Genomic DNA, 114,852 nt, shown 5'->3' on the forward strand with positions numbered 1-114,852 from the left:
AGCAGCGATTGCCGGGCCTCAGACTCACAGCAATCTGCAATTAACCAAAACGCACATCGCGCCCGTGGGGTTCATCCAGATCCTGCGCGGGGCCGATCGAAATGATCCCGTGCGGGTTGATGGTGGCATGGCTGCGATAATAGTGGTTGCGGATATGCGCCATATCGACCGTTTCGGCAATCCCTGGCATCTGGTAGATATCGCGCTGGAAGCCGTAAAGGTTGAGATAGTCGCTTATGCGGCGTTGGTCGCATTTGAAATGAGTGACGTAGACCGGATCGAAACGGATCAGCGTGGTCCACAGGCGGAGATCGGCCTCGGTGAGTCGATCACCGGTCAGATAACGCTGTTGGCCGAGGATCTGCTCAAGCCGCTCCAATGAGGCAAACACGCCGTTCACCGCTTCGTCATAGGCTTCCTGGCTGGTAGCAAAACCGGCCTTGTACACCCCGTTGTTCACCGAATCGTAAATCCAGCCGTTGAGCGAATCGATCTTCTCACGCAGTTCTGCCGGGTAGTAATCCCCAGCCCGTGCGCCGACGGCGTCGAAAGCGCTGTTGAACATGCGAATGATATCGGCAGACTCATTGCTGACGATGGTCTGTTGCTGTTTATCCCACAGCACTGGCACGGTAACGCGGCCACTGTACTGCGGATCGGCCCGTAGATAGAGCTGGTAAAGAAAATCGGAGTGATACAGCGCATCGCCGGTTGCTGCCGGGAAATCCTGGCCGAAGGTCCAGCCGTTTTCCAACATCAGCGGATGCACCACGGAAACCGAGATGATTTGCTCCAGCCCCTTCAATTTGCGCATCAGCAGGGTACGGTGTGCCCAAGGGCAAGCCAGGGAAACATACAGATGGTAGCGATCTTGCTCGGCCTTGAAACCTGCTTTGCCATGCTCTCCCGCAGCGCCATCTGGGGTGACCCAATTGCGAAACTGAGAGGTTGAACGCTTGAAACGGCCCCCGGTGGATTTGGTGTCATACCAGGTGTCTTGCCAAACGCCATCAACGAGTTGTCCCATGAGATCCTCCAAAATATCCGAGAGTGAAAGTCAAAAGGCCCGGCATGAAGAGCCGAGCCTTTATACCCGTCGTCTTTCAAGCTGTAGCTTGAAATCCGTAGTGTATGCTTTATAAGCTTACCACTTTTTGTTCAAAATGCGGTCAATGCTGAAGCCGCCAGGGCCTGCAACCGCCAGTACGATGAAGCCACCGGCAATGGTCAGGTTTTTCATAAACATCAGCTGGTTCACGCCTTCGGCAAAGTTGGTGTGGAACAGCAGCGCGGTCAGGATGGTGAAACCGGCAGTGAACAGCGCCACGGTACGGGTCAGGAAGCCGAACAGAATTGCCAGGCCACCGCCGAACTCCAGCAGGATGGTCAGTGGCAGCAAGAAGCCAGGTACGCCCATCGACTGCATGTATTGTTGGGTGCCAGCATAGGCATCACCCATTTTGCCGTAGCCTGCAACGATAAACAGGATTGGCATCAGAATACGAGCAACCAGCAAACCTGCATCTTCTAATTTCTTCATCATTAACTCCAAAAAGTGTTGTTGCTTGCCAATCTTGGCATTGGTACCGCCAGGGGGGCTTTAGCCGCCATGTCCGGTTGATGGAGTGAATGTTAGACGGGAATGCTGCGGGTTGTTAGCAAGTAAAACTGTCGTAATTTTTCAAAAAATCTGAATATTAAAAAATCTATAAAAGTAGTTATAAATCATTCAATTAACGATTAATAAGATGTGTTTGGATAAAATCCATGCAAATAAAAGGGATTACCAACGGGATAATTGAACTTGTTACAGCGCGGTTATTTTTTGGGAAGGGCGTTACGGATCAGACGAACGGTGCCCCAGACGCTGAGCGCCCGCCGTGACCAGCGGATCAACTTGCTAGGATGGCGTATGCCGTACAGCGCGATCACGCTGGAACCGATAGCCATATATTTACGCAGCCCATACAAGGTCTGCCAACTGCGATCGAAGGATTCGGTTTTTTGTAGCCACTGGCTTTTGTTGGCGGCCAGATCCAGGCGTTGCTGCTGGATCTGCCGGATGAGTTGCTCTTTTCTGCGTTCACGGTACTGGCGGTGATTCATGTTTCTCCTCCAGTTCAGCACGATCGAGTTCCAGTTGCTGACGTGTTGCCCCTAACAGTGTCGAACGGCGAGCCTTGGACAGGGTCCAGACGATGCCCACAACGGCCAGGAACAGCAGAACGGCGGTAGTCGTACCCAACGCCATCAGGCGATAAGCGGGGTCGATGGCCCAGAAGATGAGGATTAACAGGCTCATCAGGCCGAAGGCGGTAAACAGCAGGGTAAGCCCCGCCATCATCAGCAACTGAATGAGGTTGGCTTTCTCCTCTTCCAGCTCGATAACGGCCAGACGCACCCGGGTTTCCACCATGCCGACCATAATGGTGACAATCCGTTGGGCTATATCCAGGACCCCTTTACCGGGGCCCTGTGCGCGCGTTTGCGGCTGCTCTGCCATAATCAGCGGCGCGCGAGCAGAACGCCTAACACCACGCCAACCGCGGCGCCGATACCGATACCGGTCCACGGGTTTTCACGCACGTAATCATCGGCCTGGCCAGCCATCTGCTTGGTTTGGTGAGCCAGTTTGTCACCGGCATCGCTCAGACGGGCACGGGTTTCTTTCAGTGCGCCTTCTGCTTTGGAGCGCAGTTTGTCCAGTTCAGCTTTAGGTTTATCGGTGGAAGAGTTCAGCACTTCTTCCAGCGTATCGGCCAAGGACTTCAGTTCAGCGCGTAAATTTTCTGCATGTGAATCATGTGCCATTTCGATAACTCCTTAACATTAACTTCGACAGACTTTTAACATAGCGGATTTATTCACTTAAGCAAAGGGCTTATCCCCGGTGGATATCACTAACCAATGTCATTATCGGTTGGTAAAATCCCGCCAGATGGGGCTCTTAGCGATAAATCCGCTAATATAAAAAATTATTCGGCCTGCGCGGCTTTCAGCTCTGCCTGGGCTTCTGCCAGCTTTCTCTGCTTGTTGGCGATTTTATCTGCCTTGCCGGTTTCCTGAGCCTCTTTCAGCTCCTGCTCACGCTCGGCCACTTTCTCCTGCTTATCAGCAATCTTCTTCTGGCGATCGGCTTGTAAACCGGCCTCGGTGCAGTGGGTCTGTACTTCGCTCAGGGCTTTCTGCAGGCCTGCCACGCGGTGGCTGTTGCCGTGCTTAGTGGCATAATCGATCTGGGTCTGGATCTCCTGGGCTTTGCTGGCACAAGTCTCTACCGCTGCCTGTGAAAGCGCAGAAAAAGTGAACAGGGGGATGGCCAGTAACAATGTGTGGCGTAATTTCATGATTTCAATTCCTTAATGCTGGGAGATAACAAGGATGCTCCCGGTTTCCTGCTGCCCAAGGGGCAGTGCGACAGGTGGCCTACGCGGCTGACCCATGCAGACAATCAGCATAGTCACAAATTGCGTAGAACCCCAAATGTAGGGGCGCTGCATGCTGCGCCCGATTAGCCGGATGTAACGACAGCTAAGATAATCCCTTAAATGGGAAAGGGATTATCCCAGATTAAGTGGCACGCGTGCAAATTTACGCACCCAGCGGCCGGGGAGAGGAGACTCGTTCAGGGCAATGGTATAACCGGGGGGCAGGATGTTTTCCAGGGCTTCACGGGCCAGCAGTTGCTGCTCAGGGGAGTCCAGGCGGATCACCAGGCCATCGCCCTCCGGCGTAATGCTTTTGATGCGGATACCGCGTTCATCCAGGCGCTGATAGACGTAAAAACCATCTGGCAACGATAAGCCCTGCTGAACCACGTGGATACGCAGCTCGTTTTCCGTACGTAAAATGTATGGCGCCAGCACGGCGGCCAATGCCAGCAATAGCAATGAAAGCATCAGCGCGTATTGCCAGCGTGGGCGTTGGGTTCTCACGCGTCTTTCCCTGCACGGTCGGCGCGCTTTTTGCGCCACAGCACCACTAGCGAACCGACCAGCCCGGCGACCAGTAGCACTAGTGGCAGCATCATCAGGCCGAACATCAACTGGTCTTCATACTTGCGGAACACTGGGGTTTTCCCGAGGGCAAAACCGACTGATACCAGGATCAGAACCCACAGCAGGCCGCTCATCCAGTTAAAGAACTGGAAGCGTGCGTTGCTCAAACCGGACAACCCGGCAATGGTAGGCAACAGCGTACGGACGAAAGCCAGGAAACGGCCAACCAGCAGGGCCGACAGGCCATGGCGGTGGAACAACTGGTGGGCACGCTGATGGTAATGGGCCGGTAGATGAGCTAGCCAGCCCTGTACCGTAGGCGTATTGCCTAGCCATCGGCCTTGTATGTAGCTAACCCAGCACCCCAGGCTGGCTGCGGTGGTCAGGATAAGAATGGTCACCGGGAAATTCATGGTGCCTTTGGCGACCAGGACGCCGACCAGGATCAGCAGGCTATCACCCGGTAGGAAGGCGGCGGGCAGCAGGCCATTTTCCAGAAATAAGATCATAAACAGCAAGACGTACAGCGTCCAGACCAACGAGGGGTTGGCCAGCGTTTCAAAGTCTTGCTGCCATAAGGCATCCAACAGTTGCTTAATGATATCCATCCGGTGTTCCTAAAAACGTCATTGTTATTTTCGTTCAGCGGCTGGGGGCGGTAAGCTCGCGGAGGGCCCTGGCTGCTGAAGATGATGATCGGTGTTGCTTTATTCTTTGGTTCTATACCCGTCGTCTTTCAAGTTGCAGCGTTGTTATCTGCACTTGCTGCAACTTGAAATCCATAGGGTAAAACGGGGCGACACCGGATCATGAGTGATACGTTAGCGAGCCACGGTAAAGTATATTGCTCTCTTTCCAACCCCCGAGCCTGCTTTGTTGCTGCGGGAAGTTCAGCGTCCAATTGACCTGCCGCAACCGGTTAGGGGCTGGGTTATCTGCCTGCGGTTGTGGCCACAGGCGGTAGCCCAGATCCGTTGCTAAAGTATAGGCCGGAACCGATTGGGACGGGGCCTGCAACGAGCTGGGATAGGAATGCATCCGGGGCAAAGACAGCAGTAGTTTGCTGAGGGGCTTGCGGCGGAGTTCACTGTGCGGACGGTAATCCTGATCGTAGGGGGAAACCACATGCTCATCAAATAATGCTTGAGCACTTAACGCGGAGGCTAAGGCTGCGGTTTGTGCTGCATAGAGCTTTGGGCCGGAGACCGAACCGGTCCAGCAGGAAAGAGCAATAAGCATGGCAAACAACCAGCGCATGTATTCGCGTTCCACCCCAAAGTCAGTCGATAAAAAAGTGGGCTAACTCTACCAAAATAGCACGATTGGCAACAGGGAAATCTACGTGGACGCTGGGGAAATATCGCGCAGTGGGCGGCTGTACCGGGATCGATTCAGCCGTTTTTACAATACCTGACATTCGGTGCGATTTCTTGACGCCAAAACCCTATTTGGTGGTGCTGGCCATGTTATCCAAATGGATCACCGGATTCTCGGCAAACAGGTAGCGATCGGCGTTGTATTCGAAATCGTCGGTGGTGGCATTGAACAGCATCTGCTTGGTGTTTTCCAGATGTTGCCACATGGCCAGTTTGGCACCGTGAGGATCTTTACGTATTAGCGCTTTAAGGATCTCATCGTGATCGTCGCACCAACTGGCAATGGAACGCTCATCGATATGTTCGTGCAGTTTGATCCAGTAAGGGTTGCTGACACGCTGAGCCCACATTTTTTCCACTATGGTGGCCATGGCGGTATTCTGAGTCGCCAGCGCCACCTGAACGTGGAATTTGAGATCCCACTGCGAATCGCGGAAGCGATCCTCTTTGCGCGCCTGCTCCTGGATCTCCATCAGTTGGACGATATCCTGCTTGGTCACCTGGGTGGCGGCGAACTCGGCGATGTTACTTTCGATCAACTGGCGTGCCTGTAGCAGTTCAAAAGGCCCAGAGGTAGCGAATTCGAGGCTTTCACCCGGTACTACCAGGTGCTTCTGCTGGTTGGAGATCACATGGATGCCCGAGCCTTTGCGCACTTCGACGTAACCTTCCACCTCCAGCATGATGATCGCCTCACGCACCACGGTGCGGCTAACGTTCATCTCTTCTGCAATATAACGCTCGGCTGGCAGTTTCTCACCGACCGGGTAGACCCCGCCCTCAATGCGCCGTTTTAGCTCGGCGGCCAATTGCTGATAAAGGCGTCTGGTTTCAGTGAATTCCATAGTGAATACTCGGTGGTAGAAGGGCGTGATGCCATAGGACCTGTTATACCACTTATCCGTTGTAGCTGCTAGCGAGTCAGATGCGAAAAGCCCGGCACAAAGGCCGGGCTGTGGGGGTTAGCTGCTGGCATCTGCCGTTTGTAATCGCTCCTGTTCCAGCTCGGAAACCGGCTTGTTTTGCAGCACGGTCCAGATCACGATGGCGGCCAGGATATCGAACACCGACAGGGCGGCGAACAGCGGGCTGAAGCCCATGGTGTCAGCCAATGCGCCGACCACCAGAGCGAACATGGTGCTCGCCGTCCAGGCGGCCATCCCAGTCAGCCCATTGGCGGTAGCGACTTCGTTGCGGCCAAAGACGTCCGACGACAGGGTAATCAGCGCACCGGACAGTGCCTGGTGGGCAAAGCCCCCGATGCACAGTAAGGCAATGGCGACATAAGGGCTGGTGAACAAGCCGATCATGCCTGGGCCGATCATCAACACTGCGCCCAGGGTGACCACCAGTTTGCGTGAGACGATCAGGTTGACGCCGAAATGCTTTTGGAAGAATGGCGGCAGATAGCCACCCAGGATGCAGCCGAAATCGGCGAACAGCATCGGCATCCAGGCGAACATGGCAATTTCTTTCAGGTTAAAGCCGTAAGCCTTGAACATAAACAGCGGGATCCAGGCGTTGAAGGTTCCCCAGGCGGGTTCTGCCAGGAAACGCGGCAGCGCTATACCCCAGAACTGGCGGTTACGCAGGATCTGCCAGGCGGACATCTTCTTGGCGTTGCTGGTCTGGTGGTGCGCTTCCTGCCCATCCAGAATGTAGCTGCGTTCTTCGGTACTGAGTTTCTTCTGGTCTTTCGGGTGCTTATAGAAGATCAGCCAGCAGATGGCCCAGATCAGGCTCAAGACACCGGTAATGATAAACGCCATTTCCCAGCTGTGCGCCACAATCGCCCAGACCACCAACGGAGGAGCGAGCATCGCGCCCACCGAGGAACCGACGTTAAAGTAACCCACCGCGATGGAACGCTCTTTGGCTGGGAACCATTCGCTACTGGCTTTCAGCCCGGCAGGGATCATCGCTGCTTCGGCCATACCGACCGCACCACGGGCCATCGCCAGACCGACCCAGCTGTTGGCCAGCGCGGTGCCCATACAGAAGATGGCCCACAGGATGGCAAACATCGCATAGCCGATTTTAGTGCCGAGCACGTCAAGGATATAACCTGCAACGGGCTGCATCAGGGTATAGCAGGCTGAATAGGCGGCAACAATATAGGAATACTGTTGGGTCGTGATCCCCAGTGAACCTTCCAGCGAGGGGGCTGCGACGGACATCGCATTGCGGGTCAGATAACCGAGCACGGTGCCGATAGTCACCAGGCCGATCATATACCAGCGTAAGCCTTTAATTTTACGCATCCCAAATCTCTCCCAGTCTAAAAATTTCGGCCACCGGCAAGCCTGTGGCGGTCATGGTGGTGATTCCCTTTCATCTGGTTGCCGGTATTCCGCTTACCGACGCCGTCCTGCGCATTGCCATTGAACCGTGGTTATAAACCAGTAGCAGGGTGGCGAGAAGATAACTTGTCATACAGATTTAAAAGTTGAGTGATATCACAAAAACCATTATTTTTTTAAGTGATAATGCTTGTCATCATAAGGCATTGGTTTAATGAGAGTCGTCTGGATAGGCGCTTGGAGGCCGTAATGATGGGTTAACCAAGGTAAAATTTCGCTAGACTCTACGATAAATTGGTGTGATAACTTTGCAAAAGTTGACAGCAAGGCTAGCCAGGAAAAAGGTGAGGAACCCATATGGCCACGTTTTTGAGCGATGATTTCTTGTTAGACAGTGAATTTGCCCGCCGCCTGTATCACGACTATGCAGCGGATCAGCCTATTTTCGACTATCACTGCCATTTGCCACCGCAACAGATTGCCGAAAATACTCGTTTTAAGAACATGTACGATATCTGGCTGAAGGGCGATCACTATAAGTGGCGCGCGATGCGCACCAACGGCGTGGCTGAACGCCTGTGTACCGGCGATGCCTCTGACCGTGAAAAATTTGATGCCTGGGCGGCAACGGTGCCGCATACCATCGGCAACCCGCTGTATCACTGGACGCACCTGGAACTGCGCCGTCCGTTTGGCATCACCGGCAAGCTGCTCTCCCCGACTACCGCAGATGAAATCTGGCAGCGCGGCAATGAACTGCTGTCGCAGGAGGCTTTCAGCGCTCGCGGCATCATGAAACAGATGAAGGTGAAAATGGTGGGCACCACCGACGATCCGATCGACGATCTGCGCCACCATCAAACCATCGCCGCCGACAGCAGCTTCGATATCAAAGTATTACCAAGCTGGCGCCCAGATAAGGCCTTCAATATTGAAGCCGCTGGGTTTAATGACTATATGCAACAGCTGGAAGCCGCCGCAGATACTTCCATCAACCGCTTCAGCGATTTGTGCGATGCGCTGAAAAAACGCCTGGATCACTTTGCCGCTCACGGTTGTAAGGTTTCCGATCACGCGTTAGACGTGGTGATGTACGGCGAGGCCGATGAGGCCACGTTAGACAAGATCCTGGCCCAGCGCCTGCGCGGGGAGCTGCCAACTCCACAGCAGGTTGCCCAGTTCAAGACCGCCGTCCTGCTGTTCCTGGCTGCTGAATACCAGCGCCGCGAATGGGTGCAGCAATACCACATCGGTGCACTGCGTAATAACAATAGCCGGATGTTCACGACTATCGGCCCAGACATTGGCTTCGATTCTATTAACGATCAGCCGGTAGCCGAATCCCTGTCTCGCCTGCTGGATGCTCAGGCCAAGCAGGGTGCGCTGCCGAAGACCATTCTTTACTGCCTGAACCCACGGGATAACGAAGTGATCGGCACCATGGTCGGCAACTTCCAGGGCGAAGGTACGCCGGGCAAGATCCAATTTGGTTCAGGCTGGTGGTTTAACGATCAGAAAGACGGTATGCAGCGCCAGATGACGCAGTTGGCACAGCTTGGGTTACTTAGCCGTTTTGTGGGCATGTTGACCGACAGCCGCAGCTTCCTTTCCTACACGCGTCACGAATACTTCCGTCGCATCCTGTGCCAGATGATTGGCCGTTGGGTGGAAGATGGCGAAGCACCGGCGGATATTGCGTTGCTGGGTGAGATGGTGAAAAACATCTGCTTCGACAATGCCAAACACTATTTTGCTATCGAATTAGCGTAGTTACAGCTCGAGGTTGGTTTATGCAAAGCATCATAAAGATCCATGCAAAAGATAATGTGGCGGTCGCACTGTGTGATTTGGCAGCTGGTGACCAGCCTGTCTGGGAAGGGCAGGCGATCGCACTGGCGCAGGACGTTGCTCGGGGGCACAAGTTTGCCCTTGAACCGATCGCTGCCGGTGAGATGATCGTCAAGTACGGCTTGCCGATCGGCTATGCGCTGGTGGCCATCGCAGCGGGCGAACATATCCATTCGCAAAATGCCAAAACCAACCTGAGCGATCTCGACAGCTATCAGTATCAACCGGATTTCCAGACCTTACCGGCGCAGGCGGCAGATCGTGAGGTACAGATTTACCGCCGCAGCAACGGTGAGGTAGGGATCCGCAACGAACTGTGGATCATCCCAACCGTGGGCTGTGTGAACGGCATCGCCCGTCAGATCCTGCAACGTTTTCTGAAGGAAACCGGGGAAGCAGAGGGGATCGACGGCGTGCATCTTTTCAGCCACCCCTTCGGCTGCTCACAGCTCGGCCAGGATCATGAAAATACCCGCACCATGCTGCAAAATATGGTGCGTCACCCCAATGCCGGTGCGGTTCTGGTGATTGGCCTGGGCTGTGAGAACAACCAGGTGGATGCTTTCCGCAGCACCTTGGGTGAGTTTGATGAACAGCGCGTGCGTTTTATGGTCTGCCAGCAACAGGATGATGAAGTTGCCGACGGATTGGCACATTTACATGAATTATACCAGATTATGCGCGACGATAGGCGCCAGCCGGGCAAGCTCAGCGAGCTGAAGTTTGGCCTGGAATGTGGGGGATCGGACGGTTTATCGGGGATCACAGCCAACCCGTTATTGGGCTGCTTCTCGGATTATGTGATAGCCAACGGCGGCACCACGGTGCTGACCGAAGTGCCAGAAATGTTTGGTGCCGAGCGCATTCTGATGAGCCGCTGCCGCGATGAAGACACCTTTGAAAAAACCGTCAGCATGGTCAACGACTTCAAACAGTATTTTATTGCCCACGACCAACCGATTTACGAGAACCCTTCACCGGGCAACAAGGCTGGAGGCATCACCACGTTAGAAGAGAAATCTCTGGGTTGCACCCAAAAAGCCGGGCAGAGCCAGGTGGTGGACGTGTTGAAATACGGTGAGCGTCTGCGTCTGCCGGGGCTTAACCTGCTGAGTGCGCCGGGCAATGATGCGGTCGCTACCAGCGCGCTGGCGGGAGCCGGGTGCCATATGGTGCTGTTCAGCACCGGGCGGGGGACACCTTACGGTGGCTTTGTGCCAACGGTGAAGCTGGCGACCAACTCGGAGCTGGCGGCGAAGAAACCGCACTGGATCGATTTTGACGCAGGCCGCCTGATCCACGGCTTGCCGATGGCGCAGATGCTGGAGCAGTTTGTCGATCTGATCGTGGACATTGCCGATGGCGCTCCGGCGCGTAATGAAGTGAATGATTTCCGCGAGTTGGCGATCTTTAAAAGCGGTGTCACGTTGTAAAGCCTAGCTGGCGGGAGTAGCATAAAAACAGCGTTTTGTTTTAAACGCCTTGCTACTTCCGCCCCAGGATCTCCCTAATGACGTTTTATTGGTTTGCGCAGTCCGTTGGCGTGCTGGCTTTTTTGGTAGGCATCACCAGCTTCTTTAATCGTGATGACCAGCGTTTCAAACTGCAGCTGTCGGGCTACAGCCTGATTATCGGCATCCACTTTATCCTGATGGGGGCGAATGCTGCAGGGAGTAGCGCTCTGCTTAGTGCCTGCCGCAACCTGGTCTCGATGAAGACTCGCAGCCTATGGGTGATGTGGATCTTCATCTGCCTCACGCTCATCATCGGTTTATCCCGCTTTCACCACTGGATCGAAATACTCCCGATCTGCGGTACAACCGTCAGCACCTGGGCGTTGTTCCGCACCCGCGGTTTGACCACCCGCTGCGTAATGTGGTGCTCAACGGCCTGCTGGGTTACCCACAACATCTGGCTTGGCTCGATCGGGGGCTCGCTGATTGAAGGCAGTTTCCTGCTGATGAACGGTTTCAACATTATCCGTTTCCGCCGCCTGCAACTGCGCGGCATCGATCCTTTTGCGGTCGAAAAAAAGGCGCCCGTTTCAGAGGGGCGCCAGCCAGTTAAGCAATAAAGTGCAGGTTGCTGAGATTTCCTCCATTCTTCCAACAGAGCAGAGACTCTCAGCTCCCTCTCCCTGTGGGAGAGGGTTGGGGTGAGGGGACTTAACGAACTTTCAGCGGATCTTCATTGGCCAGACGCTGGTCTTCCGCCTGACAGGCTGCTGCGGTAAACAGCACGTCGGTGGAGGAGTTGAGCGCGGTTTCAGCCGAGTCCTGCAGTACGCCGATGATAAAGCCGACGGCAACGACCTGCATCGCAATTTCGTTAGGAATACCGAACATGTTACAAGCCAGCGGGATCAGCAACAGTGAACCACCGGCCACGCCGGAAGCCCCACAGGCGCAGATCGCAGCAACCACGCTCAGCAGCAGTGCTGTCGGCACATCGACAGGAATGCCCAGCGTATTAACCGCCGCCAGCGTCAGCACGGTGATGGTGATTGCGGCACCAGCCATGTTGATGGTCGCCCCTAACGGGATGGAAACCGAATAAGTATCTTCGTTCAGATTCAGCTTTCTGCTCAGTTCCATATTCACCGGAATGTTGGCTGCGGAGCTGCGGGTAAAGAAGGCGGTAACGCCGCTTTCGCGCAGGCAGGTGAACACCAGTGGATAAGGATTACGGCGGATCTTCCAGTAGACGATCAGCGGGTTCAGTACCAGCGCCACCAGCAGCATACAGCCGATCAGCACGAACAGCAGTTGGGCATAGCCCCACAGCGCGCTAAAGCCGGTATCGGCCAGGGTTGACGCCACTAGGCCAAAGATACCCAGCGGCGCAAAGCGGATCACCGCACGAACCACCATGGTCACGGCATGGGACATGTCGGTAATTAGCGATTTGGTGGTATCAGAGGCATGACGCAGTGCCAGCCCCAACCCCACGGCCCAGGCCAGGATGCCGATATAGTTGGCGTTGATCAGCGCATGGAATGGGTTCGCCACCACGCTCATCAGCAAACCTTTGAGCACTTCAACGATGCCACCCGGCGGGTTGATGTCGGTGGTGCCCACGGCCAGCGCCAGCGTGGAAGGGAAAATAAAGCTGATCACCACGGCGGTAAGCGCGGCGGCAAAGGTACCCAGTAGATAGAGGAACAGGATGGGGCGGATATTGGTTTTCTGGCCCTGCTTATGGTTGGCAATGGAGGCCATGACCAACACCAGTACCAGCAGCGGTGCCACCGCCTTCAGCGCGCCAACGAACAACGAGCCGAGCAGGCCAACGGCTGCTGCAGCAGCTGGCGAAACCAGTGCCACCACAATGCCCGCTACCAGGCCGATCAATATTTGTTTAACCAGGCTGCCCTGAGTGATGCGTAGTAATAGTTTATTCATGATGCGCTTGCGTTTCCGCTCCCTGAGAATGTGATGTACAGATTGCTGCGCCTCGGCTGAAACGTGGCCGGGCAACTTATCGTCATATCTGTAACTAAGTATGTTTGCTATGCCAGTATTCAGTAAACGGGGGATCTTGAAAAGGGGAGATGATGAAATTACCTGCATGGATCAATGATTGATAACATGCTGTTTACATTTGTGTGATCGTCATAACATTTGGCGTTTATGGCTATTTGCCAAATAATCGCGGGGCGTCTAGCGCCCCGGATAACAGATTATGGTGGCCAACCTCAACCGACCCCGGCCAATGGCTGCTGGGCCCCAAGGCTGGCGACAAAGTCTTGCAGTAACAGCTGGCTGAATGGCGTATCGCTAACCTGTTGTTGTTTAAGTTGATAAATTTTCTGCTTGGCCGGTTCCAACTCGCTGAGCCAGCTCAGGTAGCGCTGCATGATCGCCCCGTTAAATTCCGGGTGGAACTGGGTGGTCAGGGCGTTATCGCCGTAACGCAGGATTTGGCAGGCGTCCTGTTGCGAGCGGGCAAGTACTTCAGCCCCTGGCGGCGGCGTTAATACGCTTTGCGCATGGATCAGGTTCACGTTGAAGCGCGCAGGCAGGGAAGCCAGACGCTTATCTGAGCGGGCAGTGGGTAATAACTCGATCTCGAGAGTGCCAACCTCCATGCCCTGCGGGTGGTAGCCCACCTCACCGCCCAGCGCATAAGCCAGAAGCTGGTGGCCATAGCACACGCCAAAGATGGGCAGATTGATTTGTATTGCCTGGCGTAACCATTCTGCTGCGCGTTCGCTCCAGGGAAGCCGTTCGGTCACCATAGCTGCTGAGCCGGTGATCACCACTCCGCAGTAATCTTCTGGGGGCAACGGTGTCTCACCGGCTAGGACGTGCACGATATGCACGCGATCTGCATCGATATTCCCTTGTTTTAGGAACATTTGCTCAAAATTGGCCTGCTCCTGCTGGATCATCTGCGGGGCATCACCGGTTTGCATCAACAACAGCGGTTTCATTTTATTCTCCGTCAGCGGGAAACACTACGCCGGTCTGACGGCGGATCTCCGTCAGCAGGCTGGCGACGATCAGGGAATTTTCCAGGCCCTCATGCTCGACCTGCCGTTTTTCTACCAGTTCGGCAAACACTTGCGCTTCATACAGCATGGTATTGATGTGTTGCGGCTGGGTCAGTACCTGGCTATTTTCACCGCGAGGCGTCAGCACCACGCCTTGGGCTTCGGAGATTTTTTCGATCACCAGCGTGCCCTCTTCGCCCTGGATCTCACTCGGAATGTCCGAGTTGCTGACCTTGGAATGGCTGATCACCACGTCAAAGTCACCATAGTTCAGGCACACGCTGCCGTGGGCATCTACCCCGGTATCAAGCAATGTTGCGCTAGCCAATACCGACTGCGGTGCACCAAACAGTGCCACGGTGCTGGCCACGCAGTAATAGCCAATGTCCATGATCGAACCGTTGGAAAAGTGCGGGTTGAAGGTGTTCGGGTTTTCACCGGCCAGGTAACGGGGATAGCGGGAGGAGTATTGGCAATAGTTGATAAATGCCTTACGCAGTTTGCCAATCTTCGGCAATGCCTGTTGCAGGATAAGAAAATTGGGCAAGTGGGCGCTTTTGAACGCTTCAAACAGTACCACCTGATGTTCCCGTGCGCAGGCCACCAACTGTTCCACTTCGCGCAGATTTGACGCCAGCGGCTTCTCGCAAATCACATGCTTTTTATGGCTCAGGAATAGCAGAGATTGTTGGCAGTGCAGAGAGTTGGGGCTGGCAATATACACCGCATCAATCACGTCGGATTGCGCCAGCGCTTCCAGCGAGTCAAAGAAGTGTTCGACCGGATAGTTGGCGCCAAAGGCCTGCGCCTGTTCGAGCTTACGCGAATAGATGGCGGTCAGCCTCATCTTGCCGCTTTCGTGAGCCGCATCGATAAAACGTTCGGTGATCCAGTTGGTGCCGACAACAGCAAAGCGAATCATGGGTGACTCCAGTTTCCACAGGAAGATAGCTCAAGGAACCAGATTATCACGCCGCAGAGAATAGGCGAATATTTGCTTAAAAAGGCTTATTACTCATAGAGTTCGCCGAATAATGAGAGATGAGTCAGATACAGACGGGTATCAAACTCCAACTGGTGATAGCTGGGTTCCATATGGCAGCACAGGCTGTAAAACGCCTTGTTGTGGTCTTTCTCTTTCAGATGCGCCAACTCGTGGACTACGATCATGCGCAGGAAAGGTTCTGGGGCGTTTTTAAACACCGTCGCCACGCGGATCTCGGCTTTGGCTTTCAGTTTGCCACCCTGCACCCGGGAAATGGCGGTATGCAGCCCCAAGGCGTGCTTCATTACCTGGATTTTGCTGTCGTAGGCCACCTTGCTCAGTGGTTGAGCATTACGCAGATACTGATTTTTCAGATCGACGGTAAACTGATAAAGCGACTTGTCGGTGGTGCAGCCATGCACCTGCGGATAGCGTTGCAACAAAACCTCGCCCAGCCGCTGTTGCTTGATGAGTTGTTGCACCTGCATTTGCAGATGATCGGGGTAGCCTTGCAGGTAGCTCAGTTCGGACATGTTATTCAGTATTCAGTGGTAAACCGGGGCGAGCATTGTATGACGTTTTCTTGCTCAAATCCCCTAATGGGCAATTAATCCCAAAAAACATTTTACTGCCGAGCGTTTTTAGGGGATAAACAGCCCAAATTTATCATTCAGGAGGGGCAATGAGCCAACTCGATCTGGGAACACAGCAACTTGAGCTGGAGCGTTATCCCCAACAGGAAGAAGCCACCCAGTTGCAGGCGTGGGAAGCGGCGGACGAATATCTGCTGCAACAGTTGGAAAATGTCGACATCGGTGAACGCCCGGTACTGATTTTCAACGACAACTTTGGCACGCTGGCCTGTGCTCTGCATGGCTATAAGCCTTATAGCATCAGCGACTCATACATGAGCCAACTGGCGACGCGCCATAACCTCAAGCTGAATGAGCTCGATGTTGAGCAGGTCACCTTGCAAGACAGCCTGGCCGAACTGCCTGCCAACCCGGCGGTGGTGTTGATCCGCATCCCGAAAGCGCTGGCGCTTCTGGAGCAGCAATTACGTGCCCTGCGTGATGTGGTGGCACCCGATACGCTGATCGTGGCCGGTGCCAAAGCGCGTGACGTGCATACCTCGACCATGCAAGTGTTTGAGCGGGTGCTTGGCCCAACTCGCACCAGCCTGGCCTGGAAAAAGGCCCGTCTGATTTATTGCCAGGTAGCTGACATCGTGCCACCGGCAGCGCCAGAAACCACCGACTGGCTGCTCGACGGCACGGACTGGCTGATCCACAACCACGCCAACGTGTTCTCACGCGGTAGCCTGGATATTGGCGCACGCCTGTTCCTGGAAAATCTGCCGAAGGATTTGCAGGGCCATATTGTCGATCTCGGCTGTGGCAACGGTATTATCGGGATGCGTGCCTTGGTGCAGAACCCGCAAGCGCAGATGACCTTCGTCGATGAGTCTTACATGGCGGTGGCTTCCAGTGAACTGAACGTGGCGCACAACCTGCCGCAAGAGATGGATCGCTGTCAGTTTGAGGTGAACAACTCGCTGGCGGGCATTGAGCGTGAAAGCCTGCAGGCGGTACTGTGCAACCCACCGTTCCACCAGCAGCATGCGATCACCGATCACACCGCCTGGCAGATGTTCTGCGATGCCAAGCGCTGCCTGCAAGTGGGGGGGGAGCTGTGGATCGTGGGCAACCGCCATCTGGATTACTACCAGAAGCTGAGGCGTTTGTTCGGCAACTGCACCACCGTGGCCTCCAACCAGAAGTTCTTGATCCTCAAAGCGGTCAAGTCTGGCGCGCGTTATTAATGTAGGGGCGCAGCATGCTGCGCCCGTCAAATCAATGGATTACAGTGCCATGGCCAGCCGCGTGCCCTGATCGATAGCGCGGCGGGCATCCAGCTCGGCAGCCACGTCGGCACCGCCAATCAGATGCACCGTTTTCCCCATCTCCAGCAGCGGCTGCTGCAATTCGCGGCGCGGCTCCTGCCCGGCACAAATCACCACCGTATCTACCGGCAAGCAGCTTTCCTGCTCGGCACGTAGGATATGCAGACCTTCGTCGTCAATACGTTGATAGTTCACGCTATTGAGCATTTTCACGCCACGTACCGCCAGGCTGGTGCGATGGATCCAACCGGTGGTTTTACCCAAGCCTTCACCTACCTTGCTGGTTTTGCGTTGCAATAGGAATATCTGGCGTGGCGAGGATGGCACTTCCGGCCCTTGGGCGCTCAGCCCCCCGCGCTGCACTAGTTGTGAATCGATCCCCCATTCGCGGTTAAACGCTGCCAGATCCAGGCTACTGGAGGTGCCATGCTGGCTGAGGTACTCGGCGACGTCGAAGCCAATTCCCCCGGCCCCAATGATGGCGACCCGTTGCCCAACCGGCTTTTTATCGCGTAAAACATCGAGATAGTTCATCACCTTGGCGTGTTCGATGCCCGCAATGGCTGGCATACGCGGTACGATGCCGCAGGCGAGTATCACCTCATCGAAATCCGCCAGATCCTGCGGTTGCACCTGCTGCCCCAGCTTCAGTTCCACTTCATTGAGCGCCAACTGACGGCGGAAATAGCGCAACGTCTGGTGAAACTCCTCCTTGCCGGGGATTTGCTTGGCGATATTGAACTGGCCACCGATCTGCTCGGCGGCATCAAACAGGGTTACCTGATGCCCGCGGCTGGCGGCGGTGGTGGCAAACGCTAACCCGGCTGGCCCTGCACCCACCACGGCCAGTTTTTTAGGCGTTGCGGTAGCGATCAATGGCATTTCAGTTTCGCGGCAGGCGCGAGGGTTGACCAGGCAGGAAGTGAGTTTGTGATCGAAAATCTGATCCAGGCAGGCCTGATTGCAGCCGATGCAGGTGTTGATTTCGTCTGCACGGCCTTCAGCGGCCTTCTGCACGAACGCCGCATCTGCCAGGAACGGGCGTGCCATGGACACCATGTCGGCACAGCCATCGGCCAAAACCTGCTCCGCCACCGCCGGATCGTTGATGCGGTTGGTGGTGATCAGCGGGATCTTCACTTTGCCCATCAGCTTGCGCGTCACCCAACTGAACCCGGCGCGCGGCACCATGGTGGCGATGGTGGGAATACGGGCTTCGTGCCAGCCGATACCGGTGTTGATCAGCGTTGCGCCAGCCTGTTCTATTGCTACGGCAAGCTGTTCAATCTCCTGCCAACTGGAACCATCCTCCACCAGATCGAGCATCGACAGGCGGTAGATCAGAATAAATTCCGGCCCGGTCGCTTCGCGCACGGCCCGCACAATCTCGACGGCGAAACGCATGCGGTTGCTGAAGCTGCCGCCCCATTGGTCGGTGCGCTGGTTGGTGCGCGAGACCAGGAACTGGTTAATCAGGTAGCCCTCAGACCCCATGACTTCCACACCGTCATAGCCAGCCTGCTGTGCCAATGCTGCGCAGTTGGCGAAGTCGGCAATGGTTTGTTCAACTTCTTGGGTAGTCAGCGCCGCTGGGCTGAATGGGTTAATCGGTGCTTGCAGTGCGGAAGGGGCGACGGGCTGTGGCTGATAGCTGTAGCGCCCGGTATGCAGGATTTGCAGGGCAATCTTGCCCCCAGCCTGATGGACAGCCTCGGTCACGATCCGGTGATGGGCAACCTGCTGCGGCTGGTTCAGGACCGATGCTCCGCGATACACCACGCCTTTCTCATTGGGAGCTATACCGCCGGTCACGATCAGGGCGACACCGGCAGCGGCCCGCTCGGCATAGAATGCCGCCATACGCTCGGGGCCATTAGGTAGTTCTTCCAGGCCGGTGTGCATCGATCCCATCAGCACCCGATTTTTCAGGGTGGTGAAGCCGAGATCCAGCGGCGCAAGCAGGTTGGGGTAAGCACTCATTGCAGTCTCCAATCGGGTTTATCGTTATAGTTATAGACGACCCTCAAGTGGTCGGATGAGATAAATTTAGCCGTTGTCGGCGTACTTGGGAAACGCGGATGTGCTGAATGTGATAGACCTCATGTTTGCAATCGGTATAAAAGATCGGCTAACATCGGCTCGCCTTATCCCTTTTCTCTCTGCGGAGCCATTACCGAAAATGAACAACCACACCTGCTGATATCTGGCCCTATACCGAGCACGCTCGTGCCGTATGGGGAGGTTTTGATTTCATTCAGGAGTGCTTATGGCTCATTTTGCGCAGTCCCCTTATTTCGTTTTACATCAATTAATCTGTCAGTTTGCCAATGGCGAAACGCTGTTTGGCCCGCTTAATCTGGCCGTTGAACAGCTGCACTGTGGCCTGGTGGGGCGTAACGGCGTGGGAAAAACTCGCCTGCTACGTCTGATTGCCGGGCTGGATCAACCCGCGTCAGGTCATATTGAGACGCAGGCAACCTTTGCCTATGTGGCGCAGCAGCCGCACTTCACCGAACAGACGACCTTGGCAACGTTGCTGGGCTACGGTGAGGTGTTTGCCGCCCAGGCCCGTCTTGAGCAAGGTTGCCCACGGCTGGACGATATCGATCGTCTTGAGGGCCAGTGGGATCTGGCGGATCGCTTGAACACGGCTTTTGCGGCGGCGGGATTGTCTGATTTTGATCCGCAACGGCCAGCCAGCGAACTGAGTGGTGGCGAACGTATGCGTGCGGCTTTGTGTGGCGCGATAATGTCGGGGGCTGATTTCCTGCTGCTGGACGAACCGACCAATCACCTCGATAGCACGGGCCGTGAATGGCTGTATCAGCAATTGGGACAGTGGCGCGGCGGTCTGTTGATTGCCAGCCACGATCGGCAACTGTTGTCACGGATGCAGCGGATTGTCGAACTGACTCCCGAGGCATTACGTAGCTACGGTGGCAATTATCACGAATACCATCGGCTGCGGGAGCAAGAGCAACAGGCGGCGCGTGCCCAACTGGAACATGCCGCGTTGGAAAGACGGCGCGTCCGCGCTCGCCAGCAAAAAGAACACGACAATTACCAGCGTCACTCCGCCCGTACGCTGAGAACTGTGGACTCGCTGAATATCGCCTCTTTTGAGAAAGCTGCCCTCAAGGGGGCTGCCCGCGACACGATGGGTACCTTGCGTAAACAGCATCAGGGGCAAAAGAACACGCTGGATGAAGCGGTGCGCGAGGCGAGGGAACGGGTTGAAGAAGATAACCCGGTGATGCTGACCTTACCGGGCAGCGCGGTAGCCGCAGGTAAGCAGGTGCTGGTACTGGAACAGTTACAGCTGCCGTTCGTCACCTTGCCACCGCTTGACTGGCGGATGGATGGCCCGATGCGCGTGGCCATCACCGGCCCGAACGGCTGTGGCAAATCCACGCTGCTGAAGGTGATCCTGGGGCAACTGGCTGCCAGCGCTGGCCATTGCCATTGCTCGGTATCGCTGGCCTACCTCGATCAAAACCTGTCCCAGCTCGATCTGACGCGCTCGGTGGTCGATCATCTAGGTTTACAGGATACCCCGCTAGCCGAAGGAGTGTTGCGTAGCCAACTGGCGCAACTGCAACTGAATGCCGACCGGGTCACGCTGCCGTTGGCGGCATTGAGTGGTGGAGAGCGGTTGAAAGCGGCGCTGGCCTGTGTGCTGTGGCGGCGTGAGCCTGCGCAGCTCCTGCTGCTGGATGAACCGACCAACCATTTGGATCTGGCCTCATCGCAGGCAATTGAAGCGGCCTTGGCGGAGTTTCCTGGTGCGATGCTGGTGGTGTCGCACGATGAGGACTTCTTACAGGCGCTGCGATTGACCCATCGTTTGTTCTGGTCGGCAGCGGGTTGGTACTTTCAAGCAATGTAACCCCGCCTGAGGGGCCAAGCTGGGGAGTTTTTGGTATACTTAAGGTCATTTTGTGAGGTTTCGAGACAATGACTATGACTCCAGTGGCAACAGCAGCCGAGGTAATTTATTACAACGGCACTATCTTCACCGCAGATGCGGAAAATCGTGTTTGTAGTGCGTTGGCGATAGGGCAGGGATACATTCTTGCGGTAGGGACTGATGAGCAGGTGCTTGCGCTGGCGACCCCCACCACCGAACGCATCGATCTGCACGGCAAAATGATGATGCCGGGCCTGATCGACAGCCATATGCACCCATTCTGGGGTGGCAAACAGCTCAAGGGGTGCAGCCTGCACTATGCGGCGCTGACGGTAGAGCAGACCTTGCAGCATATACAGGACCATTTGGATAAATATCCGGCTGGCGATGATGAATGGCTGACGGTGCGCGCCTGGCAGCGTCAGGCGATGATCCCGGTTGGCGCGGACATGAGCCGTGCGCTGCTGGACTCTCTGAACACCCGCCGCCCGGTAGCGTTGTTCGCTAACGATTGCCACACGCTGGCGGCTAACAGCCGTGCGCTGGAGATGTTGGGCATTGATGAAAATACGCCAGTGCCGCCAGATGGCAAGATCGCCCGCGATGCCGATGGTCAACTGACCGGGATCCTGGAAGATGCTCCGGCCATGCGCGCCTTTGACAGCATTCCTTCCGGCACGGCGGAACAGAACGTGCAGGTGGCGGCTCATGTACAGCAGGTACTGCATGAGCAGGGCGTAACCACGGTGATGGACACCCGCGTGTTTGCGGAACAACTGGAGGCTTTCGCCGTATTGCGCGATCGCGGTGAGCTGACCTTACGCGTGCTGGGAGCTAAAGAAGTTACGCCAGACAGCGTACAAGGGCCGGAAGACGCTGCCCGTGCGGTGCAAGAGGTTGTCGCCTTTGCCGAACAGTGGAGTAGCCAGCCTTGGACGCCGCAGGCCGGGATCTCTGTTGGCCATCTCAAGCTGTTCGTCGACGGCGTGTTGCAGCCACCGACTATGACGGCGGCGCTGCTAGAGCCTTATCGTGAACATCATGGGGAAGCCAAGGGTGAGCGTTATGGCGATCTCTACTTCACCACGCCGGTGCTGAACGCGCTGATCGTCGAGTGTGGCCGCGCTGGCCTGCATCCGCATACCCATACGGTAGGCGATGGCGCAATCGAGCAGGTGCTGGATGCGGTTGAGCTAATGCGTGCTGCCTGCCCAGGCAAGGATATCCGCCCAGGGTTGGCTCATAACGAATTGGTTGCGCCGCATCAGTATGCGCGCTTCGCCTCTTTGGCGGCAACGGCGGTACTTTCGTTCCAGTGGGCCGGTTTACCGGGCGTGCTGATCGATGAAGAGCGCGAGATGCTGGGTGAAGCCCGTTTCCCTCACCTGGAGCCCGCGGCACGCTTCCTGGATGCCGGTGCGCGGCTGGCCTATGGCAGCGACTGGCCAATCGATCGCCTGGATGAGTGGTATAACCTGCAGGTGGGGATGACCCGCCGCGCCTGGGATAGCGAAGGTAATCCCGCCGGGCCACGCCTGGACAACGATCGCGATCTGACCCTGATCGAGACGCTGCGCGCAGCCACCATCGATGCGGCCTACATGATCGCCAAAGAGCAGTACATTGGCTCGCTGGAAGTGGGCAAATTTGCCGATGCGATCGTCCTGCACCATAATCTGTTTGAGCAACCGGCAGAGAAACTGTACCAAACCCGCATCGAGCGGACGTTGGTTGGCGGGAAGATCAGCTATCAATCCTGATAGCAATGTGAATTAAGCGGTCATTTTACCTGGAGGCGTTGCATGCAGCGCCTCTACAAATTCGGCAACATTGTCTTGAAGGGTAATTTTTACCGCTTTTCCTCATCCTGCAAACAATAAATCAACGGGTTATGCCCCAGTTCTTTACCTATTGCTACCCGGTTTTCTGAAAGCGGATTGTTAGCTTCCCCGGCAGCCTAACTTGTGCCAGAATCCGTCCCCTTGTTTTTACCGCAGCGAATCAAATAGCCTATTGGGATTGGCCCTGAATAGCGCTGAGCTGCGCCAGGAGATGATACGGTAATGCCGCAAAACATTCGGTTGCAACGAGTTCTTAAAACCCCCGCCCTGGTTGCGTTTGGCCTTGCCTATATGGTGCCACTGGGCGTGTTTACCACCTACGGTCAGGTTACCGTGTTAAGCCAGGGCCACTTACCCGTCGCTTATCTGGTTACCATCGTGACCATCCTGTTTACCGCCCTGAGCTATTGCCGGATGACCAACGCCATGCCGCTGGCAGGTTCGGCCTATTCCTACGTACAGCGCAGTTTTGGTGGTAAAACCGGTTTCCTGGTAGGTTGGGCGCAGATCCTCGATTATCTGTTCCTGCCGATGCTTAACTATCTGGTTTTAGGTATCTTCTTGCACGAGGCATTCCCATCGATCCCTGCTTACGTGTTTATTCTTGGCTCCATTGCCAGCGTCAGCGCGCTGAATATTCTGGGCGTGCGCCTGCTTAGCTCGGTGAATTTCACGCTGATTGCCTTGCAGATGGTGTTTATCGTGCTGTTTATCGTGCTGGCATTTAGCGAGGCTGACCTCAGCCCGGCGTCATTGATGAAGCCGCTGCTGGTGGATGCCGGTGACTTCTCTGGCCTGATCGCCGGTGCTGCGGTGTTGTGCCTGGCCTTCCTGGGTTTTGATGCCATTGCCACCATGGCCGAAGAGGCTGCCGACGCCAAACGTACTCTGCCGCGCGCGATCCTTATTACCGTGATCTGTGCCGGTGGCATCTTTGTTGCCGTTTCCTACGCCGCGCATCTGGCCTATCCTGACTGGCAATCGCTGATCCCGCATCAGGACACCGCCAGCCTGATTATCTCGGAACACGTGGGCGGCAAGTGGATGTACAACTTCTTTATGGCCACTTACCTCACTGGGGTGTATGCCTCTTCCATGTCTGCACAAACCGGTGTTTCACGTATCTTCTACGCCATGGGGCGTGAAGGCGTGTTGCCGCGTAAAGTGTTCTACCATCTGCACCCTCGTTTCCGCACTCCGTGGCGCGCGATCGTGTTTGTCGCCATCATCTCGTTGCTGGCGCTGTGGATGGATTTGAGCATGGTGGTGTCGATGATCAGCTTTGGCGCACTGGGGGCATTCACCTTCGTTAACCTCAGCGTGATCAAACACTTCCTGATTAACCAAAAACGCCGTGGGCTGAACGCGATGTTCAAATACGGCCTGCTGCCGCTGATTGGCTTCGGTATGTCAGTGTGGTTGTGGGTCAACCTGGATCCCGAAGCGCTGAAAGTGGGCTTCACCTGGCTGTTTGCCGGCTTTATTTATCTGCTGTGGTTGACCAAGGGGATGCGTCAGGATCCCCCATCCACCCAGGATGATATCGGCGATCTGCTGGATTGATAGATTACCCCTCACCCCAACCCAGAGGGTTGGGGTGAGGGGCTTATACACTCCAACAATACGTCAAACGCCGCCGCCATTTGTTCTTCTGGCACACAAGCAAAGCCCATCAGCAGCCCGCGTCGCGCGTTTGGCAGCATGTAATACCGTGACAACGCTCTTACCAGCACCCCGCGTTCATTGGCCGCCGCAGCGATGGCGACATCGTCTGCATCATCTGGCAGGTTGAGCACCAGATGCAGCCCGGCGTTGCTGTTGAACTCGCTCAACGCCTGCTTACCCAGATGCTGTTCAATCAACGCGGTGAGGAACCCACGCCGCTTGGCATACAGCAACCGCATGCGGCGGATATGTGCCGTATAGTGGCCTTCCTGAATAAACTGCGCCAGCGCCGCCTGAATGATCAAATGACCGCCACGATAAAGCTCGGCGTGAGCCGTTTTTAACTCGTCCATCAATGGCTTGGGAAGCACCACATAGCCTAGCCGCAGGGCCGGATAGAGCGTTTTGCTGAAGGTGCCGATGTAGATCACCGGCGCATCGGCTTCCAACCCCTGCAAGGCCGGGATAGGTTGGCCAGAGAAGCGAAATTCACTGTCATAATCATCTTCCACGATCCAGCCGCCAGCCGCACGGGCCAAAGCTAGCAGCCGTTGCCGACGAGCCAGGCTCATGACCGAGCCCAACGGGTATTGGTGCGAAGGGGTGACAAAAATCAGCCGTGGCAAGGCCGCCGGTTGTTCTGGTGGCACCATCCCGGCCTCGTCCACCGCCCAGGGGCAGATATTGACGCCGTTCATGCGCAGGATATTGCGGATCCCCCAATAGCCAGGTTCCTCGATCCAGGCGTCATCTCCAGGATTACACAGCATGCGGGTGACCAGATCGATCGCCTGATGAATGCCTTCGGTGATCAGAATTTGTTCCGGCGAGCAGCGCACCGAACGCGACACCCGTAGATAGTCCACCAACGCATGCCGCAGCTCCGGGCTGCCGCCCTGGTTGCTGTAGGTTAAGCGCTGTGAGGTCGGGCGGCGGCTGATGCGTGCCTGGAGTTTGCTGAAGATGTGATGCGGGAAAGCATTCACGTCGGGGACGCCGGGAATAAACGCTCCCCACTGTTTCGGGCTAGCGCTGGCGTGTTGCAGTAGCGTGATGCCACGTTGTGACAGCTCGGCACGCCGTTGCTCACCGTCAACGGCAATCGGCTGGCTGGCGGTGGATAAACAGCTGTCGGGTACCGTTTCTGCGACGAAGGTTCCACTTCCCTGGCGCGAAAACACATATCCTTCCGCCAGTAATTGTTCATAAACGGTTAAAACCGTATTACGTGAGAGGCCCAGCTCTTTTGCCAGATCGCGTGACGCCAGCAGGCGGCTGGAAGGGGGCAGGCTGCCGTCCAGAATACTGGTACGAATGGCATTGTATAACCGCTTGTGCAGTTTATCATCGGGCTGCTCGCCGAGGCGTTGCAGCAGCAGGTCACCACTCAATGAGCGCAATTGGATCCCTCAATTAATCGTAACTGGCACTCGATTATAGGGCCACATCAGGTGTAAATAAACGCAATGTTTCACGTTTGTGAACAAAACCGATAACTGGTCCCGCCCGGAGAGAACAGCATGAAAAACGCAGAACTGAATCAACGTCGTCTGGCCGCTACCCCAAGAGGGATTGGCGTGATGTGTGGTTTTTACGCCGAGCGTGCAGAAAATGCCACCCTGTGGGATGTGGAAGGCAATGAGGTGATCGACTTTGCCTCGGGCATTGCGGTGCTCAATACCGGCCACCGTCATCCCAAGGTGATCGCCGCCATTGAAAAGCAGCTTCAGGCGTTTACCCATACGGCATACCAGATCGTGCCTTATGAAAGCTATATTTCGCTGGCAGAGCGCATCAACCAACGTGCTCCGATCGAAGGCACCTGTAAAACCGCCTTCTTCACCACTGGCGCAGAAGCGGTAGAGAACGCGGTGAAGATCGCTCGTGCTTACACCGGGCGCCCAGGCCTGATCACCTTCGGCGGTGGATTCCATGGTCGTACCTATATGACCATGGCGCTGACGGGTAAAGTGGCCCCTTACAAGTTGGGCTTTGGCCCGTTCCCTGGCTCCGTTTTCCACGGCCAGTATCCGAATGCGCTATATGGTGTCAGCACCGAAGATGCCATGAATAGCCTGGAACGCATCTTTAAGGCCGATATCGATCCTAAGCAGGTTGCCGCGATCGTACTGGAGCCGGTACAGGGGGAAGGGGGCTTTAACGTGGCTCCGGCAGAATTCATGCAGGCGCTGCGTACGCTGTGTGACCAACACGGTATCCTGCTGATCGCCGATGAGGTGCAGACCGGCTTTGCCCGTACCGGCAAGCTGTTTGCGATGGACCACTATGCGGTGAAACCGGACCTGATCACCATGGCGAAGAGCCTGGCTGGCGGTATGCCGTTGTCTGCCGTGGCGGGCCGTGCTGAAGTGATGGATGCCCCGGCCCCTGGTGGCCTTGGTGGTACCTACGCCGGTAACCCATTAGCCGTTGCTGCCGCGCTGGCGGTATTGGACGTGATTGAAGAAGAACAACTGTGCCAACGCTCCCAGCGTTTGGGGCAACATTTGGTGGAAGTGCTGCAACAGGCACGTAGCCACTGCCCGGCGATTGTGGATATTCGCGCGCTGGGTTCCATGGTGGCAGTAGAGTTCAACGACCCGGCAACCGGTAAACCGTCGCCGGAGTTTACCCGTCAGGTACAGCAAAAAGCCCAGGAAGCAGGACTGTTGCTACTCAGCTGTGGGGTGAACGGTAACGTGATCCGTTTCCTGTACCCGCTGACCATTCCTGATGCCCAGTTTAACCAGGCGCTGGCAATCCTTTCCCGCGCGCTGGCCCAATAAGGAGCAATATTCATGAAACTGCAAAACCCCGATCTGCTACGTAGCCAATGCCTGATTAACGGCGAGTGGTGTGATGCGCGCAGCGGCAAACGTGAAGCCGTGATCAACCCGGCCAACGGAGTGGAGCTGACAACGGTGCCTCTGGTGAGCGCAGAGGAAACCCAGCAGGCAATTAACGCCGCGCAGCAGGCACAAATCGGCTGGAAGCAACAGACCGCCAAGCAGCGTTCCGTATTGTTGCTGGCCTGGGCCGATAAAATCATGGCGGCTCAGGAAGATCTGGCGCAGCTGATGACCGCTGAGCAGGGTAAATCGCTGGCGGAAGCGCGTGGCGAAGTGGCCTATGCCGCCTCGTTTATTACCTGGTTCGCTGAGGAAGCCAAGCGTGTAGACGGCGCCGTATTACAGGCACCACAGGCTTCGCAACGTCTGGTTGTGGTGAAACAACCTATCGGTGTCTGCGCGGCGATCACGCCGTGGAACTTCCCGGCAGCGATGATCACTCGTAAGGCGGCTCCTGCGCTGGCCGCAGGCTGCACCATGATCGTCAAACCGGCTGAGCAAACGCCGCTGACCGCATTGGCATTGGCGAAACTGGCGCAGGATGCCGGTATTCCCGCAGGCGTATTGCAAGTAGTAACCGGCGAAGCGGCTCAGGTGGGTAAAGTGCTGTGTGACAGCCCGGTAGTACGCAAGCTGAGCTTTACCGGATCGACCGAGGTTGGGCGCATCCTGATGGCGCAATGTGCGCCAACCATTAAAAAGCTTTCGTTGGAACTGGGCGGCAACGCACCAGTGATTGTGTTTGACGATGCGAATCTGGACGCGGCCGTTGCCGGGATCATGGCCTCCAAATTCCGCAACAGCGGGCAGACCTGCGTTTGTGCCAACCGTATTTACGTGCAGGACGGCATCTACGATCGTCTGGTGGATAAGCTGGTGGCCGCGGTTGAACAACTGAAAGTCGGTGATGGCACACAGGAAGGGACGACGCAGGGGCCGCTGATCGATGAGGCTGCGATAGAAAAAGTGCAGAGCCACATTGATGATGCGCTGATCAAAGGGGCACAGATCGCGACCGGCGGGCAACCGCATGCGTTGGGCCGTACCTTCTTCCAGCCGACGGTGGTTACCGGTGTGACCCAGCAGATGCGCTTTGCCAAAGAAGAAACCTTTGGCCCGGTTGCACCGCTGTTCCGTTTCCATGACGAAGCAGAAGCTATCGCGATGGCCAACGATACCGAATTTGGTCTGGCTGCTTACCTGTTTACGCAAAACGCCGCCCGTCAATGGCGGGTGCCGGAGGCGTTGGAATACGGCATGGTGGGCATCAATACCGGTTTGATCTCCAACGAGGTAGCGCCTTTCGGCGGTATCAAACAGTCTGGGCTGGGGCGCGAAGGCTCCCGCTACGGCATCGAAGAGTATCTGGAACTGAAATACCTGTGTATTGACGTGAGCTGTTAACCCTCAAGACTTGAACGCTCCCCGGTGGCCTACGCTGGGGGGCGTTTCCTCCGAGCAAGAAGTGATGTTTCTCACCGTTGAGAACGGCGGCGTCGTGGCCGCCGGTTTTTTTAGCTCCGCATTTTTTCTGGTAATGCCAACCACGCCTGCACCGATGGGCGCTGCCACTGTTTTTGTGCATAGTGGCGCAGCGGTTCCGGTACCTGATCGCCATGTATCACCAGCCGGTTGAGCATCAGAGCCAGGTCGGTATCGGCGATACACCATTCGTGGAACAGATGATCCTGGCCGTGGCTCAGCAACTTTTGCGCCGCAGTCAGCAGTTTGTTGGCTGCCCGTTGGGCATCCGCACTCAATGGGGCAAATTTACCCGCGCTGAAAATTACCTCGGTTGGGCGTTCGGCCCGCAACGGCAACAGATCGCTACGCAACCATGCCTGGATCTCACGGGCTTTGGCGCGCTGTTTGATGTCACGCGGGTAGAGCGGATGAGCTGGGTGGAGTTCTTCCAAATATTCCTCAATGGCGGAAGACTCGGAAAGTTGGAAGCTACCCATCACCAACGTCGGCACCCGCAGCGTTAATGACAGGCTGCCGTAGGCCTGGCTTTGCTGTTCCCCCAGTGAAAGATCCACCGGCTTGACGGTAAACGGCATGCCTTTCTCCGTGAGCGCCACAAAGGTCGACATGGCATAGGGGCTGAAAAAGTCGCTATCGGTGTAGAGAACAGTGGCCGATGGGTTCATACGGATCCTTGAGGATGGGGAAGGTATTTGGAATCATTGGCGAAGGATGCAATAAAATCAAGGCGATGGCCGATGATTAATCGTAATGGCGTATTAGGCACCGTGATGGCGGCTGGTAATCAGGAGTCACTGACCAGGATTATCCCCAGCCGATCGATTAACCCAACGACCTGCTGGCTATCCAGTTGTACTCCCTCCAGATCAACCTGGCGGATATCCATCTCCCCTAGCTCTGCGCCAGTCAGATTGCAGTGGTTGAAGGTGGCGGCCCGCCAGTCAAACTGATTGAACTCCCCGCCGGACAGATCGGAGCCAATAAAGCTGGCACCCAACACGTTAGCGCCACTCCAGCGGTTTTCCCACAGCTCACATTTCTCCAGCACCACCTTGGAGAAGTTGCTGTAGCTCAGATTGCTTTTGATGATAAAGGCGCTGCAAAAATAGCTGCGCTGCGAAATCATGTTCATAAAGCTGGCGCCACGGAAATCAGCCCCCTGTGCCTTGCATTCGCGGATCTCCAGGCCGAGGGCCTGGGTATTTCTGAAATCGGCCAGTGAGAGATCGCAGCTTTTAAAGCTGGCATCTTTCAACACCGCGCGGCTGAAGTTACATCCGAGCTGGGTCTCTTCGTCATAGAAAACGCAGCCGATAAACTGGGTATCAGTCAGATCGGTGCCGGAGAAATCGCAGTTCAGAAACTTGCCGTTGGTGATGATCTCACCACGGAATTGATCACGGGAAATTTTGGCAGAATGCAGCAGTAAGGGTTGCATGTTGTTACCTGTTTTTTTATACAGTTTATGGTGATACTACCTGAGGTTAACGGTGAAGGGAAATGGTGTATAAAGCGGTCAGCTTGCTTGATGGCGTTGGGTTTTAAATAGGGCCTGTGCTCTCTCCGCCTTAACTCTTTCTTAAGCTTGCATCGCTAAACTGCTCATTATCAGTCAGAGGGGCGCGATTATGAGTATGCATATCCAGGCACCGTACCAGCTATCGTTTGCTGAGGACCATGAGCACAGGGCCTTATTACAGGCTTATATACAGCATGAATATGGTCGGCAGTTTAATGCGCTCATTCCTCACTTCCTGCCTTATCTGTTAGGCATGTACCGCGCTGATGGCGTTCTGGTTGGTGCCTGTGGTCTGAACCGTGCTGACAACTCGGCGCTGTACCTTGAGCGTTATCTGGATGCGCCGATTGAAGAGGTGGCTGTCGCGCAGACGGGAATAATCTTGCCACGTAACCGTCTGGTTGAAATAGGAAACTTTGCCTGTTCTGAATCCGGAAATGCCCGGATCATGTTTGCGGCGATTTGCCGGCTACTCTACGAAAACCAATTCGAATACGTGGCATTTACCGGGACCAAAAAGTTGAGAAATATCTTCCACCAGTTGCACCTGACCCCTCTGGAACTGGCCCCTGCATTGCCGGATCGAATGGGTGAGGATGCCCAGGCCTGGGGAGAATATTATCAGGGACAGCCCTGTGTCATGGTTGGCGATCTTAAACAAGGCCGCCAAATTCTGAGTGAAACCAGCTTATTGCTTTCATTGTTTGGCCCCATGCCGGATATCTTTCCCGTGCAAATGAGCGTGCAGCTATGATCCTTTTTGAGCGAATTGAACACATTGCGGTCGCAGATGGCTCTCGCCCTGCGTTATGTGATAGTCAGCAGAGCATCAGCTACGCTGATTTATTGCGGCAAACCACCTCTCTGGCCGAGCGACTCAGTAATGAGAGAATATCGCGGCTGGCCCTGTTTTTGAATAACGGCCTGGAGTGGGCCATGATCGATCTGGCTTGCTTGTTAGCCAATATTGTCATTATACCGGTGCCCCTTTTTTTCAGTGCCGAACAACAAGACTGGTTGTTGGAAAGTAGCGGTGCCGATGCCTTGATTGGGCCTGCCCGGCAAGGGTGGATAACGACCCCCTTCCTTGATTACCCTTTGCAACGTCGGCAGCCATTATCTGTTGCTGAATTACCCGCTAATACGGCCAAAATCACCTATACATCAGGGACAACCGGGCATCCCAAAGGGGTATGTTTGAGTCAGGAGCACTTGATGCAGGTCAGTCTGGCGCTTGCCGAGCGGGTTGCTGCGGCAAACATACAGCAGCATCTGACATTGCTGCCACTGTCGACCTTGCTTGAAAACATTACCGGGCTGTATGTTCCGTTGCTCAGTGGCGTATGTAGCCGTATCCCCTCGCTGGCGGAAGTGGGGTTGACAGGCTCTAGCCAGTTTTCCGCTCAGATCCTTGCCCAAGCCATTACACAATGGCGGCCGCACAGTCTGGTCTTGGTACCTGAATTGCTGCGTCTATTCGTCATGTTGTGCACCCACAACCCAAGGTTGGCGGAGAGCCTGCGTTTTGTTGCCGTCGGCGGGGGTAAGGTTGTTGCGGATTTAGTGGTTAAATCGCATCAGTTGGGTTTGCCGGTTTTTGAAGGGTATGGCTTATCAGAATGTGGCTCGGTTGTTGCCCTCAATGCGCCAGGGCGTGCATTGCCTGGCTCGGTGGGTGAACCGTTACCGCACTGCCGGATAACCATCGCACCGGATGGGGAGATCTTGATTTCTGGCGCGACAATGCTGGGATACCTGGGGGAACCTGCTGCAAGATCCCCGGTAGCAACTGGCGATCTCGGCCATTTTGATGCCCAAGGCTTCCTTCATATCACCGGCCGCAAAAAGAATATTCAGATCACCGCCTTTGGCCGAAATTTTTCACCGGAATGGATCGAGGCAGAGGCTCAGCTTTTTCCAGCAATATCCCGCATGGTCATCTTTGGTGATGGTTTACCCGTAAATGTTGCGCTGATCCAAGTGACAGCCGGTTATGAAAGTAGCCTTGCCGAGCAGCTATCTCAACTTAATGGACGGTTACCTGACTATGCACGGATCCATCATTATTTTTTGGCACAGTTAACGGTTGAAAACGGTTTATTAACCACCAATGGGCGCCCGAAAAGACAGCAGATTTTGTCCACCTATCACACACGTATTCATCAGTTAATCGCGGGAGATATCACATGAGTTTTTATCAATTGTTACAGCGAGAGACGGCGGTGGACAGAGAGAAGCTCCTTTCCGCCCCGGTCATAGAAGCTTGCCGCTGCGGAAATATTAATGCCGAAATGTATATCGCCTTTTTGACACAGGCTTTTTATCATGTCAGCCATACCGTGCCTTTATTGATGACAGCGGGCGGCCGGATGAACTCAGAATATGAATGGGTTCGCGGAGCCATTGCCGAATATATTGATGAAGAGTATGGCCATCAGGAATGGATATTAAATGATATCAGGACGTGTGGCGGGGATGCCGAAGCGGTTCGTCATGGCCAGCCGGTATTGGCAATCGAGTTGATGATTGCGTTCCTCTACGATCACGTCTCTCGCCTCAACCCTATGGGTATTTTCGGTATGGTGCATGTCCTTGAGGGCACCAGCGTCGCCATTGCTACCACCGTTGCCGAGCAGCTCAAGCAGGGCCTGGGATTGCCAGATAAAGCCATGAGTTATCTCAGTTCGCATGGGGAACTGGATAAAGAACATCTGGCCTTTTTTGCATCATTAATGGACCAGGTGGAAAAGAGCGAAGATCGTGCCGCGATTATCCATACTGCCAAAGTGGTCTACCAACTTTATGGCGACATGCTGCGTGGCCTGATGGAGCCAGCACAATGAGGCTCAACAACAGCCGTATTTTGCTTACCGGTGCCAGCGGTGGTATTGGCCAGGCACTGGCTCATGCCTTGGCAAAGCAGGGGGCTTGTCTGATATTACATGGGCGTAATGAAACGGCGCTCACCGCGCTGCTTAACACATTGCCCCACCCGGAAAAACATCAGGTTTGGATCGCCGATCTTGGCGATTTCACGCAATTGACACAGCAAGTTGAGCTGCTTTGCCAACAACAGCGTATTGATATCCTGATCAACAATGCTGGGGCCAATCATTTTGCCTGGCTTGAGGATCAAAGCGAACAACAAATAATGCAGCAGTTAGCCGTAAATATTCAGGCTCCAATATTATTGACTCGGGCTTTACTGCCTTATATAGACCGGCCCGGCATCATTATGAATATCGGTTCCAGCTTTGGCAGCATTGGTTATGCCGGATATAGCGTGTATTGCGCGAGCAAGTTCGCGCTGCGCGGTTTTAGTGAAGCACTCGGCAGAGAACTTGCCGGTTCATCCATTAACGTGCTCTATTTTGCCCCCCGGGCGACCCAAACCACGCTTAACTCTGCGGCTGTTAATGCCATGAATGCTGAGTTAGGCACCAAAAGTGACAGTGCTGAATGGGTTGCTGATGAGGTGATTGTTGCGTTAGACAAACAGATAAAACGACGATGGTTGGGTTGGCCAGAGCGGTTCTTTGTCAAACTTAATGCACTGTTCCCTGCGGTGGTCGATAAAGCGCTGGCTAAACAGCGGCATATTATTGCCCGCCATGCCAATGCTGCGCTTGAGAAGAAGGACTCGCGATGAAAAAGTTATTGTTGGTGTTGACGTTCTTTGGTAGTACAACCGCGGTTGCCCAGAGTGATTTGGCCGATATTCAGAACCAATGGGCAGTTTGCCAGTATCAGGTTGCGGCGAAACAGAAAGAAAGCTGTCTGGAACAACTCAGCGCCGTTGCGGATAAAGCCAGTGCAGCTAACGGGTCACGCGCAGACCTGTTGATCTGGTCTGCGATCGTCAAGAGTAGTTGGGCCGGTGAGAAAGGGGGGCTGGGTGCTTTGGAACTGGCCAAAGAGGCGAAAATGAAGTTGGAACTGGCAATAAAGTTGGATGCCAAGGCGCTGGATGGCTCAGCCTATACCAGTCTTGGCGCCCTCTATTATCAGGTTCCTGGCTGGCCCATTGGCTTTGGTGATGACAAGCAGGCTGAACTGTTGTTGAAACAGGCTTTACAGATTAATCCAACGGGTATCGATCCCAACTATTTCTACGGTGACTTTCTGATAGATCAAGGGCATAAGGCACAGGGCAAACTCTATTTACAGAAAGCACTGGCGGCCCCTGCCCGGCCAGGCAGAGAATTAGCCGATAAAGGCCGCCATCAGGACATTCAACAACGACTCGATAAACTTTGATACTACGGGTCCATAAAGGGAAACAAAATGCACCGGGAACGACACAGCATAGAAAAAATAGGCTGGCTGCGGGCCGCTGTTCTCGGTGCTAATGACGGGATAGTGTCTACCGCCAGTCTGCTGTTGGGCGTAGCGTCGGCTAACGTAACTCAGCAAAGTTTGCTCTTGACCGGAGTGGCTGGCTTGGTAGCTGGTGCGATGTCGATGGCAACCGGTGAGTATGTTTCAGTGTCTTCCCAGGCTGATACTGAAAAGGCCGCTCTGGCTGAAGAGCAAGCTGAGCTGAATAGCGATTTTCAGGGTGAACACCGGGAGTTAACCTCGATTTATGTCCATCGTGGGCTTGATTTGGCTCTGGCTAAACAAGTGGCAGAAAAACTGATGCACCATGATGCGCTAGGCGCCCATGCGCGTGATGAGCTGGGGATCTCAGAAATCACCACCGCGCGTCCTTTACAGGCCGCGTGGGCTTCAGCATTGAGTTTTGCTGCCGGGGCAATATTACCGCTATGTGTAGCGGCCATCGCGACAACTGAATGGACCATCCCCGCCATTGCCTGCTCAGCATTGGTTTCACTGGCGGTGCTTGGGGGCGTTTCGGCCAAAGTGGGCGGCGCACCCATCGGCCCTGGAGTGATGCGCATTACCTTCTGGAGCGCACTGGCCATGGGGGTGTCATCGGGGATCGGGGCGTTATTTGATTTGGTTACGGGGTAAGGGGTAAACCAATAGCGCGATATTTTTCTCTGCGTCGCAGTCATCCTTCGTAACGCATAGTGAGAAGAAAACGCTTGCAGAGTAAGCGTTGATAAACCATCATTTGAAACGACGTTTCACTTCCTTGTTACAGGCCAACCTTGAACTTACACGGGCTACTGCCCCAGCGCGTTGCCAAGACGCATTGGTATGCCAAGCGAAAAAGCTATCGGGTGCTCTTTTGGCGCGAAATCACGCCACTGGCGGTACCGATCTTTCTAGAGAACACCTGCGTACTGCTGATGGGGGTGCTCAGCACCTTCCTGGTGAGCTGGCTCGGTAAAGAGTCGATGGCAGGCGTTGGTCTGGCAGACAGCTTCAACATGGTCATCATGGCCTTTTTCGCGGCGGTGGATCTGGGCACCACGGTGGTGGTGGCCTTTAGTCTTGGCACTCGCGATCGTAAACGGGCACGGGCGGCGGCACGCCAGTCGCTGGTATTAATGACCGTACTGGCGGTGCTGCTGGCGGTTGGGATCCATTTGGCCGGGCAACAGATCATTAACGTGATCGCCGGTGAAGCCACGCCCGAAGTCAAAGCGCTGGCGCTTTCTTATCTGCAAACCACCGTCTGGAGTTATCCGGCAGCCGCCATCGCCCTTATTGGTAGCGGTGCCCTGCGTGGGGCTGGCAATACCAAGATCCCACTGCTGATCAATGGCGGCATGAATATCCTCAATATTCTCATCAGCAGTACGCTGATTTATGGGGTATTTAGCTGGCAAGGCCTGGGTTTTGTTGGCGCGGGGCTGGGGCTGACCATTGCTCGCTATATCGGCGCGATCGCCATTATTGCCGTTCTGGCGGTGGGCTTTAATCCGGCGCTGCGTATTACGCTCAAAAGCTATTTTACGCCACTCAACAGCAGCATACTGCGTGAGGTGCTGGGGATTGGTATTCCCGCCAGTATCGAATCGGTGCTGTTCAACGCTGGCAAGCTGCTGACACAAATGTTTGTGGCGGGGATGGGGACCAACGTCATCGCCGGTAACTTTATCGCTTTCTCTATCGCGGCCCTGATTAACCTGCCGGGGAATGCCTTGGGATCTGCTTCTACCATTATCGTCGGCAGGCGTCTGGGGAAAGGGCAAATTGCTCAGGCTGAGCGGCAGATGAAGCACGTCTTTTGGCTGGCGACGATTGGCCTGACGGTGATTGCCTGGGGAACAGCCCCCTTTGCCGGGCTGTTTGCCTCATTTTATACCCAGGAAGACGATGTTAAAGAGGTGGTCAAAATCCTGATTTGGCTCAACGCCGCGTTTATGCCGATTTGGGCCGCGTCCTGGGTGTTGCCCGCCGGGTTGAAGGGCGCGCGTGATGTCCGGTTTGCCATGTGGGTGACGATGTTGGGCATGTGGGGCTGTCGAGTGGTCGCTGGCTATATCCTGGGCATCGTGCTTGGCATGGGCGTGGTGGGTGTCTGGCTGGGGATGTTCTTGGACTGGGCCGTTCGCGGAGTCTTCTTCTATTGGCGTATGGTCAGCGGGCGCTGGTTATGGAAATATCCACGCCTGAGAAAAAACCAGCCTGAATCAGCCGAAGAACAGCCACCAAGCTAACGGTATTTTATTAGCCTGAGCCGGGTTGGCGGTATCAATCCATTGTCGGCGGTTATGTTTTGGTGTAAGACTGATGCCACGATAAATGATCTAAAGGTGCACCATGGATGGATTGATATTTATCGCTGGCTTGGCGTTGTTCCTGTGCCTGGTGGTATTACCCATTTCTGTGGTGGTATCGCTTGGCCGTGGCAACCGTAACCAGCGGGAAATTGCTCAACTGACACTGACCATCACCCAGTTGCAAAAACAGGTGGATGACCTTCGGTTCGAGGAAACCGGGAGATCTCGGCCAACGCCAACGCCCGTTTCTCAGGCGCAACCTGTGGCTGTGAAGACAAGGCATGACTTTGCGGCGCATGCGGCACAACAGTCTACCGTTAAACCCGCAGCTGACATGGCCGCTCCCCCTCCGGTTATATCGCCATGGGAGTCTGCAGTTCCAAAACCAGCCGCACCAGTAACAACCATCCCTCACCCACCTATTGCTGATAAACCTGCCATTGATAAGCCGAAGCAACCGAAAAAAGACCTGCTCAGCGGGCTGGTGGGCTGGTTTATGCAAGGCAACCCGTTGGCGAAGTTGGGGGTCTTGCTGCTGTTCTTTGGTTTGGCCTACCTGATGAAATACACCGTTGAACGCGACATGTTGCCTATTGAGTTCAGGTTAATGGGCGCGGCGGTGGCGAGCGGCGTTTTACTGTGGTTTGGCTGGCGTCTGCGTGTTAAACAGACGATGTATGCCCTGATCCTGCAAGGGGGCGCGGTTGGCGCGCTCTATATCACCGTATTTGGTGCCTTCCGGCTTTATCAGCTGTTGCCACATATGCTGGCATTTGGCTTGATGCTGGTGATCTGCGCCGCCAGCGTGGGCTTGGCCGTATTGCAGCGCGCCCTCAGCCTGGCGATGCTTGCCAGCATTGGTGGCTACCTTTCACCGTTGTTGCTGTCCACCGGTGGCGGCAGTTATATCGCGCTATTCTCCTATTACCTGCTGCTTTCGTTGGGCATTTTGGCGATCAGCGTCTGGCAACCGTGGCGGCCACTTAACCTGCTGGGCTTTGTTTTTTCCTTTGGCGTTGCCGGGCTGTGGGGGATCAACAACTACCTGCCGGAATACTACCTGGGTTGCCAGCTGTTCCTGATTGCCAATATCGTGATTTTTGGCGTGCTATGCCTCGCTTTGACTCTGCGTGCTCAGTTGCCTGGCGAGAAGATTATCGATGGCGCGCTACTGTTTGGCCCACCGTTAATCGGTTTTGGCATGCAGTATCTGATTGTTCGCCACTGGGAGTTTGGCCCGGCGTTCTCGGCGCTGGGCTTCGGTTTGGCTTACCTGTTACTGGCCTGGGCAGCACTGAAGCGCTACCCATCCCTGGGCCGTATGTTGGCAGTCTCCGGCTTGGCGCTGGGCGGGGTGTTCACTACGCTGGCGATCCCATTGGCACTGTCTGCTGAGTGGACATCCATGGCTTGGGCGCTGGAAGGGCTGGGCATTCTGTGGCTTGGTCGTGAGCAAAAGCAAATCCGCATGAGCCTCAGCGGTTCTGGTCTGTTGGTGCTGGCCTTGGCTTCTGCCCTGGTCGCTCTTGGCGCTGGAATGACGACGCTCTCCTTTACGCTTGTGTTCGCCGTACTGGCATTAACTTGGCTCGCGGTGGCATTCCTCTGGCGCGATCTGGAGAGCGACGCCGCATTCAGACAGGTTGTCAGCCGTTCCTTCCTGGCTGGCGGCATCCTGCTCTGGCTGGTTTGCCTGCTCGGTTTTGCTGGCCGATTGCCGCTCAACTATGGTTATGGAGCCTTCCTGACGATGGCCTTGTTGACGCTATCCGTAGTGCTGTGGCGTTGGGCAGCACAAAGGCTGGCCTGGCTCGAACTGCGTTATAGCATTTGGCTGCTGTGGCCCGGCATGTTGGCCATGTTGATGTTCCAATTGATTGACCTGGATTCCTTGTTGGCCTTCGGCTGGCCGAATCTGGTCTGGCTGCTGGCCTTGCCTGTGGCGTACTGGTTGCTGAAGCGCGAAGCGGGTACCTTGCCGTTACTGCGCCTGCAGCAGGGATTACATCTGTCGCTGTTCTGGATGGTGGTATTCGCGTTGGGCTATGAAGTCTTTTGGCGCACGATGCGCTTGCCGTGGGGCATGGATGAGTGGCGGCTGGGGCTGCAAATGGGCTTCATCTCCCTGATCATTTTGGCAACTCATGGCGCACTGCGCAAAGGTTGCTGGCCGTTTGCCGAACATCGTCAGCTATATGGCGCAATTGCGCTGGCCCCATTGGCGGCGTTGGCTCTGCTGCTGTTGCTGGTAGGCAACGTGTTTGATGGGGTCAGTCTAGGCTGGCGTTATTTGCCGCTGTTGAACCCGTTGGAAGAGGGCGCTGGTTTTGCACTCTTGGCGCTGGTGACTCTGGGGCTGTTTGTCCGGCGGGAATACCCGCAATTCGCCGTATTGCTGAAACAGTGGCTGCCGCTGTTTACTATCGCGGTGCTGTTCTGGTGGGGCAATGGGGCGGTCCTGCGCGCGCTGGCCTATTACGCCGATATTGCCTGGCGGGCCGATACGCTCTGGGGCTCGCGCCTGGTGCAGACCACCTTCGCTTTGCTGTGGATGCTGATAGCGCTGATCGTCATGGTGTGGTCAACCCGCCGTGGGCAGCGTGAGGTCTGGTTTGGCGGTGCGGCGTTGCTCGGTATCGTCATTGTTAAGCTGATGCTGGTTGATAGCGCCCGGGGTGGTGGATTGGCCCGGGCCATCGCGTTTATCGGCGTGGCGATACTGGTGTTGATCGTGGGATATTTTTCCCCATTGCCACCCAAAGCGGTGCGCGGTAAGGAACCCAATGTGGCAAGCGAACGAGGGAATGTATGAAAGTAAAATTGAATAACGGGTTGCTGCTGGGGTCACTTTGTCTGGCTGGTGTAGCCAATGCGCAGCCGGTGGCTGAAAAACCGCAGGATTTCGCCTATGGCATCTCGCTAGCCACTGAAGGCAGCGCGCCGTTTTTCCGTATTGAACTGCCTGAGGCGGTGTATACCGAGAGCGTTTGGCCAGATCTGCGCGATGTGCGGGTGTTCAACAATCAGGGGCAGGCCGTCCCCTTTGCGCTGGCCGCGAACGTCACCACTCAGGAGAATAGCCAGACTTTCCCTCTGCGCCTGTTCCCAATGAATGGCAAAAGGGTTACCAATCAGGAACAGCAGGTGATTTCGTTAAAATCCGCAGGTGGTGTTGAAGTGACCTTGCCAGTGGATAGTGACAAGCCAATGGGGAACACCTATCTGCTGGAGATCCCGCAGCATGATGGCAACTATCCCCGCCTGACCCAGCTGAAACTGGCCTGGGAGCGTCTGCCCGAGAATTGGCAGGCCCGCGTTAGCCTGTTTTATAGCAGCGATTTAAAAGACTGGTCGAGCAGCGCTGAGGATGTGCCCTTGATGGATCTGGTCTCCGGCAGCGATCGGTTGCTATTGGATACCATCGATCTCGATGACTATGCCAGACCTCGTTATTTGCTCTTGGTGTTCAACGATGCCAAAACGGCCCCTGATTTGAAGATCCAGTCAGTACAGGGGATTGCGGCCTCCAGACACACCGAACAGCAAAGGATCGGCCTGACCTTTAACCAAAAAGCCATTTCGGCCAGTGAGGCTGAATATAGCTGGCCGAATCCTCAGCCCTTGAACAATATCAGCATTCGACCGACGCAAGGGAATACGGTGCTGCCACTCGAGATCGATTACCGCAGCGCAGCCAGTGACAATTGGCACCCTCTGACCAAGCAGGTGGTGTTCTCGGTGAATGGCCGCACCGCAGAGGCAATCCCGCTGAACGGCTTACTAGTGCAGGGTATTCGTTTGAAAGGCATCAACCAGCAATGGGGCGATTCGCTGCCAGAGGTTAAGGCGGAGCGCGATAGCCAAACCTTGATATTCAATGCCCAGGGAACCACACCATTCCTGCTGGCGTGGGGAAATAAAGCGGCCCAGCCTCAGGCGATCCCTTTAGATAGCCTGATCCCGGCAGAGCTGCGTAAAGCGATAGATGCCGATGCGTTGCCAGAAGCTGGATTGCAATCCCAAGTAACTCTGGGTGGCACCGAACGCTTGAGCGCGGTGGATGCCGCAGAAGAGGCCAGTATGTGGAAGAAAGGCCTGCTCTGGCTCTTGCTGGTTCTAGGGGCGGGTGGTTTGGTGTTGCTGGCCTTGAAGCTGTGGAAAGAGGTTCAGCAGAAGCCGTAATAGGGCAAGTGATTGTTGATTGATGGGATGAAAGACAAGGGGTGACGCAGTTTGCGTTGCCCCTTGTGCATTTATAGATATAGAAGCGCCCTATAGGCTAAGGCGCTATCCAGTAAAGATGGTGCCCATTGTTCGTAGGTAGGATCAGTTTTACCTCAGGTGGGTCTGGTTTATATTGATGTATGGGCATTTTTACTTCGGTACTAATAGCTAAATACCATAATAAAACCACTTAAAAATTAATAACCTGCCATTGGTTAAAGTAACTGGCTAATAATTTAAAGAGTATTCTAATAAATTCTTATATATTCAGTGTTTCCAGTGGGTGGATATTCGGCTGCCCGTTATAGGTGTTGATTTCATTAACTAATAATGTTGACTGGTATAGCTATCATGGTTATTCTTTGCTTCCTACTCATTGCTGATGAAGTGGTATAAGCAGTCTGCTCCCTGAAATCGTATGCTGCATTTAGGATGCGGCCACGACCAGTGGCTTAACGGGAGAATCGCTCGGGTATGTAAAACGGTTTTGTCTTACTGCTTAATTATTATGGTGTTATGGAAAAGGATAATTCCCTGATGCTCTATTTGTCGCTGAGTATCGCTATTAGATTTAAAAAGATAATAGCGTGTACTCTAATGTCATGGTTGCTTTCTGCCGGTGATAATAAGAATGATCTGTTGATCCAGGGGTATGTCGAGGGGGAATTTATGTATATTGCCGCCCCAGCCTCTGGTATGCTAAAAAACCTCTATGTCAAAAAAGGCGATCGAATTCAATCTGATGCTTTATTGTTTGCTTTGGATAATGAACGTGAAACCCAGCGCTACTTACAGGTGCAGCATCAGTTAGATATAGAACAATCCACGCTTGTTGATTTACAGTCTGGTAAAAGAAAAATGGAATTAGATGTTCTGCGAGCCCAGCTCAGCGGTGCCATTATTGCAACACGGCTCGCCCATTCAAAACTGGCACGTAATGAAAAGCAGGCAAAACGCGGGGCTATTTCTGAGTTTGAACTGGAAACCTACCGCTCGGACTATAATCAAAAAGCAGCGGTAGTTGAGGAGTTACAAAATCGCCTTTCCGCTGATGAACTCCCCGCCCGCGATGCTCGTATTGAAGCGGCAAAGTCGGTGCTTAATCAAAGCAAGTGTGCACAGGATCAAATGACACGCGCTTCCTTGGTAAACGCGCAAGTATTTGACACTTTTTATCAGGTCGGGGAGTGGGTTCCGGCGGTTGGAAGCAGCGGTTGGCACTCTCCGCCAGCCTGTTGCATAACCCGAAACTCTTGTTGCTGGATGAACCCACCGCAGGGGGTGACCCTAACGCCCGGCAGGAGTTTTGGCAAATATTGTATGCGCTACATAATTCCGGTTATTTCTCTTTTAAAACGGAATTGGCCACGGAGCAACAGGCTGCAGAGGCGTTGGCACAGGGAAAAGTACAGTTTGTTATTAATTTCCCCTCTGACTTTAGTCATAAATTATTACGCGGTGAAAAAGCCAGTATGCTGATTGAGGCTGACGCCACCGATCCGGTAGCCATTATTCAACCGCTGATGGCCGCGAATATGCTGTCGGAACGGGTGTTAAACAGAAACTTGCCTGAAGCTGCGCTGTCCGCCTTTGCTAAAAACCAGTTGCAGTCAATGCAGCTCACTTTCTTCTATTTTTTACCTTCGGTGTTGTTGACCGGATTTATGTTCCCGTTCCGGGGGATGCCAGAGTGGGCGCAGGTTATTGGTTGTTTTTTACCTATGACCTATTTTCTCCGGCTGGCCCGTGGCGTGATCCTGAAGGGTAACACCATCTTTGAGATGGGGTCAGATGTTTGGCCGCTGATCGGATTTACCTGCGGATTTATGCTCCTCGGCCTCTATTTCTACCACCGCACTCTTGATTAATTAATACCGCTATCCCGATTTCAAAACCCGATGGAAGTGATTTATGAAAGATAATGGATTATATGAAAAGCCGCTGGTATGGCGCTTTATGCTATGGGTACACGAGCGTTTTCCACTGCCGAATGCCCCCTTCTTTGTTCTGCTGTTTATTGTCGCTTATGCCGTGGCGGCCAGTTCAGAAAAGAGGGAGGTGATTTTCTCATGGAATATTATTATAGGCTGCCTACTATCCTGGTCCTATTTTCTGCTGTTGCGAATTTTTGACGAACATAAGGATTATCTCATCGATTGTGAGCATCATCCTCAGCGGGTACTTCAACGGGGATTGATCACGCTCAAACATCTTAAATTTGTCGGTGCAGGTTGTATTGCACTACAGCTCTTCGCCAGTATGGCCATTGATGGGGGTATCGCTGGGGCGACCTTGGCGTGGGTACTGCTATTCGCCTGGACCTGCCTGATGGGTAAAGAGTTCTTTATTGGTCAGTGGCTCAATCAATACCTGACCTGTTATGCCATCTCCCATATGTTGGTGATGCCGTTAATCATCTGGTGGCTGGCCAATATAGCGGTTCCTGGCGTTACGCTCAGTGCTCCGATGCAAATATTGATGCTTCTCTCTTTTACTGCGGGATTTATTTTCGAAATCACTCGTAAGTTTAAAGGCCCGGATGAAGATCGGCAAGAGATCCCTACCTACTCCTCAATCTATGGGATAAAAACCATTTTAATCATTCTGATCATACTGATTTCTGTGATGCTGCTCATCCAGCTAGGGTTGATTATGGCGACTATCGGGAATGTTCCTTTTTTATCCCTGATCCCGTTAGTGATTTTCTATATTTTAACCCTGTATCAGCTCGTTACGTTTTTACATCACCCCTGTATTCGCAACCGAAAGCGCAATGAAGCCATTGTTGGTCTCTACCTGGCCGTTGGTTATCTGGTGTGTGCAATAACGATTTTCACTGCCGTAATCGTTTGATATTTAAGGATGTTATCATGTCGATAAAAGGTCTGTCACCACGTTATCTGTATACCTATACGGAAAAAGCCCGGCAGCAGCGTTTAGCCTATCTGTCAAAGTACATGCAGTGTTCGCTGGATAAGGTTGCCCAGAACTCGTTTGATGCCACCGCGCTATCCAACAACATTGAAGGGTTTATTGGCTCGGTCGAAGTCCCTGTAGGTATTGGTGGCCCGTTGCAAATCAACGGGCTGCACGCTCAGGGGTTGTTCTACGCCCCGTTTGCGACAACGGAAGGGGCATTGATCGCTTCTATTTCACGGGGCGCCACGGCGATTACCCGTTCTGGCGGTGCCACGGCCAGGGTGCTGGGCCAGCGTATGATGCGTGTGCCACACTTTGAATTTCTCAGTGTGACAGAGGCGCTGGAGTTCAGTCATTGGGTAGTCAACTATCTCGATGAGTTACGCAGCGAAATTTCCAGCCACTCTCGTTATGCGCAGTTGGTGGCCTTAACACCTCAGATTATCGGGCGCAGTGTACACCTACACTTTATCTATGAAACAGGTGCTGCCGCCGGGCAGAATATGACGACAACCTGCACCTGGCATGTCTGCCGGTGGATCCAGGAGAAGCTGGCGACGACCACTGATCTTAAGCCTCATCACTTTATGATCGATGGTAATTTATCCAGCGATAAGAAAGTCTCTTATCAGTCGCTGATCCACGGCCGGGGTACGCGAGTGATTGCCGAGGTGTACCTGAGTGCCAGAGTGTGTCAATCCATCCTGCGGGTCACTCCTGTTCAGTTAGTTAATGCTTACCACCGTGCTGTGGAAGGCGCCATAGCCGCCGGTATGGTCGGTGTGAATATCAACGTTGCTAATGTCATTGCGGCACTGTTTACTGCCCTAGGACAGGATATTGCCTGCATCCATGAATCTTCCGTAGCTCATTTACGCATGGAGCTGAGCGACGAGGGGGCGCTTTATTGCAGCATCACATTGCCTTCTCTGGTCATAGGTACCGTTGGCGGCGGCACTTATCTCCCTCATCAGCGTGAATGTTTGAACATGTTAGGCTGTAGTGGGCCGGACGGTACCAGCAAGCTGGCGGAAATTATTGCCAGCTATTGCCTTGCCCTGGATATTTCCACGCTGTCCGCTATCGCGGCAGATGAATTTGCCAAATCCCATGAGAAGCTGGGGCGCAACCGCCCACACCTTGCCGCCGCTCCCACCACATTGGCGGAGCTCAATCTCGCTTTCTTCCACTCCGCATCCTATAACCCGGTCTGGGGCAGTAAACTGCCGGTATCCGCTGCTATATCGGCAGGTTCAGACGAAAAATACAGTCTGTTGACCACCCTCAGCGCCCAACATTCGAACAGGCTGATGGGGCTGTTTCCCGGTACTTTGACCAATGCGGCACGGCAGGATATTCCGGTGATGCTGAAGCTCAAGCCTCTGGATCAAGACATCTTCACTATGATGAAGTTTTTTGCCGGGAAAAGTTCACCGGCTCTGCTTCAGGCTCTTTCAGATGCGACACACCTGATAGAGTTTGTTAACACCCACAGCCGCGAAGTGGCGGTAATGAATCAGCAGGATCCACGCCTGACGCGGTATATGCCAAAGGTTTATGGTGTTATTCGTGATGACAAAACGCGCACCTATGCCTTGATTGAAGAGCACCTGCACGATTTAGTGCTGATGGATTCCACCAACGCCATCGGCTTATGGCAACCCCGCCATATTGAAGTGGCCATCGCGGGTATTGCAGAAATCCATGCCGTTTGGCTGGGGCAGGAGGGCGCGCTGTTACAGCAATTCCCTGAAATCTGCCCGCAGGGCAAAGAGAACACTCTGGCGCAACGGCCCCTGTTACAGGCATTTGCGGGTTTTATGGCCCAAAACGTAGCCCACTACTTTACCCCGTCAGAGCATGATTATTTCTTGTCATGGATAGCCAGCATAGAAATCTGGTGCAGCGAAATAGAGCAGATGCCACGCACGCTGGTACATAACGATTTTAATCCGCGCAATATTGCCTTCCGGCAGTGTGATGAGCGGCTGGAGCTATGCTGCTGGGATTGGGAACTGGCCATGCTGCACCTGCCTCAGCGGGATCTGGTCGAGCTGTTGGTTTTCACGCAGCAGGCAGATATTAGCGCTGAGACGGTGGCGCACTACCTCGAATTTCATCGCCAGCAGTTAGAGCACCATAGCCAAAGCGCTGTTGATGCCATTCAGTGGCAGAGAGGTTACGTGCTGGCGCTGCATGATTTTTGGCTACGGCGTATTCCATTCTATTTAATGGCACACCACGTCAGCCCCTATCCGTTTATCGATCGAGCTATGCAGACCCTGCGCAAACTTATTGAACTGACACGAGTTCATAGCACCACTTAATTCATTTTAGCCAAGGAGAGGCGTGCAAGATTGGTCAGTTTACTCAGCGGTTCTTCTGTTGGGCAACTGACCCGATCGGATCGCTCAAATGGACTCTATGACAAACTTATACTCTCAGCATCAGGCCGTACAATTAACTCAGGATCAATTGGGAGGAAAAGCCGCCAATCTTTTATGGTTATCGTTGGAACAGTATCCCGTACCAGAATGGTGGGTGGTGCCAAGCGATATCCTTACTCAACTGGTCACTCAGGATCCGGTTACTGCCGAAATGGTGCAGCGGTTAACCACCGTCACAGCGGATATCACCTTTGAGGCACTGGAAGAGCTTGCCACCCCGTTGCGGCAACGGATACAGCAGGCACAGTTGCCTGCGGGTCTACGAAAACCCCTGTCGGCACTGTTGGCGGACTATCCCGATACTTTCTTTTCTGTTCGTTCGTCAGCCATTGGTGAAGATGCGGAAAATGCCTCTTTTGCCGGGCAGATGGACAGCTATCTGTTCCAGCAGGGGTTTGAAGCGATTAGCGCAAGCATTTGTGCCGTGATGGCTTCCGCTTTTAATACCCGGGCACTGCAATATCGGCTGCACAGGGGAATACCTGTGGATAATATCCGCAGTGCCGTCATTATTCAGAAAATGGTGGACGGTGAGGTTTCCGGCGTGATGTTTACTGCAAATCCGGTGACAGGGAGCCGCCAGCATGGATTGATCTCCTCAGCCTGGGGTGTCGGTGAAGGGGTGGTTTCTGGTGAATGTGATACGGATGAGTTTAGTGTCCATCTGTTCAAGGATGAGATTGAGCGCCGTATTGTCGAAAAGCGCGTTGCGTTAGTGTTTGATAAAACCCGTCAGCGGGGTACGGTCACTCAAAATATTGATCAAGCCAGCCAGTGGGCCGAAACGCTCACCGATGTACAAATTTATGCGTTACGGGATATAGGTAATAGCATTGCCCACCACTGCGGTTGCCCGCAGGATATTGAGTGGACCATTAAAGACCAGTTGCTCTATATTTTACAAACTCGTCCGATTACCCGCCTGCCGAAAGTCGCCGAACCGGTTGACCGCTGTCTGGTGTTTAACAACGCCAATATTCAGGAATCCTATTGTGGGGTAACCACGCCGTTGACGTTCTCGTTTGCCAGAGCCGCCTATGCGACGGTATATGAGCAAACTATGCGTATTCTTGGCTGTTCTGATAAGCAAGTTAGCCAGTCTCAGGAGATGTTAGATAACATGCTGGGGCTGATTAAAGGGCGGGTTTATTACAATATCAATAACTGGTATCGCTGCCTGCTGATATTGCCATCATTCAAAACCAACAAGCAGGATATGGAACGGATGATGGGGCTGACGGAACAGGTGGATTTTGTCCAATCCAGGCAGTTTACCCTGTGGGAGAAAGCGGCCAAACTGCCGGGCATGGTGAAGGCTTTGGTCCGCCTGCTGGCTTCGTTTCGCAATATGGATAACCACGTTGAACAGTTTTTACAGCAGTTCAGGACCCTCACGGCAAACATTCCGCGCGACCGACTGCATACGCTCACGGCGAACCAACTGACAGAACTGCTTAGGTATCTGGATACACACTTGCTACGGCGCTGGACTACGCCGATCCTCAATGACTTTTACGTCATGATGTACAACGGGCGGGTATACCGTACTTTGGCTGCTGCGGGAGTTGAAAAAACTGCTGCCCTGATGGGGGATTTACTCTCTGGAGAAGAGGGTATTGAAAGTACTCAGCCGACCAAAGAGCTGTTGGTCATGTGCCAGTACGTCCGCTCTAAACCCGCCTTGCGTAAACGTATTGAACAGGGGCAAGGCACCACGCTGCTAAACCAGCTCAAGACCCAAGACGCTCATTTCTACCGGCAGTGTATTGGCTATATCGATAAATATGGCGACCGCACCATGGGTGAAATGAAGCTGGAAACCTTAACGCTTCGCTATGATCCCCGCTTTCTGTTTACCATCCTGAAAAACTATCTGACGCTGGACGACTTAACGCCAGAATCACTGGCTACCAGAGAAAGGGGATTACGCAGCGAAGCGGAAAAGCGTGCTTTTAGCATCGTGGAGTACGAGCTGGGCACGCGTCGCATGCGGCAGTTTAAACGTCATCTGGCCAGGCTTCGTCAGGCTATCCGTCATCGGGAAAATATGCGCTTTACCCGTACAAGGTTGCTCGGGATTTATCGCGATCTGTTTAATCAGCTTGGCCGACAGTATGCTCAGGAAGGTATTCTCTCTCAGGCCCGTGACATCTTTTATCTCACGCTGGATGAGATCTATAGTGGCTATGAAGGAACCGCCGTTCAAACCCAGTTAAAACCGCTGGTTGGAGCCCGCCAACGGGAATATGCCAGCTATGAAGCGGAAGAACTGGCCCATCACATCTGTTGTCATGGCTCCCTGTTTCAGAAGCATGACTTTGCCAACCCTTACCAGGCGGAAGCACTCCCATCAGATGAAAATCAACTGCAAGGTATCGGCTGCTATCCCGGGATCGTGGAGGCCAGCGTACGCTTAATCAAATCACCCGAAGATGAGATGTCACTGTCTGGGCAGATCCTTTGCACCGAGCGAACCGATCCCGGTTGGGCGCCGCTGTTCCCAACGGCGGGCGGGTTGTTGATAGAAAGGGGATCTACGTTATCCCACTCTGCCGTGGTGGCAAGGGAGATGGGGATCCCCGCCATTGTCGGCATTCCCAATATCACTCGCTTGATACGCGACGGTGAGTATGTGCGTATGGATGGTGGGGCAGGTACGGTGACACGGCTGGAGCCGTTTAAAAAGGACGCATGTGTAGACGCGGAGGAGGTTCTACCATGATTAACGTCTCTGAATGGCAGCCAAGCCAGCAGCTAACCGAGGAGTTTCTGTCTCTCCCGCAGCAAATCTATCGCCACGATCCTCTCTGGCCGGGAGAAGATCAAGCGGTACTCAAACAGCAGTTCAGCCAGGAAAACTCATGGTTTGAACAAGGTAAGGTTTGGACTGGCACTATACCGGGAAAGGCTCGCCTGGCGGGTTTTCTCCCTCCCTATTTGGTTGAAGGAAAGAAGGTGGCGTTTTTTGGTTTCTGGGAAAGCATTAACGACTTGTCCTGCAATCAACACCTGTTCAACGCCCTGGCGGTGTGGGTAAAAAAGTACGGTATTACTCAGCTGTACGGGCCGATCAATTTTTCCACTTTTGGTCAGTACCGCATTCGCCTGAATCAGTTTGAAAAGGGGGCTTTCGCTGGGGAGCCTTACAATCCACCTTACTATGGCACTTTACTGGAACAGTTAGGGTTCAGCGTTAAGCACCGTTATCTCTCGACTTTCGATGATGCCAGTTTGGCGGCGGATAACTGGTCACAGCGATACCTGCGGATGAAAAAGCTCCCCATGGATATCGAAAGTCGTCCGCTGACTCCGGCTTTATGGATGCGAGAGCAACGCCGAGTGTTTGCATTTACCGATCGTCTGTTTGGTGATGGCTTCGCATACACCCCGCTAAAGTGGGATGAGTTTCAGCAACGTTGTGGGGAGCACTTTATCCGGCGCTTTTGCCCCCATTCCTCTATGTTGGCTCAAACCACGGATGGAGAGATTGCTGGTTTGTCCATGGTGCTTCCGGTCTATCGGGACGGTAAAGCAGAGGCCAATTTGTGGAAAACCGTAGCGATAGATCCCCGTTATCGGCGTACTGGTGTGCTTGGCCACCTGTGTGGTCAGTATCTTCAATATACTAGCCAACATTATCCCCGTGCGGGGGGGGCGATGATACGTGATGATAACGCCAGCCTGCTCATGGCCAAATCGCTGTTTAGAGGAACTGATCAGCGCCATCACGACTACGCACTGTATGGCAAGGAGCTATTCTGATGAACCTTTGTCAGCTCATCGTTCAGTCTGCTGAACGCTATCCCGACAGGGTCGCGCTCAATGTTCCGCTATCCAACGGCGAGTATTCCACTCTGACCTATCGGGACTTTATCAATCTGGCAGGACATTTTCAGCGCCAACTGATCCAGTCCGGTTTTACCCGTGGCGATCGTCTGGTGTTGATGATCCCCCCAGGCCTGTACCTCTATCCTTTGCTGGTGGCTATGCTGGGAATAGGGATTGTTGCCGTTATGCCGGAGAGGGGGCTCACTAGAGCGCAGTTTCGGGCGACGCTGAGGCACTGTCGGCCCAAGGCCATCATTACCGTAGCAGCAACTGGCAAGTGGTGGCCGCTGCTCCCCGAGCTTTGGTGGTTAAAGCGATTTGTGGTTGGCCATCCGGTGCTGGGTATGCAGCAACTACAGGTCAGCGTTAATGCGCCGGATGGCGGTTTTATCTGTCAATCGCTGACACCTGATGCCACCGGGCTGATTACCTTTACTTCGGGTACTACCGGGATCCCCAAAGGGGCAAATCGTACTCATGGTAGCCTGATGGAGCAACAGCGCGCCCTCGAAAACCTGATGCTTACAACAGATCATGATATTGATTTATATAGTTTTCCCGTGCTTGTTTTGCAGACGTTGAGCATGGGGCAACAGAGCATTCTGCCCTACTTTGACTTCGCCAGACCTGCTTGCGTTAATCCTGCTGATGTTATTCAACAAATTGGCCACTTTGGTGTCACGCGCATCAGTGGTGCGCCCGCCTATATGCAGAGAATCATTCGTTATGCTCAGGCACGGCGGCTGACCTTTTCTAAGGTACGCCAAATCATTATTGGTGGTGCTCCGGGCAGTAAAGCTCTTTATCAGAGCTGCCTACAGGTTTTTCCTTTGGCGCAGCAACTGGTGATTTATGGCTCAACGGAAGCAGAGCCGATTGCCTGTGTCGATATACAAACCTTAACGGATCGTTGGTCGCAGCATGATGGCTACCTGGTCGGCAAGCCGATCAAGGTTGCGGAAATCTGTCTGCGGGACATCATGCCTAACGGAGAACCGGGGACGCTAAAGCCACCCATTCCCGGTGATATTGGTGAGGTCCTGGTAGCCGGCCCCCATGTATTGTCTGAATATATTGATAATCCGCAGGCAACCCGGCGGTACAAAATTCCGCGTAAACAGGGTGGCATTTGGCACTGTACCGGGGATGTGGGGCACTTCGATAATGGTGGGCAAATATGGTTATTAGGCAGAGTTAATGACAGCATTGCCATTGATCAACACCGGGTAATTTATCCTTATATTATTGAAAAAAGGGTTAATGACCTCAAGGAAATAGAACGTTGTGCTTTGGTCGCTCATCCGCAAGGCAATGCGGCCCTGATCCTGCAATGCACCAGCCTACCGCAAGAGTTACCGGCAATTCTGGCAGAGCTCCAGCTTACAGACGTCACCCAAGTTTACCAATTATCGGAGATGCCTGTTGACGTTCGGCATAACAGCAAAATTAACCGTCTGAAGCTGAAAAGTTTACTGGCAAAAAACGCGTTAACGGTATGCAGGCTGAACAGGACGTCTTTATGAATAAGTCTCCTTTCCTGGTACGTTTAAGTTCTGCCGATTGTATTACGCTGGTTGGGCTAATTTTTAGTGCCGTTGCAATGGGTTGCGCCCTGCACAAACAATTATTTTTATCGGTTGCCTGGTTGTTTCTCGCCATGCTCGCGGATGCGCTTGATGGCATCTGGGCTCGCCGTAATAAGCTGGTTCGCGCCTTTGGACGCTATCTTGATGGTTTTATGGATCAGTTGATCTACCTGATTTCACCCGCAGTAGTGTTCTACCTTTCAGGTTTTGATGGTTACTGGTCGCTATTTTTACTGTTGATGATGGCCTGCGGTTCTATCCGACTTTCGGTGTTTAATGACGTCGGTAATATAGAAGGAAACAGCGGGCTTTCTTACCCCGGTATGCCGGTGTTCTGGAGCTTGTTTATCCTTGGTACCTATTTGCTGCTGCGCTTGGTGCTACCACCGCTGCCAGGTTATCTGCTGCTCAGCGTTGCGCTGCTGTTGTTTAGCATAGCCATGCTGTGGCGGCGACCGTTTTATAAGTTTAAACATCTGAGCATCATTATATTGATTACCCTGTCTGGTGCCTTCAGCTTCGCTTTACTCCATTTCAGAGGCTTCTATGTGGTATGACATGTTATATACCTGGTATCTGATGATCCCCGTCATATTGGGAGGCTGTACCCATATGATAATTGTCAGGTATAACCACTTTGCGGCTTTAAATGTTCCTTTGGCGATTTCCTGCTTTGGTGCGAATAAAACATGGCGTGGGTTGCTGCTGGTTCCTCTGTTAACCGCACTGTTTGCTCTTTTATGGCTCCCCATTGGTCAGCTTCATTCACCACAGGAAATATTACCGATACTGATTGAGGAGTGCTGCCTTGCCGGACTGCTTGCCGGGGTTGGCTATATTCTGCCAGAGTTGCCTAACTCGTGGATGAAAAGAAAATTGGGCATTCCACCGGGCAAGCTGCCGGTTCGCAACCGTGCCTTTTTTATCTTCGGCGATCAGATAGATTCGGCTATTGGTGTGACGCTGGCCTATACCCTCTATTTTAAGTTGCCTGCAACGTCAGCCGCGCTGCTCTTCATTATTTTCTTGTTGAGTGCTTTTGTGGTGAAACAACTGTTGTATTTACTGGCGTTGAAAAAAACGAGGTTTTAGGCTGATGTAAATGGTTTTTATCCAGGTGTAGTGAGTTAAAGTTGTGATCTCGCCGATAACTGATTAGTTATCTGGCTGAATGCCATGTGGAATTTATTCTTAATGGGCATTTATCGCGTTTGGAGGTAAGCGAATCTGGCAACTACAGCCTTATGATGCAATTGGTGAGCGACATTTTGCCAGATTAACGAGCAAGGCCTAAAGCTTTAGCCTGAACCTGATTTTGTTTGAGTTGCTGCTCAATTTTTTGCACAGAAACGCCTGTTTCTGTAGCGGTTGAACTGGCAACGGCACGGTAGATTTGAGTTTTAGTGATGTGACGATGCGCTGTTTTTTTTGTCATGTTGAAAGCCTCATGGTTTCAGTCCTGACTCTAGTTCGGATAGTTATAGCTCGCAAGGCAGATATTAGTCGGTAATGTTTCAGATAAGATTTGAGTTTGCAGAATATTAATTAAATGAAATCGCTCACCATTTTGCCTCACTGGGGGGACGAAAAGGGGGCACCACTTGATACGCCAACAAAAAAGCCACCTCGTGAGAAGTGGCTTAATCTTATGATTTTAAAGCTAAAATTTGGTGGCCCCTACTGGACTTGAACCAGTGACCAAGCGATTATGAGAACCATTCAGGCCAACCGAAAAACAATGACTTAGTTAAATAACAATAGGTTGCGTGGGCAATAGAGGGCAATACAAGGCAATACTCCTAACTTCATGCGACACTTTTGCGACATTTTGTCAGAGGGTTAAGCCTAATGGCATCTTCAAAATGATCGGGTGCAAAATGGGCGTATCGCATGGTCATTTTAATGTCGGTATGACCGAGTATTCTCTGTAAAACTAGAATGTTCCCACCATTCATCATGAAGTGGCTCGCAAACGTGTGCCGTAAAACGTGGGTCATCTGTCCATCAGGTAACACAATATCGGCCCGCTCAATCGCTGAACGAAAGGCGTAGTAGCATGGTGAAAATAGGGCACCATTCCGTTTAGGTAGCTCGGCCGCGAGTAAAGGGTCAATCGGTATCGTACGGTTTTTCTTCCCTTTGGTTTTAACAAACGTGATTTTGTTCCCTGACACCTGGGTTCTCTTCAAACTTTCTGCTTCACTCCATCTGGCCCCCGTCGACAAACAGAGTTTAGCGACCATTTCCAGATCCTTGGCGGAACTGTTTCGGCATTCACGCAAAAGTGAGTCAATCTGCTCATCTGTAAGGTAGGCCATTTCGCTTTCATCAATGCGAAACTGACGCACATTTTCAAGCGGATTTGGCTGTACCCATTCACCCAATCTTCTGAGCTCGTTAAACACCGCAAGAAAATAAGCTAGTTCAAGGTTCATAGTGCGAGGAGAAACCTTTGTTACTCGTTTCGTCCTGGCAAAATGACCTGCGAGGCGTTTAGCTCGATAGGCCGTAAAGAGTTGAGCCGTAAATTCTGTAGCAAGAGGGAATCCCATACACTCCGCAGCCCATAGCATCGCGCTTTTACGTTTCTCACCATCATTCAAGGTGATGCCATGGCGGCTAAACCATAGTTCAACCAATTCTGTCAGTCGGCGTTTTTCTTTACCTTCACCCAACCAGGGGGCTGACTCAATTTGATCAAGCGTATAATTCTCGAATGCAATCGCTTCGCCTTTTGTGGCAAACCTTTTGCGAACCCGCTTGCCTTCTTTACCGCTGCTACGGTCAACGGTGTAAAAGTCTGCTATCCAGCGCCCATCAGGCAGCTTTCTTACTGGCATTACTTATTCCACCGTCAAGACTACGCGACCAAGTACAGTTATATCCTCTAGGGCACAATCAAAAGCAGCCCCAATACCGCTAATGCGCACCTTCTTAACAGGTATACGTGTGAGTGTGCGTATGCCTATTTTTCCCTCAATTTCGACTAACCATAAGCCATCATTTACTTCACTGAAATGCTTATCAACGATGTACTGAATTCTGTCATCGACTATGCATACTGGCAGAGTGGGTAGGCTGTTGGAGTCCAGAAACATTCCTGCATCGAACAGAATGGAACCAAAGTCATGCAACTGGCCGCTAACTAGCTTTTGTCTAGTTATGTTCAGTGCGCTTGTGTCACCACTTTCAAATTTCTTGCCTTTGCCAGTTGCGATCCATTCTAGTGTTGCCCCTGTTTCTAACATGCAGCGAACAACAATATCTGCCGGAAAAATATCCCGCTTATAACGCATTGCCATGCTACTTGAAGCTATGCCTAGGTGATCAGCTAGCTGTACTTTCATTTTGAATCCGTAGGCTTCTAGGACTCTATCTAGCACTGCGGAACCACCTTTAGTGAAGTCTATCTGCATCATGGAGTGAACTTTTCCTTGATTTTAGCTTTAAGTGAACTTAAAGTTCGCTGCGTAGCTTTTGGTGAGTATTGACCTTTATTGCCATGTATTGCCGTACACGGTTTAACAGACGGAGTTTGCCTTATGAGACCTAACATTACAATTATCATCCCTGAACCCTACATCCCGCTTGATGAGTATTGCCGCCGTACAGGTACCAATAAAGAAACGGCCAAGAACCTGATCGAGTATGGAAAGCTTCCTATCAAACCAAAGGGCAAGCAAAAGAACGGATTGATCGAAGTGAATATGGCAGCCCTGACAGTTCGAGCCTTGAGTGAATGTAACGTCGCTCTTCAGGCTTAATCTATCTTACCGATTAGAGTAGAGCTAACCATGTTTGATTATACCGTTTCTAAACATCCGCACTTCGAAGAAGCCTGTCGCCAGTTCCCGGCGCGCCATAACGTAACGCAGTTAGCGCAACAGGTTGGAATGAATGCACAAACGCTGCGCAACAAGTTGAGCCCAGGACAACCGCATCAACTCACTTGCGCTGAGTTGCTGGCGATCACCGATGCTACAGAAGATTCCAGCCTGCTTGATGCCATGCTGGCACAGATTAACTGTATGCCTTCAGTGCCAGTCAATGAGGCTAGTGCTGGCAACATCCCCGCTTATGCCCTTCATGCCACTGCCGCGATGGGCTCTATCGCTGCCGCTGCGGTACAAGGCGACCATAAAACGCCTGTCCGCAAGTCTGCGTTGCTGGAAAGCGTCAACACCGCGATCCGCCATTTGTCACTGATCGGTCTGACCGTTCAAAACCGCATCCAATCAACCCCAGCACTAGCCTCTACCGTTGATGTGATTAGTGGCCTGGGTGCCGTTGCCGGTTTAAGTTGAGGTTATAGCTATGCCTATCTCGATTGCTCCATTGCTAAAACGCCAAAGCCCATCACGCCATTTTCAGCATGGTTTTATTGAACTGCCGGGCGGTAAATGCTGGCGGCCATGTCACGATCAGTCTGCGTTACTGCGCGGTCTATCCACTTCTAAACCTGCGCCACTGCTGCGCCGTTTGTTCTGCCGTTAATTGGGGTTGATATGTTACTGGCAACAGACACACAAAAAGCTATCGGCATTAAGCGCATTTCCCAGATTAAGCGGGAACTGTTTGCCTACAGGAAAAACGTGGCACAAGAGGCTTTTGATAAATCGCCACCGCATATCCGCAAGACAATCTGCTTCCATGCCGAGCTGAAAGCCCGCCATGTACTCATGACGTTTGCCGAAATGAGCTACACCGAGCGCCAGAAAATCATATGGGCGCTGAATGACCTGATTGATTTATCAAAAACCTTACCGCGTTTCATCAGTGCTGATGATTGCGAATTAAACAGTAATTAACCCCCTGGTGACACTCTGGCGTAAACCCGCCGGGCATCGCTTTGCTTAAATTAAGGAATTGACCCCATGAATAAAAACATTATCGGTATTGATAAAGGCAATGAGTCGGATCACGACAGGGTGATCGTGCTGCTCAATACCGCTCGCCTTGATGAACGTAAAAATCAGGCGGAAGTGGCCGCCGCTCGCCTGGTTCGTCTGGCGTCGCATATTGCACAAAACGGCTTGAACGCTATCGAGGCCGTGGAGTTACTGCGCCAAGAGGCTGAAGCCATCGAACACAAAGCGCAGGAGCTGCACTGATGGCTGACCTCATGGATATCGCACAAGAGCGTCAAGCGCTGATCCTGGACGCACAGATCGCCAATGCCCGTAAGTCCTCGGTTATGCCCTCGGCTTTTAAATGTGAAGACTGCGATGCACCGATCCCCGAAGCCCGCCGCATTGCCCTGTTGGGCGTAGAAACCTGCGTTGCCTGTCAGCACCTGCGTGAAGCCAAGCGCCGCCATTATGCGGTGCAGGCATGACCAGCTTCCTTATCGTTTTCGGCCTGCTGCTGCTTGCAGTGGGCTTTTTTTGGGCCGCTGATTTAAGTGATGCGGAATACGCTCGCAGACCAGAAGTGCAACCTTATGACTGAAGGCAATCCGTGGGCTTATTCCTGGAACCTACCGCGCCCGGCGATTGCCGGGCCAGTAAGACCGCTTACCCGTGAGGAGCACGCTCAGGGGCAAGCTGTTTTGCGCAATATCCATTCCCTGCCGCAATTTCTCAGTGCGGGCTTTTTGTCTCGCCATGACTACCTGCTGAAAAGCAAAGGGCTGCACGATGCCAACAAGTGGCTGGTGCTGCAATTTGATCGCCGTATCTGGCCCCGCATCCAAACCGTTAACGATAAAAATGCGATGGATCTCCATGCATCACCCTGTTTTATGTCGGAACTGGATAACTACGCCAGCTTGCCGGGGATGGATGATAAGGCGTTGAAGCGTTTTGCTGACCGGATCGCCGGGCAGTTGATGCAGAACTATGAGCGTTATTGCGAAGCGTTTCTGGCTGAGAACGACGGCGATAATACAGGCCTGTTAGATGATGGTATCCAGGCAACGTTTTATTCTCAGGTTGCGGGGATGGCCCGTGCTTTCAATGTTACCCCAATGCACTGGCGTAAATACCGTAAAGGCAAGCTGGATACTCAGTCGGCAGTTGCCAGTTTGTCACGGTTGGTAAATGCCGAGTGGTGGGAACGCCAACTGAAAGCCCAGCGCACCCGCTGGCGTGAAGCTTTGCTGATTGCTGTGGGTAATGTGAACCGGGGAGTTTCAGCCTATGCCAGTAAGCAGGCGATCCGCGAAGTGAAAGCCCGCCGCCAGTCCAATCTGGATTATCTGAACAGCCGTGAACTGGAGAACGCCGACACCGGCGAACGTATCAGTCTTATCGACAAGGTGATGGCGAGTATCTCCAACCCGGAGATCCGTCGGATGGAGTTAATGGCGATGATTGCCGGTGTCGAAAAAGCGGCTGCCGAGTATGGTCATAAGGGCTTATTTATCACCATCACTACGCCGTCCAAATACCATCCGACGCGCACCCTCGGCAAAACCAATCCCAAGGTGCAGTTTAACCACAATTGGGATGCCGAAGCTTACACACCCAAAGACGGCCAGCGTTATCTGGTCAAGCTGTGGAGTAAGATCCGTACCGCTTTTAAAGATAATGATCTGCAGGTTTATGGCGTGCGAGTCGTTGAGCCCCATCACGATGCAACCCCGCACTGGCACATGATGCTGTTCACCACCAAAGAACAGCGCCAACGGGTGATCGATATCATGCGCCGTTATGCCATGGCCGAAGATGGCGACGAACGCGGCGCAGCGAAGAACCGTTTTGACTGCAAGCATCTGAATAAGGGCGGCGCGGCGGGTTATATTGCTAAGTACATCGCAAAAAATATCGATGGTTATGCCCTGGACGGTGAGCGTGACCATGAAACCGGTGAGCTGCTGACGGAGACCGCCGCCGCCGTTACCTCCTGGGCGTCAACCTGGCGTATTCCTCAATTCCACTCCATCGGCTTGCCTTCCATGGGCGCTTACCGCGAATGCCGCCGTATCCGCTCAATCAGCCTGGCAGATGACTTTGACGCCAGCGTTGAGGCCGTTCGCGCTGCTGCGGATGCCGGAGATTTTGCCGCTTACATCCTGGCACAGGGTGGGGCTAATGTCCCCCGTAAGGAACAAACCGTGCGTGTTGCTCGTCGTGTCGCTGAAGAGCTCAATGCTTACGATGAAGAAGTGCAGAGGGTGATCGGCATTTTCGCCCCGCACTTGGGTAGCTCACACATTCATGAGACCCGGACTACCCAATGGCGCATTGTCGCCAAAGCCGTTGACCTTGAGGGCTTGACCTTAAAAAGCGCCTCTGGCGCGCCTCGGAGTCCTGTCAATAACTGTGGGTTGGTCGGCAGCAATGAGGCAACAGATCAGCAGGATAAGGAGCCTGTGGAGGCCGTGGCGGTGTTGGAGCACCCACCGGAAACTCCAATTGACTGGAATGATACGACCGTTACACGGTCTGTTATGGCGCGAATTAGGGCTAATGCACCACAGGTAAACAGAGCACAGCGCAGCAACAACGTGTATCGAGGGCGAACGGTAGCCCCATCGGCACGATTAACCCCTGATGAGCGTGCTCGGATCCCTCGGATTCACTCAGAATTGGTGCAACAGGGTATCCAGGCCGAACGCTGGGAACTGGAAGTGCTAGCGCGTGGTACTAAAGTCAAATTTGGTGATATATCAATGCAGTATGAACCGGTTAAGGATTGGTCAAGCTTCGAATAATCTGTTGCGCAATCAAAATCAATAAGCAATACTGTTTATGTATACAGTATTTTTTGAATGTCGGAGGAGTAGGGTGCATTTACCAGCAGTTGAAGAAGCGGTCATCTTGGAACGTATTGAGTTCATCGCCCGCCTTGGAGTTTGTTATGAGAGCCAGGCAAGAGATAAAGAGATAGCACTGATTTGGATCTCAGAACTGGCGGGCAATGCCAAGGGCACCCTTGCAGAGCAAGTTAAGACCAAGTTTGTTAGTGATTCGGTTTTGCTCAGATAAAGCTAGGCAATTTTTGTATGCTGCCGTATAGATCGTTGTGATGTTAAGATTATGAAGTGCTCTCATATGTCATGATATAGGTGACTTTATGCATATGCACCGAGAGTTTTGATAAAAAATATAGTTATAACAGTAGGATGGCCTGATGAACGCTCAACAATTTGATTTCCTCACTGATAGTGAGCTGACATTATTAGAACGGTATCAAACCTGTAAGGCCATGGCTCGAGGTTATGCAGATAACTATAAAACTGATAATGATAGGCTCGTCCAAGCTCGTTCATTTTGCGCTCAAATTATAAGTGCGTATTGGGATAGCCTTGCTAAATCTCAAGATAGCTCAATTAAAATCAAACAGATACCACACTCAGTGGCTTTGGCTGAGGTGTCATGCGATGCCTTAGAACTAGCTAAAAGCACAGGTGAGTTGGTCGCCATTTTTCCTGTAGAAGATGCAGGTTACTTGATAGGTTCCATCTATACGGTAATGTTACCTTCATCCTATCGTTCGGAAATTGGCGCTTATTATACTCCTCCACCTTTGGTATCTCGCTTACTTGATTTGGCTGAGAATACGGGGGTTGACTTTTCTAAAGGTTCGGTTATTGATCCGGCTTGTGGTGGCGGTGCTTTTTTAGCGCCAGTGGCATTAAGAATGCTACAGAAAGACAATGGATCTTCACCTGAATGGATATTAAGACGTCTTGTAAAGCGTCTTAAAGGTATTGAGATTGATCCATTTGCAGCATGGATGAGCTTGAGCCTTCTCGAGGCTGCATTAATGCCACTATGCATTGCGGCTAAAAGAAGATTACCAGAAAATACTATAATTATAGGTGATGCGCTTAAGCAGGTTAGTATAGGTAACTTCGATCTTGTTATTGGAAATCCACCATATGGTAGGGTTAAATTAGATGTTGAAATGAGAGATAGATATTCTCGTTCCCTTTATGGCCATGCGAATTTATACGGTCTTTTTACTGATTTAGCTATTAGATTGGCAAAGCCGATGGAGGGGATAGTAGCGTATCTAACGCCGACCTCATTTTTAGGTGGACAATACTTCATGGCATTAAGATCATTATTAACAGATAAGGCGACACCTTGCGCCTTTGATTTTGTAGCTGATCGTGAAGGTGTTTTTGATGATGTTCTCCAAGAAACACTTCTTACTACATTTAAGTTAGGTAAACATAATAATTTCGCGGAAGTATCATCATTAATACCTAAGGGGTTAAATGATGCTAAAGTCGAAAAGATCGGACATGTAGAAATAGAACATGGTGGGAAAGCGTGGTTATTACCAAGAAGCTCAGCAGATGCGACTTTTTTGAATGCTATAAAATTGATGCCGAATCGATTATCTGATTTGGGATATAGTGTATCTACTGGTCAATTGGTTTGGAACAGGTTTAAGTCCCAATTACGCACGGAACCAACAAAAAGAAGTTTTCCACTTATCTGGGCTGAATCGATCACGAGCTCTGGATTTAAGTTTAGTGCAGACCGCCGGAATCATGTCCCCTATATCGATGTTTATTCAGACCAATCACATTTGGTGACATCAAAACAGTGTGTTTTGGTGCAAAGAACAACATCGAAAGAACAGACCCGAAGGCTACTAGCTGCTGTGCTTCCGCAGGACTTTATAGATAAAAGTCATGGGGTTGTTGTTGAAAATCATATTAATATGGTTTACTCGCAAGAATTATTTACGTATGTAAAACCAGAAACCATTGCTGCAATATTAAACTCAAAAGTAGTGGATCGTGCTTTTCGCTGTATTAGTGGTAGTGTTGCAGTTTCTGCCTATGAGCTTAACTCAATACCTCTCCCAAGTGTTGACGAAATGTTAAAGATAGAGAAGTTGGTACTTTCTGGGAGTTCTAAAGAAAAAATCGAAAAAACCATATCAAAATTCTATGGAGTGAGTTTACAGTGAACTTACCAAAAGTCCCCAAATTAGAAGTTATATCGGAAAGGCTTCCGTATGTATTCCCAGAAGGTACGGAAAATAGAAACTACGTTATACGTGAGATGGCAGCTAAAACACTCTATGTTATGTTTTATGCTGGTGCCATATACGGTACGGATAATTGGATAAGGCCAAGTCAGGTCACTGATATGGGGAGCAAACAGGCTAGCCTTGTTGATGATGTGAGTCGTGATAATTGGGTCAAAAAGACATTATCTAGTAAAAAAGATCGCCCAATTGATGCTTGGTATGCTGCTAACTCCCGAGAACCTGTAAGAGATGAAACTATTCGTTCTGGTTTTATACCTTGCGGTGCAGTAATAGAGAGGAGTGGTATTCCAACAACTTCATCTAAGCCGAAGTATTGTCTTGAAGCATCTTTTGCAGCTTTATTTGATGAAGAATTGTTAGGTGGTGATTTAGATACTGCTATAGCAAAATGGCAAAATGCCCATTTGAATAAAGCAGCTTTATCTAGATTACGTCTTATGAAATCAGGCGCTGCGATTGCAGAAGACGCTGTAGTCGTTACTTTCCCAAATGGTGAGCAAAGGACATTAGCTCCTGGGCCTTCAAGTGTCATAGCTAAGGCTGTTATTGAAGTTTTTGCTCCAACCTTTCTTAAATCTCCGGCTATTCTTTGGTTATCGGAGTCTGGTAATAAAGTTGTAGCTCGTGATGAAGGATTAGCACACGCATTGGGGTTAAGAATTGATGCCTCCAAAGCACTTCCTGATATAATCCTTATTGACCTAGGACATGAAAGTAGTGGCGCAGACATGCTAGTTGTGTTCACTGAAGTTGTAGCTACTGATGGGCCAATAAATAGAGAACGAAAGAGTGCGTTAACAAAATTGGCATTGGAAGCTGGTTTTAGCGAAAGTCACTTAGCGTTTCTTACAGCTTTTATGGATAGAGGAAGCGCACCATTCAAAAAATCAATCTCTGAACTAGCTTGGGGTTCTCATGCATGGTTTGTCTCTGAACCTGAGCATTTGATTGATTTGAAGGATGGCCAACCAGTTAAATTATCGGACAGAATTTAAGTTGATACCACTGATGGTTGGTGTGCATGTCTTGAGTGCATGAGTTTGCATGATGATCCGGTGTGATTTTTTCCCCAGCAGCGCCAGTCCTGGCGTGGATCGCGCCGGATCACGCAACTGCATGAAAAGTGACACATGAAGCGGGCAGGCGAGGCGGGGATAGCATTGCGCGCATGTCCTTAGTCACACTTTAGGTAATTTTTTTAGAATAGTTAGCATTTTTTATGATAGGTTTATTCTACTTTGTTGCTATAGGCTACTGTCTATGCCATATATACCGAATCCACAACATAGAAATGCTGCGTTTGCAGCCCAAAAAACACAATGGATTGTTCCATTAGTGATTGAGGAAGAGTGTTATAACAAAGCTCGGCAAGAAGAATGGGCTTTTAAGGCATGTTATTGGGCGATTTATTGGGATCCTGTAGAGTCGAAGGTGACTGAACTGGGTGTGGCTCCCCCTCCTATATCATGTAATGTTCATATAGCGAAATTTGTTAGTGATAGCCATGATAATTGGCATGGATATCCGGTAGCACATTGGCGTGCGCCATTTGATAGACCAGATACAACAGTACTTCGTAAGTGGCTACAAGATGGTTTGATTACTACGCCTAAAATGTCAAAGATAATTAGGGGTAAAAAATGCGCCCTGTAAAGATAAAAATAGAAGGTACGTTTTGGGATTCGCAGATATACTCTGGTGAGCTTATTCTTATTGATGTTAATGGTTCGCTTCATCGGATTGACTGGAACGAAGCTGTGGATGTTATCGCAAAAAAATTCCCACTATTTGAAACGGCTGTTCGAGTCTCATTTTCTGATGGAGAGTTATTCTATAATCCCAAGGTAACAAAAGTATTCAACGACCCAACAATTAAACCTATCGTAATATCTCAATTAGAGTCCTTGTCGGAGGCTGATGTGACTGAAAGGTTTTCGTCACGCAATAGTTTTTGGAGTGAAGAAAAATATCCTTTTAGCTTTTTGCCGTCAGATACTGAAATATATTACAGTAGATTTTTTGCTGCGGGTGAGGAGGGGCTTTTTTCAACAACAAAATCCAACATAGGCTCCAAGTATAATAAAGGTGAAGTAATAAAACATCATGATTCTAATGTCATACAAGTAAAAGCATCTGAAAATGCAGGAGCTATAGCTATTGCAGCAGGTAATGATGGGCTTTTTGATTTTCCGTTTAATCGTCATCTAAAAGGAGGGTTAAAGGCCCCTAGAAACATTGCAGATATACCATGTAATATTTGTGACTGGGCTTTTCAGAGTGTAATAGGATCAACTTTATTTAACTCTTACTTTGTGAAGTTCAGAGAAGAAAAGGTCAATGATAAAAAAGTCAGAGTGTTCGATAGTATAATATCAGACAATGAAATTTTCGGATCAATTAATAGTGAGAAGAATATTGTCTGGGGTTCGCGTGAGAAAATGTATCGCATTTCCTCAAGTGGACTAGAGATTGTAAATTACAATGCAAAAAATAAGAAAACAGATGACTTCTCTGCAAAAGGGTATTTTAATTTTTCCAATAGTAATGAAATTAAACCTGAAGAGATAGATGATGTCATTTCTACAGGGGTGGCACCTTTCGGTACTATACTTGAATTTTCTGATAAGGTTTTAGTTATACGGAGTGATGGCTTTATAGATATTTTTAAAGGTGAATTAGTTCATTGGAGAATTTTTCCAAGATCAGAACATTATAGTAATCAATTGCACTTAATTTATGAGGATAGGATCGAAATCATATCCTTCGTACATGATTACTTTGTTGATCAAGAAAATAAAATATTTGGTTTCTCAAGATAGTAGCCGCATTTATTCCAATGACTGAACATTGGAGTTGAAAGGTCTATAATTTGATATAAACGCTAGCAGACGCAAGCGTTTATAGGAGTTAATTTACCCATGTCCTTCTAGTGAGTATGAGCGAAATGTAATGACCTCCTCACCTACCCATCTATTCAATTCCTTCATACGTTCTAGCAGTGGCGTAAGCTCGTTGCGAACGAATACTTTTGCCGCTTTCTCTACATCCCCAAACCCTCCCGTATTATTCGGGATGATCCCCATCATCTGCGGTGGCACGCGGTGCGCACTCAACAGGTCATCCCGGCTGGAGTTCTTGATATTAAAAAAGTCATCCTTGGTGGCGACTTCACTCAAGGGCAAAATCTTGATGCCATCGGGCTTACCGTTCGGCGCATACATAAACAGGTTACGGAAGTTGCCTAGACCTTTGGTATCGCGCATTGCTTGGCGCATCCGGTCTACGTCGCTGGTGCTCTGCGCTGCATCGGTCATATACAGGATGTAACCGGCGTGCGCGCCGTTCTGGTAATACTTACGGCGAAATAGGGTGGCCGCTTCGTTGAGCCATGCGGAGTTGAGCGCGCTCAGGTATTCAGGCAGGCCATACAGTTCCTGATTCACATCCGGTTCAATCAGATGAAACACGCTACCTGGTGCGAACTGATGCGGCTCCTTCCAATCCTGCACAAACCAATAGGTATCCGGCTCCACGCCCCGGCGGGTGTATTTGGCCGGGGAACACTTTAGGCGCAGCGGCTCACCAAGTTGGTTTTTGCGCAGTTCCAGGAACGCGTTACCAAACACCAAGTAATCCAGCGCATAGCGGCTAAACTCCTGCTGGCTTAACAGCGGGTGTGGAATGAAGGTAGAGGCCAGAATATTACGCTTCACAAACATCGGCGAGCTGTGATGCACGGCGGCCCGCATACTGCGCGCCAGTCCATCAAAGCTGATCGGCGGTTCGTACCATTTGCCGTTGCCGCAGCATTCCAGGTGATCCAGGATTTCCCGCTTATCCATCACCGGCGACGGTTCCCCAAAGGTAAACGCCTCTACGTTCTGCGGGACTGCGGGTTGCGTGGTGGTGGTGAAAGCCTTACGGCCTTTGCGCTTGCTCATCAGTAAAACTCCAAAATATTCGGGCTGCTGTGGCCGCTACCGGCGGTCAGCGGTTCATTTAACAGGGCGTGCATGATTGCCCAGGCCAAATCGGCATGGCTGGCTTCTTCACTGCGGCTGGCGGTGTAGGTCGAACGCGCACCGCTGGCGGTCATGGTTTTGCGGATCGCCATAAACGAGGCGGTTATATCGGTGTGGCTGGTGTCGTACTCTAGGCAGCCGCGCCCGATGGTGTCTTTGGCCTTCAGCACCATGGCGGTCTTGATTTCCGGGGTGTATTTGATTTCACGGGCGGCGGGGAAGAATTCCCGCACCAACTGGAACACCCCTTGCCCGACGGTGGTCGCATCGATGCCGATGTATTCCACGCAGTATTTGTCGGTGAGGTCTTTGATCTTCTGCGCCTGGTCGGCAAAGTTCATGCCCTGCCACTGATGGCGCTCCAATACGCGGAACTTGCCCCCGGCCACCATCGGTGGCGCGATGACCGCACACCCGGCACTGTCGCCGCCATTGGCTTCCGACGGGTCATAACCAATCCACACCGGACGATAGCCAAAAGGCCGCAACGCATACGGGTTGACGTCTTCCCATTCTTCCAGCGTATCCACCATGCAGCTCTGCAACTCGACGAACGGGAACACCGAGGCGCTATCGTCCACAAATTCGCACATCAACAAATTCTGATACTCGGACGGGCTGTATTCGAGCGTGAGTTGATTGAGGTCGAACAGGTTACACCCGCCGGTCAGCGCATCTTCGACCGTGACAATCTGTCGCCACTGCCCATCCTCACACAGCACGCCTTTTGATAGATGGCTGTGACTGAGGTCGAGCTGGATGTGATCATTCTTGCTACGGCGTCCTTTGTTGAACAGTTCCCCCGACCAGAACGGATAAGCGGAGTGCGCCAAGCTGGACGGCGTAGAAAAGTAGGTGGTGCGCCATTTCTTGTGCAGTGACATGCCGCTGGCGACCTTGCGCAGTTCCTGGAACTTGGGGATCCAAAAGTATTCATCCAGGTACAGGTTACCGGTGTAACTCTGCGCGGTACGCACGTTGGTGCCGAGGAACATCAGCCGTGCGCCGTTCGGTAACACCATCGGATCGCCTTTCAGGTCAACCTCGACCAGGCGCGCAAAATCAATGATGTAATTGCGGAAGACATGCGCCTGGGCCTTACTGGCAGAGAGAAAGATTTGATTGCGCCCGGTGGTCAGCGCATCCAACAGCGCCTCACGGGCAAAGAAGAAGGTCGCCCCGATTTGGCGTGACTTGAGGATGTTACGGATACGGTGTTGCAGCCCGGCGCGATACCATCCCATTTGATAATCGAAGGTGGTCTCCATAAAGATGCTGCTGAGTTTCTCAATGGCCGACTCGCTGAACAGGTTACGTTCTACGGGTTTGCGTTCCCCCTTGTTACGGTTGGCGACGTTAGGGTTTAAATCTGCCTCATTGCCGCTTTGGGCGTAACGGTTTACTCGTGCCAGCCGTTCAATCTGGCGGCCCAACAGGTCAATCTCTTTAAAGTCGATCCCCTCCTTGTGGGTCTTCATGATGAGCTGTATCAACCGCGCTTCCATGCTTTGCTCAACGCGGGAAATGGGCGCGATAGCATCCCACTTGTCGCGCAGCTTCCAGCTCTGCACGGTGGGTGCCTTGGCGTGTAGCGTTTCGGCAATCTGGCGCACGGAGAAGCCCTGCCAGTAAAGCAAGGCCGCTTGGCGGCGTGGATCGCTGATGATAGTTGTCGTCGGTGTTGTATTCATGCCGCCAAGGCTACGTAAGCCCGCCGAAACCCGCCTTAAGTCACTGTTGTGTCTACGATCTTCCAACTGCAACGCGTTGAGCCTACTCGCTGTTATCCGCACACTGGCCCCGAACTTAACAATCGGAGAGCCGTTCACATGGCAAAGAAAGTTTCAAAGTGGTTTCGCATCGGTATGGAGGGTGACACCTGCGACGGTCGCGAAATTGACGCCAACGATATTCAGCAGATGGGCAGCAGCTATAACCCGAAGGTGTACGGAGCCCGCATCAACCTGGAGCACATCAAGGGGATTTTGCCGGACAGTGATTTCCGCCGTTATGGCGACGTGATCGAGCTGAAGGCCGAACAGATTGACGATCCGGACGAATCGCGTTTGCACGGCAAATGGGCGCTGTATGCCAAGTTGTCACCGACCGCCGAACTGGTGGCGATGATTGGCAAGAGCCAGAAGGTTTACACCTCAATGGAAATCGGCCGCAACTTTGCCAAGACCGGCAGCAGCTACCTGATCGGGCTGGCGGTGACCGACGACCCGGCCAGCCTGGGCACCGAAATGCTGGCCTTTAGCCGCACCGCCCAACACAACCCGCTGGCCGCCCGTAAGGCCGACCCGGCAAATGTTTTCACCGCCGCCATTGAAGCGCTGATTGAGTTTGAAGAGGTCGCCGATCCAGAGCAGACCTTTGCCGCCCGTGTGAAGGCCATGTTTAGCCGCAAGCAGGTAACTGATGATGCTCGCTTTAGCGAAATGGAAGGCGCGGTGATGACCGTCGCCGAACAGGTACAGGGCACCGAGCAGCGCTTTAGCCAGCTTGAAACCACGTTGACCCAACAGGTCGCCGACCTCAAGCAGCAGGTGGACACCGGTGCAACGGCATTTACCGCCCTGAGACAGCAGCTTTCTACTACCGAGAGTTTCAGCCAGCGCCCGGCGGCAACGGGTGGCAGTGGTCAAAACGACGTGCTGACAGACTGCTAAACCGCACCGAAAAAGATAACTAACAGGATAAAATCATGCGTCAGAAAACCCGCTTTCAATTTAACAAGTTTCTAAGCCGTATCGCCGAGCTGAACGGCGTCGATACCGGTGATCTGGATAAGAAGTTCAGCGTTGAACCGTCCGTTACGCAAACCATCATGACCCGCGTGCAAGAGTCCTCGGCGTTCCTGAGCAGCATCAACATTGTGCCGGTCGCCGAGATGAAGGCAGAAAAGGTGGGCCTGGGCGTTAATGGCACCATTGCCAGCACCACCGATACCAGCGGCGGTGACGAACGTGAAACCGCCGATTTTGCCTCCCTGGATAAAGACGGCTATTTCTGCCAGCAGGTGAACTACGATTTCCACATCCGCTATAACACGCTCGACCTGTGGGCGCGTTACCAGGATTTCCAAACTCGCCTACGTGATGCCATCGTCAAGCGCCAAGCGCTTGATCGTATCACCATCGGTTTTAACGGCACTCATCGCGCCAAGACCTCTAACCGCCTTAAAAATCCGATGTTGCAGGATATCGCCGTAGGCTGGTTGCAAAAATACCGTAATGAAGCCGCGTCCCGCGTGATGAGCAGGGTGGTTGATGATAAAGGCAATATCATTTCCGAAATGATCCGCGTGGGGGCCGGTGGCGATTATGCCAACCTCGATGCATTGGTGATGAATGCTCATGCGGAATTGCTCGCCGAATGGTATCAGGAAGACCCAGGACTGGTGGTGATCTGCGGTCGTAAACTACTGGCGGATAAGTATTTCCCGTTGGTCAATCAGGCACAGCCTAACAGCGAGGCCATGGCGGCTGACATGATCATCAGCCAGAAACGCATCGGTAACCTGCCTGCGGTGCGCGTGCCGTACTTCCCGGCTAATGCCCTGATGATCACCCGTTTGGATAACCTGTCTATCTATTGGCAGGAAGACACACACCGCCGTCACCTGGAAGAGAACCCCAAGCGCGATCGTGTCGAGAACTACGAATCCATCAACGAGGATTATGTGGTGGAGGATTACGCCTGCGGCTGTGTGGTGGAAAACATCGAGTTGGGTGACTTCACACCAACAGCACCCACCCCGCCGGAAGACACCCAAGAAAAAAGCGGAGAGTAAGCCATGACTAGCCCGGCCCGCCGCCACTTCTTGCGCCAATCCGCCATTGAGGCCGCCCGTCAGGAGACGGGCCCCACGGCCCACGCCAACGGCTATGAGCTGATGTTGCTCAAGCTCTATGAGGACAAGCGCAGGCTCAAGCAGGTGCGCTCCCAGGAACGCAAAGCCGACCTTAAGCGCCAGTTGCTACCGGAGTATGCCCCGTGGGTGGCCGGTGTCTTGGCGGAAGGGCGTGGCGCGCAGGACGTCATCTTGATGACGGTGATGATCTGGCGTCTGGATGCGGGGGATATCCTCGGCGCGCTGGCGATTGCTCGCTACGCGCTGCGCTACAAACTGGTGCCGCCCAATGGGTTCAACCGCTCCACGCCGTACCTGATTGCCGAAGACGTCGCCGAGTCGGCTACCCGTGCCCATGAGGCCGGGCAGGCGGTCAATATCGACCACCTGATGCAAACCATGGAGCTCACCGACGCTGAAGACATGCCTGACCAGGTACGCGCCAAGCTGCACAAAATCACCGGCTATGTGCTGCGTGACGCGGGCCGGGCTGAACTGGCCTTAAACCACCTGAAACGGGCGTTGCAGTTGCATAACGGCTGCGGCGTCAAAAAGGACATTGAACGGCTGGAGCGTGCCATTCGTAACGCTGCCAGCCGCTGACAGAACGCGCCCCGCGCCGGGCGGCACGAGAGCGGCGATCGGGTTATCTGTATCAAAGCCCTCGTCCACCGCCCCCTATTTTCGAGGTCATATGAGTACCGTCGTTATCCAAAAGCCCCGCCCGGATGCGCCCGCAATGCGTCCCCCGGCGGAGGATGAACCGATCGTGAAAAACAGCTTTTTCTGGCCGGACGTCGACCCGCTGGAGGTACGTGATGTGATGCGCATTGAAGGCACCATTACCGCACCGCGTCTGCGCCGGGCAATCAAATCCGCCATCGCCGAAGTGAATGCCGAGCTGTTTATTTTCCGCCGTGATCAGATGGCGGATGGCTATCACCGGCTGGCGGATGTGCCTGCAGAAGTGCTCGACGGTGAAAGCGTGCGGGTGAGCGAGTACCAGAACGCGGTCAGCGCCATGACCACCGCGTTCCTGTCGGAGCAATACCGCAGCCTGGATACCACCGCCACTGGCAGCCGTAAAGCGGAGGTGATCGAGTCTTCCATTGATGAGCTGTGGCGCACCGCCCGCAACGCCATCAGCAACGTGGCCGAGCGTAGCCACTGCATCATCGGATTGCTGTGATGCAGGTTATCGCGCAGCAAGGTGACACGGTTGATACCCTGTGTTGGCGCTACTTTGGCCGTACCCAGGGCGTGGTCGAGCAGGTGTATTCACTCAATGCCGGATTGGCCGATGCTGGGGCCATCTTGCCCCACGGCCAGCCGGTGACGCTGCCGGATATGACTGTCTCGCCGCAGCGTGAAACCGTTAATTTATGGGACTGATCCTATGGAGCGTATTACCTCGTTTTTCGCTTACACCATGGCGGTATTTCTCGCCTGGGTGGGCAAGTATTCCCCGCAGGATATTGCCTTTATGGTCGGGGCGGCGGTGGGTGTTGGCACCTTCCTGGTCAACTGGTACTACCGCCGCAAAACCTACCGGTTGCTCAACCGGCTCGGACTTTCTCGGAGGGTAGCGGATGAACTCAATCGTTAAACGTTGTACAGCCGCTGCCGTGCTGGCCCTGGCGATGTTGTTACCGCAATTCAGCACCCTGCAAACCTCACCCGCCGGGCTGCGCCTGATTGCCGATTTTGAAGGTTGTCAGCTTTCCCCTTACCAGTGCAGCGCCGGGGTGTGGACATCCGGCATCGGCCACACCGCAGGCGTGGTGCCGGGCAAAGTTATCAGCGAACGGCAAGCCGCCGTCAACCTGGTGGCGGATGTTTCCCGCACCGAACGGGCCATCGGGCGCTGTATGCCGGTGAACATGCCGCCGCCGGTGTATGACGCGGTGGTGGCCTTTGCCTTTAACGTGGGCACCACGGCGGCGTGTGGTTCAACCCTGGCCGGGTTTATCCGTCGGCAGGAGTGGCGCAGTGCCTGCCAACAGTTGCCGCGTTGGGTGTATGTGAACGGGGTGAAGTCGAAAGGGCTGGAGCGTCGCCGAGCAGCCGAACAGGCGTTGTGTTTGCAGGGGGCGCGATGAGTAACCGCACGGCGTTGTTATCGGCGTTAACGCTGTTGGCCATCATTGGCTGGCTGAAATGGCAGGTGGTTTCCCTGGGTAGCTCCCTGGTGGACGCGCAAAAGCAAAACAGCACCTTAACTGCTGCCGTTAACAGCCGCGACACGGTGATCACCGCGTTGCAACGTGAAGCCGGTCAACAGACCGAGGCCGAACAGCAATTGAGAAATACATTGGCCGGGGCGCAGCGTCTGGCCCTACGGCGTGAACAACAGTTACAGAGGGCACTCAATGAAAACCAGGCACTACGTGAGTGGTTTAGCCGGGCTTTGCCTGCTGACGTTATCCGGCTGCACCAGCGGCCCGCCTTTACCGGCACCGGCGATTATTTACGTTGGCTGTCCAACGGTCAGCCCGTGCCAAATCCCGGCCAGCCAGCCGAGCACTAACGGGGATTTAAGTGCGGATATTCGCCAGCTTGAACACGCCCTGGCGGCCTGCGCAATCCAGGTCGATATGGTTAAACAGTGTCAGGAACGCCACCATGATAAAACCCCAACAACTGCGCGCCGCGCTGACTGACTCGTTGCCCTGGCTGCAACGCAACCCAGAGAATCTGCGTCTGTTTACTGACAGTGGTCGCATTGCCTCCACGCTCGCCAGCTCGCTGTCGTTTGAATATCAGTTTCGGCTAAACCTGCTGATCACCGACTACAGCGGGGATATGGATCTTATCATCGTGCCGATCCTGGCGTGGTTACGTGAGAACCAGCCGGACATTATGGCGACCGATGAGAAGCGGCGCACCGGTTATACCTTTGAGGCCGATATCAATAATGATGGTTCGTTTGATATCAGCATCAACCTGCAACTGACCGAGCGGGTGATTGTGAAAGAGCAGGGCAGTGCGTTGCATGTTGATCACCTGCCGGAACCTCCGTTGCCGGAAGACGTGATCCGTCCGATGCAGATGTATGTTCACGGTGAATTAGTGAGTGAATGGCATGAACGAACTTGAACCCTTTGAGACCAAACTAGCCGGACTGATTGGCAATCTGTCGCCGCAATCGCGTAAGGCGTTGGCCGTGACGATTGCCAAGCGCCTCCGCGCCAATCAGCAGCAGAATATCAAGCGGCAACAGGCACCCGATGGCACGCCGTATGCCCCACGTAAAACCCAGCTACGGAGTAAGCAAGGGAGAATTAAGCGGGCGATGTTTACCAAGCTGCGAACCGCACGCTATCTAAAAGCCAACGGCAGCAACAATGCTGCTGTGGTGGAGTTTGTGGGGCGGGTTAAGCGCATGGCTGAGGTGCATCATTATGGGCTTCGTGATCGACCTTCGCTGCGTAGCCCTGAAGTGCGGTATGAGGAAAGGCCGTTGCTGGGATTCGGGGCAGATGTATTCACTATTGTTGAAAAGGCAATGATCCAGTATTTATCATCAGAACTCTAAAATGAGGGTAATGTATCACCCTCATCAATCATTAACCGCGATGAATAATAGCCTGATTCAATGCATTAATCACAGTATCGATATAATTTTCATTTTCACTTTCTAAGGCCTGGCTTTCGCCTGAAGAACTGTTCAGATAAACACTGTGTTTCGTTTTAGCCCCATTGATAGCCAACACGCCAAGGCCAATAACACCAACGCCCCATAGCATTGAGGCACCCTGCATATTTATTAGCAAAACTATTCCAACAATGATGAGAACTATTGCTCCAACGCGTGAAGGTGTAACACTCTGTTTTTTAACGGAAGTGACCCCGGTCATCGCATAAGTGCTGTTTCCGACAATAAACCGCGCATTGGTGATTAATACGTGTCCTTGTTTAAAAAACTCCGTTTCTTCCATTTTTAGCTCCAGAGGGTGTAGTAAAGCCTAAATAATACTGCTGTATGTTTAAAAAACAAACTAGTTATTTATTGAACTCGCTAATTTGATTTTGTTGTTTCTCAGATCGACCAACCGTCCTACATTGCTGCTATCTTCTTAGCGTTGCATCCTTCCCTTCATGAACAATCAAACCGACATCCTGCGTCTACTGCGCAATCTGATCCGCATCGGCACCATCAACATCGTTGACCTGGAGCACGGCCTTTGCCGCGTGGAAACCGGCGGCAACCTCACCGACTGGCTGCATTGGCTTACCTGCCGGGCGGGCCGTTCCCGTTCCTGGTGGGCACCGTCCGAAGGTGAACAGGTGTTGCTCCTGGCGATCGGTGGTGAACTGGATACCGCCTTTGTACTGCCGGGCATTTTCTCAGATGACTTCCCGGCCCCGTCGGCCTCGGCTGATGCGCTGCATGTAACGTTCCCGGACGGTGCCGTGCTGGAGTACGAACCCGCCACCGGTGCGCTGACCGTGACCGGCATCAAGACCGCCACGGTGGAGGCGTCCGAGTCCATCACCGCCAATACCAAGGTGGTGATGGTCAAAGCCAGCCAAAAGATCACACTCGATGCCCCCGTGGTGGAATGCACCAACCAGCTTGTGACTGGCACTATCCAGATTAAGGAGGGCGGCAGCATGACCGGTAATCTCACTCATACCGGCGGCAATATCACGTCTAACGGCGTGGTGATCCATACCCACACCCACGGCGGCATTCAGCGCGGTGGTGGCAACACGGATAAACCGACATGAGCAACGCAAAATACATAGGGATGGATCGCGCCACCGGACGTGGGCTAACTGATGTCGACCATATCCGCCAGTCAGTTGCTGACATTCTTATCACGCCAGTGGGCTCTCGCCCGATGCGCCGGGCATATGGTTCGTTACTGTCTGAACTGCTCGACCAGCCGCAGAATGACGCATTGCGCCTGCATATCATGGCCGCCTGCTACAGCGCGATTTTAGCCTGGGAGCCGCGTGTAAAACTGAGCGGTATCACCTTCAACACCGGCTATGACGGCAAGATGGTGGTCGATCTCACCGGCACCCGTACCGATATCCCTGGCGCGCTGTCGTTGTCCATTCCTGTGAGCTAAACCCATGCCAACCATTGACCTGAGCCAACTCCCTGCGCCCGCCCTTGTTGAGGTGCTCGACTATGAAAGCCTGCTGGCCGAACGCAAAGCCACGCTGATTTCGCTCTACCCTGAGGAACAGCGTGAAGCGATTGCCCGTACCCTGGCGTTGGAGTCCGAACCACTGGTGAAGCTCCTACAGGAGAATGCCTACCGGGAAGTGATTTTACGCCAGCGTGTTAACGATGCCGCCCGTGCCGTGATGGTGGCCTTTGCCACGGGCAGTGACCTCGACCAACTGGGGGCAAACGTCAATACTCCGCGGCTGACCATCACGCCTGCTGATAACAACACCTTGCCGCCAACACCGGCGGTGATGGAGTCCGACAGTGATTATCGGGTGCGTATCCCGCAGGCGTTTGAAGGTATGAGCGTGGCCGGGCCGTCCGGTGCCTATGAATATCATGGCCGTTCTGCCGATGGTCGGGTGGCCGACGTGAAGGCAACCAGCCCCAGCCCGGCCTGTGTGACCATCTCGGTGCTGTCACGGGAAGGTAACGGCACCGCAAGCGCCGATCTGTTGGCTGTCGTTACCCGTGCGCTGAATGATGAGGATGTGCGTCCGGTAGGTGATCGCGTGACGGTGCAATCCGCCTCTATCGTCAAATACACCATTGAGGCGGTGCTCTATCTCTATCCGGGCCCGGAGGCCGCTCCGATCCAGGCCGCCGCTGAGGCTAAGTTGAAACAGTACATCAGCGCGCAACACCGGTTAGGGCGTGATATCCGCCTGTCAGCCCTTTATGCCGCACTCCATGCCGAAGGCGTACAGCGTGTGGAGCTGAAAAAGCCGCTGGCCGATATCGTGCTGAACAATACCCAGGCGTCCTACTGCGAACAGTACCGCATCACCGTCGGGGGATCCGATGAATAACCGTCTATTGCCGGTCGGTTCTTCTACGCTGGAGGTGGCCGCCGCCCGTGCCTGCGCCGAACTGGCACCCATCCCGGTTCCCGTGCGTGACCTGTGGAACCCGGACACCTGTCCGATCACCTTGTTGCCATACCTGGCCTGGGCGTTCTCGGTTGATCACTGGGATGAACGCTGGCCGGACACCGTCAAGCGCAACGTCGTGACCTCGGCGTTTTACCTGCACCGTCACAAGGGCACCCTGGGGGCCGTTCGTCGCGTTGTGGAGCCACTCGGTTATCTCATCAAGGTGCTGGAGTGGTGGCAAAACAATGATCCGCCCGGCACCTTTCGGCTGGATATCGGCGTACTGGAAACCGGTATCACTGAAGCCATGTATCAGGAGATGGAACGCATGATCGCCGATGCCAAACCGGTCAGCCGTCATCTTATCGGCCTCAATATCGTGCAGGACGTTCAGGGCCAGATCCACACCGGCGTCGGCACGTTCGACGGCGACACCCTTACCGTTTACCCCGGATAACAAGCGAGACACCATGAGCAAATACAAAGCCATTCTGACCACCGCCGGGGCGGCAAAAATTGCGGCCGCCAGTGCGGGCGGCAAACCGTTGAAGATTGACCGGATGGCCGTCGGAGACGCTAACGGCAAATTACCCACGCCCAACCCCGCCCAGACCAAACTGGTTAACGAGCGTCACCGGGCGGCCCTCAATTCACTGACGGTTGATAAGGCTGCGCCAGATCGGCTTATTGCCGAGTTAGTCATTCCTGCCAATGTTGGTGGCTTCTGGCTGCGTGAAATGGGCCTGTATGATGCAGACGGCACGCTGATTGCGGTCAGCAACATGGCTGAGTCCTACAAGCCGAAGCTGGAAGAGGGCAGCGGGCGCACGCAAACCCTGCGTATGGTGGTGATCGTCAGCCACACCGAGGCTATCACGCTGATTGTCAGTGGTGACATGGTGATGGCGACCCGTGATTTTGTGGCGGCGGCCATTGATGACCATGCCAAATCCCGCAACCACCCGGACGCCACCACGGCGGCTAAGGGGTTTGTGCAATTGAGCAGCGTAACCAATAGCACCAGTGAAGCCCTGGCGGCCACGCCCAAAGCGGTTAAGGCTGTGAATGATGCAGCGGTGAAGTTGGCGCAGAACCTCGCTGATCTGCCAGATAAGGCCAAGTCCCGCGCCAGCTTGGGGCTAAAATCGGCCGCCCTGTGTGATACGGGCGAGGCCACCGGTCAGGTGTTGACCGCTAACAAAGCGTTTGGCCTGGGCCTGGTACAACCCAATCTCAGGCATCGGCTGGCCGACCTGGCCGGGGCGAATGCCTTCACCGGGTTTACCTGGACAAACAGTGATGATCCCGACGCACCACCCTTTATCGGCACGGCTGGCATCATCAATCATGCCTGGCGTGCGTCCACTACGGCAGATCCTTATACGTTGCAAATGGGGTGGCGTGATGGTCGTATGGCTTTTCGAACCAAAGAATCCAACAAGGATTTTCTGGGTTGGTGTGAATTGCTGCATACCGGTAACGGCTACACAGCGGCGCAATGTGATGGTAAATACGCGTTACGTTCTATCAAGGTCAATGGCAAACCGTTGAGCGCAGATGTCAACCTGCTGGCCGGTGATGTCAACGCCTGGAACAAAACCGAGGCAGATGCTCGTTATCTGAAATTGTCAGGCGGGACAGTCAAAAACCTGACGGTAAAAACCGGTTCTACCGGCACGGAAAATACGGCCCTGCTGATTGATGGCGTTGAGCACACGCCTTTAGTATTAAAGCGCAGCAGCGCCACCGCCAATTTGTCGATCGGTTTTCAGCTCGGCGGCAATGCGCCGCTGTATCGGCTCGGTATTAATGACAAAAATAATCTGTCTTGGGGCACTGATGCCAACCAGGCCAGCAATGCCACGATTTACCACACCAAAAACAAGCCTACGGCGGCGGATGTAGGCGCGCTGACGGACGCACAAGCGGTGCAAAAGTATGCACTTCGTTCTATCAGGGTGAACGGCAAACCCATTTCAGCCGATGTTAACCTGCAGGCAGGGGATGTGAACGCCTGGAACAAGACCGAAGCTGATAACCGTTACCTGTTAAAGACCGGCGGGATCGTCACGGGGAAAACCCGCTTTGCTGCCGGAGTTAACTTCGGTAATGAAAACACCTCGGTTGAGGGCGGCAGCGATGCGGCTGGATACACCTCCAATAACCTGATGCTGAAAAGCTGGTACGGCATTGGTTTCTTCAATACCTGCACCACGTCGGGTTTGAAAGGCGTGACAGGTTATATCAACACTCGCAGCGGTGACCTGCAGATGAAAGGTCGGGTGATGGCCGATACCCAGGTCATTGAGGCCGGTAAGCGGGTATATTCCCCCAATAACAAACCGACGGCGGCGGATGTAGGGGCGTTGACCGATGCACAAGCAACGCAGAAATATGCACAGCGCTCTATCAAGGTGAACGGCAAGCCACTTTCCGGTGATGTGAACCTGGTGGCCGGAGATATCAATGCCTACACCAAAACAGAATCAAATGGCCGTTACGTTAAGCAGAGCGGTGACAACATCAATTGGCTGACGGTGAAAGGGGGCGCGACATTCCAGGGGCTCGACTACATCAACAAATCGGGTATTAACACCTATTCCAATGCGGAGGGGAGTCATCGTCAGGTAAATGCACTTCGGTTAAAAGGTGAGGGCAATCTGGTGGCCGAGCTCTATCACCATGAACTGGTTGGCAAATACCATAACCTGGGTATTCATGTCGGCAATGGTAATGATCACGGCTGGTATGAGCTGCGTGGTAATGGGGAGCTAAAGGTCAATGGCACGTGGCCCACCTTGCACCTAGGTGAAACTGTTCATCATCCGGATGGCAATATTTCCGGCACTGCCTGGGGCGGTTATCTCAGTAATTTCATCACCAATGGCCTCAATGGCCGGGTTGACTGGAATGCGTTTAACAGCCGTTCGCACGTCGCGGGCACGCGTCAGGCATGGTGGTACAAAGATGAACTGACCGGCTTTATTTTCCAAGGCGGCGTGGTCAACCGGGGCGAAGGCTATCTGACCTGGGTGGGTTTTCCGCGTGGCTACACACAGGACTGTTTCGGCGTCCAGCTCACACTGGCCGGGCATTGGGGAGATTCAAACATGAATATGGAAGCACAAAGCCTGTCGGCAGGCGGGTTTAATGCTGCGTTGGGGGATAACGAACGCGTGGTCTTCTGGTGGGCAGTGGGGGTATAAGATGAGTTACGGATACAGTGCAACCACCAATATTCTCTATGTATTGGAAGATAAACCAGCCTATGACGCCAACGGCAATTGGCCTGAGGATGTAAAACCCATTACTGATGCAGAGTGGACGACGTATTGCGCACAAGGGCCTGAAGGGAAAATGCGGGGTGCTGATAGCCAGGGTTTACCCTGCTGGGTCGATATCCCGCCTCCGTCAAAAGTGCAGGCGGTGGAGGCCGCCAAGATAGATAAATCGCAACGGCTGGCACTGGCGACAAAGAAGATCGCCCCGTTGCAGGATGCGCAAGAGCTGGGGATAGCGTCAGCCGATGAGCAGGCGCAGTTACTGGCCTGGAAGCGTTACCGGGTGCTGATTAATCGGGTAGATGCTGAAGCCGCGCCGGATATTGAGTGGCCGCCGGTGCCGGAGGCGTAAAAACAGGGCCAGCTGTACAGGGTAGCTTCACGTAAATCGTGCTGGTAGATAGCCTAATGCGCACTCTGTGATCGGGCTGACAAAAGAAATATCTTGCGTAAGATATGCTTATCAATTATACAAAATAGACTGTTAAGGATAAAACGATAGATTAGGGAGTGACTTTTTTCATGGAACGATTGCCAAATGAAATGCTAATAGATGAGTTAAGTATAGTTGAAGGTCATTCTTATAGGGATGATAGTCGCTATTTGTTGCTTTTTTCTCTAAACGTTGTTTGTGTTTTTAATAATTGCAAGCTCGAAAAGGGAGTGTGATATGAGCAGCAATATGGAGATAGCCAAACGTATAGTGAAAGCCATTTTATCACCAGACTCAGTGATAGGGTTTTTTCATGGTGTGCTATCAGTCCCTAAAGATCTAGGGTATTTGGCCTATGGCTATATGGATACTGATACCCGATTCATGCGTGAGTCAGAACGAATTAGAATGGTAGGTGCTATTAAACATGGCATCTTAGAAAATAAAAACTTTGCTGAAACTATTGAGACTGTATTAGATAAGTTTAGCGACAACGTTCCTGAGAAAAAAAAAGGATAGTATTTACAGCCAGGTGGCTTTTTCAATGGTCGGAAGAACTGTTACAAACTCTGTGATAGCGGGTAGGTTAGCCATTGCCGTTTCTCAAAGCAGCTCTCTTTTGGTGGCGGTTCGGGGTGGGATAATGGGCAATATCCTTCTGATGGGAGGGATGGCTGAACGTAGCATTTATACATCCAGAGCATTACAGCAAAGCGACCCTGAAATATACTATGCGTTACATCGTAAGAATTACGATCTTCTATATTTTTTGGTGGAGCCTTTACTGGAGCCCTTTGTGGAAGCTCTGAGGGTAAAAAGAACTCAAGGGCAGCCTGAGTTTGATAAAATTTTGGATATGGTAGAAGATGAACTCAAAAAATCAAAAAGGCCATGAGATAAAGCAGAGCCTTTTTAGGCGGTTAATGCATACTGCTTTAGAAACCATGGCATCAATTTTAGGCGGTGCATTGGTTCTTATATGTGCATATTGGTTTTTCCATTTTGATACGTGGCATGAACGATTTATTTATATTACTTTATCTATAGTAGTTGTGTATTTGATTTGTAAGGTATTGCCTGATAGGCCAGAGTAAAAAATGTTTTATCTGGTAGCTAACGTTTCCCTAACGGTTAAATCATTAAGTAAACCCACCAAATGTTACCCAAGCGCCCATAATAAAGCCCGCATAAAATGCGGGCTTTTAGGGTTGTGGCGTTTCCCTGGTGTTGCCACAAGAAGCCCATTAACCCTAGAGGAATGGCTAAAACTCGTCCAATCGATTCGCTAGATCAATAACACGATATTGATCGGTGAAAACGATCGTAGCCCCTGCATTGCCTTGCTTCCCTTCTACCGCCTGTTGTCTGGTCGGCCTTCCATCCGTCACCACGTGCAGCCTTGTCTGCCTGGCGGCATGCTGTTTGCACCTACTCACAACGGAGCAAGCCGCTTATGGCTGACTATCATCACGGCGTGCGTGTCATCGAAATCAACGATGGCACCCGCGTAATCTCTACCGTTTCGACGGCCATCGTCGGCATGGTCTGCACCGGGGAAGATGCCGATGCCACACTGTTTCCCCTCAACACCCCGGTATTGATCACCGACGTGCTGGCCGCCAGTGGCAAGGCCGGTAAAAAAGGCACCCTGGCCGCGTCACTGCGCGCCATTGCTGAACAGGCCAAACCGGTTACGGTGGTGGTGCGTGTAGCCGAAGGCAAAGACGAAGCTGAAACCACCTCCAACATCATCGGCGGTGCGGATGAGAATGGCCGCTACACCGGCATGAAAGCGCTATTGGCCGCGCAAGCAGAATGCGGGGTTAAACCGCGTATCCTCGGCGTACCTGGATTGGATAACCAAGCGGTAGCGACGGCACTCGCCAGCGTCTGCCAGCAGTTGCGCGCCTTTGGTTATATCAGTGCGTTCGGTTGTAAAACCGTGTCGGAGGCCATCAAGTACCGCGACAACTTCAGCCAGCGCGAGCTGATGCTGATCTGGCCGGAGTTCATCACCTGGAACACCACCGCCAACAGCAGCGACATTGCCACGGCCACCGCGCGTGCGCTCGGCCTGCGCGCCAAAATCGACACGGAAACCGGCTGGCACAAAACCCTGTCCAACGTCGGTGTTAATGGCGTGACCGGTATCAGCGCCTCGGTGTTCTGGGATTTGCAGTCACCAGGCACCGATGCTGACCTGCTCAATGAAGCCTGTGTCACCACGCTGATCCGCAAAGACGGTTTCAAGTTCTGGGGCTCCCGTACCTGTTCGGATGATCCGCTGTTCCTGTTTGAGAACTACACCCGTACCGCGCAGGTGATTGCCGACACCATGGCCGAGGCTCACCTGTGGGCCGTTGACCGCCCGGTCACGCCCACGCTGATCCGCGACATGATTGACGGCATCAAGGCCAAATTCCGCGAACTGAAATCCGCCGGGCTGATTATCGACGGGGATTGCTGGTATGACGACAGCGCCAACGACAAGGAAACCCTCAAGGCCGGCAAGCTGTTTATCGATTACGACTACACCCCAGTGCCACCGCTGGAAGATTTAACCCTGCGCCAGCGTATCACCGACAAGTATCTGGTGACGTTCGCCGCGTCCGTGAACCGCTAAGGAGCCATTGCGTTATGGCACTGCCGAAAAAACTGAAGTACCTGAACCTGTTCAACGACGGTTACAGCTATATGGGCGTGGTGTCCTCGCTCACCTTGCCCAAGCTCACCCGCAAGCTGGAGAAGTATCGCGGCGGCGGCATGAATGGCGCTGCGTCTACCGATATGGGGCTTGACGATGACGCGCTGGCCCTGGAGTGGTCGATGGGCGGCCTGGATGAATTGGTGTTGCAACAGTGGGGCAGCGTCGATGCGGTGCCGCTGCGCTTTGCCGGTTCGTTCCAGCGTGACGATACCGGTGAGGTCTCCGCCGTGGAAGTGGTATTGCGTGGCCGCCATAAGGAAATCGACTTTGGCGAGTACAAGCAGGGGGAAGACACCGAAACCAAGGTGGCGACCGAATGCACCTACTTCAAGCTGACCATTGACGGTAAAGAGCTGATTGAAATCGACACCGTGCATATGGTGGAGAAGGTCAACGGCGTTGACCGCCTGGCCGAGCACCGCAAAGCCATCGGCCTGTAATTCCTGCGCCAGCCTGCCCGGCTGGCCGCTATCCCTGTTTATTGAGAGAACATCATGAAAGACGAAAAAGACGACAACCTGGTGACGCTGGAAAACCCGATCCAACGCGGTGACACCACCATTACAGAAATCCGCATCACCAAGCCTAACGCAGGCACCCTACGTGGTGTGGGTCTGGCGGCTGTTGCCAATGCCGATGTTGACGCGCTGCTGATTGTCCTGCCGCGCATGACCTACCCGAACCTGACCAAAGACGAATGCCACCGTCTGGAGTTACCCGACCTGGTGGCGCTTGCCGGTAAGGTTGTCGGTTTTTTGTCGCCGAACTCGGCAGCGTAGTAATGGATGCCCGCCTGGGCGTCGATGATCTGATGGCGGATATCGCAGTGATATTCCACTGGCCGCCGTCGGAAATGGCCGGAATGTCGCTCACCGAGCTGCTGAACTGGCGGGATAAAGCGGTGCAACGCAGTGGAGTGAACCATGAGTAATCGGCTACAGCTTCAGGTGTTGTTGAAGGCCGTCGACCAGGCCACTCGCCCGCTAAAGAGTATCCAACAGGCCAGTAAAAAACTGGCGGCGGATATCAACGTGACCCAGGGCACCCTCAAATCCCTGGACGCACAGGCGCGCCGGATTGAGGGCTTTCGTAAAACCAACGGGCAATTGGCGGTCACCGGTGAGGCACTGAAAAAGGCCAAGGCGGAAGCCGCCGCCCTGGCCGTGCAGTTCAGGGCCACGGCAAACCCGACGGCGCAACAGGCGCGGCTACTGGCCGCGTCCAAACGGGCCGCCAGTGAGCTGCAAACCAAATACAACGGCCTGCGTCAGTCGGTGCAGCGCCAGCGGGAGGCACTCAACGCCGACGGCATCGCCACCCGTAACCTGAGCGCCGAACAGCGCCGGTTAAAAGCCAGCGTGACCGAGGCCAGCGCCAGCCTGGCACGTCAGCGGCAAGAGCTGGAACGCCTGAGCCAAAAACAGAGTGCAGTGAACCGCGTCAATGCACGTTACCAGAGTGGTAAAGCGCTGGCCGGATCAGTACGCAATGCCAGTGCCGCCGGGGTCGGGGTTGCCACTGCCGGGCTGTACGCCGAAAGCCGGTTTATTGCACCGGGCGTCGAGTTTGACCGGCAGATGTCGGATACCCAGGCCACCCTGGGACTGGCAAAGAATGACCAGCAACTGGCGGCCATCCGCCAACAGGCGCGGGATATCGGTGCGACCACGGCGTTTTCTCCGACCGATGTCGCCCGTACCCAATCGGTGTTGGCGAAGTCCGGCTTTGACGGTAACGCCATCCTCAAATCGACCGAGTCCACCGTCAATCTGGCGTTGGCGTCTGATTTGGACATTGCCGACGCGGCCGACATCATCACCAACATGCAATCGGCGTTTAACCTGCCGATCGATGAGGTGCAGCGCGTTGCCGATGTGATGACCAAGGGGTTCACCAGCTCCAACAGCAACCTGATGGATTTTGGCGAGGCGATGAAGTATGTCGCGCCGATTGCCGAAGCCGCCGGGGCCAGCATTGAAGACACCACCGCAATGCTCGGCGTGCTGGCGGATAACGGCATCAAGGGCAGCATGGCCGGGACGGCGACCAGTGCGATGTTTACCCGCCTACAGTCCCCGGTTGGGCAAGCGGGGGATGCGCTGTCAGAGTTGGGGGTAAAAACCCAGGACGACAAAGGCAACATGCTGCCGATCGCCGGTATTATGCAGAAAATCGACACGTCGTTTAAAAAACACAAACTGGGTACCGCGCAACAGGCGGAATACCTGAAGGTGATTTTTGGCGAAGAAGCGATGAAAGGCGCGATCAAGCTGATCGGTGCCGCCGGTAACGGCAAGCTGGCGACCAAACACGACACGGTCACTCGTTCCCAGGGCGCGACCGCGCAGATCGCCAAGGTCAAGGTAGACAACCTGGACGGCGACCTGAAAAACCTGTTCTCCGCCTGGGAAGATGTGCGTATTGAGGTGTTCGACGGGCAGAATAGCGCGCTGCGTCAACTGACCACCACGGCAACGACTTGGTTGGCAACCGCTGGCACCTGGGTAAGGGCCAATCCTGAACTGGTCGGCACCCTGGTGAAAGTGACCGCCGGAGTCACCGCGCTTATTGGCGGGCTGGCTGCACTCGGTCTGATTGCCTGGCCGGTGATGGCCGGGGTCAATATGTTGGTGGCCGGTGCCGGGTTGCTGGGTACGGTGTTTACAGTGGTGGGTGGTGCGGTTGCGGCGGCGTTTACCGCCATTACCTGGCCGGTTCTGGCATTGATTGCCGCCGTGGCCGCCGGTGCGTTGCTTATCCGCAAATACTGGGAGCCGATTAGCGCCTTTATCGGTGGCGTGGCTGAGGGCTTCAAGGCCGCCATGGCCCCGGTAGCTGCGGCGTTCTCACCGCTCAAGCCGATTTTCGACTGGTTTGGCGAGAAGATTAAAGCCGTCTATGACTGGTTTATGGCGCTGCTGGCCCCGGTGAAGTCTACCCAGGCCGAACTGCAAAGCGCCGCCGAAATGGGGCGTAAGTTTGGATCCGCCATTGCAGGCGCATTGAACCTGCCCATGCAGGTACTAGAGAAGCTCGGCAGCAAGGTCGGTTGGCTGGCGAAAAAGCTCGGCTTGATGAAGGACGAAACCGCCGAGCTGGATAAACAGACGGTGATCAATACCCCGCATGCTACCGGTGCCGACGGGTTGGGTTATTCGCCCAGTGGTGGTTTGCTGGCGGCCAATCCTATACCGGTAGTGAAAACGGCTCCGCCAGTGGGCGCGCCTGGCGTATTACCGGCCCCGGTGGTCAATGTGGCTTCCAACACCGCTTTACCGCCGCCCGTGGTGCAGGTTTCTCCGGCAGCCATTGCTTTGTCACCGGAGGTTGAGGCACCCGACCAGCCCACGACATCCTTCATGGCCCCGGAACAGCCCGCGCCATCGGTGAATGTCCAGGCCGCCAAGCCGTTAGCACCGCAGCATTACGCGCCGGTGGTGCCGGGAGCGTCCAGTGCCTACACCGACAACAGCGTGACGCACAACCGGTTTGATGTTGTCGTTCCCCCAGGGATGAGCCAAGAAGAGGTCATCCGGTTGCTGAATGAGGCGCAGGCTCGGCAAGAGCGTGAACGTCGCGCCCGTGCGCGCAGTGCCATGACCAGCTAGAGGAAAATCATCATGATGCTGACATTAGGGTTCTTTGTTTTCATGATGCAGACGCTGCCTTACCAGTCGATGCAGCGCACGGCGGATTACCGCTGGCCGACCAATGGCCGGGTAGGGCAGCGGCCTGCCGCGCAGTTCCTGGGACTGGATGAGGAGAAAATCACCTTATCCGGGGTGCTAGTGCCGGAAATCACCGGCGGGCGCTGGTCGCTGCTGACCGTGCAGTTGATGGCAGAGCAGGGGCGAGCCTGGCCGCTGATTGAAGGCACCGGCACCATCTACGGTATGTTCGTTATCGAGTCGGTGAGTGAAACACACAGCCAGTTCTTTGCTGACGGCAGCCCGCGCCGCACCGAGTTTACACTGACGTTAAAACGGGTTGATGAGTCCCTGGCGGCGATGTTTGGCGACCTGCGACAACAGGCGGGTGAGTTGTACGGGCAAGCCGGGGAACTGGCTGGAAAGGTGGGCGGGTTCTTGTCATGATAACCGGCGTATCCTTACCCGCCGGGGCGCGGATTGCCCCGGACTTCTCCCTGACCCTACAGGGAAACAACATCACGCATAACATCCGGGCCCGGCTGCTGTCGTTAACGCTGACGGATAACCGGGGCTTTGAGGCTGACCAGCTCGATATCGAACTGGACGACAGCGACGGCCTGATGGTGATGCCGCAGCGTAATGCGGTGCTGTCACTGGCGCTCGGTTGGCAGGGCTCACAACTGACGCATAAAGGGCGGTTTACGGTGGATGAGGTGGAACATCGGGGTGCACCGGATACGCTGACGATCCGTGCACGTAGCGCCGATTTTAGGGGCTCGCTCAATACCCGCCGGGAAGCCTCTTATCACGACACCACCCTGGGTGACATCGTGCAGCAGATTGCCGCCCGCAACCAGCTTACTGCCAAGTTGGCTGCCGGGCTGGACGCGATAAAAATCAGTCATATCGACCAGACACAGGAAACGGACGCGGCGTTTGCTACCCGGCTGGCGTCACTCAATGGCGCGGTGGCCGCCGTTAAAAATGGGTGCCTGCTGTTTATCCGCCCAGGGAACGGCACCACGGTGAACGGCAAACCGCTGCCGGTGATGACCATCACCCGCCGTGATGGCGATCGGCACAACTTCAGCCTGGCCGATCGGGATGCCTACACGGGCGTGACCGCAAGCTGGCTTAACACCCGACAGCCCAAACCGCAGAAGGTAAAACTGCAGCGCAAACCCAAAACTCAGCACCTGCGTGCCCTGCAACACCCGAAGGCCAAACCGGCCACACAGAAGGCGGCTAAACCGGCTGAAGCGCAGAAAGGGGAATACCTGGTCGGTGCGGAAGATAACGTGTTCACCCTCCCGACTGTCTACGCCACGCAAGCCGCTGCTATGCGTGCCGCGCAGGCAAAATGGGAGAAGCTACAGCGCGGTGTAGCCGAGTTCTCGTTATCCCTTGCTATGGGGCGTGCGGATCTCGTACCAGAAACCCCGGTGCAGGTGAGCGGGTTTAAACAGGTGATCGACGCGCAACCCTGGATAGTGAGCAAGGTGGTTCATAACCTGAGTAACAGCGGTTTTACGACGGCGGTAGAGTTAGAGGTTTTGTTATCTGATGTCAGCTACGAGGCTTCATAACTTCACTTTATGCATTTGTAAATTAGATTAAAGCTAATTTAAATCCAGATCGCAACGCGTATCATCGCGGCAAGAGCCATTGCTAAGGATATTGCCGTGTTTCATTGCCCGTTATGTAAAACTGCTGCACATGCCCGGTCGAGCCGTTACCTGAGCGATCAAACCAAAGAACGCTATCACCAATGCCAGAACATCAATTGCGGGCATACGTTTAAAACGATGGAAACATTTGATAGTTCAATCATGGTGCCAGGCGTAATCAACAGTGCGCCGCCGCATCCCACAAGGGGCAATCAAGGCACTCTTTGGATTTAATTAAGGCCCGCGATAAAGCGGGTTTTTTGTTGCCTTGAGTAAGGTAAACAACCACTGCTGAAGTAGGGATCGAGACAAGAGGGGCAGAGAGCCAGAAAGTAGAGCGACACTTTTGCGACACTGCTAAGTAGGAACAAAAAAGCCACCTCGTGAGAAGTGGCTTAATCTTATGATTTTAAAGCAAAAATTTGGTGGCCCCTACTGGACTTGAACCAGTGACCAAGCGATTATGAGTCGCCTGCTCTAACCAACTGAGCTAAGGGGCCAAGCGGCGTGATTATACGGTAATCATGGGATACAGGTCTACACCCATAAAACCATATGATGTTTTTATGCACAGTTCTAGCCTGTTGTAATTGCAGGCAGATTTTGCGATAACCGCTGTTAATTCCTTTTAACGGACTGGTGATACTCATGGAGCTCTTGGCGCCAAACCTACAGGTGGTGTTCTGCGGCATCAATCCTGGCCTTTCCTCTGCCCATCAGGGCTATCCCTTCGCCAATGGTAGCAACCGCTTCTGGAAGGTGATCCATCAGGCGGGCTTCACCGATCGCCAGTTGGCACCGGAACAGTGGCTACAACTGCAAGATAATGGCTGCGGGATCACCGCTCTGGTCGCGCGCCCAACGGTGGCGGCCAGCGAACTTACACGTGATGAGCTGCGCGGTGGTGGAGAGGTGCTCAAAGAAAAAATTCTGCGTTACCAACCGCGTGCTTTGGCGATCCTGGGGAAACAGGCGTTCAGCAGTGCGTTTGGCGTGCGTAATGCAGCCTGGGGGCGACAGGAAATGATGCTGGGTAAAACCGAGGTGTGGGTATTGCCTAATCCCAGCGGATTGAACCGTGCCACGCTGGAGCAGCTTACCGAGAGTTACCGCGAGCTATTCCTGGCGCTGAAATAAGGCATAAAAAAACCCCGGCGAGCCGGGGTTCTTACGAGGTCGTTAAACCTTAGTCATCCAGGAAGCTACGCAGCACTTCTGAACGGCTTGGGTGGCGCAGTTTACGCAACGCTTTGGCTTCGATCTGACGAATACGCTCACGGGTAACGTCGAACTGTTTGCCCACTTCTTCCAGCGTGTGGTCAGTGTTCATATCGATACCGAAACGCATACGCAGCACCTTCGCTTCACGTGCGGTCAGGCCAGCCAGGACGTCGTGCGTGGCAGAACGCAGGCTTTCAGAAGTGGCAGAATCCAGTGGCAGCTCGAGGGTGGTATCCTCGATGAAATCGCCCAGATGTGAATCTTCATCATCACCAATCGGCGTTTCCATGGAGATCGGCTCTTTGGCGATCTTCAGCACCTTACGGATTTTGTCTTCTGGCATCAGCATACGCTCGGCCAGCTCTTCCGGCGTTGGCTCACGGCCCATCTCTTGCAGCATCTGGCGCGAAATACGGTTGAGCTTGTTGATAGTCTCAATCATATGCACCGGAATACGGATGGTACGTGCCTGGTCGGCGATAGAGCGGGTGATAGCCTGACGGATCCACCAGGTGGCGTAAGTTGAGAACTTGTAGCCACGGCGGTATTCAAACTTGTCTACCGCTTTCATCAAGCCGATGTTGCCTTCCTGGATCAGATCCAGGAACTGCAGGCCACGGTTGGTGTATTTCTTGGCGATCGAGATAACCAGACGCAAGTTGGCTTCAACCATCTCTTTCTTCGCGCGGCGGGCTTTCGCTTCACCGATCGACATACGACGGTTGATGTCTTTCACCTGCTCGATGGTCAGGCCGGTTTCTTCTTCGATCTGACGCAGTTTTTGCAGGCTGCGCTGAACATCTTCATTAACGTCTTTCAGCTTCTCTGACCATGGTTTACCCATTGCCAGTGCCGCTGCGAACCAGGTATCGCTGGTTTCGTTGCCGGCGAACAGGGTGACGAAGTTTTTCTTCGGCATTTTGCACTGCTCAACGCACAGCTTCATGATGATACGTTCTTGCGTACGAACGCGATCCATCATGGTACGCATGCTGTTGACCAGGAAGTCGAACTGTTTTGGCACCAGGCGGAACTGCTTGAACACTTCAGACAGCTTCAGGATCTCTTCTGCTGCGCTGGCGTGGCTGCGGCCGTTCTTTTTGATAACCAGACGAGTGGCTTCGTACTGATCGCGCAGATCGGTAAACTTCTGGCGCGCCAGTTCAGGGTCGATGCTGTTGTCGTCTTCAGCTTCGTCTTCTTCGTCTTCGTCTTTTTCGTCGTCGTCCTGCTCTTCGGTGGTTAATTCAGAACCGATGTGCGTTGCGGTAGGGGCGATGTCCTCTTCCGCGTTAGGATCGACGAAGCCGGTGATCAGATCGGACAGGCGTGCTTCGCCAGCCTCGACGCGATCGTACTGCTCCAGCAGATAGGTGATGGCTTCAGGGTACTCAGCAACCGAGCACTGCACCTGGTTGATGCCGTCTTCGATACGCTTGGCGATGTCGATTTCGCCTTCACGTGTCAGCAACTCAACGGTACCCATTTCACGCATGTACATGCGCACTGGGTCAGTGGTACGCCCGATTTCAGATTCTACGCTGGACAGCACCTGAGCGGCAGCTTCTTCCGCATCTTCGTCTGTGCTGTTGGTGTTTTCAGCCAGCAGCAGGTCATCGGCGTCCGGTGCTTCTTCCATCACCTGGATGCCCATGTCGTTAATCATCTGGATGATGTCTTCGATCTGATCGGAGTCGACGATATCTTCCGGCAGATGGTCATTGACCTCAGCATAGGTCAGATAGCCTTGCTCCTTACCACGTTGGACAAGAAGTTTAAGCTGTGACTGCGGGTTTTGCTCCATAAGACGGTATCCACACTTCAGAGTATTTGGGTTGGTGTCGGTCGGCGAAACCGCCAACAATAGCATTTGGGGCGTTTTTGTTGTTGCCGCGGCCCACTGTGGCGGCATATTGCAGGGCTCTGCCCTCGCATTTATCGGCACTTAAGCCGTTTGGTATTTAGTCTTTCTTCGCCAATGCCAGCTGTAATGACCAGAGTTCCTTGCGTTCGTCTGCATTCAGGCCATGCGTTCTGTCACGTGCGATCAAATCTTCCTGACGTTTTTCCAGCACCGAGTCATAGAGATTCGTCAGAGTATCTAAAAAGTGTTGCTCAACTTGTTCCTCAACGATCATATGGTTCCATGTCGCCAAGGTTTCAAGCTGCTGGCTCAATTTGTTATCTCGGTACAACTCCAGCAACTGGCCGGTAGTCAGGCCCGGCTGGGCTAAACAGGTCTGCACCAGTTCAACAAATAGCGGTAAACCCGCCTGTTTAGTCTGCTCGAGCCCTTCCAGGGAAGGGATAAGTGTAGCCAAACGCGGATTTTGCACCAGTAATCCTATCAGTATACGCATGGTTGTGCGTTTTAGCTGGGGCGCCTGATAAGTATTCGCATTTTCCGCCTGTTTGGGCATCAGCTTGTCGAGCTGGCTATCGTCCAGCAGGCCCAGTTTGCTGCCTAGCTGTTGGCGCAGGTAGAGACGCAGTGTCTCGCCTGGCACCTGAGTGATCAGCGGTAGCGCCAAGGTACTCAGTTTGGCACGGCCATCCGGGCTGCTCAGGTCGACCTGCGGCATCAACGTTTCAAACAGGAAAGTGGAAAGCGGCTGCGCCAGCTCCATTCGCTGTTCGAAGGCGTCTTTGCCTTCTTTACGGACCAGGGTGTCCGGGTCTTCGCCGTCTGGCAAAAACATAAACCGTAACTGACGCCCGTCGTTCAGATAGGGCAGTGCGGTTTCCAACGCACGCCAGGCGGCTTCACGGCCAGCCCTGTCGCCGTCGTAACAGCAGACAACGTTATCGGTAGCGCGGAACAGCAGCTGAATATGTTCAGCCGTTGTCGAGGTTCCGAGTGAGGCAACGGCATAATCAATGCCATATTGCGCTAACGCCACCACGTCCATATAGCCTTCGACCACCAGCAAACGTTGCGGGTTGGCATGGCTCTGCTGTGCTTCATACAGGCCGTACAACTGACGGCCCTTGTGGAATACTTCGGTTTCCGGCGAGTTCAGGTACTTGGGCATACCGTCGCCCAGTACGCGCCCGCCAAAAGCGATTACCCGCCCGCGTTTGTCGCGGATGGGGAACATCACCCGTTCGCGGAAGCGATCGTAAGTGCGCCCTTGATCGTTAGTCACCAACATTCCGGCATCGTTCAGTGCTGCCCGGCTGTCGGTATCACGCCCGAAACGCTTTAACGCATTATCCCAACCGGCAGGTGCAAAGCCGATGGCAAAATGGCGGATAACGTCGTCACTCAATCCGCGCTGTTGCAGGTAGTTTCGCGCCTGCGTCCCGTTGGATTGATGCAGTGACTGTTGATAGAACGCGCTGAGCTGTTCCATCAGTTGATATAGGCTTTGACGCTGATGGCGTTCGATTGGCGTCGGTCCGGTGCCTGCCTCGTAAGGCACTTCCAGCCCGTGCATGGTGGCCAGTTCCTCGATGGTTTCGACAAACTCGAGTCTGTCGTAATTCATCAGGAAGTCGACGGCGTTACCGTGCGCTCCACAACCAAAACAGTGATAAAACTGTTTGTCGCCATTAACGGTGAATGAAGGCGTTTTTTCGTGGTGGAACGGACAGCACGCGTGATAGTTCTTGCCCTGCTTTTTAAGCTTTACCCGGGCGTCGATCAGATCGACGATGTCGGTACGAGCCAGCAAGTCATTGATAAATACACGCGGAATTCGTCCAGCCATAAGCCCCTGTTACGATTGCCTATAAACGAGAACAAGCCGCGCATTCCTTTCGGAAAGCACGGCCTTCGTATGCAACTACTCGGTCTGCGTGTTCTTGAAAAAGAAAAAAATCACGCGGTGGGGTTACCCCCGAAGGATTAATACAGACGAGTGCGGCGTGCGTTTTCGCGAGCCAGTTTCTTCGCGTGGCGTTTTACTGCAGAAGCTTTAGCGCGTTTACGTTCGGTAGTCGGTTTTTCATAGAACTCACGACGACGAACTTCAGCTAAAACACCTGCTTTTTCGCAGGAACGCTTGAAACGACGCAGTGCAACGTCAAATGGCTCGTTTTCACGTACTTTAATTACCGGCATGTGCCTCTCACCTCAATAGAATTCGGTTTGCTGCTGGCCAAGCGCCAGCCTTTTCAAAATGGTGCGGAATTTTACTTCAATGGATGCTGCTTTGTAAAGCACCATAGCAAATTGAAACACGCCGCGTTCCGGCAAACTCGCGCAATTATGCATCGGCCGCCGATTATAGACTAATCAGAAAAAATTGCTCGTTTTTAATCACCCGGCGGGCAACCTTGTGAATCATCGACATAGCGCGCCATCGCGCCCAGGGTGCAGCAGGCTGGCGGTAAATGGCGTTGATTGTGATAAACTGGCGGCCGCACGTGAATGATGGGAAATGTAATGCGCGTATTGGGTATAGAAACGTCCTGCGATGAAACCGGTATTGCAGTGTATGACGATCAAGCCGGTTTGTTAGCCAACCAACTCTACAGCCAGGTGAAACTGCATGCCGATTACGGCGGCGTGGTGCCGGAGCTGGCTTCTCGCGATCACGTGCGCAAGACCGTGCCGCTGATCCAGGCTGCACTGAAAGAGGCGAACCTGAAGCCTGGCGATATCGATGGCGTGGCGTACACCGCCGGGCCGGGTCTGGTGGGGGCCTTGTTGGTCGGGGCAACCATTGGCCGCGCGTTGGCGTTTGCCTGGGGTGTGCCTGCGGTGCCGGTACATCATATGGAAGGCCACTTGCTGGCACCGATGCTGGAAGATAATCCGCCCGTATTTCCGTTTGTGGCGCTGCTGGTGTCTGGTGGCCATACCCAACTGATCAGCGTGACCGGGATCGGTGAATATACCTTGCTGGGGGAGTCGGTCGACGACGCCGCTGGCGAAGCGTTCGACAAAACCGCCAAGCTGTTAGGGCTGGATTATCCCGGCGGGCCGATGCTGTCGAAAATGGCGCAGCAGGGCACGGAAGGGCGTTTTACCTTCCCACGCCCAATGACGGACCGCCCAGGGCTGGATTTCAGTTTCTCCGGCCTGAAGACCTTTGCGGCCAATACTATCCGCTCTAACGGCAACGATGATCAAACCCGTGCCGACATTGCCCGTGCCTTTGAAGATGCGGTGGTGGATACGCTGGCGATCAAATGCAAACGCGCGCTGGAGCAGACTGGATTTAAACGCCTGGTGATGGCCGGTGGCGTCAGCGCCAACCGCACGTTGCGCAGCAAGCTGGCTGAATTGATGAAAAAACGCGGTGGCGAAGTGTTCTATGCCCGCCCGGAATTCTGCACCGACAATGGGGCCATGATCGCTTATGCCGGGATGGTTCGAATGAAAAACGGCGGTAACCCGGAGTTGGGCGTTACCGTACGCCCACGTTGGCCGCTGGCAGAGCTGCCTGCGGTGTAAAAACCTGGCAGGTATGGTGGGAAAAAAGTTCCATAAAAAACGCCAAACCCAATATGAGATTGGGAGGGGGTTATGCCCCTCCCAGAAAGTATTACTGATATTGAATGGAGTAGACTACGTTGCTGACCACTGTACCCGGAGTGGTTGCACCTTCTGCGTAGTAGCGTACTGCGTATGGCAGGTTGGCGCTGCCGCTTGAAATGTCAACGTAAGCGGTATTGGTTACCTGGTTCTGGTTACCGGCCTGGATCACCGAGCGGGAGCTGCTGGAGGCATCAAGCAGTTGCAGGCTGACGTTGGTTGCCCCCCCGGTCAGGTTTTTCAGACGGCCAGTGACCTGGTCAACAGATGCGCCCGCTTCGAAGAAGGCCGAGGCCGTCTGCAAGGTGCCGGAACAGTTGTTCAGTGCCATCACAAAGCCGGTTTCGCCCGCGGTTTTGGTGGCAGCATCCAGCAGGTTGGTGCCGATGGTTGGCAGTACAACGGTGGCGTCCGCAGCCTGACCATCCACAATCACATCACAGGTGTTGGCGGTCAGTTCACCGTTAAAGGTGATGGTACCGGTAGAGGCGGCTTGCGCCATGCCAACAGAACCGAATGCGGCGACCAGAGATGCAATGATGGCTAACTTTTTCATAATACTTCCTATTACCTTAGTTTTGTTAAACCATTCCAATATCTATTGGTATGGCATGGCTTACACCTATAGTGCTATAGGCATGATTAGTTCGTTCTATTATTAATAGAACTGAATTTATGCAATATGTAATGAACCGATTTTTGAGTTATTTACCGTGTAGCCCATGCCATGGATATTGGTAATAAAATCATCGGGAAGGCCAATAAACGACAGTTTCCTTCTTAATTCATTTACCGTTTGCCAGAGTCGTTGGTTAGATGACGACAGGCTGAATTCATCCCACACACTTGTCAAAATGTCATCTTTGTAGATAACCGCACTGGAACGATTGGTCAGTAAACACGTTAACAGTCGTGATTGAGTTTCGCTCAAAAAGACCGTTTTAAAAGACATATTGTGCTCGGAAATCTCGTCGGCGTAATGCACTAATCTGCGAGTTGCAATGTTGAATAGAACATTGTCATTAAGCAGAAAGCCATAAAGGCTATTGTCCATATACACTTGATTCATTATTTCTCTGTTATATTTCAAAATAAACCCCCTCTCATGAGGTCCATGTTATAGATGTGATTTATCTTATAAAAACCTATAAAAATGAGTCAGGCCGATGTCTCTTTGCTATGTATATATGGAATGACATTCTGTAATGGTATCCACTTTCAATTTTGCTCACCCTATCTGATGCCGGAGTTTGCCTGGCGTCATTGACTACATTTACTGGTGTAGAGGGCTTATCATCATTTGCTACAACGTGATGAGTAAAATTAACTGAGTCATCCCGTCCTGCTGCTGAGAAAATAATAACCTCATGACGGGAAAACTCTCAGTGAACTCCTATTAATTGTTATTATCATGGTGAAAAACATTAAATATCAATATATTGCGGTGAAATATTATTGGTGGTGGCGGTCCATCTTTAGTTAGTTAAGTTCATAAATTCACGAATAATAAATTTCTTTAACAGATTGATGTTAAACACTTTACTGATGTTAAGATTCTTTGTTAGGGTATGGTATGTCAGGTATCGATGTGCGTTTTTTTACTGAGGATCATTCCAATTAACTGAAAGTAAAAAAATAAAGCAATCAACGACACAATCTTGTATAGACCAGATCAATACCGGCTCATTCCCTTGTGCGGCAGGGCAAGGGAACGATATTGAATTCCCTGTCATGCAGTTATTGCTGCAAAACCCTGGGATTACTGTTCATCAAGAGAACATTCTTACCAAAATTTAGGAAAAGCACGACCAATACGCCACAATGATCACCCTTTATAAAAACATTTATTACTCAGAAGAGGTATGAGGGATGCAGGGATTATCATACGTGCGGTGGATACTGCTGGCCAGAGCATCGACTTCCTACTGATCGCCAAACGGGACGTTGCAACTGCATTGCGCCACTTTCGCAAGGCTATTCGTCACCATGGCGAACCTGAGGTGGTCACTATCGATAAAAGTGGTGCTAACACAGCCGCTTTATTCATGCTCAACGCCGACAAACCCGATGAGGAAGCTATTACCGTCAGGCAAAATAGTACCTTAACAACCTTGTCGAGCAAGATCACCAAAATATCAAACGTCGGAGTCGACCGATGCTGGGATTCAACTCTTTTCGACGGGCACAGACCTTGCAGACGGGAATTGAACAGATTCAGATGGTACTCAAAGGCAATATCAATATCCGCAAAGTTAGGGGTTATCAGCCGCTGGACAATTTTATCTGTTGGCTGCCTAAATAACCGGCGGCGCAGCTGTTGCTAACTTCTCTACGCTACTGCGACAGAACCGTTCATGGTCAGTCGTTCTTAAAAAGAAACGATCCAATATCCTAACCATCAAGAACCTCAATGGATTGATAACCCCGCATCGGTATTGAAGCAGGGTTAGGTTATTTAAAACGTGTAGCGTAAGCCAAGATTCATTGACCATGAATAATCAAAACCGCTATTCAGCACGGACTCTAGCCCAGGTCAGTTATTCAGTTTATAGCGGTTTACGTTATGATCCCTCACCGAGAAGTACTTCACATGATAAATAGCTGCGATGTTTTCAGTAACCTCATAGGCCAGTCCGACCATAAATTGATATGCCAAGGGGTTATGTCCGTATATGTCACTTTTACTGCCGAAGTCTATTCCGCCAAAAGCAGAAACATAAGGTTTAACCTCCGTTGCACTGGCAGAGCAGGTTGCTAACAGCAAAATAAGTGGTAGGTTTTTTTTAATGTTCATAGGTATAGTCCATTATTTTTAATAGATATTTTTAATTAAATAATATTATCTTAACCAACCTTCTTCTTTGAAGAATTGAGCACCTTCTGCTGTTTCCAGATAAGCAGAAAACTGTGCTGCTCCGGCATCGGCCTTGGGTGAAATAGCCAAGTTGAAGTCACGATAGATCATTCTTTCTGGTTCAATGGTTACCATATCCACTTTATCAGCATTAGCAATTGGCCAGTCACTCCAGGTGATCCAGGCATCGGCCTTCAAGTTTTGGAAAGATTTAAACGCCGCACCACTCCCTTGTTCAAAAGCCACAATATTTGCACGTACCTTTTTAATATCGTCCAGTTTACCCAGACGACCCGCAATATCTTCCCACAGGCCAGTTCCCGATGTGTTGTAGGTTCCTTTGCCTTCAGTAACGACAATTTTCATCGGATGGTTAATGAGATCCGCAAAACTCTTGATGTTTTTAGGGTTGCCTTTGGCAACGGCAATGACTGCCGGATGAATGAACATAGGCATCACATCCTTGCTGGTGACAAAAGGATAGTTCTCAAGATAGGCGGTCATGGATTGCTCTGAAGCACTGAAAATAATGTCGGCACGTTGTTGAGCCTCTTTCGACCATTTTTTTTCAGGCCCGTAAATGACTTCAACGTGTTGCCCGGTCTTTTTTTCAAAGCCAGCTGCAGCTTTTATCAATGCGGTATGAGGTCCGCCAGGCCCATACAAACGCACCACCCCATCTTTAGGGTGATGGACAATGCTGGTGTCGAGAAACTGACCGCTAGCATAGGTGGAGCATGATGCCATAATAGCTGCAGTTGTAATGATTAACTTTCTGATTTTCATGAAAATAGACTCTTATTTATATGGGTGATGCCGATAGTTCAATACAGATACCTTTGAACAATACCGTGCTGTCGTGGCTGTTATTTGCCGTAATAAAAAGTTCACTGCTGTTTTTTACAGAACGCCATTCATTTTGCGTCAGTAATTTAGGCTGAGGCCCTTGTAAGTTAGCAAAGCGTCCTAATAAGGTCAGTTGACCCGTGTCTTTATCTTTTGCCCATAGCATAGCCGTTTCCATATTGGCACCTGACAGATGACGACGGGCATTCCATTTCAAGCGCATGCTTGATTTTCCGGGTTTATCCCCTTTGTAAGCCATCAGCACAAAATAGTCGCTTTTTTCCGGTGATGACATTACTGCAATATAGCTTGGAGTCGCTATTTTTGGCTCAGTCATCAACAACATCGAACTGGAAAACAGGAATAACAATACTGCACAAGCCAGAGAAAATGTTGGCCACTTGTTACTCCACAATCGATTCCCAAAGTGTACTTTTTCCTGCTTACCCAACGTGGCTTCAATATTTCCCCATACCCATGAAGGGGGGGGCTCAGATATCATCGGCTCCAGTCCACTAAGATGTGAATGCCATTGTATAACGAGCTCATACCAGGCTATGTCTTGCGCCATCAGAAACTCCAGGCGCCTTCTGGTCTTTAGTGACAAGGTGCCAAGCAGATACTGACTGACCAGATGTTCCCGTATCGTCGGGTTGCTATAGCGAACGGGAGTCAAGCGTCTATGCATTGCTTCAACTCCTGGAGTCCTCTGCGGATCCATGATTTTATTGTGCCCAGCGGATGCGATAGCCGCTCAACAATTTCCTCATGAGAATAGCCATGAATATAAGCTAACTTTATAGCCTGTCTTTTTTCTTGCGCCAGGGTGGAAAAACAGCGGGTTAGCAGGGCAAGGTCATCGGCAGTATCCGCTTCATTACTCCCCTGAATTTCTGGCAAGATATCCGTTTCTTCAAAGTGCGAGTGAAAACGGCCATGCTGTCGGACATGATCAATAGCCAGATTTCGCATAAGCTGACACATCCATGCCCAGGGATAAGTTGCCGGCCCCTGTTCAGCAATAAACCAGATCTTCAGGAAGCCTTCTTGTAATAATTCCGCCGCAATATTTCGGTCAGCAACAATCTTTATCAACAACCCATATAATTTACGGTTAGTTTGGCGATATAACATTTCAAATGCTTTTCTATCCCGGAGTTTTACCCGGGCAAACAGCACCTGCAGTTCTTCATTTGCTGTGACCACGATGACGATGCCCCTCCAAAGGCTATTTAAAGACGCACCAGATGCCAGACATTCTTCACCATATCACCCGTTATATCTCCTGGTTGGGTATCTTTTACCCACGTATAGAGAGGATTTCCCTGATAAGCCCACTGGTAAGTCCCGTCTTCACGGGGGATGACACTAAACTCACCGCTGACAACCGCTTCTTTTTGCGCTACCAATGGTGGCCAAATCTTTGCACACTCTTCATAACATGCTGACACGCCCTTGCTATCTTTAGAAAAAGTATAGAGTGACATATGGTTTTGATTGGTTAAAATTTTGCCGGAATCGGTGTTGTAGACCTTGACCGGAGCCTGATCTACCCGGGCAAGAGACCAGATATTTTTGACACCCGCCCCGGTAATATCCCCAGGCCGCTGATCCTTATTCCATAGATAAAGCGGGTGGTGGTTTAACGTCCATTGCTGCTTGCCATCTTTACGCGTAATTTTCCCCAAATCGTTAAACTGTGTAGCCTCATCCTTGACCAGGAGTGGAGGCCAGGCTTTGGCACAATCCTCATAGCAGGTAGATTGGTCTGCTTTGTCCTTGTCGAAAATGTAAAGCGTCATGCCCTTGCTGTTGGTATAGACCTGGCCTAATTCGGTCTCTCTTGTTGAGATATCAGAAGCCAGTGCCGAAAAAGCCAAGAGGCTGAAAAGCGCCGGAATAATACGAATTTTCATCATCATTTCCTTGTTGGTGATTTAATGTCACCCATAGAGACGTTCAGACGAGCGATTTGGATGCACTCAAAGGAAAATATTTTTTATGACGCTATGAAATGGCATTGCACCAGAGCATAAAACCATACTGAAATGATGCATCTTGTAAAAATTCGGCAGGGTTCTCCCGGCTACCACCGAATATATGACCTTGTCGGACTCTGTCGCATTAAAGGCCTTTTGGATCAAGAGTATGCACAAGTAACATCAAAAAAATAATGTTACCAGACGACATCTTTATACGATAGAGTCGCTTCTTACAATCGAGAGGGATACTCTCGATCAAGATATTTATAAGCAGGTGTAATGGTTTATGATCGGACGTGCTAGAAGAACTTTTAGCCCTGAATACCATCTTAAAGCAGTACAGCTCGTATTTGACCAAAATTACTCCGTTGCTAATGTTGTCAGGGTTATGAAGGTTGGTATTTCCACGATGGATAAGTGGGTTCGCCAGCTTAAGGACGAACGGGCGTATAAATCGCCTACAGCAACGCCCATGACACCGGAACAACTCGAGATATGTGAGCTTAAAAAATAGATACAACGTATTGAAATGGAATACGATATATTAAAAAAGTTACCGCTCTCTTGATGTCAGACTCCCTGAAAAATTCTCGTTAGTTGAGAAACTCAGGAAGCGGTTTCCTGTTGCCACTTTATGCAACGTGATCTGGGTTTATCTCAGCAGTTATAAGTACTGACGTAAGCCAAAAACACCCGATGCATCACGAGTGGCATTACTAAGTCTTGTTCGGGAAGTTCATCAGGCAACTACTGTGGCGATACCAGATTAAAGAAGTTTGAATCGACGGGGTAACTGCTGGGATAACAGCCCAATGGAACGCTTCTTCCGCAGTCTTAAAACAGAATGGATACCCGATACCGGTTACACTAATTTTTCCGATGCCCAACACAGTTTTACGAATTACATAACGGGTTTTTACAGCCAGCTCGGACCTCATTAGTATAATGGCGGACTGACACCGAATGAATCAGAACAGCTGTTATGGATAAACTCTAAAAACGTGACCAGTTTATGTTAATCACTACAAGATTGGGAGGATGTTAATCCTCCCACCGCCTGTTACTGATATTGAATAGAGTAGACTACGTTGCTGACCACTGTACCCGGAGTGGTTGCACCTTCTGCGTAGTAGCGTACTGCGTATGGCAGGTTGGCGCTGCCGCTTGAAATGTCAACGTAAGCGGTATTGGTTACCTGGTTCTGGTTACCGGCCTGGATCACCGAGCGGGAGCTGCTGGAGGCATCAAGCAGTTGCAGGCTGACGTTGGTTGCCCCCCCGGTCAGGTTTTTCAGACGGCCAGTGACCTGGTCAACAGATGCGCCCGCTTCGAAGAAGGCCGAGGCCGTCTGCAAGGTGCCGGAACAGTTGTTCAGTGCCATCACAAAGCCGGTTTCGCCCGCAGTTTTGGTGGCTGCATCCAGCAGGTTGGTGCCGATGGTTGGCAGTACAACGGTGGCGTCCGCAGCCTGACCATCCACAATCACATCGCAGGTGTTGGCGGTCAGTTCACCGTTAAAGGTGATGGTACCGGTAGAGGCGGCTTGCGCCATGCCAACAGAACCGAATGCGGCGACCAGGGATGCAACAATGGCTAACTTTTTCATAATACTTCCTATTACCTTGTATTGAATAAACGATTCGGATATCCCGTAAAGGGAAGTGTCCTCACTATGTGTGGTGCGAAATAAATAGAGCTTCGCCCGGTTAACAGCGTGGGAAACGTTTGGCGATAACAGAAGCCGTCAATTAACCGATGTGAATAAGTCACCCACCCCGAATAATGAACGACCCTCCTTGTTGAGTTTCTTTAACGATGCCGTTGTCTCTTCACCCGTCACGCATCAGTGATGATGTTTATCGTGCCGTCTTGCTGTTGGGATAAATACTACCCAATAAAACGGAATATTCTCAGTGAAGTAATATCAACTCTTATTATGTTGCTATGTAGCATATAAAAATCAACGTGTTACATTAAAATATTAGGTTTATATTAACTGGTTGTTTAGCGTTTCTAGCTGATTGGTTTTGATTTGAGATGGCAATAACGTGTCAGGTCAAGATTGGATACGTGTCTGTATCCCAAGAAAGGCCGTCGTATTCAAACAACGGCATCCCGTAAAAATTTTCCGCTGAAGGGCCATATCTCAAAAATATTTCTGCCGCCGAGTTTGTGCAATGCATTGCGTCGGTGTGCATAAACGGTTTTGATTGAAATGGACAAGCACTGGCCGATTTTATGCACGTCCATGCCATCGATGGTATGGCGCATGACGGCGTGTTCCTGTCGGGTCAGCGGATCTTTAGCCGCCTTTTGGGCATGACTGTCTTCGCTATCATTGCTGATTATTTTTGCAACGATATCGTCAATGGTTGCAGAGCTGTCCAGAACCACGTACTGATTGAACGACAGCTTGAACTTTTCCTTGCGAGAGGTTGGGATGAAAATGACCTTTCCAGGAAAATTGCCTGTTGATATCTGGAATGAAAGCTCTACACCAACATTAGACGTATAGAAAATAAAAACATCATTTTTTTCAAAATCAGCCATTTCGCTCCTTTCCAACACATTCGGTAATAGTTGATTTATGTCCTTTGGGCTAAAGAGCAGTTTTGCTTTAATGCCCAAAAAGAAAAAATTATTCTCCGTGACAATGTATATCGTCATGATTATTTCCTTTTAAAATTGTCTGTTTATAGGCGAATTTGCCGGCATTGTTGCATTTCCTTCTGGCGAGAGTGGGCCACCTCTATCACTCTCACCATGGAGTGCTGTCATGCAGGTACAGCGCGATGGGGATTGTCCGTTTGCCCGGCAGAGGGCTGGCACACCGAGTTAAATTGCTGTATCTGCGTCTGTGCCTGTTTTTGCCCTTTGGCCACTGGCATCAGGATATAGCTGACGGTGCACTGCATCGCGCTGCCTTCACCCCATTTCACCCGCAGCTGGCCCTTGTCTTCTGCTACACGCGCATACAATTGCCCGCCTTGCCCCACCGAGCCCACGTTGTTGCCTTTGCTGTCCAGGATGTCGGCACCAAACGGCACGGGATCGCCCTGGTAGGTGGCATTGATCAGGAGCGGCGTCCCCCGCTTGGTGTTGTATTTCACCTTCACCACCGCGCCGGAGTACGGCGCCACCTTCTGGCTGGTGTTATCCAGCTCCACATCGGATGCGATGCCCTTCGGGTCGATGCTGATGTCGTTCATCTGGTACGGGTTCAGGTACGGCACTATGGCATAGCCATGCGAGTCAATCTTCACCCCCGGATAGGAAGAGACACTGGCCCCTTCGGCCCCCTTGGCCTCGACCAGGGCAAAGGTGTCCGCGGTATACGGGGTGAAGCTCACTCCACCGGAATGGGCGATCACCGTGCCGTTCATGCCGGCAGAGGCGCTGCGGTAGCCCTTACCGGTGCCGACGGTGCCGCTCAGCGCCGTTGCCGGGCTGCGGTAGTTACCGCTCAACGAGCCGCTGGAGCCCATGCCCTGGTTGGCATTCATGGCCGTTGCGCCGTAGCTGAACTGGTTTTCCGCCCCGGCTGAGCCGGACACCGTGGCCTGCTGGCCATAACGGCCACTGCTGTCATGCGACAGGTCCATACGCAGCTGTGGCGTATGGGTCTGATCGTCCCGGCCCAGCGGCACGCTGAAGCTCAGCAGGTAGTTGGTCTGCGAAGTCCCCAGGCTGGACAAGCTGCGGTTGGCGCTCAGGCCGTAAGACAGGCTCTTGTAACGGTTGTTGTAACCCATCTGGTACTGCTTCTCACTGCCGTCCCGGTTCCAGTAGTTTTGCAACGAGCCGCTGACATACAGTTGGCCCCAGTTGTCCGGCAAGCCTTGTCCAGCCGTCAGTGTCAGGCGGTTCTTGGCTCGCCAGATGGAGTCCGGAGAATGCCCTTGTGCCACCGCATCACGTGTCTGCATCGCCGTCATGAAGTCCATGTAGCCATCGGTCGAAAAGCGGTGGGCCGCCAGCGACAGGTTACTGTTGGTCTCGCTGATCAGTTTGCTGTAGCTGACTTGGTAGCTTTGGCCGCTGAGACTGCTATCAGCCCCGTCGGTGCCGTTTGGCAACTGCGCGTGGGCCTGGGTGACATCAAATGCCACGGCCCCAATCGGGGTGCCGACCGCGGCGCCCAATTGCAGCGCATAATAATCCTGGTTGAGCTGCATGCCGCCGTAGCCGGTGATACGGTTGGTCAGCCCGCGCTGGTAAGTCGCCTGATACAACGCCGGTTTTTCGCGCAGGTTATCGCTGCGTACCTCACCCCCGGTGATGCTATAGCGTGAAGATCCTGGGCGCAGCAACTGGGCGACGGAGGAATAGGGCACGGTGAACGTCTGTTCGGTGCCGTCGGACTCACGCACGGTGACCAGCAGATCGCCGCCGTAGCCGGTCGGGTACAGATCGTTGATCAGGAACTCCCCGGGGGTGACCGTGGTTTCATACAGCACCTGGCTACCCTGGCGCACGGTGACGCGGGCGTTGGTCCGTGCGATCCCACGAATATCCGGCGCGTAACCACGCAGGGACTCTGGCAGCATGCGCTCGTCAGTGGACAGTTGCACACCGGAAAACGGTATCGTATCGAACAGATCCCCGGTGGTGTTCGACTGGCCCACTAAAGCACGGGCTTTGAGAGCCGGGATGTCGCGCTGCAGATAGGTATTGATGCTGCTGTACTGGCTTGGCCCATTATCCATTTGAGTATAAGAGCCGTTGTGCCGCAGATACCAGGCACCCAGATTCAACCCGGTGTTGAGGCCGGCAAACAGCGAGCTGAACGTCTCACCGTGGGATTCGCTGGTGTAGCCATTGACGTTGTAGCCCAGCTGTGCGGAAGCAATACCGCTGTCCCACAGCTCCGGGCTGACGGTGCCGCGTGCGGTGTTCAGCATGTAAACCTGGGGGATGACGATATCCAGACGTTGTTCGTTACTGTCAAAGTTAACCTGGGCTTCCGGCAATTTATGTTGCAGATCCAGACACTGGTCGCCCGCTTTCTGCTGGCTTAAAAAGCCTGCCGGCAGTTTGTCGTAGTTGAAGGCGATATTTTTAATAATATCGGGGGTCAGACAGGGATAAACGGTTTTATCTGCCCGCGTCTTGAATTCGATATCGACGTTGCTAATCGGTTGATCGTTGACATACAGGGTGGTTTTATACACGCCGGGCAGTGCCGAGGAGCCATTGGCAAAACGGCTGAGGTCGACCGATTTCTCATCATCAACATTCAGGAAAGAAGCATCGAATTCCAGATCCTTTGCGATTTCTTGAGGTGCAGCCGTGGCCGTGTCGGCAGCAAAGGAGCCACCCGCAAAAAAGGTCGATAAAATGGCCAGCGTCAGGGGAGAAAGCCGCCCATAAAGGCTACGTTGCAAAGATTTAGGCATAAAGAACTCCTTCAGAGCTGATTTCCTGAATAATGATGAAGACGGTAATTAATGCGATGGGATGTTGTGAGTGCTTATTTCACGATGGCATCAAAGGTCAGTTCGGCACTCTGGTCATTCACATGGGCTCCACAGTGAACCTTGCACCCAACGACGGGTGATTTGGGAGGGGGGATCCCCCTCCCACAGTCCATTACTGGTACTGGATAGAATAAACAACGTTGCTATCAACCAGACCGGCAGTGGTCGGCGCTTCTGCATAGTAGCGAACGATGTAAGACAGGTTGGCGCTGCCACCTGAGACATCCTTGTAACCGGCCGTGGTTTTCTGGATCTGGTTACCCACATTGATCACGGAGGGTGAAGAATTGTTGGCATCCAGCAGTTCCAGGCTGACGTTGGTTGCGCCGGTACCGTTGAGGTTTTTCAGACGGCCAGTGGTCAAATCAACGGAAGAACCTGCTTCGAAGAAAGCCGCAGCGGTTTGCAGTGTGCCGGCACAGTTGTTCAGTGCCATGACAAAGCCGGTATCACCCGCTCGTTTGGTGGCGGCATTCAGTTGATTGGTACCGACGGTTGGCAGCGTTACGGTGGCGTCTGCAGCCTGGCCGTCAACAACGACGTCACAAGTGGTGGCGGTCAGTTCACCGTTAAAGGTGATGGTACCGGTAGAGGCGGCTTGCACCATACCAACAGAACCGAATGCGGCGACCAGGGATGCAACGATGGCTAACTTTTTCATAATACTTCCTATTACCTTATATTGAATAAACGATTTTTAGCTCCCGGCGAGGGGAGTGTCATCACTATATGTGGGCCGATAAAAATAGACCTTAGCCCGGTTAACAGCGTGGGAAACGTTTGGCGATAACAGAGGTCGTCTATTAACAGGTGTAAACAAACTACTCACCTTGAATAATGAACGATAATCCTTACTGAGTACCTTTAACGATGCCTTTGTTTCTTCACCAGTCACGCATCAATTTCTCTGTCTGACGTGCTGCCTTGCTGCTGAGAAAATAGTAATGGCTGGCATGGAAAAATCCGAATAAAGTAATATTAAGTTGTGTTGTTCTGATTTTTTACCTTTGTAAGTCATGGGGTTATGCGATTATCTTATGACGTAAAAATCAGGTCCTTTAACGTTCTAGCAGGATCAGCCATGAATACCTAAGAAAATTTTTTAATGTTATGATTTTTATGAGGATATTTAGAGGGGAAGAAATGCTATGGGGACTACTGACGTCGGTGAACATCGGTACAATGATTTAACTGTTTGTATTTAATACATTGTAAATTTAAGAAAAATTTCACTGGTAAGTAGGGGGGAATGAGAGGAATAGATGCGATCAATAAAATGACAGAGTTATATCGTGGAAAAGGGAAAAGGGTATACATACTACTTTATAGTTGGAAATAATGTCTTTTCTAGCAGGGAGGGCAGATGTTCAAGGAGTTTGGGTGATCTTAAAGCGGTTGCGTCGGGTCTCGGTGACCATCATTAGTGGTTTTTGTAGCACATTTTTGACACCGGCCATTCACTAGATGTATCATAAATCCAGCATTTTCCGAGGTTAATACTAATAATAGTCTTAAAAATTTTTTTCTGTTTGTTATTTTTTTTCATGAGTACCAAGTGGTTGCGATAGAAGATGCTTTTATTCAGGAGAACAAAGTCTTATAAGATACCGTGATTCTGCTATTCTTAATTCGGCTATTGGTACGCACTGAACTGAATACGTCAGCTTAATTTTATCTTCGTTCCTTTCTTGGGGGGGATATGGATATTCTATTGTTGGGCATTTCATCCTTATATGGATTTTTTATCGTTGTGATATTCACTGTTGCCATATGCCTTGGGTTAATAAGGCAGGATAACTTGGAATGTAAGTGGATCATTTTCACCATCAACACCGTATGTACTGTTAGTCTTTTTATAATTTTAGTTTGCTTATGTATAAATTGAATATGTTCGACTTATATACGTAAACCCATTATCTTGGTCACAACAATTAATGCATTGTATTTAAATGGAAAATTTCCATGCCAACCCTATGGAAACGTTCTACACTCTATTGAGATTGAAGTCTTCCTATTTTCTTTGGGATATTAATGGGAAGGCAAACTATCGATTATAAATAATAAACACTACCTGCTTAAGGGACACGAGAGGGCAATGCCAATGTCAAATGTAATCAACAGAACTTTCCTGGCTGCATGTATAACCAGTCTTCAGCTCCTGCCTGCATTTTCCAGTGCTCAATCGTCAATGACTATCTTCGAGGATGTGCGGATCTTTGACGGCACAACCTTAACAACCAAGATGAATGTGGCCGTTGAAGGCAATAAAATTACTCAAATTTCTTCCCAACCGATTAGTTCACCCACTGATGCAGTGCATATCGCTGGCAATGGTCAAACATTGATGCCTGGCCTTATCGACGCTCACTGGCATACCTTTATGGTGCGTCCTACCATGGCCCAGGCATCAATGGCTCCGTTAACTTTTATTACTTTGCTGGCCGGTGCTGAAGCTGAGTCAACACTTATGCGTGGATTTACCAGCGTTCGCGATTTGGGTGGGCCTGCTTTCGGCTTAAAACTCGCTATTGATAATGGTGTCATCAAAGGACCGCGCATCTGGCCATCGGGGGCAATGATTTCACAAACGGGTGGTCATGGTGATTTTCGTCTGCTTTCAGAGATACCGTCTACCCCTGACCAATTGAGCTATCCAGAGCGAGTGGGTATATCAGCGATAGCGGATTCACCCGATGAGGTTCGCAAGCGTGCCAGAGAGCAATTATTGCAAGGAGCCAGCCAGATCAAGCTGACCGGGGGCGGGGGCGTATCTTCTCCCTATGGCCCGATAGATACCGTACAGCTTAGCGTCGATGAAATTCATGCCGCAGTTGAGGCAGCGGCGAATTGGGGGACCTATGTGACAGTCCATGCATATACCCCGGAAGCCATTCGTAATGCCATTCAGGCTGGTGCAAAAGTGATTGAACATGGCCAACTAGCCGATGATGCCACGGCAAAGCTGATGGCAGATACGGGAACATGGTGGAGTCTGCAACCTTTTTTGGCTGATGAAAACGCCAATCAACTGCCCGATGCCGCTGGGCAAGCCAGAGCAGCGCAAGTTTTTGCAGGAACGGATAATGCTTATCGTTTGGCAAAAAAATACGGTGTGAAAGTCGCATTTGGCACGGACGTGTTATTTGATGCCAATTTGGCAGCCCGGCAAGGCTCACAGCTTTCTACCATGACGCGGTGGTACACCCCAGCCGAAGTGCTCAAAATGGCGACGGCTGATAATGCAAAATTGTTGGCGCTATCAGATCGACGCAATCCCTATCCAGGAAAACTGGGCGTTGTCGAAGTCGGGGCCTTAGCCGACTTATTACTGGTCAACGGCGATCCGATCGCTGATATCGGCCTGCTAGCCGATCCTGGCAAAAATCTGACTGTCATTATGAAAGATGGCCAGATAGTAAAAAACCAGCTGGCTGCGAAGTAAGCTCTCTTATAGCGAGGTTTGGCGCCTACTCGAGAAAATACGCCGTAAGAACCTAAAATTATAAAATCTAAAGAGACGTCTCAGAGTCATTTATTATGATTCTGAGACGCTCAGGTGCGATAATTTGGCTTCACCTGCCGCGATAAGTGTCTTGCAGTACAGTTATAAATTATTTTTATTGAATTTAATCAATGTATTGCAAGGTTTTATTATGTGTTGACCTTGCTCTACTCACAAGGGTAAAGGAGGCGGTTTTTTTATCTAATAAATGTGACGTCGTTGTTGATAGCAAGGCTGCAGACGCCACCGTGGTGCTGCCAACCATCGGCACCAACCTGCCATATGCAGTGTGCTACTCAATATCAATGAAAGGCTTTGGGAGGTGAATTGCCTCCTTGTCTGAGCGTTGAAACGTTATCGGGCAATCAACCTTTGTATTACCCGATAACGCCAATGGCACCAGAGTTGGAGGTTGCTCCTTATTGACATTCCGAGTCGAAGACCTGAATGGACATCATAGTGCCGTCTCTTGCCTCAGGCATTAGCATATATCCGATGATGCATTGCATGTTGTTGTTCTCACCCCATTTAACCGTGAGTAGCCCTTTGTCTTCCGCAACACGGGCATAGACTTGCCCGCCCTGACCCACAGAACCTACGTTGTTGCCGTTGCTGTCAAAAACATCGGCCCCAAAGGGAACTGGCCCCTCTTGATAGGTGGCATTAATCAGGATCGGTGTACCCCGTTTGGTAGCGTATTGTAGTTTCACCACTGCACCGGAATAAGGGGCCACTTTCTGGCTGGTATTGTCCAGCTCGATATCGGACGAAGTGCCCGTCGGGTCAATGCTTATGTCGTTCATCTGGTACGGGTTCAGGTAAGGAACCAATGCATAACCGCGAGAGTTGATGTTCACCCCTGGATAAGATGACACGCTAGCCCCTTCAGCACCTTTGGCTTCGACCAGAGCAAAAGTATCCGAGGTGTATGGCGTGAAGGTCACCCCCCCGGCATGGCCGATCATCGTACCAGTTATGCCGGCCGAGCCACTCTGATAACCTCGCCCCGTGCTGTAGGTTCCACTCAATGCTGAGACTGGGCTCCGATAGTTGCCACTTACGGAGCCGCTGGTGCCCATCCCCTGATTGGCATTCATGGCGTTTATCCCATAGCTGAACTGGTTTTCTTCCCCGATGCTACCTGAAACGGTCGCCTGCTGGCCATTGCGGCCACTGCTATCGTGAGACAGGTCCATGCGCAACTGAGGTGTGTGGGTCTGGTCATCCCGTCCCAGAGGCAGGCTGAAACTCAGCAGAAAGTTGGTTTGCATTGTGCCCAGGCTGGAATGGCTTCGGTTGGCGCTGATGCCATAGGAGAGACTTTTGTATCGATTGTTGTACCCCACTTGGTACTGCATATCACTGCCATCCTGGTTCCAGTAGTTTTGCATCGACCCACTGACATACAGCTGTCCCCAGTTATCCGGCAGGCCCTGCCCGGCAGTCAGGGTCAGGCGATCTTTAATACGATATATCGTATCCGGATCGTACCCTTGCTCTACGGCATTTCGTGTCTGCATGGCCGTCAAAAAGTCCATGTAGCCTTGAGAAGAGGAGTGATGCAGCACGACGGAAAGGTTGCTGTTGGTCTCACTAATCAGCTTGCTGTAAGTGAGTTGATATCTTTGCCCGCTCTGGGAGCCGTTTGAACGATGCACTCCATTCATATCGGTACTGTCGTCCAACTGCGTCCGGGCCTGGGTAACGTCAAAGGCCAGAGCCCCTATCGGCAGACCAAAAGCGGCTCCGATCTGAAAGGCGTAATAATCCTGGCTGGCCTGAATGCCGCCATAACCGGTGATGGCGTTGTTGATGCCATATTGATAGGTGCTCTGGAACAGCGCGGGCTTCTCACGCAGGTTTTCCCCACGCAACTCACCGGCAGTGATCGCGTACCGTGACGACCCCGGTCGGAGCAATTGGGCCACCGAGGCATAGGGCACGCTAAAGGTTTGCTCTGTACCATCAGACTCACGTACGGTGACGACAAGATCGCCACCATAGCCGGTTGGGTACAGGTCATTGATCAGGAATTCCCCGGGTGTGACGGTCGTTTCATACAAGACCTGACCATTCTGGGTTACCGTGACTCGCGCGTTGGTTCGTGCAATCCCTCGAATTTCCGGAGCATAACCGCGCTGAGATTCCGGTAACATCCGCTCGTCGGTAGCCAGTTGCACGCCGGTAAAGGGCAAGGTATCAAACAACTGGCCGGTAGTGTTCGACTCACCTAGCAGCATTCGACCCTTCAACTGCGGGATATCACGCTGCAGATAGGAATTGATACTGGTGTATTGGCTTGGTCCGTTGCTCATCTGGTTATAAGAGCCGTTGTGACGCAGATACCAGGCCCCCAGATTCAGCCCGGCGTTTACGCCAGCAAACAGCGAGCTAAAGGTTTCGCCATGTGACTCACTGGTATAGCCATTGACGTTATAGCCAAGCAGGAAGGCGGGTACCCCGCTGTCCCAGAGTTCCGGGCTGACAGTGCCGCGGGCGACATTCAGCATGTAAATCTGGGGAATGACGATATCCAGGCGTTGTTCATTGCTGTCGAAATTGACCTGTGCTTCTGGCAGTTTTTGCTGTAGATCCAGGCACATGCCACTGCCAACTGGTCCGCTCAAAAAGTCTGGCGGCAGCTTCTCGTAGTTGAAAGCGATATTTTTAATGATGTCGCTGGTCAGACAGGGATAGACCGACTTGTCGGCCCGTGGCTTGAATTCAATATCGGTGTTACTGATCAGTTGTTCATTGACGTACAGTGCGATTTTGTAGATGCCCGGCAGAGCAGAGGCGCCCGCGGCAAAGCGGCTGAGGTCGACCGACGTTTCATCATCCACATTCAGAAAGGATGAATCGAACTCGAGATTTTTCTGGGGCGCTTGTGACGCAGAGGGGGCATCTGCCTGAGCTCTGCCCACCAGAGCAATTGAGAGCACCGCTATTCCCACAAGGGCGAAGCGATCCCAGATGATATGCCGCAAAAATTTTGACACCTTGCCCCCTCAGAGCTTGATACCGAAGTCATCACATATGTTTTGAATAGCTAAAGATGGGTTATCTAATGACAGCGTCTATGGGGATTACCGCGCCGTAGTCATTTACAAAGCTGGTGCTGACCTTACTGCCAGCATTACCCGGTAAATTCAGTGCCAGGTTTGAACGCGGTGGTACCATGGCGTTATCGAGTTTCTTGCCGTTGACCGACAGGTTCACGAAAGAAACATAATACGGGGTGGGGTTGTTGGCCTGTACTTTACCACCTTGGGTGCTCCAGGTGACGGCTTTAGCCGCGTCGTTGGCGTTGCCTTCCAGGCCTTTTGGGCGATAGAACAGCTTGATTCGGGTACGAAAAGCCATCTGCAGTTTGTTCTCACCGGTTGTTGCCTGGCTCTTGGCCGGGACTTCCAGCACGTTTAGCCAGAATACCGATTCTTTATCCATCGGCAATGTGCCACCGGCATAGCTGATACGCAATGTCTGGCCTTTACCGGGTTCGACACGGTTCATTGGTGGGGTCAGAACAAACGGCACTTTGATTGCGGCGGGTTTGGCATTGGCATCACCGTTATCGATCCAGCTTTGCAGCAGTACCGGCGAGGGGCCCACATTGCTGATTTTAACGCTGACTTCTTTAGCATCAGAGGGGTAAATAACACGCGTGCCGCTCACGACTACACTAGCCAGCGAGTGGGCACTAAATAAGGCAGCAGCGCTGAGGGTAACCATCTGGCATATATTCTGAGAAAAAAGTTTCATAAAAACTCCTGACTCGTCTGATAAAGGGAGGGGGAAGTATTACCGGTATTAAATAGAATAGACTACATTTCTGACAACGGTGCCCGGAGTGGTTGCTCCTTCAGCATAGTAACGCACCGCATAAGGCAGGTTGGGGCTGCCGCTGGAAATGTCTACGTAAGCAGTGTTGTCACCTGGTTCTGGTTACTGGCCTGAATGACCGTACGAGAAGAAGTTGGACTCATCGAGCAACCGCAGGCCGACTTTGGTTGTACCTCCGATCAGCTCGCTCTGGATAGCTCAATTTGACAGGATGTCTGGTATTTCTGGATGATGATTTTTGATTCAAAATCAGCTAATTAATCTCATGATTCAAAGCTTGATAGTGATCTTCGCAGAGGAGACAACTTCTGAATGCCGCCAGCAGTGATGGTGTAATGGTCAAGTAAAACTGACCGTAGCTGAAGTGTCACCCTAATCATGATCACTAATGGTAAAAGCATCAACAACTACTATCAGTGGCTCGATCTTTGCGACAGTAAAAAAATGAGAAAGCGCTATCACGATAAGCAGTAAGTGATTTAGAAAACTACGTTAAAAATCATGAGTAGATACTGTGGTAGCTGTGAGTAAATAGAGATAAAACACCCAAAAAAATACCCCGAGAAAGTTAGGTGTCTCGGGGTTGGGAGTTTTCAGGGCATGTTCTCTCTTCATTGGTATGTCACCAATGAATTTATATTTAGTAGTTAAAGATAATACTATCTATAAAAAAACAGAATGAAATTCTATTGTTTTTATATGGCATTGATTAATTTGCGTTTCTCAATTTCCAGTGTTTCTATACTTACCGCAGATGATAAACATTTGAACTGTTCTATCTTTTGTTTTACAGACTCGCTGGTTAGTCCACTTGTTGGTAGCACTACGGATAGTAGCTGAAGTGACAGTTCCGAACGTACGACTAAGTGCTCTATCACTTTATCTTGAATGGCAATTCGATTACGGAGGTCATTTATATCTCTTTCAGACATGTTGTTTTCCTTGTCTATGGTTACGAGCTTAGAAGATAGCACTTTTGTGATTAATTGAAAACATACTGCTATTGCACCATTTTATCGAGTGTTTGAGCCCTTTAAAGTCTGCAACTGAATGAAGAATTTTGTATTGTATCAACATTTAAAGTTGCAAGGCTGGTTTTACTAGTGGTGATTATATTTGTTGTATTTCAAGTGGTTATGCGATTCCACTGTCGGTCAGTGTACGTGATATCTTTTCGATGAGAATTTAATCTTCCTATTTTTGCAATGTGAAACTTTGTTTTTACAAACCATATCAATATGTTGTGAAATTATCTTATGTTATAAAACCCGGCCTCGTCATAACATTGAATATCACCGCCTTACCCACATAATAAAAAACAATATGTCATTGATAAATATAGACATTGTTTTTGATAATATCTTTTAATATTAGTTCACTGAGAATATTCTCTCTTTCGGGATAGTATTTATCCCAACAGCAAGACAGGACATGAACAGTACAGGATGTTTATCAGTGCGAATAACTTCTCTCTGATAACCCCATAAGGAAATGACGTGAATGTAGCGTGCTGGGTTTTATTCTAACTCAATGCCTACGTCGACGTCGATGACTGCAGGGAAGTGTCCAACGCTGTTTATCGGGCGATATGAATTTCTGTACTGTACCCGCCCTTGAATATATCCCGCTTGGGGAATTCTGAGCACCTTAACTTATACTGACAGGTAAATGAATATGAAAAAATTAGCAATCGTTGCATCTCTGGTCGCCGCTTTCGGTTCTGTAGGTATGGCTCAGGCAGCCTCTAGCGGTACCATCACCTTTAACGGTGAACTGACCGCCAACACCTGTGACGTCGTTGTGGACGGCCAGACGGCAGATGCTACCGTGGTATTGCCAACCGTGGGTGTCAATCAACTGAATAGCGCCACCAAAACTGCCGGGGACACGGGCTTTGTGATGGCACTGAACAACTGTTCTGGTACCCTGCAGACCGCCTCAGCCTTCTTTGAAGCAGGCGCATCAGTGGATTCCCTGACCGGGCGTCTGAAGAACCTGACGGGCTCGGCAACCAACGTCAGCCTGCAACTGCTCGACGGTTCAAGCGCGTCACAGGCCATCATCCAGGCCGGTAACGCTAACCAGGTGATGAACACCACCTATAAAGATGTGTCTGGCGGCAGCACCACCCTGCCATACACTGTGCGCTACTATGCTGAAGCGCCAACCACCGCCGGTACCGTGGTCAGCAACGTGGTCTACTCCATCCAGTAC

At 52.4% G+C, this 114,852-nt stretch carries 110 protein-coding genes, 1 tRNA gene and 4 pseudogenes; 72 read left to right on the forward strand and 43 right to left on the reverse strand.

Translation table 11 applies throughout. From position 1 onward, the window contains the following. Positions 1-40 precede the first annotated feature (40 nt). The 11 genes from IMQ33_RS06075 to IMQ33_RS06125 all read right to left on the reverse strand — a co-directional run bounded on the left by IMQ33_RS06075 (position 41) and on the right by IMQ33_RS06125 (position 7,635). Positions 41-1,027 carry a glutathione S-transferase family protein gene (locus IMQ33_RS06075; protein ID WP_196061538.1) on the reverse strand — a complete coding sequence of 329 codons (987 nt, stop codon included), beginning with the start codon at positions 1,025-1,027 and terminating at the stop codon, positions 41-43. Between the two features lie 117 nt (positions 1,028-1,144). After that, positions 1,145-1,540 carry a DoxX family protein gene (locus IMQ33_RS06080; protein WP_024528174.1) on the reverse strand — a complete coding sequence of 132 codons (396 nt, stop codon included), beginning with the start codon at positions 1,538-1,540 and terminating at the stop codon, positions 1,145-1,147. A 278-nt stretch (positions 1,541-1,818) separates the two neighbouring features. Next, positions 1,819-2,106, reverse strand: a complete 288-nt coding sequence (locus IMQ33_RS06085) for a YqjK-like family protein (RefSeq protein WP_065684722.1) — start codon at positions 2,104-2,106, stop codon at positions 1,819-1,821. Beyond that, positions 2,084-2,503, reverse strand: a complete 420-nt coding sequence (locus IMQ33_RS06090) for a phage holin family protein (protein ID WP_024528176.1) — start codon at positions 2,501-2,503, stop codon at positions 2,084-2,086. The genes IMQ33_RS06085 and IMQ33_RS06090 overlap by 23 nt, the downstream gene beginning before the upstream one ends. Positions 2,504-2,505: 2 nt before the next feature. Beyond that, entirely contained in the window at positions 2,506-2,811 is a 306-nt protein-coding gene (locus tag IMQ33_RS06095; RefSeq protein WP_021180656.1) for a YqjD family protein, read from the reverse strand. A 164-nt stretch (positions 2,812-2,975) separates the two neighbouring features. Continuing rightward, positions 2,976-3,347 carry a DUF1090 domain-containing protein gene (locus tag IMQ33_RS06100; protein ID WP_024483094.1) on the reverse strand — a complete coding sequence of 124 codons (372 nt, stop codon included), beginning with the start codon at positions 3,345-3,347 and terminating at the stop codon, positions 2,976-2,978. A gap of 213 nt (positions 3,348-3,560) precedes the next feature. Beyond that, on the reverse strand, positions 3,561-3,935 hold the full coding sequence (gene mzrA / locus IMQ33_RS06105) for an EnvZ/OmpR regulon moderator MzrA (RefSeq protein ID WP_161711728.1): 375 nt from the start codon (positions 3,933-3,935) through the stop codon (positions 3,561-3,563). Continuing rightward, complete coding sequence (locus IMQ33_RS06110; protein ID WP_098929724.1) at positions 3,932-4,606, reverse strand: DedA family protein; 675 nt, start codon at positions 4,604-4,606, stop codon at positions 3,932-3,934. The genes mzrA and IMQ33_RS06110 overlap by 4 nt, the downstream gene beginning before the upstream one ends. A 199-nt stretch (positions 4,607-4,805) precedes the next feature. Continuing rightward, the gene (locus IMQ33_RS06115; RefSeq protein ID WP_024528179.1) at positions 4,806-5,255 is read right to left on the reverse strand and encodes a hypothetical protein; all 450 of its coding nucleotides are present in this window, start codon (positions 5,253-5,255) and stop codon (positions 4,806-4,808) included. A gap of 187 nt (positions 5,256-5,442) precedes the next feature. After that, entirely contained in the window at positions 5,443-6,219 is a 777-nt protein-coding gene (gene exuR / locus IMQ33_RS06120) for a transcriptional regulator ExuR (protein ID WP_024528180.1), read from the reverse strand. Between the two features lie 117 nt (positions 6,220-6,336). Further along, the gene (locus IMQ33_RS06125; RefSeq protein ID WP_024528181.1) at positions 6,337-7,635 is read right to left on the reverse strand and encodes an MFS transporter; all 1,299 of its coding nucleotides are present in this window, start codon (positions 7,633-7,635) and stop codon (positions 6,337-6,339) included. A gap of 396 nt (positions 7,636-8,031) precedes the next feature. Between IMQ33_RS06125 and uxaC the strand changes: the two genes are divergently transcribed. The 3 genes from uxaC (at position 8,032) to IMQ33_RS06140 (ending at position 11,596) form a co-directional block, all read left to right on the forward strand. After that, a complete protein-coding gene (uxaC, locus tag IMQ33_RS06130; RefSeq protein ID WP_161711729.1) occupies positions 8,032-9,444 on the forward strand; it encodes a glucuronate isomerase in 1,413 nt (470 codons plus the stop codon). A 20-nt stretch (positions 9,445-9,464) separates the two neighbouring features. Beyond that, entirely contained in the window at positions 9,465-10,955 is a 1,491-nt protein-coding gene (locus IMQ33_RS06135; protein WP_059198971.1) for a UxaA family hydrolase, read from the forward strand. A 77-nt stretch (positions 10,956-11,032) separates the two neighbouring features. Beyond that, entirely contained in the window at positions 11,033-11,596 is a 564-nt protein-coding gene (locus IMQ33_RS06140; RefSeq protein WP_065684720.1) for a YgjV family protein, read from the forward strand. Positions 11,597-11,687: 91 nt separating this feature from the next. On the opposite strand, the gene sstT is transcribed toward IMQ33_RS06140, so the two are convergent. From sstT to IMQ33_RS06160, 4 genes are all read right to left on the reverse strand, one after another. Next, a complete protein-coding gene (gene sstT, locus IMQ33_RS06145) occupies positions 11,688-12,923 on the reverse strand; it encodes a serine/threonine transporter SstT (protein WP_065684719.1) in 1,236 nt (411 codons plus the stop codon). Positions 12,924-13,216: 293 nt separating this feature from the next. Continuing rightward, positions 13,217-13,954 carry a glutamine amidotransferase gene (locus IMQ33_RS06150; RefSeq protein ID WP_098929728.1) on the reverse strand — a complete coding sequence of 246 codons (738 nt, stop codon included), beginning with the start codon at positions 13,952-13,954 and terminating at the stop codon, positions 13,217-13,219. Position 13,955: 1 nt separating this feature from the next. Then, a complete protein-coding gene (locus tag IMQ33_RS06155; protein ID WP_021806930.1) occupies positions 13,956-14,936 on the reverse strand; it encodes a Gfo/Idh/MocA family protein in 981 nt (326 codons plus the stop codon). Between the two features lie 89 nt (positions 14,937-15,025). Continuing rightward, positions 15,026-15,532: a M48 family metallopeptidase gene (locus IMQ33_RS06160; RefSeq protein WP_024528187.1), complete on the reverse strand. Its 507-nt coding sequence runs from the start codon at positions 15,530-15,532 to the stop codon at positions 15,026-15,028. A gap of 149 nt (positions 15,533-15,681) precedes the next feature. On the opposite strand from IMQ33_RS06160, the gene rlmG reads away from it, so the two are divergent. Beyond that, the gene (gene rlmG, locus IMQ33_RS06165; protein ID WP_024483083.1) at positions 15,682-16,821 is read left to right on the forward strand and encodes a 23S rRNA (guanine(1835)-N(2))-methyltransferase RlmG; all 1,140 of its coding nucleotides are present in this window, start codon (positions 15,682-15,684) and stop codon (positions 16,819-16,821) included. Between the two features lie 39 nt (positions 16,822-16,860). On the opposite strand, the gene IMQ33_RS06170 is transcribed toward rlmG, so the two are convergent. Continuing rightward, entirely contained in the window at positions 16,861-18,882 is a 2,022-nt protein-coding gene (locus IMQ33_RS06170) for an NADPH-dependent 2,4-dienoyl-CoA reductase (RefSeq protein ID WP_196061539.1), read from the reverse strand. A gap of 286 nt (positions 18,883-19,168) precedes the next feature. Between IMQ33_RS06170 and IMQ33_RS06175 the strand changes: the two genes are divergently transcribed. The 3 genes from IMQ33_RS06175 to IMQ33_RS06185 all read left to right on the forward strand — a co-directional run bounded on the left by IMQ33_RS06175 (position 19,169) and on the right by IMQ33_RS06185 (position 24,213). Beyond that, entirely contained in the window at positions 19,169-20,788 is a 1,620-nt protein-coding gene (locus IMQ33_RS06175) for an ABC-F family ATP-binding cassette domain-containing protein (RefSeq protein WP_196061540.1), read from the forward strand. Positions 20,789-20,862: 74 nt separating this feature from the next. Further along, a complete protein-coding gene (locus IMQ33_RS06180; protein ID WP_098931810.1) occupies positions 20,863-22,569 on the forward strand; it encodes an amidohydrolase in 1,707 nt (568 codons plus the stop codon). A gap of 303 nt (positions 22,570-22,872) precedes the next feature. Further along, the gene (locus IMQ33_RS06185; RefSeq protein ID WP_024483079.1) at positions 22,873-24,213 is read left to right on the forward strand and encodes an APC family permease; all 1,341 of its coding nucleotides are present in this window, start codon (positions 22,873-22,875) and stop codon (positions 24,211-24,213) included. Between the two features lie 11 nt (positions 24,214-24,224). Here the strand turns inward: IMQ33_RS06185 and IMQ33_RS06190 are convergent, their stop codons facing one another. Then, positions 24,225-25,715 (reverse strand): PLP-dependent aminotransferase family protein, encoded by a 1,491-nt coding sequence (locus IMQ33_RS06190; protein WP_065684714.1) that lies wholly within the window; start codon positions 25,713-25,715, stop codon positions 24,225-24,227. Between the two features lie 120 nt (positions 25,716-25,835). On the opposite strand from IMQ33_RS06190, the gene IMQ33_RS06195 reads away from it, so the two are divergent. Together IMQ33_RS06195 and IMQ33_RS06200 are read left to right on the forward strand one after the other, a co-directional pair. After that, positions 25,836-27,101, forward strand: coding sequence for a 4-aminobutyrate--2-oxoglutarate transaminase (locus IMQ33_RS06195; protein ID WP_024528194.1), 1,266 nt, complete (start codon positions 25,836-25,838; stop codon positions 27,099-27,101). Positions 27,102-27,113: 12 nt separating this feature from the next. Beyond that, the gene (locus tag IMQ33_RS06200) at positions 27,114-28,568 is read left to right on the forward strand and encodes an NAD-dependent succinate-semialdehyde dehydrogenase (RefSeq protein WP_021180637.1); all 1,455 of its coding nucleotides are present in this window, start codon (positions 27,114-27,116) and stop codon (positions 28,566-28,568) included. 110 nt (positions 28,569-28,678) lie between these two features. Here IMQ33_RS06200 and yfcF read toward each other — a convergent pair whose 3' ends face one another. Both yfcF and IMQ33_RS06210 read right to left on the reverse strand, forming a co-directional pair. Further along, complete coding sequence (gene yfcF, locus IMQ33_RS06205) at positions 28,679-29,314, reverse strand: glutathione transferase (RefSeq protein WP_065684713.1); 636 nt, start codon at positions 29,312-29,314, stop codon at positions 28,679-28,681. Positions 29,315-29,433: 119 nt separating this feature from the next. Then, the gene (locus IMQ33_RS06210; RefSeq protein ID WP_161711735.1) at positions 29,434-30,087 is read right to left on the reverse strand and encodes a Qnr family pentapeptide repeat protein; all 654 of its coding nucleotides are present in this window, start codon (positions 30,085-30,087) and stop codon (positions 29,434-29,436) included. Between the two features lie 190 nt (positions 30,088-30,277). On the opposite strand from IMQ33_RS06210, the gene IMQ33_RS06215 reads away from it, so the two are divergent. The 18 genes and pseudogenes from IMQ33_RS06215 to IMQ33_RS06295 all read left to right on the forward strand — a co-directional run bounded on the left by IMQ33_RS06215 (position 30,278) and on the right by IMQ33_RS06295 (position 52,899). Continuing rightward, positions 30,278-30,922 (forward strand): thermostable hemolysin, encoded by a 645-nt coding sequence (locus IMQ33_RS06215; RefSeq protein WP_196061541.1) that lies wholly within the window; start codon positions 30,278-30,280, stop codon positions 30,920-30,922. Beyond that, positions 30,919-32,358 (forward strand): AMP-dependent synthetase/ligase, encoded by a 1,440-nt coding sequence (locus IMQ33_RS06220; RefSeq protein ID WP_161711737.1) that lies wholly within the window; start codon positions 30,919-30,921, stop codon positions 32,356-32,358. The genes IMQ33_RS06215 and IMQ33_RS06220 overlap by 4 nt, the downstream gene beginning before the upstream one ends. Further along, the gene (locus tag IMQ33_RS06225) at positions 32,355-33,011 is read left to right on the forward strand and encodes a TenA family transcriptional regulator (RefSeq protein WP_161739844.1); all 657 of its coding nucleotides are present in this window, start codon (positions 32,355-32,357) and stop codon (positions 33,009-33,011) included. The genes IMQ33_RS06220 and IMQ33_RS06225 overlap by 4 nt, the downstream gene beginning before the upstream one ends. Then, entirely contained in the window at positions 33,008-33,817 is an 810-nt protein-coding gene (locus IMQ33_RS06230) for an SDR family oxidoreductase (protein WP_065684709.1), read from the forward strand. The genes IMQ33_RS06225 and IMQ33_RS06230 overlap by 4 nt, the downstream gene beginning before the upstream one ends. Continuing rightward, on the forward strand, positions 33,814-34,425 hold the full coding sequence (locus IMQ33_RS06235) for a hypothetical protein (RefSeq protein WP_186579283.1): 612 nt from the start codon (positions 33,814-33,816) through the stop codon (positions 34,423-34,425). The genes IMQ33_RS06230 and IMQ33_RS06235 overlap by 4 nt, the downstream gene beginning before the upstream one ends. 27 nt (positions 34,426-34,452) lie before the next feature. Beyond that, entirely contained in the window at positions 34,453-35,142 is a 690-nt protein-coding gene (locus IMQ33_RS06240) for a VIT family protein (protein ID WP_186579281.1), read from the forward strand. A gap of 140 nt (positions 35,143-35,282) precedes the next feature. Next, a complete protein-coding gene (locus tag IMQ33_RS06245; RefSeq protein ID WP_024528198.1) occupies positions 35,283-36,740 on the forward strand; it encodes an EmmdR/YeeO family multidrug/toxin efflux MATE transporter in 1,458 nt (485 codons plus the stop codon). Between the two features lie 103 nt (positions 36,741-36,843). Then, on the forward strand, positions 36,844-39,615 hold the full coding sequence (locus IMQ33_RS06250) for a DUF2339 domain-containing protein (RefSeq protein ID WP_196061542.1): 2,772 nt from the start codon (positions 36,844-36,846) through the stop codon (positions 39,613-39,615). Next, positions 39,612-40,985 (forward strand): DUF3999 family protein, encoded by a 1,374-nt coding sequence (locus IMQ33_RS06255; RefSeq protein WP_196061543.1) that lies wholly within the window; start codon positions 39,612-39,614, stop codon positions 40,983-40,985. The genes IMQ33_RS06250 and IMQ33_RS06255 overlap by 4 nt, the downstream gene beginning before the upstream one ends. A gap of 1,235 nt (positions 40,986-42,220) precedes the next feature. Next, positions 42,221-42,367: pseudogene (locus IMQ33_RS26095) on the forward strand (ATP-binding cassette domain-containing protein); the annotation flags it as partial. Between the two features lie 132 nt (positions 42,368-42,499). Next, positions 42,500-42,895: an ABC transporter permease gene (locus IMQ33_RS26100; protein ID WP_230326647.1), complete on the forward strand. Its 396-nt coding sequence runs from the start codon at positions 42,500-42,502 to the stop codon at positions 42,893-42,895. Positions 42,896-42,938: 43 nt separating this feature from the next. After that, complete coding sequence (locus IMQ33_RS06265) at positions 42,939-43,880, forward strand: UbiA family prenyltransferase (RefSeq protein ID WP_196061545.1); 942 nt, start codon at positions 42,939-42,941, stop codon at positions 43,878-43,880. A gap of 17 nt (positions 43,881-43,897) precedes the next feature. Next, positions 43,898-46,273 carry a phosphotransferase gene (locus tag IMQ33_RS06270; protein ID WP_196061546.1) on the forward strand — a complete coding sequence of 792 codons (2,376 nt, stop codon included), beginning with the start codon at positions 43,898-43,900 and terminating at the stop codon, positions 46,271-46,273. Positions 46,274-46,370: 97 nt separating this feature from the next. Further along, positions 46,371-49,115: a phosphoenolpyruvate synthase gene (locus tag IMQ33_RS06275; RefSeq protein WP_230326645.1), complete on the forward strand. Its 2,745-nt coding sequence runs from the start codon at positions 46,371-46,373 to the stop codon at positions 49,113-49,115. After that, positions 49,112-50,155 (forward strand): hypothetical protein, encoded by a 1,044-nt coding sequence (locus tag IMQ33_RS06280; protein ID WP_196061548.1) that lies wholly within the window; start codon positions 49,112-49,114, stop codon positions 50,153-50,155. The genes IMQ33_RS06275 and IMQ33_RS06280 overlap by 4 nt, the downstream gene beginning before the upstream one ends. Then, the gene (locus IMQ33_RS06285) at positions 50,155-51,744 is read left to right on the forward strand and encodes an AMP-binding protein (protein WP_230326646.1); all 1,590 of its coding nucleotides are present in this window, start codon (positions 50,155-50,157) and stop codon (positions 51,742-51,744) included. The genes IMQ33_RS06280 and IMQ33_RS06285 overlap by 1 nt, the downstream gene beginning before the upstream one ends. Further along, the gene (locus tag IMQ33_RS06290; protein ID WP_196061549.1) at positions 51,741-52,364 is read left to right on the forward strand and encodes a CDP-alcohol phosphatidyltransferase family protein; all 624 of its coding nucleotides are present in this window, start codon (positions 51,741-51,743) and stop codon (positions 52,362-52,364) included. The genes IMQ33_RS06285 and IMQ33_RS06290 overlap by 4 nt, the downstream gene beginning before the upstream one ends. Position 52,365: 1 nt before the next feature. Then, positions 52,366-52,899 carry a CDP-archaeol synthase gene (locus IMQ33_RS06295; RefSeq protein WP_230327526.1) on the forward strand — a complete coding sequence of 178 codons (534 nt, stop codon included), beginning with the start codon at positions 52,366-52,368 and terminating at the stop codon, positions 52,897-52,899. 184 nt (positions 52,900-53,083) lie between these two features. Here IMQ33_RS06295 and IMQ33_RS06300 read toward each other — a convergent pair whose 3' ends face one another. From IMQ33_RS06300 to IMQ33_RS06310, 3 genes are all read right to left on the reverse strand, one after another. Then, positions 53,084-53,242 carry a hypothetical protein gene (locus tag IMQ33_RS06300; RefSeq protein ID WP_196061551.1) on the reverse strand — a complete coding sequence of 53 codons (159 nt, stop codon included), beginning with the start codon at positions 53,240-53,242 and terminating at the stop codon, positions 53,084-53,086. A 370-nt stretch (positions 53,243-53,612) separates the two neighbouring features. Next, a complete protein-coding gene (locus tag IMQ33_RS06305) occupies positions 53,613-54,647 on the reverse strand; it encodes a tyrosine-type recombinase/integrase (protein ID WP_115159999.1) in 1,035 nt (344 codons plus the stop codon). 3 nt (positions 54,648-54,650) lie between these two features. Next, positions 54,651-55,226 carry a phage repressor protein CI gene (locus IMQ33_RS06310; RefSeq protein ID WP_196061552.1) on the reverse strand — a complete coding sequence of 192 codons (576 nt, stop codon included), beginning with the start codon at positions 55,224-55,226 and terminating at the stop codon, positions 54,651-54,653. A 123-nt stretch (positions 55,227-55,349) separates the two neighbouring features. On the opposite strand from IMQ33_RS06310, the gene IMQ33_RS06315 reads away from it, so the two are divergent. The 12 genes from IMQ33_RS06315 (at position 55,350) to IMQ33_RS06370 (ending at position 64,580) form a co-directional block, all read left to right on the forward strand. Continuing rightward, a complete protein-coding gene (locus IMQ33_RS06315; RefSeq protein ID WP_115159997.1) occupies positions 55,350-55,571 on the forward strand; it encodes a regulator in 222 nt (73 codons plus the stop codon). A gap of 30 nt (positions 55,572-55,601) precedes the next feature. Continuing rightward, positions 55,602-56,111, forward strand: a complete 510-nt coding sequence (locus IMQ33_RS06320; protein ID WP_196061553.1) for a phage regulatory CII family protein — start codon at positions 55,602-55,604, stop codon at positions 56,109-56,111. Between the two features lie 10 nt (positions 56,112-56,121). Beyond that, the gene (locus tag IMQ33_RS06325; RefSeq protein ID WP_196061554.1) at positions 56,122-56,301 is read left to right on the forward strand and encodes a phage filamentation protein Fil family protein; all 180 of its coding nucleotides are present in this window, start codon (positions 56,122-56,124) and stop codon (positions 56,299-56,301) included. A gap of 11 nt (positions 56,302-56,312) precedes the next feature. Then, positions 56,313-56,615 (forward strand): hypothetical protein, encoded by a 303-nt coding sequence (locus IMQ33_RS06330; RefSeq protein ID WP_196061555.1) that lies wholly within the window; start codon positions 56,313-56,315, stop codon positions 56,613-56,615. 66 nt (positions 56,616-56,681) lie between these two features. Beyond that, complete coding sequence (locus IMQ33_RS06335; RefSeq protein WP_196061556.1) at positions 56,682-56,918, forward strand: DUF2732 family protein; 237 nt, start codon at positions 56,682-56,684, stop codon at positions 56,916-56,918. After that, a complete protein-coding gene (locus IMQ33_RS06340; RefSeq protein WP_024528231.1) occupies positions 56,918-57,142 on the forward strand; it encodes a TraR/DksA family transcriptional regulator in 225 nt (74 codons plus the stop codon). Before IMQ33_RS06335 ends, IMQ33_RS06340 begins: the two co-directional genes overlap by 1 nt. A gap of 105 nt (positions 57,143-57,247) precedes the next feature. Beyond that, on the forward strand, positions 57,248-59,461 hold the full coding sequence (locus IMQ33_RS06345) for a replication endonuclease (protein ID WP_196061557.1): 2,214 nt from the start codon (positions 57,248-57,250) through the stop codon (positions 59,459-59,461). 73 nt (positions 59,462-59,534) lie between these two features. Next, on the forward strand, positions 59,535-59,735 hold the full coding sequence (locus IMQ33_RS06350) for a hypothetical protein (RefSeq protein ID WP_312872016.1): 201 nt from the start codon (positions 59,535-59,537) through the stop codon (positions 59,733-59,735). Positions 59,736-59,880: 145 nt separating this feature from the next. After that, complete coding sequence (locus tag IMQ33_RS06355) at positions 59,881-61,677, forward strand: Eco57I restriction-modification methylase domain-containing protein (RefSeq protein WP_196061559.1); 1,797 nt, start codon at positions 59,881-59,883, stop codon at positions 61,675-61,677. Continuing rightward, positions 61,674-62,756, forward strand: a complete 1,083-nt coding sequence (locus IMQ33_RS26365; RefSeq protein WP_196061560.1) for a BsuBI/PstI family type II restriction endonuclease — start codon at positions 61,674-61,676, stop codon at positions 62,754-62,756. The genes IMQ33_RS06355 and IMQ33_RS26365 overlap by 4 nt, the downstream gene beginning before the upstream one ends. A gap of 265 nt (positions 62,757-63,021) precedes the next feature. Beyond that, positions 63,022-63,414, forward strand: coding sequence for a hypothetical protein (locus IMQ33_RS06365; protein WP_196061561.1), 393 nt, complete (start codon positions 63,022-63,024; stop codon positions 63,412-63,414). Further along, positions 63,402-64,580, forward strand: a complete 1,179-nt coding sequence (locus IMQ33_RS06370; RefSeq protein WP_196061562.1) for a hypothetical protein — start codon at positions 63,402-63,404, stop codon at positions 64,578-64,580. The genes IMQ33_RS06365 and IMQ33_RS06370 overlap by 13 nt, the downstream gene beginning before the upstream one ends. A 93-nt stretch (positions 64,581-64,673) precedes the next feature. Here the strand turns inward: IMQ33_RS06370 and IMQ33_RS06375 are convergent, their stop codons facing one another. Both IMQ33_RS06375 and IMQ33_RS06380 read right to left on the reverse strand, forming a co-directional pair. Continuing rightward, complete coding sequence (locus IMQ33_RS06375; RefSeq protein WP_196061563.1) at positions 64,674-65,702, reverse strand: phage portal protein; 1,029 nt, start codon at positions 65,700-65,702, stop codon at positions 64,674-64,676. After that, complete coding sequence (locus IMQ33_RS06380; RefSeq protein ID WP_196061564.1) at positions 65,702-67,474, reverse strand: terminase ATPase subunit family protein; 1,773 nt, start codon at positions 67,472-67,474, stop codon at positions 65,702-65,704. Before IMQ33_RS06380 ends, IMQ33_RS06375 begins: the two co-directional genes overlap by 1 nt. 138 nt (positions 67,475-67,612) lie before the next feature. Here IMQ33_RS06380 and IMQ33_RS06385 point away from each other — a divergent pair, with 138 nt between their 5' ends. The 11 genes from IMQ33_RS06385 (at position 67,613) to IMQ33_RS06430 (ending at position 73,174) form a co-directional block, all read left to right on the forward strand. Next, on the forward strand, positions 67,613-68,455 hold the full coding sequence (locus IMQ33_RS06385; protein ID WP_166733444.1) for a GPO family capsid scaffolding protein: 843 nt from the start codon (positions 67,613-67,615) through the stop codon (positions 68,453-68,455). A gap of 35 nt (positions 68,456-68,490) precedes the next feature. Next, positions 68,491-69,579: a phage major capsid protein, P2 family gene (locus IMQ33_RS06390; RefSeq protein WP_024528239.1), complete on the forward strand. Its 1,089-nt coding sequence runs from the start codon at positions 68,491-68,493 to the stop codon at positions 69,577-69,579. A 3-nt stretch (positions 69,580-69,582) separates the two neighbouring features. Beyond that, positions 69,583-70,242 (forward strand): terminase endonuclease subunit, encoded by a 660-nt coding sequence (locus tag IMQ33_RS06395; RefSeq protein ID WP_196061565.1) that lies wholly within the window; start codon positions 69,583-69,585, stop codon positions 70,240-70,242. A 91-nt stretch (positions 70,243-70,333) separates the two neighbouring features. Next, a complete protein-coding gene (locus tag IMQ33_RS06400) occupies positions 70,334-70,828 on the forward strand; it encodes a head completion/stabilization protein (protein ID WP_196061566.1) in 495 nt (164 codons plus the stop codon). Continuing rightward, positions 70,828-71,031 (forward strand): tail protein X, encoded by a 204-nt coding sequence (locus IMQ33_RS06405; protein WP_196061567.1) that lies wholly within the window; start codon positions 70,828-70,830, stop codon positions 71,029-71,031. Before IMQ33_RS06400 ends, IMQ33_RS06405 begins: the two co-directional genes overlap by 1 nt. A gap of 4 nt (positions 71,032-71,035) precedes the next feature. Continuing rightward, entirely contained in the window at positions 71,036-71,245 is a 210-nt protein-coding gene (locus IMQ33_RS06410; protein ID WP_196061568.1) for a holin, read from the forward strand. Continuing rightward, positions 71,229-71,738, forward strand: coding sequence for a lysozyme (locus tag IMQ33_RS06415; RefSeq protein ID WP_024528244.1), 510 nt, complete (start codon positions 71,229-71,231; stop codon positions 71,736-71,738). Before IMQ33_RS06410 ends, IMQ33_RS06415 begins: the two co-directional genes overlap by 17 nt. After that, positions 71,735-72,166 (forward strand): Rz-like lysis system protein LysB, encoded by a 432-nt coding sequence (gene lysB / locus IMQ33_RS06420; protein ID WP_196061569.1) that lies wholly within the window; start codon positions 71,735-71,737, stop codon positions 72,164-72,166. The genes IMQ33_RS06415 and lysB overlap by 4 nt, the downstream gene beginning before the upstream one ends. Next, positions 72,054-72,299, forward strand: a complete 246-nt coding sequence (lysC, locus tag IMQ33_RS26115; protein WP_230326649.1) for an Rz1-like lysis system protein LysC — start codon at positions 72,054-72,056, stop codon at positions 72,297-72,299. The genes lysB and lysC overlap by 113 nt, the downstream gene beginning before the upstream one ends. After that, the gene (locus IMQ33_RS06425) at positions 72,262-72,735 is read left to right on the forward strand and encodes a phage tail protein (RefSeq protein ID WP_196061570.1); all 474 of its coding nucleotides are present in this window, start codon (positions 72,262-72,264) and stop codon (positions 72,733-72,735) included. Before lysC ends, IMQ33_RS06425 begins: the two co-directional genes overlap by 38 nt. Next, positions 72,722-73,174: a phage virion morphogenesis protein gene (locus IMQ33_RS06430; RefSeq protein ID WP_196061571.1), complete on the forward strand. Its 453-nt coding sequence runs from the start codon at positions 72,722-72,724 to the stop codon at positions 73,172-73,174. Before IMQ33_RS06425 ends, IMQ33_RS06430 begins: the two co-directional genes overlap by 14 nt. A 31-nt stretch (positions 73,175-73,205) precedes the next feature. On the opposite strand, the gene IMQ33_RS06435 is transcribed toward IMQ33_RS06430, so the two are convergent. Next, a complete protein-coding gene (locus IMQ33_RS06435; protein ID WP_196061572.1) occupies positions 73,206-73,577 on the reverse strand; it encodes a DUF6232 family protein in 372 nt (123 codons plus the stop codon). Between the two features lie 160 nt (positions 73,578-73,737). Here IMQ33_RS06435 and IMQ33_RS06440 point away from each other — a divergent pair, with 160 nt between their 5' ends. The 15 genes and pseudogenes from IMQ33_RS06440 to IMQ33_RS06510 all read left to right on the forward strand — a co-directional run bounded on the left by IMQ33_RS06440 (position 73,738) and on the right by IMQ33_RS06510 (position 87,665). Then, a complete protein-coding gene (locus tag IMQ33_RS06440) occupies positions 73,738-74,370 on the forward strand; it encodes a phage baseplate assembly protein V (protein ID WP_196061573.1) in 633 nt (210 codons plus the stop codon). Then, a complete protein-coding gene (locus IMQ33_RS06445; protein WP_196061574.1) occupies positions 74,367-74,717 on the forward strand; it encodes a GPW/gp25 family protein in 351 nt (116 codons plus the stop codon). Before IMQ33_RS06440 ends, IMQ33_RS06445 begins: the two co-directional genes overlap by 4 nt. A gap of 4 nt (positions 74,718-74,721) precedes the next feature. Next, positions 74,722-75,630: a baseplate assembly protein gene (locus tag IMQ33_RS06450; RefSeq protein WP_196061575.1), complete on the forward strand. Its 909-nt coding sequence runs from the start codon at positions 74,722-74,724 to the stop codon at positions 75,628-75,630. After that, a complete protein-coding gene (locus IMQ33_RS06455; RefSeq protein ID WP_196061576.1) occupies positions 75,623-76,150 on the forward strand; it encodes a phage tail protein I in 528 nt (175 codons plus the stop codon). The genes IMQ33_RS06450 and IMQ33_RS06455 overlap by 8 nt, the downstream gene beginning before the upstream one ends. Positions 76,151-76,163: 13 nt before the next feature. Further along, positions 76,164-78,899: a phage tail protein gene (locus tag IMQ33_RS06460; protein ID WP_196061577.1), complete on the forward strand. Its 2,736-nt coding sequence runs from the start codon at positions 76,164-76,166 to the stop codon at positions 78,897-78,899. Between the two features lies 1 nt (position 78,900). Beyond that, the gene (locus IMQ33_RS06465; protein ID WP_196061578.1) at positions 78,901-79,326 is read left to right on the forward strand and encodes a tail fiber assembly protein; all 426 of its coding nucleotides are present in this window, start codon (positions 78,901-78,903) and stop codon (positions 79,324-79,326) included. 318 nt (positions 79,327-79,644) lie between these two features. Then, positions 79,645-80,302, forward strand: a pseudogene (locus tag IMQ33_RS06470) (hypothetical protein). A 558-nt stretch (positions 80,303-80,860) separates the two neighbouring features. Next, positions 80,861-82,030, forward strand: a complete 1,170-nt coding sequence (locus tag IMQ33_RS06475; RefSeq protein ID WP_024528258.1) for a phage tail sheath protein — start codon at positions 80,861-80,863, stop codon at positions 82,028-82,030. A gap of 14 nt (positions 82,031-82,044) precedes the next feature. Further along, entirely contained in the window at positions 82,045-82,554 is a 510-nt protein-coding gene (locus IMQ33_RS06480; protein ID WP_024528259.1) for a phage major tail tube protein, read from the forward strand. A 54-nt stretch (positions 82,555-82,608) separates the two neighbouring features. Then, on the forward strand, positions 82,609-82,893 hold the full coding sequence (locus IMQ33_RS06485; RefSeq protein ID WP_115159968.1) for a phage tail assembly protein: 285 nt from the start codon (positions 82,609-82,611) through the stop codon (positions 82,891-82,893). Between the two features lie 2 nt (positions 82,894-82,895). After that, positions 82,896-83,045 (forward strand): GpE family phage tail protein, encoded by a 150-nt coding sequence (locus tag IMQ33_RS06490; protein WP_115159967.1) that lies wholly within the window; start codon positions 82,896-82,898, stop codon positions 83,043-83,045. Beyond that, positions 83,038-85,722 (forward strand): phage tail tape measure protein, encoded by a 2,685-nt coding sequence (locus IMQ33_RS06495; protein WP_196062644.1) that lies wholly within the window; start codon positions 83,038-83,040, stop codon positions 85,720-85,722. The genes IMQ33_RS06490 and IMQ33_RS06495 overlap by 8 nt, the downstream gene beginning before the upstream one ends. Before the next feature lie 12 nt (positions 85,723-85,734). Then, positions 85,735-86,208, forward strand: a complete 474-nt coding sequence (locus IMQ33_RS06500; protein WP_196062645.1) for a phage tail protein — start codon at positions 85,735-85,737, stop codon at positions 86,206-86,208. Further along, positions 86,205-87,350 carry a phage late control D family protein gene (locus IMQ33_RS06505; RefSeq protein WP_196062646.1) on the forward strand — a complete coding sequence of 382 codons (1,146 nt, stop codon included), beginning with the start codon at positions 86,205-86,207 and terminating at the stop codon, positions 87,348-87,350. The genes IMQ33_RS06500 and IMQ33_RS06505 overlap by 4 nt, the downstream gene beginning before the upstream one ends. A gap of 96 nt (positions 87,351-87,446) precedes the next feature. Further along, positions 87,447-87,665 carry a DNA-binding transcriptional regulator gene (locus IMQ33_RS06510; RefSeq protein WP_115159963.1) on the forward strand — a complete coding sequence of 73 codons (219 nt, stop codon included), beginning with the start codon at positions 87,447-87,449 and terminating at the stop codon, positions 87,663-87,665. A 189-nt stretch (positions 87,666-87,854) separates the two neighbouring features. Here the strand turns inward: IMQ33_RS06510 and IMQ33_RS06515 are convergent. After that, a tRNA-Ile gene (locus IMQ33_RS06515) sits at positions 87,855-87,931 on the reverse strand. A gap of 148 nt (positions 87,932-88,079) precedes the next feature. Between IMQ33_RS06515 and mug the strand changes: the two genes are divergently transcribed. Then, on the forward strand, positions 88,080-88,568 hold the full coding sequence (gene mug / locus IMQ33_RS06520; RefSeq protein ID WP_196062647.1) for a G/U mismatch-specific DNA glycosylase: 489 nt from the start codon (positions 88,080-88,082) through the stop codon (positions 88,566-88,568). Positions 88,569-88,617: 49 nt separating this feature from the next. On the opposite strand, the gene rpoD is transcribed toward mug, so the two are convergent. The 3 genes from rpoD to rpsU form a co-directional block, all read right to left on the reverse strand. Next, complete coding sequence (gene rpoD / locus IMQ33_RS06525) at positions 88,618-90,456, reverse strand: RNA polymerase sigma factor RpoD (RefSeq protein ID WP_024528266.1); 1,839 nt, start codon at positions 90,454-90,456, stop codon at positions 88,618-88,620. A 157-nt stretch (positions 90,457-90,613) separates the two neighbouring features. After that, on the reverse strand, positions 90,614-92,362 hold the full coding sequence (gene dnaG / locus IMQ33_RS06530; RefSeq protein ID WP_021179484.1) for a DNA primase: 1,749 nt from the start codon (positions 92,360-92,362) through the stop codon (positions 90,614-90,616). Positions 92,363-92,499: 137 nt separating this feature from the next. Continuing rightward, complete coding sequence (gene rpsU / locus IMQ33_RS06535; protein WP_001144069.1) at positions 92,500-92,715, reverse strand: 30S ribosomal protein S21; 216 nt, start codon at positions 92,713-92,715, stop codon at positions 92,500-92,502. A gap of 324 nt (positions 92,716-93,039) precedes the next feature. On the opposite strand from rpsU, the gene tsaD reads away from it, so the two are divergent. Beyond that, entirely contained in the window at positions 93,040-94,053 is a 1,014-nt protein-coding gene (gene tsaD, locus IMQ33_RS06540) for a tRNA (adenosine(37)-N6)-threonylcarbamoyltransferase complex transferase subunit TsaD (protein ID WP_196062648.1), read from the forward strand. A gap of 91 nt (positions 94,054-94,144) precedes the next feature. On the opposite strand, the gene IMQ33_RS06545 is transcribed toward tsaD, so the two are convergent. Together IMQ33_RS06545 and IMQ33_RS06550 are read right to left on the reverse strand one after the other, a co-directional pair. Then, entirely contained in the window at positions 94,145-94,690 is a 546-nt protein-coding gene (locus IMQ33_RS06545; protein WP_173408687.1) for a fimbrial protein, read from the reverse strand. 117 nt (positions 94,691-94,807) lie between these two features. Continuing rightward, positions 94,808-95,203, reverse strand: coding sequence for a helix-turn-helix domain-containing protein (locus IMQ33_RS06550; RefSeq protein ID WP_173408683.1), 396 nt, complete (start codon positions 95,201-95,203; stop codon positions 94,808-94,810). Between the two features lie 811 nt (positions 95,204-96,014). Between IMQ33_RS06550 and IMQ33_RS06555 the strand changes: the two are divergent. After that, positions 96,015-96,390 (forward strand): annotated as a pseudogene (locus IMQ33_RS06555) (DDE-type integrase/transposase/recombinase); the annotation flags it as partial. Between the two features lie 277 nt (positions 96,391-96,667). Here IMQ33_RS06555 and IMQ33_RS06560 read toward each other — a convergent pair. From IMQ33_RS06560 to IMQ33_RS06580, 5 genes are all read right to left on the reverse strand, one after another. Then, complete coding sequence (locus IMQ33_RS06560) at positions 96,668-96,928, reverse strand: hypothetical protein (RefSeq protein WP_196062796.1); 261 nt, start codon at positions 96,926-96,928, stop codon at positions 96,668-96,670. A gap of 45 nt (positions 96,929-96,973) precedes the next feature. Next, a complete protein-coding gene (locus tag IMQ33_RS06565; RefSeq protein WP_186531228.1) occupies positions 96,974-97,774 on the reverse strand; it encodes a substrate-binding domain-containing protein in 801 nt (266 codons plus the stop codon). 16 nt (positions 97,775-97,790) lie between these two features. After that, entirely contained in the window at positions 97,791-98,405 is a 615-nt protein-coding gene (locus IMQ33_RS06570) for a hypothetical protein (protein ID WP_196062795.1), read from the reverse strand. Positions 98,406-98,506: 101 nt separating this feature from the next. Continuing rightward, entirely contained in the window at positions 98,507-99,040 is a 534-nt protein-coding gene (locus IMQ33_RS06575; RefSeq protein WP_221035281.1) for an RNA polymerase sigma factor, read from the reverse strand. 26 nt (positions 99,041-99,066) lie between these two features. Continuing rightward, positions 99,067-99,750: a hypothetical protein gene (locus IMQ33_RS06580; protein ID WP_186531224.1), complete on the reverse strand. Its 684-nt coding sequence runs from the start codon at positions 99,748-99,750 to the stop codon at positions 99,067-99,069. Between the two features lie 352 nt (positions 99,751-100,102). Between IMQ33_RS06580 and IMQ33_RS26370 the strand changes: the two genes are divergently transcribed. Then, positions 100,103-100,330, forward strand: coding sequence for a transposase (locus IMQ33_RS26370; RefSeq protein WP_370573018.1), 228 nt, complete (start codon positions 100,103-100,105; stop codon positions 100,328-100,330). Between the two features lie 227 nt (positions 100,331-100,557). Next, positions 100,558-100,835: pseudogene (locus IMQ33_RS26375) on the forward strand (integrase core domain-containing protein); the annotation flags it as partial. Positions 100,836-100,876: 41 nt separating this feature from the next. Here the strand turns inward: IMQ33_RS26375 and IMQ33_RS06590 are convergent. From IMQ33_RS06590 to IMQ33_RS06605, 4 genes are all read right to left on the reverse strand, one after another. Beyond that, positions 100,877-101,422, reverse strand: a complete 546-nt coding sequence (locus IMQ33_RS06590) for a fimbrial protein (RefSeq protein WP_186531222.1) — start codon at positions 101,420-101,422, stop codon at positions 100,877-100,879. A 494-nt stretch (positions 101,423-101,916) separates the two neighbouring features. Beyond that, positions 101,917-102,483 carry a helix-turn-helix transcriptional regulator gene (locus tag IMQ33_RS06595; protein ID WP_196062794.1) on the reverse strand — a complete coding sequence of 189 codons (567 nt, stop codon included), beginning with the start codon at positions 102,481-102,483 and terminating at the stop codon, positions 101,917-101,919. A 107-nt stretch (positions 102,484-102,590) separates the two neighbouring features. Continuing rightward, positions 102,591-105,212, reverse strand: coding sequence for a fimbria/pilus outer membrane usher protein (locus IMQ33_RS06600; protein WP_196062793.1), 2,622 nt, complete (start codon positions 105,210-105,212; stop codon positions 102,591-102,593). A 193-nt stretch (positions 105,213-105,405) separates the two neighbouring features. Continuing rightward, entirely contained in the window at positions 105,406-105,954 is a 549-nt protein-coding gene (locus tag IMQ33_RS06605) for a fimbrial protein (RefSeq protein WP_173408689.1), read from the reverse strand. A 1,440-nt stretch (positions 105,955-107,394) separates the two neighbouring features. Between IMQ33_RS06605 and IMQ33_RS06610 the strand changes: the two genes are divergently transcribed. Then, complete coding sequence (locus IMQ33_RS06610; RefSeq protein ID WP_196062792.1) at positions 107,395-108,735, forward strand: amidohydrolase family protein; 1,341 nt, start codon at positions 107,395-107,397, stop codon at positions 108,733-108,735. A gap of 479 nt (positions 108,736-109,214) precedes the next feature. Here IMQ33_RS06610 and IMQ33_RS06615 read toward each other — a convergent pair whose 3' ends face one another. The 3 genes from IMQ33_RS06615 to IMQ33_RS06625 all read right to left on the reverse strand — a co-directional run bounded on the left by IMQ33_RS06615 (position 109,215) and on the right by IMQ33_RS06625 (position 113,570). Continuing rightward, a complete protein-coding gene (locus IMQ33_RS06615) occupies positions 109,215-111,719 on the reverse strand; it encodes a fimbria/pilus outer membrane usher protein (protein WP_259526625.1) in 2,505 nt (834 codons plus the stop codon). A gap of 136 nt (positions 111,720-111,855) precedes the next feature. Next, a complete protein-coding gene (locus tag IMQ33_RS06620) occupies positions 111,856-112,527 on the reverse strand; it encodes a fimbria/pilus periplasmic chaperone (RefSeq protein ID WP_230326834.1) in 672 nt (223 codons plus the stop codon). Between the two features lie 806 nt (positions 112,528-113,333). Beyond that, on the reverse strand, positions 113,334-113,570 hold the full coding sequence (locus IMQ33_RS06625; protein ID WP_173408692.1) for a hypothetical protein: 237 nt from the start codon (positions 113,568-113,570) through the stop codon (positions 113,334-113,336). Positions 113,571-114,312: 742 nt separating this feature from the next. Between IMQ33_RS06625 and IMQ33_RS06630 the strand changes: the two genes are divergently transcribed. Further along, positions 114,313-114,852 (forward strand): fimbrial protein (locus IMQ33_RS06630; protein ID WP_196067752.1); only part of this gene is annotated, 540 nt, incomplete at its 3' end.

It is taken from the genome of Serratia sp. Res13-Sevr-LER1-36-b (assembly GCF_015673035.1).
Taxonomy (GTDB): Bacteria; Pseudomonadota; Gammaproteobacteria; order Enterobacterales; family Enterobacteriaceae; genus Chania; species Chania fonticola_C.

What these genes read in the sequence shown, in the direction of transcription:
- IMQ33_RS06465 (WP_196061578.1), top strand. Translation starts at nt 78,901, where the DNA reads ATGAGTTACGGATACAGTGCAACCACCAATATTCTCTATGTATTGGAA.
- dnaG (WP_021179484.1), bottom strand. Translation starts at nt 92,362, where the DNA reads ATGGCTGGACGAATTCCGCGTGTATTTATCAATGACTTGCTGGCTCGT.
- IMQ33_RS06125 (WP_024528181.1), bottom strand. Translation starts at nt 7,635, where the DNA reads ATGCGTAAAATTAAAGGCTTACGCTGGTATATGATCGGCCTGGTGACT.
- mug (WP_196062647.1), top strand. Translation starts at nt 88,080, where the DNA reads ATGGAGCTCTTGGCGCCAAACCTACAGGTGGTGTTCTGCGGCATCAAT.
- IMQ33_RS06240 (WP_186579281.1), top strand. Translation starts at nt 34,453, where the DNA reads ATGCACCGGGAACGACACAGCATAGAAAAAATAGGCTGGCTGCGGGCC.
- IMQ33_RS06400 (WP_196061566.1), top strand. Translation starts at nt 70,334, where the DNA reads ATGAGTACCGTCGTTATCCAAAAGCCCCGCCCGGATGCGCCCGCAATG.
- IMQ33_RS06155 (WP_021806930.1), bottom strand. Translation starts at nt 14,936, where the DNA reads ATGATTCGCTTTGCTGTTGTCGGCACCAACTGGATCACCGAACGTTTT.
- IMQ33_RS06270 (WP_196061546.1), top strand. Translation starts at nt 43,898, where the DNA reads ATGTCGATAAAAGGTCTGTCACCACGTTATCTGTATACCTATACGGAA.
- IMQ33_RS06415 (WP_024528244.1), top strand. Translation starts at nt 71,229, where the DNA reads ATGAACTCAATCGTTAAACGTTGTACAGCCGCTGCCGTGCTGGCCCTG.
- IMQ33_RS06115 (WP_024528179.1), bottom strand. Translation starts at nt 5,255, where the DNA reads ATGCGCTGGTTGTTTGCCATGCTTATTGCTCTTTCCTGCTGGACCGGT.
- IMQ33_RS06450 (WP_196061575.1), top strand. Translation starts at nt 74,722, where the DNA reads ATGCCAACCATTGACCTGAGCCAACTCCCTGCGCCCGCCCTTGTTGAG.
- IMQ33_RS06380 (WP_196061564.1), bottom strand. Translation starts at nt 67,474, where the DNA reads ATGAATACAACACCGACGACAACTATCATCAGCGATCCACGCCGCCAA.
- IMQ33_RS06580 (WP_186531224.1), bottom strand. Translation starts at nt 99,750, where the DNA reads ATGAAAATTCGTATTATTCCGGCGCTTTTCAGCCTCTTGGCTTTTTCG.
- IMQ33_RS06500 (WP_196062645.1), top strand. Translation starts at nt 85,735, where the DNA reads ATGATGCTGACATTAGGGTTCTTTGTTTTCATGATGCAGACGCTGCCT.
- IMQ33_RS06560 (WP_196062796.1), bottom strand. Translation starts at nt 96,928, where the DNA reads ATGAACATTAAAAAAAACCTACCACTTATTTTGCTGTTAGCAACCTGC.
- IMQ33_RS06485 (WP_115159968.1), top strand. Translation starts at nt 82,609, where the DNA reads ATGAAAGACGAAAAAGACGACAACCTGGTGACGCTGGAAAACCCGATC.
- IMQ33_RS06355 (WP_196061559.1), top strand. Translation starts at nt 59,881, where the DNA reads ATGAACGCTCAACAATTTGATTTCCTCACTGATAGTGAGCTGACATTA.
- IMQ33_RS06110 (WP_098929724.1), bottom strand. Translation starts at nt 4,606, where the DNA reads ATGGATATCATTAAGCAACTGTTGGATGCCTTATGGCAGCAAGACTTT.
- IMQ33_RS06170 (WP_196061539.1), bottom strand. Translation starts at nt 18,882, where the DNA reads ATGAGTGCTTACCCCAACCTGCTTGCGCCGCTGGATCTCGGCTTCACC.
- IMQ33_RS06480 (WP_024528259.1), top strand. Translation starts at nt 82,045, where the DNA reads ATGGCACTGCCGAAAAAACTGAAGTACCTGAACCTGTTCAACGACGGT.
- IMQ33_RS06210 (WP_161711735.1), bottom strand. Translation starts at nt 30,087, where the DNA reads ATGCAACCCTTACTGCTGCATTCTGCCAAAATTTCCCGTGATCAATTC.
- IMQ33_RS06225 (WP_161739844.1), top strand. Translation starts at nt 32,355, where the DNA reads ATGAGTTTTTATCAATTGTTACAGCGAGAGACGGCGGTGGACAGAGAG.
- IMQ33_RS06140 (WP_065684720.1), top strand. Translation starts at nt 11,033, where the DNA reads ATGACGTTTTATTGGTTTGCGCAGTCCGTTGGCGTGCTGGCTTTTTTG.
- IMQ33_RS06475 (WP_024528258.1), top strand. Translation starts at nt 80,861, where the DNA reads ATGGCTGACTATCATCACGGCGTGCGTGTCATCGAAATCAACGATGGC.
- IMQ33_RS06235 (WP_186579283.1), top strand. Translation starts at nt 33,814, where the DNA reads ATGAAAAAGTTATTGTTGGTGTTGACGTTCTTTGGTAGTACAACCGCG.
- IMQ33_RS06095 (WP_021180656.1), bottom strand. Translation starts at nt 2,811, where the DNA reads ATGGCACATGATTCACATGCAGAAAATTTACGCGCTGAACTGAAGTCC.
- IMQ33_RS06290 (WP_196061549.1), top strand. Translation starts at nt 51,741, where the DNA reads ATGAATAAGTCTCCTTTCCTGGTACGTTTAAGTTCTGCCGATTGTATT.
- IMQ33_RS06405 (WP_196061567.1), top strand. Translation starts at nt 70,828, where the DNA reads ATGCAGGTTATCGCGCAGCAAGGTGACACGGTTGATACCCTGTGTTGG.
- IMQ33_RS26370 (WP_370573018.1), top strand. Translation starts at nt 100,103, where the DNA reads ATGATCGGACGTGCTAGAAGAACTTTTAGCCCTGAATACCATCTTAAA.
- IMQ33_RS06230 (WP_065684709.1), top strand. Translation starts at nt 33,008, where the DNA reads ATGAGGCTCAACAACAGCCGTATTTTGCTTACCGGTGCCAGCGGTGGT.
- IMQ33_RS06320 (WP_196061553.1), top strand. Translation starts at nt 55,602, where the DNA reads ATGTTTGATTATACCGTTTCTAAACATCCGCACTTCGAAGAAGCCTGT.
- exuR (WP_024528180.1), bottom strand. Translation starts at nt 6,219, where the DNA reads ATGGAATTCACTGAAACCAGACGCCTTTATCAGCAATTGGCCGCCGAG.
- IMQ33_RS06175 (WP_196061540.1), top strand. Translation starts at nt 19,169, where the DNA reads ATGGCTCATTTTGCGCAGTCCCCTTATTTCGTTTTACATCAATTAATC.
- IMQ33_RS06135 (WP_059198971.1), top strand. Translation starts at nt 9,465, where the DNA reads ATGCAAAGCATCATAAAGATCCATGCAAAAGATAATGTGGCGGTCGCA.
- rpsU (WP_001144069.1), bottom strand. Translation starts at nt 92,715, where the DNA reads ATGCCGGTAATTAAAGTACGTGAAAACGAGCCATTTGACGTTGCACTG.
- IMQ33_RS06215 (WP_196061541.1), top strand. Translation starts at nt 30,278, where the DNA reads ATGAGTATGCATATCCAGGCACCGTACCAGCTATCGTTTGCTGAGGAC.
- IMQ33_RS06390 (WP_024528239.1), top strand. Translation starts at nt 68,491, where the DNA reads ATGCGTCAGAAAACCCGCTTTCAATTTAACAAGTTTCTAAGCCGTATC.
- IMQ33_RS06445 (WP_196061574.1), top strand. Translation starts at nt 74,367, where the DNA reads ATGAGCAACGCAAAATACATAGGGATGGATCGCGCCACCGGACGTGGG.
- IMQ33_RS06385 (WP_166733444.1), top strand. Translation starts at nt 67,613, where the DNA reads ATGGCAAAGAAAGTTTCAAAGTGGTTTCGCATCGGTATGGAGGGTGAC.
- IMQ33_RS06255 (WP_196061543.1), top strand. Translation starts at nt 39,612, where the DNA reads ATGAAAGTAAAATTGAATAACGGGTTGCTGCTGGGGTCACTTTGTCTG.
- IMQ33_RS06200 (WP_021180637.1), top strand. Translation starts at nt 27,114, where the DNA reads ATGAAACTGCAAAACCCCGATCTGCTACGTAGCCAATGCCTGATTAAC.
- IMQ33_RS06550 (WP_173408683.1), bottom strand. Translation starts at nt 95,203, where the DNA reads ATGAATCAAGTGTATATGGACAATAGCCTTTATGGCTTTCTGCTTAAT.
- IMQ33_RS06610 (WP_196062792.1), top strand. Translation starts at nt 107,395, where the DNA reads ATGTCAAATGTAATCAACAGAACTTTCCTGGCTGCATGTATAACCAGT.
- IMQ33_RS06150 (WP_098929728.1), bottom strand. Translation starts at nt 13,954, where the DNA reads ATGAAACCGCTGTTGTTGATGCAAACCGGTGATGCCCCGCAGATGATC.
- IMQ33_RS06295 (WP_230327526.1), top strand. Translation starts at nt 52,366, where the DNA reads ATGTTATATACCTGGTATCTGATGATCCCCGTCATATTGGGAGGCTGT.
- tsaD (WP_196062648.1), top strand. Translation starts at nt 93,040, where the DNA reads ATGCGCGTATTGGGTATAGAAACGTCCTGCGATGAAACCGGTATTGCA.
- IMQ33_RS06505 (WP_196062646.1), top strand. Translation starts at nt 86,205, where the DNA reads ATGATAACCGGCGTATCCTTACCCGCCGGGGCGCGGATTGCCCCGGAC.
- IMQ33_RS06490 (WP_115159967.1), top strand. Translation starts at nt 82,896, where the DNA reads ATGGATGCCCGCCTGGGCGTCGATGATCTGATGGCGGATATCGCAGTG.
- IMQ33_RS06455 (WP_196061576.1), top strand. Translation starts at nt 75,623, where the DNA reads ATGAATAACCGTCTATTGCCGGTCGGTTCTTCTACGCTGGAGGTGGCC.
- IMQ33_RS06195 (WP_024528194.1), top strand. Translation starts at nt 25,836, where the DNA reads ATGAAAAACGCAGAACTGAATCAACGTCGTCTGGCCGCTACCCCAAGA.
- IMQ33_RS06265 (WP_196061545.1), top strand. Translation starts at nt 42,939, where the DNA reads ATGAAAGATAATGGATTATATGAAAAGCCGCTGGTATGGCGCTTTATG.
- IMQ33_RS06375 (WP_196061563.1), bottom strand. Translation starts at nt 65,702, where the DNA reads ATGAGCAAGCGCAAAGGCCGTAAGGCTTTCACCACCACCACGCAACCC.
- IMQ33_RS06285 (WP_230326646.1), top strand. Translation starts at nt 50,155, where the DNA reads ATGAACCTTTGTCAGCTCATCGTTCAGTCTGCTGAACGCTATCCCGAC.
- IMQ33_RS06305 (WP_115159999.1), bottom strand. Translation starts at nt 54,647, where the DNA reads ATGCCAGTAAGAAAGCTGCCTGATGGGCGCTGGATAGCAGACTTTTAC.
- IMQ33_RS06100 (WP_024483094.1), bottom strand. Translation starts at nt 3,347, where the DNA reads ATGAAATTACGCCACACATTGTTACTGGCCATCCCCCTGTTCACTTTT.
- IMQ33_RS26100 (WP_230326647.1), top strand. Translation starts at nt 42,500, where the DNA reads ATGCTGATTGAGGCTGACGCCACCGATCCGGTAGCCATTATTCAACCG.
- IMQ33_RS06345 (WP_196061557.1), top strand. Translation starts at nt 57,248, where the DNA reads ATGACTGAAGGCAATCCGTGGGCTTATTCCTGGAACCTACCGCGCCCG.
- sstT (WP_065684719.1), bottom strand. Translation starts at nt 12,923, where the DNA reads ATGAATAAACTATTACTACGCATCACTCAGGGCAGCCTGGTTAAACAA.
- IMQ33_RS06080 (WP_024528174.1), bottom strand. Translation starts at nt 1,540, where the DNA reads ATGAAGAAATTAGAAGATGCAGGTTTGCTGGTTGCTCGTATTCTGATG.
- IMQ33_RS06595 (WP_196062794.1), bottom strand. Translation starts at nt 102,483, where the DNA reads ATGACGATATACATTGTCACGGAGAATAATTTTTTCTTTTTGGGCATT.
- IMQ33_RS06325 (WP_196061554.1), top strand. Translation starts at nt 56,122, where the DNA reads ATGCCTATCTCGATTGCTCCATTGCTAAAACGCCAAAGCCCATCACGC.
- IMQ33_RS06545 (WP_173408687.1), bottom strand. Translation starts at nt 94,690, where the DNA reads ATGAAAAAGTTAGCCATCATTGCATCTCTGGTCGCCGCATTCGGTTCT.
- IMQ33_RS06370 (WP_196061562.1), top strand. Translation starts at nt 63,402, where the DNA reads ATGCGCCCTGTAAAGATAAAAATAGAAGGTACGTTTTGGGATTCGCAG.
- IMQ33_RS06620 (WP_230326834.1), bottom strand. Translation starts at nt 112,527, where the DNA reads ATGGTTACCCTCAGCGCTGCTGCCTTATTTAGTGCCCACTCGCTGGCT.
- IMQ33_RS06425 (WP_196061570.1), top strand. Translation starts at nt 72,262, where the DNA reads ATGATAAAACCCCAACAACTGCGCGCCGCGCTGACTGACTCGTTGCCC.
- IMQ33_RS06435 (WP_196061572.1), bottom strand. Translation starts at nt 73,577, where the DNA reads ATGGAAGAAACGGAGTTTTTTAAACAAGGACACGTATTAATCACCAAT.
- IMQ33_RS06075 (WP_196061538.1), bottom strand. Translation starts at nt 1,027, where the DNA reads ATGGGACAACTCGTTGATGGCGTTTGGCAAGACACCTGGTATGACACC.
- IMQ33_RS06275 (WP_230326645.1), top strand. Translation starts at nt 46,371, where the DNA reads ATGACAAACTTATACTCTCAGCATCAGGCCGTACAATTAACTCAGGAT.
- IMQ33_RS06180 (WP_098931810.1), top strand. Translation starts at nt 20,863, where the DNA reads ATGACTCCAGTGGCAACAGCAGCCGAGGTAATTTATTACAACGGCACT.
- IMQ33_RS06315 (WP_115159997.1), top strand. Translation starts at nt 55,350, where the DNA reads ATGAGACCTAACATTACAATTATCATCCCTGAACCCTACATCCCGCTT.
- rlmG (WP_024483083.1), top strand. Translation starts at nt 15,682, where the DNA reads ATGAGCCAACTCGATCTGGGAACACAGCAACTTGAGCTGGAGCGTTAT.
- IMQ33_RS06495 (WP_196062644.1), top strand. Translation starts at nt 83,038, where the DNA reads ATGAGTAATCGGCTACAGCTTCAGGTGTTGTTGAAGGCCGTCGACCAG.
- IMQ33_RS06410 (WP_196061568.1), top strand. Translation starts at nt 71,036, where the DNA reads ATGGAGCGTATTACCTCGTTTTTCGCTTACACCATGGCGGTATTTCTC.
- IMQ33_RS06570 (WP_196062795.1), bottom strand. Translation starts at nt 98,405, where the DNA reads ATGGCGCAAGACATAGCCTGGTATGAGCTCGTTATACAATGGCATTCA.
- IMQ33_RS06605 (WP_173408689.1), bottom strand. Translation starts at nt 105,954, where the DNA reads ATGAAAAAGTTAGCCATCGTTGCATCCCTGGTCGCCGCATTCGGTTCT.
- IMQ33_RS06220 (WP_161711737.1), top strand. Translation starts at nt 30,919, where the DNA reads ATGATCCTTTTTGAGCGAATTGAACACATTGCGGTCGCAGATGGCTCT.
- yfcF (WP_065684713.1), bottom strand. Translation starts at nt 29,314, where the DNA reads ATGAACCCATCGGCCACTGTTCTCTACACCGATAGCGACTTTTTCAGC.
- IMQ33_RS06600 (WP_196062793.1), bottom strand. Translation starts at nt 105,212, where the DNA reads ATGCCTAAATCTTTGCAACGTAGCCTTTATGGGCGGCTTTCTCCCCTG.
- uxaC (WP_161711729.1), top strand. Translation starts at nt 8,032, where the DNA reads ATGGCCACGTTTTTGAGCGATGATTTCTTGTTAGACAGTGAATTTGCC.
- IMQ33_RS06280 (WP_196061548.1), top strand. Translation starts at nt 49,112, where the DNA reads ATGATTAACGTCTCTGAATGGCAGCCAAGCCAGCAGCTAACCGAGGAG.
- IMQ33_RS06250 (WP_196061542.1), top strand. Translation starts at nt 36,844, where the DNA reads ATGGATGGATTGATATTTATCGCTGGCTTGGCGTTGTTCCTGTGCCTG.
- IMQ33_RS06460 (WP_196061577.1), top strand. Translation starts at nt 76,164, where the DNA reads ATGAGCAAATACAAAGCCATTCTGACCACCGCCGGGGCGGCAAAAATT.
- IMQ33_RS06300 (WP_196061551.1), bottom strand. Translation starts at nt 53,242, where the DNA reads ATGACAAAAAAAACAGCGCATCGTCACATCACTAAAACTCAAATCTAC.
- IMQ33_RS06365 (WP_196061561.1), top strand. Translation starts at nt 63,022, where the DNA reads ATGCCATATATACCGAATCCACAACATAGAAATGCTGCGTTTGCAGCC.
- IMQ33_RS06085 (WP_065684722.1), bottom strand. Translation starts at nt 2,106, where the DNA reads ATGAATCACCGCCAGTACCGTGAACGCAGAAAAGAGCAACTCATCCGG.
- IMQ33_RS06185 (WP_024483079.1), top strand. Translation starts at nt 22,873, where the DNA reads ATGCCGCAAAACATTCGGTTGCAACGAGTTCTTAAAACCCCCGCCCTG.
- IMQ33_RS06430 (WP_196061571.1), top strand. Translation starts at nt 72,722, where the DNA reads ATGAACGAACTTGAACCCTTTGAGACCAAACTAGCCGGACTGATTGGC.
- IMQ33_RS06340 (WP_024528231.1), top strand. Translation starts at nt 56,918, where the DNA reads ATGGCTGACCTCATGGATATCGCACAAGAGCGTCAAGCGCTGATCCTG.
- IMQ33_RS06590 (WP_186531222.1), bottom strand. Translation starts at nt 101,422, where the DNA reads ATGAAAAAGTTAGCCATTGTTGCATCCCTGGTCGCCGCATTCGGTTCT.
- IMQ33_RS06440 (WP_196061573.1), top strand. Translation starts at nt 73,738, where the DNA reads ATGAACAATCAAACCGACATCCTGCGTCTACTGCGCAATCTGATCCGC.
- IMQ33_RS06090 (WP_024528176.1), bottom strand. Translation starts at nt 2,503, where the DNA reads ATGGCAGAGCAGCCGCAAACGCGCGCACAGGGCCCCGGTAAAGGGGTC.
- IMQ33_RS06625 (WP_173408692.1), bottom strand. Translation starts at nt 113,570, where the DNA reads ATGTCTGAAAGAGATATAAATGACCTCCGTAATCGAATTGCCATTCAA.
- IMQ33_RS06310 (WP_196061552.1), bottom strand. Translation starts at nt 55,226, where the DNA reads ATGATGCAGATAGACTTCACTAAAGGTGGTTCCGCAGTGCTAGATAGA.
- IMQ33_RS06565 (WP_186531228.1), bottom strand. Translation starts at nt 97,774, where the DNA reads ATGAAAATCAGAAAGTTAATCATTACAACTGCAGCTATTATGGCATCA.
- IMQ33_RS06160 (WP_024528187.1), bottom strand. Translation starts at nt 15,532, where the DNA reads ATGTCCGAACTGAGCTACCTGCAAGGCTACCCCGATCATCTGCAAATG.
- lysB (WP_196061569.1), top strand. Translation starts at nt 71,735, where the DNA reads ATGAGTAACCGCACGGCGTTGTTATCGGCGTTAACGCTGTTGGCCATC.
- IMQ33_RS06335 (WP_196061556.1), top strand. Translation starts at nt 56,682, where the DNA reads ATGAATAAAAACATTATCGGTATTGATAAAGGCAATGAGTCGGATCAC.
- IMQ33_RS06395 (WP_196061565.1), top strand. Translation starts at nt 69,583, where the DNA reads ATGACTAGCCCGGCCCGCCGCCACTTCTTGCGCCAATCCGCCATTGAG.
- IMQ33_RS06330 (WP_196061555.1), top strand. Translation starts at nt 56,313, where the DNA reads ATGTTACTGGCAACAGACACACAAAAAGCTATCGGCATTAAGCGCATT.
- rpoD (WP_024528266.1), bottom strand. Translation starts at nt 90,456, where the DNA reads ATGGAGCAAAACCCGCAGTCACAGCTTAAACTTCTTGTCCAACGTGGT.